This is a genomic window from Arthrobacter sp. zg-Y1219 (assembly GCF_030125545.1).
GTDB lineage: Bacteria > Actinomycetota > Actinomycetes > Actinomycetales > Micrococcaceae > Arthrobacter_B.
The window spans coordinates 1-115343 of the sequence record NZ_JASKLY010000007.1 but is presented as its reverse complement, the minus strand read 5'-3'; the positions used below and the strand labels follow the sequence as shown (position 1 = coordinate 115343).

Genomic DNA, 115343 nt, shown 5'->3' with positions numbered 1-115343 from the left:
TGGAAATCGCCGACGGCGCCGGGTTCCTGGTGGCCCTGCTGATCGTTACCTTCCTGCACGTGACCTTCGGGGAGATGGTTCCGAAGAACATTTCCGTGTCCGTGGCAGACCGGGCGGCGCTCCTGCTGGCGCCCCCGCTGGTGCTCATTTCCCGGGTGGTGCGGCCGATCATCTTCAGCCTGAACTGGCTGGCGAACCACGCACTGCGGGCCATGGGCATCACGCCCAAGGACGAGGTTGCCTCGGCGTTCACGCTGGAGGAGATGCAGTCGATCGTGGAGGAATCCACCAAGCACGGGACAGTTGCCGATGACTCCGGAGTCATCTCCGGTGCCCTGGAGTTTTCCGGGCAGTCGGCGGGCACCGTCATGGTTCCGCTCGACGAGCTCGTCACGCTGCGCACGGACACCACTCCGGCGGAGTTCGAGAAGGCGGTGGGACGCACCGGGTTCTCCCGGTTTGTCCTCATGGACGAGCAGGGAAACCTGACGGGCTACATGCACCTGAAGGACATCATGGCCATTCCGGCCGATGCCTACGACCGGCCGCTGACCGAGAACAAGGTGCGGACCCTGGCGAACCTTCGGCTGGACGACGAAATCGAGCACGCCCTGGCCACCATGCAGCGCACCGGTTCCCACCTGGCGCGTGTTTTGGGCCCGGACAACCAGACGCGCGGAGTGCTCTTCCTGGAGGACATCATTGAGCAGCTGGTGGGCGAGATCCGGGATGCCACCCAGGCGCAGGGCTTCCGCCGGTCCGGAGAAAGCTACTCGGAATAGGTCCCGGGCGGGCCCGCGGCAACAACGCAGGCTTTGATGCGAATGATTCGCGTTTAGGTTATGCTGGTGGGAGTTCTGCAGCGCAGGGCTCCCGCCAGACTCTTTTAATCTTCACCATCCACGCCGGAACAGGGACACCAACACTTATGCAACGCTTCTCCGTCCGTCTTGCCGGGGTCCTCCTGACCGGCGGAGCCCTTGCCCTGACCGGCTGTTCGGCAAGCCCGGACTCCGATTCCGCCGGCACGGGGGAGGACACACTTGACATCGTTGCCTCCACCAACGTGTACGGCAACATCATGGAGACCGTGGGCGGGGACGCCGTCAACGTCACGTCGATCATCGACCGGCCGAGCCAGGATCCGCACTCCTACGAGGCCTCGGCCCGCGACAAGCTGGCCGTCACCGATGCCGACCTGGTGGTGCTTAACGGCGGAGGATTCGACACCTTCATGGAACAGCTGGTTGCCGACGCCGGCATCGACAGCGCCGACGTCCTCAACGCGGTCGAAATCTCCGGACTGGAGGACGCCGAAACCCACGACGACGGCGCCGGCGCGTCCCCGGATGCCTCAGCCGAATCGGAGGGCGATGACCATGACCATGACCATGGCGGGCACGAGCACGGGTCCTTCAACGAACACGTCTGGTACAGCCCCGAAGCGATGGGGCTGCTCGCCGAAGCCGCAGCGGAACGCCTGGCAGTCCTGGACCCGGACAATGCATCCGCCTACCGCGACAACGCCGCTGAATTTGAGGACGGCATAACGGACCTCACTGCTGACCTGGCCGAAGACAAGGCGGCAGCGGGCGGGCGGAATGTGGCCGTCACCGAACCCGTTCCCGAGTATCTCTTCGAAGCCGCCGGCCTGCACAACGTCACTCCGGCCGACTTCACGTCGGCCGTCGAGGCGGGCTCCGACGTCCCCCCGGCCGTGCTGAACGAGCTGCAGGAACTGCTGCGTTCCGGTTCGATTGCCTTCCTGGCCTTCAACACCCAGACTGCAACGTCACAAACCGAAGCTGTCCGCACCACGGCGGAAGAGGCCGGCGTCCCGGTCCTGGACTTCTCCGAAACCCTTCCCGAAGGCTCGGACTACCTGACCTGGATGGGCGAAAACGTGGCTTCCATCGACGACGTGCTGCGGTGACCGGTCCGGTAGTACGCCTGCGGAACGCGGGGCTGTCCTTCGGGCGCCGGACCCTGTGGGACGGACTGGACCTGGACATCAGGGCCGGTGAATTCCTCGCCGTGCTGGGGCCCAACGGGTCCGGCAAGACCAGTTTCCTCAAAGTCCTGCTGGGGCTGCAGGAGCTCACCCAGGGCTCAGTGGAGATCAATGGGCAGCCAGCCAGGCGCGGCAGCCCCGACATCGGCTACATCCCCCAGCAGAAAGCCTTTGGACCGGGAACCCCGCTGCGGGCCCGGGACCTCGTGGGCCTGGGCGTGGACGGCAACAACTGGGGGCTGCGCCTGAAGCGGGCACCCGTTCGGCGCCGCGTTGACCAGCTGCTGGAACAGGTCGGAGCCACCAGATACGCCAATGAGCCGGTGGGCCTGCTCTCGGGCGGCGAGGTTCAACGGCTGCGCGCTGCCCAGGCGCTGGCCACTGACCCCGACCTGCTGCTGTGCGACGAGCCGCTGCTGTCCCTGGATCTGCACCACCAGCAGGCCATCAGTGCGCTGATCGACCGGAGGTGCCACGAGCAGGGTTCCGCCGTGGTGTTTGTGACCCACGAGATCAATCCCGTGATCGACTACGTGGACCGCGTCCTGTACCTGGCCGGCGGCACCTTCCGCACCGGCACGCCGGCGGAAGTGCTCCGTTCGGATGTGCTGTCCGAAATGTACGGCAGCCGGGTGGAAGTGCTCCGCAGCCACGGCCGGATCGTTGTCCTCGGCATCCCCGACGCCACCACCCACGTACACGGAGAAAGCGAGGACGAGCATGGACTTGCGTGAATTCTTCTCCGCCGTCTTCGACTTCAGCGACTACGGGCAGCTGCTGCCGCTGGTCACCAATTCCATCTGGGCTGCCGCGATCCTTGGGCTCGTGGGCGGGCTGATCGGCACCTTTGTCCTGATGCGCGATCTTGCCTTCGCAGTGCACGGGATCGCCGAACTGTCCTTCGCCGGTGCAGCTTTTGCGCTGCTGATCGGCGCCAACGTGGTCCTTGGTTCCCTCATCGGTTCCGTGGCCGCCGCGCTCCTGCTGGCCGTGATGGGGCTGAAAGCGCGGGACCGCAACTCGGTGACGGGCGTCATCATGCCGTTCGGCCTCGGCCTGGGGATCCTGTTCCTTGGCCTCTACGAGGGCCGGTCGGCCAACAAATTCGGGCTGCTGACCGGGCAGATCGTTGCCGTGGACACCGTGCAGCTGAACCTGCTGGCCGGCACCGCCGTCGTCGTCATGGCCGGTCTTGTCCTGATCTGGCGGCCGCTGACCTTCGCCAGCGCCGACCCGGAACTGGCCGAAGCACGAGGCGTCCCGGTGCGCGTGCTGTCCATTGTCTTCATGATCCTGCTGGGGCTGTCGGTTGCCCTGTCGATCCAGGTTGTCGGCGCCCTGCTCGTGCTGTCGCTGCTGATCACGCCCTCGGCGGCCGCGCTGCTGGTGACGTCCTCCCCGCGGCTGGTGGTGCTGCTCAGCGTGCTGTTTGCCGTGGCCTCATCCGTGGGCGGCATCCTGCTGGCGCTGGGCGGACGGATTTCGATCAGCCCGTACATCACGACGATCTCGTTCCTGATCTACCTGGCTTGCCGGCTCATCAAGCGCAGCCGCACCAGGGGGCGGGTCCGGACGGGCGCGGCCGCCGCCTAGCGGCAACGCTGAAGAATCCGCGCCTAGGACCCTGACGCTTCCGAACATTCAGGGCAGAGTCCGAAGATCTCCACTGTGTGGGCAACCTCGGTGAAGCCGTACTGGGCACCCAGGCCCGCGGCCCAGGCCTCCACGGCCGGTGCCTCGACTTCCACCGCTTTGCCGCAGCTGCGGCACACCAGGTGATGATGGTGGTGCTCGACGGCGCAGCGGCGGTAGAGCGCCTCGCCCTCGCCGTTGCGGAGCACGTCCACCTGGTTGTCCTCGGCCATGGACTGGAGAATGCGGTAGGTCGTGGCCAAGGAAATGCTGTCGCCGCGCTCGTGCAGCAGGCGGTAAAGCTCCTGCGTGCTGATGAAGTCATCGAGCTCATCCAGGGTTCGGCCCACCGCCAGGCGCTGGCGTGTGACCCGCTGCTCCGGGCCGCGCTTGGCGGGCTGGGACGTCTCGGATGACATGCTCACTCCTTGGAACGGTGATGCCCGGGCCGGCGGGCCGGATAATCCGGAAGCTGCACCGGCAGCTGAACTGAACTCACCGACCGGGGCCGGCGCAACTTACAGATTATCGCACCGGACAGGGCAGGGCCCCGGGCCGCCCATCCGCTGCCCGGCTTGCCCGCCGCTACGGGTCCGGTCAAGAGAACCGAGGGGTACTCTGACCGTATGAAACTGACCAAGTACACCCACTCCTGCGTGCGCCTGGAGCGCGACGGCAATGTCCTGGTGCTGGACCCCGGCACTTTTTCGGAAGTGGAGGAGGCCCTCACCGGCGCGCATGCCGTCCTGATCACCCATGAACACGCCGATCATTTGGACCGGGACCGGGTCTTGGCGCAGCTCCGCGCGAACACGTCCCTGGTGCTGTACGCGCCGGCGGCGCTGGCCGCCGGACTGCGCGCGGCGGCGGCCGGAGACAGCAGCGGCAGCGGCAGCGACGCCGAGGGCCCGGCAGGCCGAATCCTCGACGTGGAGCCGAACAGCACCTTTTCCGTTGCCGGCTTCGAGGTGCAGTCCTTCGGCGGGCAGCATGCCCTGATCCATTCCCTGGTCCCGGTGGTAGCCAACGTGGGCTACCTGATTGACGGAACGCTCTACCATCCGGGGGACTCCTTCGTGGTGCCCAACGGACTCACCGTCCGGACCCTGCTGGTGCCCATCCACGCGCCGTGGTCCAAGGTCGGGGAAGTCATCGACTTTGTCATTGCCTGCGGCGCGGAACGGGCCTACCCCATCCACGACGCACTGCTCAACGAAAACGGACTGAACGTCGCCGAAGGGCACGTCACCCGGTTCGGGGAACTGTACGGGACCGTCTACCGGCACCTGTCCGCGGGCGAGTCGGTCGAGGTATGAGCGGGCCGCTCATTGATGTTCCGGGCCTGCAGGAACTGTTGGCATCAGGGCAATCAGTGGTCCTGCTGGATGTGCGGTGGGCGCTGGGCAGCACCGACGGAAACAAGCAGTACCAGCGCGGCCACATCCCCGGCGCCGTGTATGTGGACCTGGAAAAGGAACTGGCCGCACCGCCAGGAAAGGGCGCCGCGGGCCGGCATCCGCTGCCCGATCCGCAGGAATTCGCAGAGATTGCCCGGGGCTGGGGAATCTCGCAGGGCGACACCGTGGTGGCTTACGACGCCGTCGGCGGCACCTCGGCCGCCCGGGCCTGGTGGCTGTTGCGGCACGCCGGGCTGGACTCCGTGTACCTGCTCGACGGGGGAGTCGTGGCCTGGCACCGTGCCGGTTTGGCCCTGGAAGGCGGGACAGTGGTGCCGAAGCCCGGTGATGCGGAGCTGACCTGGGGGAAGATGCCGGTCCTGGAAATGTGGGACGTCCCCGCGCTGATAAGCGGCGGAAAGCTGCTCGACGCGCGGGCCCGGGAACGCTACCGCGGCGACCGCGAGCCCGTGGACCCGCTTGCCGGGCACATTCCCGGGGCGGTCAGCGCGCCGTCGGCGGGGAACCTGACTGCCGAGGGAACGTTCCGCTCACCCGAAGAGCTGCGGGCATCCTTTGAGGCTCTGGGGGTGCGCCCGGATGCCCCGGTGGGCGTGTACTGCGGCTCCGGCGTTACGGCCGCCCATGAGGTGGCGGCGCTGGAACTTGCCGGCTACCGGGCAGCGCTCTACCCCGGATCCTGGTCGCAGTGGTCCTCCACGAAGGGATCTCCGGTGGCCGTGGGGCAGAAACCGGGCGAATGGCCCGGAACCGGGCAAAGGCGATAGCGTCTAATCATGATGAGAGGCCGTCCCGTACCCCCGCCGCTGCACCTGGTGGTGCCTGATGCTGTGCCGTCCGGCAGCGCACCAGCCTCCGCCACCCCTTCCGAAGGAGCAACCATGCCCACCCTCTTCACCAAGATCATCAACGGCGAAATTCCCGGCCGGTTCGTCTGGAAGGACGATGACGTGGTGGCGTTCCTGAGCATCGGTCCGCTCAGCGACGGACACACCCTGGTGGTTCCGCGGCAGGAGATCGACAAATGGACCGACGCCCCGCCGGAGCTGCTGCAAAAACTGACGTCAGTGGCGCAGGCCATCGGCCGGGCCCAGATCGCGGCTTTCGGCTCCGAGCGGGCCGGCCTCAGCATCGCCGGGTTTGAGGTCGACCACCTGCACCTGCACGTCTGGCCCACCAACTCCCTGCAGGACTTCGACTTCAGCAAGGCGGAGTCCAACCCGGACCCCGAGCGGATGGCTGCCAGCGCGGACAAGCTCCGGGAAGCGCTGCGGGCGGCCGGACACGGCGACGTCGTACCGGCGCAGTAAGCGGGACCCGCCCCGGCCGGACTAGGCCGGGGCGAGTGCAGCGTTCAGCGCGGTCCGGATGCGCTTTTCCGACACGGACCGCACCGTGCCCAGCTCCTGCGCAAAGAAACTGATCCGCAGCTCCTCGATCATCCAGCGGACCTCGGTGAGCGCGGGCGGGGTGCCGGCTCCGGGCAGCAGCGCCGCCACGGCGTCGTCGTAGTCGTCTTCCAGTGCCTGCACCACCGCCATCTGCTGCGCGTCGCGCTGGACATTGGTGGGCAGCTTCTCCAGACGGCGCTCGATGCCGGCCAGATACCGCGGCAGGTGCGTCAGCTGGGCGTACCCGGTGCGGGCGACAAACCCGGGGTAGACCAGTGAATCCAGCTGGGCGCGGATGTCATTGAGGGCGCTGATCAGGGCCAGGGACTGCGTGCCCTTCAGCGCCTTGGTGATCCGGCGGGTGCTGGAGAGAATCTTCTCCACCGTGGCGGTTACCGTGAAGACCGTGTCGATCAGCTCGGCACGGACCTTCTCATACAGTTCATCGAATTCGGTGCGGGTCCAGGGGAGCGCCTCGGGAGTGAGCTTGTCCACCGCCGCCAGCGTGCAGTCCTCAATCAGGGCCGCCACTGAACCGTGCGGATTCTGGCTGAAAGTCAGCTTCTCGGTGTTGCTCAGGTGCTCCAGCACGTATTTGGCCGGGCTGGGAACGCGCAGCACCAGCAGCCGGATGACGCCGCCGCGCATGGCGACTGCCTGTTCCCCGGCATTTTGGAACATCCGCAGGCCGACGGTTTTCCCCTCATCGACCAGTGCCGGATAGCCGGTGACCATGTGCCCCGCCACGAGGCGCTGCACCTGCCTGTCCACGGTGCCGACGCTCCACTCGGTCAGCCCCGATTTCTCGGCCAGCGACGGCCCGGCTCCGGCGGTTTCCGGCTGCCGCTGCCCGGCGCTGCCGGCGGCTCCGGCCCCCTTGCCCTTTCCGGCCCGCTGGCCGGGTCCCTTGGACGTCACCGTTTTCGGGGTGGCGCCCAGCGACTCGGCAATGGCACGGCGGGTGGCAGGGGCCAGGGATTCCTGCAGGGCAGCGAGGTCCTTGCCTTCGTCGAGGACCTTTCCGGAACCGTCCACCACCGAGAAGCTCATCCGCAGGTGTTCGGGGACGGCTTCCCAGTTCCAGGAACCGGGCGGAATGATGTGCCCCTTGAGCCGGCGCAGGGCCAGTTCCAGGGACGGTTCCAGGGCGTCGGAGGCGGGGTCGAAGTTCTCGGCCAGCGCCGCGGCGGCTGCCCGGGCCACGTCCGGCGCCGGGATGAAGTTCTTGCGGACAGCCTTGGGCAGGGACTTGATCAGCGCGGTGATCAGTTCGGCGCGCAGACCGGGAATCTGCCACTTGAACGGCTCGGGATCCAGCTGGTTCAGGAACAGCACGGGCACCTCGACGCTCACGCCGTCGCCGGCTCCCGCGACGCCCGGGGAGAACTCGTAGGTCATCGGCAGCTGGAAATCGCCGTAGGTGAAGATCTTCGGGAAGTCGTTCTCATCCAGGCCGGCGGCGTCGTCGGTGCGCAGCGCCTCGGGATCGAAGTCCAGCAGCGCCGGGTTCTCGTGCCGCGCGCCCTTCCACCACTTGTCGAAGTGCCGTTCGGAGACCACTTCCTTGCCGACGCGCTCGTCGTAGAACTCGAACAGGGTCTCATCGTCCACCCGCAGGCCGCGGCGGCGGACCCGGTTCTCCAGTTCCTCCACCTCGGCCAGCAGCGCCTGGTTGCGGTGGAAGAACTTGTGGTGCGTGCGCCAGTCGCCCTCCACCAGGGCATGGCGGATGAACATCTCGCGGGACAGCTCCGGATCGACCCGGCCGTAGTTGATGCTGCGCTGCGGAATGACCGGCACGCCGTACAGCGTGACCTTCTCGTAGGCCATCACCGAACCGCGGCTCTTGGACCAGTGCGGTTCGCTGTAGCTGCGCTTGATCAGGTGCGGGGCCACTTCCTCGACCCAGAGCGGATCGAACTTCGCGGCGACGCGGGCCCAGAGCCGGGAGGTCTCCACCAGTTCGGCGGCCATCACCCAGTCCGGGGTCTTTTTGAACAGCGCGGAGCCGGGGAAGACGGCGAACCGGGTGCCGCGGGCGCCGGCGTACTCCCGCTTGCGCTGGTCGTACAGGCCGATATGGCTGAGCAGGCCGGCGAGCAGGCTCATGTGAATTTCCTTGTCGTGCGCCACCGGGTCCACCGGATCCGGGCTGAGCGTGATGCCCAGCGGCTTGGCGATCTGGCGCAGCTGCGCAAACAGGTCCTGCCATTCCCGGATGCGGACGTAGTTCAGGAACTCGTTCTTGCACATCCGCCGGAACGCGGAGGAGGAGAGTTCCTTCTGCTTGTCCTGCAGGTAGCGCCAGAGGTTCAGGTAGCCGGTGAAGTCGGAGTTCTCATCCACGAACCGCTTGTGCAGTTCGGCGGCCTTCTGGGCCCGGGCGGCGTCGTCCTTGTTCGGCCGTTCGCGCGGATCCTGGATGGTCAGGGCGGCGGTGAGCACCATGACTTCCTTGGCGCAGCCGCGGGCGCCGGCCTCCACGATCATCCGGCCCATCCGGGGGTCCACCGGCAGCTGCGAGAGCTTGCGGCCCACCGGAGTGATGGCGCCGGAGGCTTCGAGTGCGCCGAGCTCCTTGAGCAGGGTGGCGCCGTCGTTGATGGCCTTGGAATCCGGCGGCTGCACAAACGGAAAATCAGCGACGTCCTTGGGGCCCTTGGCAACGCCCATGGCTGACATCTGCAGGATGACGGCCGCCAGGTTGGTGCGCAGGATTTCCGGATCGGTGAATTCCGGCCGGGCCTCGAAGTCCTCCTGCGAGTACAGCCGGATGGCGATGCCGTCGGAGACGCGCCCGCAGCGTCCCGAGCGCTGGTTGGCCGAGGCCTGGGAAATGCGCTCGATCGGCAGCCGCTGCACCTTGGTGCGGTGCGAGTAGCGGGAGATGCGGGCCGTGCCGGTGTCGATGACGTACTTGATCCCGGGCACGGTCAGCGACGTCTCGGCGACGTTGGTGGCCAGGATGATGCGCCGGTGCTTGCCGGGGTGGAAGACCTTGTGCTGGTCAGCCATCGACAGCCGGGCGAACAGGGGCAGGATTTCGGTGCCCTGCAGCCGGGGAATCCGCTGCACCGAGGAGCGCAGCGCGTCGGCGGCGTCGCGGATCTCGCGTTCGCCGGAGAAGAAGATCAGGATGTCGCCCGGAGCCTCGCGGGAGAGTTCCTCCACGGCGTCGCACACGGCGTCCACCGGGTCGCGGTCTTCCTCGAGCTCGTCGTCGGAGTCCTCGTCGTCGGAGCCGCCGTCCGCGGGCTGGTTCAGCGGCCGGTACCGGATCTCCACGGGAAAGGTCCGGCCGGACACCTCGATGATGGGCGCGGGCTTGCCGTCAGCGGCGAAGTGCTCGGCGAAGCGCCCGGGATCGATGGTGGCCGAGGTGATGATGATTTTCAGGTCCGGGCGTTCCGGCAGCAGCCGGCGCAGGTAGCCCAGGATGAAGTCGATGTTCAGGCTGCGCTCGTGGGCCTCATCGATGATGATGGTGCTGTACTTCTTCAGCTTGCGGTCGTGCTGGATCTCGGCGAGCAGGATGCCGTCGGTCATCAGCTTGACCTTGGTCTGCCGGCTGGTTTCGCCGGTGAACCGCACCTGGTAGCCCACCTCGGCGCCGAGCTCGACGTCGAGCTCCTCGGCGATGCGCTCGGCCACGGTCCGGGCAGCGAGCCGGCGCGGCTGGGTGTGTCCGATGAGACCCGTCTCTGCCAGCCCGAGTTCCAGGCACATTTTGGGGATCTGCGTGGTCTTGCCGGAACCGGTTTCGCCCGCGATGATCGTCACCTGGTTGGCGGCGATCGCAGCCATGATGTCTTCGCGGCGCTCCGAAACGGGCAGCTGGGCGGGATAGGAAATAGTCAGTGCCATGATTGATCCCAGTCTAGTGGCTGGAACCGGCAGCTTTCCCGGATTCCGCCGACGGCTGGACGGCGGCGGCCCGGAGGAGCAGGGAAGCGGCGGCACTGGCCTGTTCCCGCATTTCGGCAGGCGCCAGGATCTCGAAGTCGACGCCCAATCCGGCCAGATACATCAGGGGCAGGTCCAGCGAGTCCCAGCCGCCCCGCAGGATCGTCGATTCCGGACCGTCGGCTTCCAGCGTGGCGGCTTCGGGCGGGATCCGGTCCCGCAGATCGGCGAGCGGCGCCGCCAGCCGCAGGACGACGTCGTACCGGGACGGAAAGCGGGTAATCGAATCCTGCACGTAGGCGGCCATGTCCCTAGCCGGCAGGGGCCGGGGGAAGAAGCGCTCGCGGACGGCCGGGATGCTCTGGCAGCGGTCCATGCGGAAGGTCCGCCAGTCCTGCCGTTCCAGGTCCCAGGCGGCCAGGTACCACCGCCGGCCGGTGCTGACCAGCTTGTACGGTTCCACCAGGCGCCGTCCCGGGGCGGCGCCGACGGCGGTGTAGCGGAAGGCGACCACCCGCTGTTCGGCGATGGCTCCGGAGAGGGCCGTGAGGGTTTGCGGATCAACACTCGCGGCGTTCCCGGCGAGGACGCTGACTGACTGGCGGAGCGCGGAAAACTTGGGCCGCAGGCGGCCCGGCAGCACCTGTTCCAGCTTGGCCAGGGCACGGACCGAAGCTTCGCCGATGCCGGCGACCGGGCCGGTGGCGACGGCGGCCAGTCCGAGGGCGACGGCGAGCGCTTCGTCGTCGTCGAGCAGCAGCGGCGGCAGCTGGGCTCCGGACCCGAGCTGATAGCCGCCGGCAATGCCCGGGGACGCCGAGATCGGATAGCCCAGGCTGCGCAGCTTGCTGATGTCGCGGCGGACCGTCCGTTCGGTGACCGTCATCCGTTCCGCCAGCGCGGCGCCGGTCCACTCCCGCCTCATTTGCAGCAGCGACAGCAGGTGCAGCAGGCGTGCTGAGGTTTCCAACATGGTCACCAAGTTACTCCCGCCCGAGGACAGAAGCTGTCCTGATCTGCAATTGTTCAGGGCTCGGCGGCCATATGCGTGCAGCGCTGTTCAGCGGATCGGCGGAAGGTACGAATTTCCACCGCGACGTCGGCGCCAGCCCCGCTGCGTACCGCCGGGCGTTCCGGGGTTCCGTGGCCGCAGGCTAGCCGGTCCGGTTGCGGATTTCATTGCGCCCGTACCGCCCGGTCGGTACGCTCGGCGGACGACAGAATCCGCTTCAGCTCGAAGGAGAGCCATGACCGAGTTTCCGGCACCACCTGAACAGCGCACCGCCGTCGTCACGGGAGCGGGCCGAGGCATCGGCGCCGCCATCGCGTCCCGGCTCGCCGCCGACGGCCACCGCGTTGCCGTCCTTGACCTCCGCGAAGAGGACACCGCGGGCACGGTTGAGGCCATTAACAACTCCGGCGGCAAGACGGTGGGGGTGGGAGCCGACGTTTCCGATGCCGCCGCCGTGGACTCCGCGGTGGCGCGCATCGCCGAGGAGCTGGGCGCACCCACCATCCTGGTCAACAACGCGGGGATCCTGCGGGACAACCTGCTGTTCAAAATGACCGACACGGACTGGGATGCGGTCATGAGCGTGCACCTGCGCGGGGCATTCCTGATGAGCCGTGCGGTGCAGGTCCACCAGGTGCGGGAAAAATGGGGCCGCATCGTCAACCTGTCCAGCACCTCGGCGCTGGGCAACCGCGGCCAGGCCAACTACGCCGCCGCCAAGGCGGGGCTGCAGGGGTTCACCAAGACCCTCGCCGTCGAACTGGGCCGCTACAACGTGACGGTCAACGCCATCGCCCCCGGGCTGATCGAAACCGCCATGACCCGGGCTACGGCGGAGCGCGTCGGTGTTCCCTATGAGGAGTTCATCCGGCAGGCAGCCGCCGACATTCCCGTGGGGCGGGCGGGCCGGCCCGCCGACATCGCCGCGGCGGCGTCGTTCTTCATCCGGGAGGAAGCATCTTTTGTCTCCGGACAGGTGTTGTACGTCGCCGGCGGACCGAGGGACTGACCATGGCACACTTTGCTTCTGTAGATGAGCTGGAAGCCGCGGTTGGAACGCGGGAGACCAGCGACTGGATCACCATCGACCAGGACCGCATCGACCGGTTCGCCGACGCAACCGATGACCATCAGTGGATCCACACCGATCCCGAGCGCGCCGCGGCGGGGCCCTTCGGGGCCACCATCGCTCACGGCTTCCTGATCCTCTCGCTGCTGCCGGCGCTCGCCTCCGGCCGGATGAGCGTGGACGGGACGGTCATGGGCATCAACTACGGGCTGGACCGCGTGCGCTTTCCCCATCCGGTGCGCGTGAACAGCCGGGTGCGGACGGTGTCCGAGCTGGCCAAGGTGGACATCACCCCTGCGGGTGTCCGGGTCATCTCCAACGTCACCGTGGAGCTGGAGGGGGCGGACAAACCGGCAGCGGTTGCCGAGTCCATTTCCCTGTACGTCATGGCCTGACGCCGCGGCGAAGCGGCTCGATCAGCCCGAAAGGGCCCTGCACATCAGTTGATGTGCAGGGCCCTTGGCGGTTGCCTAGCCTTGCGGCGGGATCTAACTACTTCGGGATTCGGTTACTGAGGGATCCGGTCACTGCGGGATGCCGTTCGCCGGCATGGCGGGGCGCTCCTCGGTGTAGGGGCTGACCGAATCGCCGTCAACCGCGTACGGGGTGCCGGTGTAGGACTGCACGCCGCCGGAGACGAGCGTGATCATTCCGCCGGTGTAACCGGCGTGGCTGTCCGCGCTGAAGCCCAGCGGCACGTGCCCGTTGCCCTTGACGTTGCCCGATTCGAGCGCCTCCAGCAGCGACTCCCGGGTGGGGTTCTCGCCGGCTTCCTTCAAGGCCTCAACAAAGAGGTAGCCCACTGACATGCCGAAGATGGTGTTGCCGTCGAACTCCGCCCCGGGGTTGTACTCCTCGTTGATTTCGGAGAACTTCGCCGTCCACTCGTCCGTCTCGTCGGAGTAGGCCGGAAGATAGTTGGCGCTGATGAAGCCCTCCGGGAGCTTGTCGGTGTTTTCTCCGAGGTAGCTGGCCAGGGTGTTGTAGTCGCCGCCGGCGGAAGACGCTGCCCACTTCGGAAAGTAGCCCAGCTTGGCGGCGGTCCCGATGGCCTGGGCGCTGAATCCGTTGATCGAGGCCAGGAAGTTCACGTCGCAGCCGGCCGCCTGCAGGGCGCTGATCTGCGCGGCGACGTCGGTGTTTGCCGTGGAGTAGACCTGCGAGCTGGCCAGCCCGTCACTGCCCAGCGCCGACTCGAGCCCGGTCTTGAAGTCGGCGCCGAAATCGTCGTCCTGCCCGAAGAGGCAGTACGTGCCGTCCGGAAACTCCTCCTGCACATAGGTGGCCAGGACCTTGGCTTCGGTGTCGTAGTCCTGCATGAAGCCGTAGGTGTACGGATACTCCTCGGGCTGGTTCCACGTCGGGCTGCCCGAGGCGACAAAGAGGTCCGGAACCTCGTTGTCGTTCAGGAAATCCAGCACCGAGCTGTGCGGCGGTGTGCCCAGGCCGCCGACCAGGGCGAACACTTCGTCCTGGAGCACCAGCTCCCGCACCACGCTCTGCGTGTTCGCGGGGTTGTAGCCGTCGTCCTTGACGCTGTATTCGATGGTGCGGCCGTGCACGCCGCCGTTGGCGTTGACGTAGTCGAAGTAGGCCTTCGTTGCCGGCGAGATGGAGGCATAGCCGGCGGCGGCGGGGCCGGTGAGGGGCTGGTGGGTTCCCACCTTGACGGTGGTGTCGGTGATGCCGGGCACGTCTTCGGCCTCGGCGGATTCACCGCCCCCTGAGGACCCGCAGGAGCCCAGGGCGAGGGCCGCCGTGACGGCGGCGGCAAGGACTGTGTACTTGGTTCTGGTCATTGCTGGCCTTTCGTGGTGGATAGATTCACTGGCAGGGGAGGGGAACCCGATGCCGAACCGGCAGTGCCGGAGACATCGGAAGAGGCTTCACCGGAAGTTTCGGGAGCAGCTTCGCCGTCGGCGGGGTGCGGGAAGCCCGCCGACGCCGACGCCGCGGATGACGACGACGGCCGCCCGGCGGCGGGGGAGCGCCGGCCGCGAATCCTGCGTGCGGCTGCGGAGAGCAGCCCCTGAATGCCGCGCGGGGCGAGCAGGATCACCAGCACCAGGACAGTCCCGAACACCGCGATGGCCAGGTTTCCGTCCAGCCGCTGGGCGACGTCGGCGGAGACCGGAAGGTCTGCGGTGAGGGAATTGATGGAGTAGGGCAGGAACACCAGGATCAGGGCGCCCCAGACGGCGCCGGTGAGCGAGCCGATCCCGCCAATGACGGCCGCCATCAGCAGGTACAGGGACAGGACCAGCGAATACGCTCCCGGGCTGGCACTTTGCGTGATGTAGGCGAGCAGGCCGCCGCCCAGTCCGGCGGCGGCGGCGCTGACGGTGAAGGACGCGATCTTGGTTCGGGCAACGTTGACGCCGGAGAGGGAGGCGGCTGCGTCGCTGTCGCGCACCGCCCGCAGCTGGCGCCCGAAGCGTCCGCGCAGCAGGTTGTTCAGGACAACCATGACGGCGACGGCGCAGATAATCGCCAGCCAGGACTGCCACTGCTCGTTGCTGACGATGCCGCGCAGCGAAGCCGGGCGCTTTTCCACCGTGATCCACAGTCCCTGATCTCCGCCGAGCACGCCGGAAAAGGTGCTGGTGACCGCCGGAATGGCCACGACCAGCGCCATGGTGAAGCCGGCCAGATAGGGACCGTGCAGCCGCCCGGCGGCGCAGCCGATGATCAGGCCCAGCACCGCGGCGCCCAGCACGGCGGCAACGAGCGGGGCCAGCAGCAGGAGCGGGCCTTCGATCCCGGCCTCGGCCAGGGCGTTGGCGGAGAGGGCATAGGCGTACGCGCCGGCGGCCATCAGCGCCGCCTGCCCCAGGGAGAGCTGGCCGCCGGTGCCGGTGAGCACGGTCAGGCCGGCCACCGCGCACAGATAGGCGCACACCGTGGCCAGCTGGTAGGACGTGTACGGTTCCACCACAAAGGTCAGCCCGATCAGCAGGCCGGCGGCTGCCGCGGCAATCAGCAGGGTGCGGAAAGGGTTCATACCGTGCGCTCCTTAGTCATCGAGAACAGTCCGGCAGGGCGCAGGAGCAGCACGGCCAGAAGAAGCACCAGCACGGCGATCGGGGCCAGGGTGGCGCCGAGATAGCCGCTGACCCAGCTGAGCACCACGCCGACGGCGAGGCCTCCGGCGACAGCACCTCCGGCGGAATCCAGCCCGCCCACCACGGCGACGGTGAAGGCATAGACAAAGACGGTGTCGACCGCGTGCGGGTTCAGCCCCAGTTCGGTGGGGATGATCAGCAGGGCCGCCAGTGCTCCGACCGCGGAGGACAACGCCCAGCCCAGGGTCAGCATGCGGGAGGACCGCACCCCGAGCAGCCGGGCCAGTTCCGGGGCGAAGGCGGCCGCGCGCAGCCGCAGTCCCAGGGAAGTCCTCGTGAAGAGCAGGGCCAGGCCCGCCACGATCGCCGCTATGCAGGCGAAGATGAACAGATCGTAGGGGGAGACGGCGCTGACGCCGCCCAGGGAGATCGGTGAGGTGCTGAACGGCGTGGCCATCGATTTGTAGCCGTTTCCGAAGATCATGCCCAGGACGGCCTGGATCACCAGCAGCAGCCCCAGTCCGGCGATCACCGAGTTCAACGGGGAGGTGTTCCCCACGAAGCGCATAACGGTCCGCTCGACCAGGGCGCCCAGGACCAGTCCCGCCACGACGGCGGATGCCAGGCCCAGCCAATAGCTGCCGGTGGCGCTGGTGACGGTGAAGGCGACGTAGGTGGTGGCCACCGCCATGGCACCCTGCGCGAAGTTCACGATGCGGGCGGCGCGCCAGATGATGACGAGGGAGAGCGCGAAGGCAGCCAGCACGGCGCCGCGCGCCAGGCCGTCGACGGTGAGGAAGAGAAATCTGTCCATCAGAACCCCAGATAGGTGTGGCGAAGGTCGGTATCCGCGGCCAGGTCGGCAGCGGGGCGGGAGGCGACAACACTGCCCAGGTTGAGGACGACGCCGTCGTCGGCCACAGCGAGCGCGCTGCGGACGTTCTGCTCGATCAGGAGGACGGTCAGGCCGGTGTCCTCGCGCAAGCTGCGCAGCAGGCCCAGGATCTGGGCCGTGATCCGCGGCGCCAGGCCAAGGGACGGTTCATCGAGCAGCAGCAGGCGGGGTCCGGCCATGAGTGCCCGGCCGAGGGCGAGCATCTGGCGTTCGCCGCCGGACAGCTGGTGCCCGGCAGCCTTGCGTCGGCGGTCCAGCGGCTCGAAGAGTTCATACATCCGGGCAAGCAGGGCGGAGGCGGCGGCCCGGTCGCGGCGCCACAGCCCGCCCAGGCGCAGGTTCTCGTCCACGCTGAGCTCGGTAATGACTCCGCGTCCCTCCGGCACCAGCGCGATGCCGCGCCGAACCATGTCCTCCACTTTGACGGCGGCGAGATCCGCGCCGTCGAAGTGAATGCTGCCACCCGTGGGCCGCAGCTGGCCGACAACGGTGCGCAGCAGGGTGGTCTTGCCCGCACCGTTGGCGCCGACGACGGCGGTGATGCTCCCCGCCGCCACCGTGAGGCTGACGCCGTGCAGCACGGGAATGGGGCCGTAGCCGGCGCTCACCGAGTCCAGGACCAGCAAATCGCTCATGCCGGCTCCACCCCCAGATAAGCGTCGGTGACCGCCGGATTGGCGCCGATCTCCGCCGGTGTTCCCTCGGCGATCAGCTTGCCGAAATCCAGGACCGCAATGCGCTCGCAGACACTCATCACCAGGTCCACATGGTGCTCCACAAGCACCACTGAGCAGCCGGTTTGCGGAATCCTGCGGATGATCTCCGCCAGCTCCTCGATGTCCTCGTGGGCGAGCCCGCCGGCGGGTTCGTCCAGGAGCAGGAGCCGGGGCGCGCCCGCCAGCGCCCGTGCCAGCGCCACCTTCTTGCGGACTCCGTACGGCAGCGTGTCCGGGAGGGCGGTCGCCCGGTTGGCGATGCCCAGGTCATCCAGCGCCCGGAGTCCGCGGTCCCGCAGCTGCGCCTCGCCGTGCCGGGACCGCGGCAGGAGCAGGGCATCCTGCAGGGCGTTGTGCCGCGCGGTGCCTTCCAGGCCGAGCATCACGTTCTCCAGCACGGTGAGGCCGGGAAACAGCCCCAGCCCCTGCAGGGTTCGGGAGACCCCGTGGCGGACAAGACGGTGGCGCTTGGGGCGGAAGGCCTCGCCGTCGAGCTCCAGGGAACCTGCAGCGGGCGTGCTGAAACCGCAGACCACATTGAACAGCGTCGTTTTCCCGGCTCCGTTGGGGCCGATGATGCCGACCACGGTGCCGGCCGGAACCTCGAGGGACACCGCGTCCAGCGCCGTGAGGCCGCCGAAGCGCACGCTGACCTCGTTGAAGCGCAGGCGGGGCGGTAAAACCGACTGGTCGGTATGTAGCTCGTTCATGCGGACTCCATTGTCTCGGTGAAGAGGTGCGGTACTCGGCGACGCTTGGCGTGCGGGGCAGGACCCGGGGTCGGTATACGGTGGGCGGCGGACAGGGGACGGCAGGGGACGGCGGACGGCGGACGGCGGACGGAGCGGCTACCGGGTCAGCACCACCCGCCCGGCGGTGAAGCCGTCGCCGAGGCGCTGCACGGCGTCGGGCGCTGACTCGAACGGAACAATTTCGGTGACCAGCGGACGGATCAGGCCCTTGTCCGCCAGCAGCGTGAGCTGCTCATGCGCTTCGGCGACCAGCTGCGGCGCCTTCTTCGCATAGAGCGCCCAGTGCAGGCCCAACAGGGAGTAGTTTTTGACCAGGGCGTGGTTCATGCGGGCCGACTGCAGGGTGCCTCCGGCAAAACCAACCACGACAATCCGGCCTTCAAAGGCGATGCAGCGGGTGGACCGCTCGAAGGTCTCGCCGCCCACGGGGTCGTAGATTACGTCAGCGCCCCGCCCGCCGGTGGCGCTCTTGACCACCTCCACGAAATCTTCGGTGGTGCGGTTGACCACCAGATCCGCTCCGGCTTCTTGTGCCACCAGGCGCTTGGCCTCGTTGCCGACGACGCCGATCACGGTGGCTCCCGCCGCCTTGCCCAGCTGGACCGCTGCCGTGCCGACTCCGCCTGCTGCAGCATGCACCAGCAGGGCCTCGGCGGGAGCGATCCGTGCCCGGCGGTGGAGGCCGAAGTATCCGGTTTGATAACCAATGCACAGGGCTGCGGCCTCGGCGTCGGAGAGGGAGGCCGGTGCGGGAAACGCCGAGGCTGCCGGGACCTGCACCTCCTCGGCCATGACGCCCAGATGCGAGGCAATGACGCGGTCGCCCAGATGGAAGCCCGTGACGCCGTCGCCGATCCCCGTGACGGTGCCGCACAGCTCAATGCCCGGAACGAAAGGCAGCGGCGGCTTTTCCTGGTATTCCCCGCGGCACAGCAGCACGTCGGGAAAATTCAGTGCCACTGCCAGGGTGGACAGCACCAGGCGGCCCGGTGCCGCGACCGGCGAGGGCTGTTCGGTCAGGCGCAGGGCCTCGCGCGGCTCGGCATTGGTAACTACGTTCCAGGCCTTCATTCGGCGGATCCTTCCGGTGGGGCAGGCCGCAGCCCGGCGAGGTACAGGTCGGTCAGCTGTTTTGCGACCTGGTGTTTGGACAGCGCCCCGGAGGGCTGGTACCAGAACGAGAGGTAGTGCGGGTTGGCGAAGAAGTTGGCAACGAGGACTGCGGTGGGAATGTCGTTCCGGAAGGTGCCCTCCTCCCGGCCGCGGGTGATCAGTGAACCGAAAACCTCGCCGTACTGGCGCCGTCGGATTTTCACCGCCTCCATCCGGTCGGGGCTGAGCATGTGCTGGGAGCGGAAGAAGACGGACCCCTCGCGGATCCATTCAATCGAGGTGACGATGACGTCTTCGCAGACCAGGCGGACCGTCTGCTCCACCGGAAGGCCACGGGCGATAATCTCGTCGAGGTTGCGGTGCTGCAGGGTAAGGATCCGGTCGTAAATGTCGAACAGCAGGTCGTCTTTGGAATTGAAGTAGTGGTAGAGCGCGCCCTTGGTGACGCCGGCGGCGTCGACGATCTGCTGCACGCTGGTCTTGGCGTAGCCTTGGCTGGAAAAGAGCTCGACGGAGACGCGGGCCAGTTCTTCCTTGATGTTCATGGTCTTCATGCGCGGTGTTCCGTGTTTCTCGTGGAGTCTCGTACCGGGCGGTGCGCCGCCTGGGACGACGGCGGGAACCGACCGGTTGGTATGTGGGATCACCATACCGTCAGCGCACCCGTTGTCCGCAAGGGTTTTGCCGAAAGAATTCCCGGGCTTCCGAGGAGATCCCCGCAGAAGTGAGGAGAGCTCCGAAGAAAGAGCCGCCTTCGACCATCGGAATCTTCTGCGCTTTTCCGCCGGCGGGTCCGCTGCCGTGTCCTGTCGCCGCGCTGCCGTGTCATGTAACCGCCGCGGGGAAGCGGGCTGGTAGCGTCCCGTTGCAATCGGTGCTGCTTACTGCCGGGGGAGATTGCTTCGACGGGGGAACCGATGCTTGTGCGCCGCTATGTCTTTCCAGTCCTGTGGCTGGTGGTTTTTGCCGTGATAGCAGCGGCCCTCTTCAAGCTCGCGTTCATCGACGGCCTGAAGGCCGATGCCGCCGGCGGGGGTGAACAGGCGAGCGCCCAACTCAGCACTCCGCTTGTTCCGGCAGCCCTGGGGACGGTGACCAACCTTGTCCAGGTGCAGGGATCAGTGGTGAGCGATCCGGCGGTCACGGTGAAAAGCACCAGCGACGGAACAGTGGACTTCATCTATGTGCAGGCCGGCGATGAAGTCATCGCGGGTGCGCCCCTGTTCCAGGTGAAAACCCTCGTGGAGCCGGAGGTGCCGGCAGCCGGCGAGGATCCCTCCGACGCCGGTTCGTCCGCCGATGAGTCCCCGGGCCGGTCCGCCGACTCTCCGCCGGCGCCCGTGTACTCCTATGCCGATGTGCTCGCCACCGCTGACGGAACCGTTGCGCAGCTGTCGGTGCTGCCCAAGCAGCAGCTCTCGGTTGGTGCTGACGTTGCCACTGTGGATCCGGGCACGTTTTCCGTCTCGGGAACCCTCACCTCCGATCAGCAGTTCCGCATCCTGGGCCGGGCCAACACCGCCATGGTCACCGTCAACGGAGGGCCGGCTCCCTTCCCGTGCAGCGATGTCACCATGGGCAGGACCCCGGCAGCGGAGCCCGGCATCAGCACTCAGGCACAGCAGGCCGGGCCGGGACAGCCGGCGGAGCCGGAAGCTCCGGCAGCCGGCAGCGTGAGCTGCAGCATTCCGGCGGACGTTCCGGTCTTTTCCGGACTCGGCGCGGCCATTGACATCACCGCCGGGCAGGCTGAAGGGGTGATTACGGTGCCGACGACGGCGGTGCAGGGAGCGGTGCAGACCGGCCTTGTCTGGGTCATGCCCGGCGGCGCTCCGGCGCCGGAAGCGGAAGGCGCAGTCGACGGCGGCGCCGTTGCGGACCCGGGGGCCGAAGGTGCGGCGATGGGCGGCGCGGAGGCCGTGGAACGGGAAGTGACGCTGGGGCTGAACGACGGACAGCTGGTGGAAATCACCTCCGGGCTGGTGGAAGGCGAAATGGTCCTCCAATTTGTTCCCGGCGCCCCCGCGGAGGGCGATCCGATGAACGGCATGCCCGGGGTGATGGGCGGATGAGTCTGCAGGCCGGGCAACCCCGGCAGACAGAGCAGACAGAGCAGACAGAGCAGGCACAGCAGGCAGAGCAGGCAGGGCACGCCGGGCAGACAGAGCAGATACAGCAGGAACCTCAGGCACAGCAGGAACCGCTGGTGGTGCTGTCGCAGGTCACCCGTGCAGTCGGCCTGCCCGACCATGAAATCCTGCAGATCCTCTCCGGTGTGGACCTCACCGTGTACCCCGGGGACCACCTCTCCATCGTGGGCCGCTCCGGTTCGGGCAAATCAACTCTTCTGAACATTCTGGGCCTGCTGGACGTGCCCACCTCGGGAACCATGACCTTTGACGGTGTTCCCGTGGAACGGATGAACGAGAAGCGCCGCGCGCTCGCCCGGGGAGCCGCCGTCGGCTTCATCTTTCAGCAGTTCAACCTGCTGGCGGAGCGCACGGCCCTGGAAAACGTCATGACCCCTCTGCTGTATGCGCGCGGTCGGCAGTTCTGGCAGCGCGAGCGCCTCGCTGCCCGGATGCTGGAGAGGGTGGGGCTGGGCAACCGCCTGCAGGACCGGCCCCGGAAGCTCTCCGGCGGGGAGCAGCAGCGCGTGGCAATTGCCCGCGCCCTGGTCCGCTCGCCCCGGCTGATCCTGGCGGATGAGCCGACCGGCGCCCTGGACATCGCCACCGGGCAGTCAGTGATGGCCCTGCTGGCCGAGGTGGCCGCGGAATCCGGCGCTGCACTGGTGACCATCACGCATGATCCACACGTTGCGGCCCTGGCGCAGGAGCACTTCCTGCTGCAGGAGGGCCGGCTGGCGCCGGGGCTGGCGGTGGCGGCGTGAGTCTCTCCGGAATCGTGGGCCCCCTGGTGGAGGCGTGGGCCGAGCTGCGCATCCACAAGACAAGGGTGCTGCTGGCGCTGATCGGCGTGGCTCTGTCTGTGGCCGCGCTGACAACAGTGGTGGGCCTGGGCAACATGGTCCGGGAATCGATTGCCCAGGGCAACGAGGCGCAGTCCGGCAGGCCCGCGACCCTGTCCCTGACGATGTACAGCAACGACGGAACCAGCCCCGATCCCGCAGCGGCTGCGGTTGCTTTCCGGGAGCTGGCGGAACGCTACTCCATTGAGTATTCATCCACGATTTTCACGGGAGCTGTGCCCTTTCAGCTGCCGAACGGCGTGACGCAGGCGACCACGGTGGTGGTCGAACCGGACTACAGGGTGATGCGGCGGGTGCCGATGGTGGAGGGCGCCTGGTTCACCGCGGCCGACGCCGAACGGCTGGCCCCCGCCGTCGTCGTCAACGAGGCCCTCTACGCAGCAATCGGGCGTCCCGACCTCGCCGTGGACCCGGTGATTCCCATTTCTGCGGGGCAACCGGTCGATGCCGTGATCGTGGGCGTGACGCGGGAACAGTACGCAGGGGAGTATCCCCAGGCGATGATGCTCTCCGGAGCGTACGCCAGGCTCGGGCTGCCGATGGGAATCCCCGACTTGGAACTGTGGATTCCCGAGGAACTCAGCGACCCGCTGCGGGCCGCCGTCACCGCCGATCTGCAGGCGCAGTTTCCCGGAATGCAGGTTGACGCGCACCGGTCCGACTATGCCGCCTGGGGAGATCCGTTCGGCGGGCTGCAGTGGGCAGTGGCCGGGATCGCCGCGCTGGTGATGCTGCTCGGCGCCGTGGGGCTGTTGAACATTTCCATGGTCACGGTGAAGTACCGCGTTCGGGAGATCGGTATCCGCCGCAGCTTCGGGGCGACGTCGGGGCGCATCTTCTTCGGCGTGATGCTGGAATCCGTGGTGGCGACCTTCGTGGCCGGAGTACTGGGGGTCATGGCCGCCGTCGCCGTGGTCAAGCTGCCGGTGATCCAGCGCGCCGTGGCCTCCGGGATCAGCGAGCTGCCGCCGTTTCCGCTGGAGGCGGCACTGATTGGTCTGGGGGCCGCCACCGCTGTGGGGGCGCTGGCCGGACTGATTCCGGCGCTGGTGGCGGTGCGGGTGAAGGTCATCGACGCCATCCGCTACTGACCGGTCAGGAGCGGGGCAGGTTCCGCAGATTGCTTCGCGCCATGCTGACGGCCTCCCCGGCACCCCGGTTCAGGACGACCCTGGACAGGGCAGTGGCAAAGCCGAGGACCTGCTCGGTGGTGATTTTGGGTGGAATGGACAGGGCATTCGGATCAGTGATCAGCTCCACCAGCGACGGCCCGGGATTGGCAAATGCGTCGCGGTAGGCCTGCGTGATGTCGCCGGGGTCGGTGACCCGCACCGCGTGAAAGCCCATGGCCGCGGCAATGTCCGCGTAGTGCACGTCCCTGACGTCCACGGCGAAGTCGGGCAGCCCGTCCACAAGCATTTCCAGCTTGACCATGCCAAGGGTTGAATTATTGAACACCACCACGTTCAACGGCAGGTCGTACATGCGCGCCGTCAGCAGTTCGCCCAGCAGCATGCCCAGGCCGCCGTCGCCGCTGACCGAGATGACCTGCCGGCCGGGGTAGGCGAGCTGGGCGCCCACAGCGTGGGGAAGGGCGTTGGCCATGGACCCGTGCAGATAGGAGCCGATGAGCCGCCGGGTGCCCAGCGGGTTGATGTACCGGGCAGTCCAGACGTTGCACATCCCGGTGTCCGCCGTGAAAACCGCATCCTCTGCGGCTGTCTGGTCCAGGAGGGAAGCGGCATATTCGGGATGGATGGGCCGCATCCGCTCGACGTTGTGCGTGTAGGCCCCAACCGCCTTGTTCATCAGCCGGTCGTGCTTGGCCAGCATGTCCCTCAGGAAAGAGTCGTCCTGTTTCTGTTCCACCAGCGGCAGAAGTGCCTGCAGCGTGGCGGACACATCGCCGTGAACCGCGATGTCGACGTCGGTGCGGCGGCCCAGCCGCTCCGCGGCCCGGTCAACCTGGGCGGTCGTGGTGCCGGGCAGGAACTGGTTATAGGGGAAATCCGTGCCCAGGAGAATCAAGAGGTCCGCATCCTTGATCCCCTCCGCCGCGGCGCCGTAACCCAGGAGCCCGGTCATCCCGACGTCGTACGGATTCTCATATTGGATGAAGTCCTTTCCCCGCAGGGAATGCCCCACCGGGGCATGGACCTTCGCGGCGAATCCGGTCACGGCGTCGTGCGCTCCCTGGACTCCAATCCCCACGAACAGGGCCACCTTCCGGGCCTTGTTCACCGCATCCGCCAGTTCCCGCACGCTCTCCGGCGCCGGCACCACCGTGGCAGGGACAAAGTGCGCCGGCGCAGGGGTCGGCGCGGAGGCATCCTGCCCGGCAACATCGCCGGGGAGGGTGATCACTGAAACTCCGCTTTTTGCGAGGGCGTGCTGGATGGCGCTCTGCATCACCCGCGGTGCCTGGTCGGTGGAGCTGATCAACTCGGAATAGACCGAACACTCGTTGAAGATTCGGTCCGGATGTGTTTCCTGGAAGAATCCGCTGCCGATCTGCACCGTCGGTATGTGCGAGGCGATGGCCAGCACGGGAGCCCCGGAGCGGTTCGCGTCATACAGTCCGTTGATGAGGTGCAGGTTGCCGGGACCGCAGGACCCGGCGCAGACTGCCAGCCGGCCGGTCAGCTGGGCCTCGGCGGAGGCGGCGAAGCTCGCCGTTTCCTCGTGCCGGACGTGAATCCAGTCGATGCCGCCCTTTTTGGCTCCTCCCGTCCGGCGCACGGCATCCACGATCGGATTGAGGCTGTCCCCGACAATCCCGTAGATGCGTTCGACGCCCGCGGCGCGCAGCTGGTCGATGAGTTGGGTCGCAAGCGTTTTAGCCATGAGAACTCCCGGTGTGCCGACGGTGGCTCTCATGCTAGGCCCGCGGAGCCGGATGCGGCAGGCCCGGCAGCACCCTGCCCGATTCGGGCAAAAGAAAACACCCCGGTCCGAAGACCGGGGTGCTCCCCATTCAAAGTGCCCTCGATAGGATTCGAACCTACGGCCTGTTGCTCCGGAGGCAACCGCTCTATCCCCTGAGCTACGAGGGCAAGGACGCCGGTAAACCGGCAGGTCCTGTGGGACTCAAGAAGCTTAGCAGGTCCGGCGCGCCGTGTGAAAACGTCCCCGAATCCGGCAGCGGAACCGGCAGTGGAACCGGCCGCCCGGTGCGCGCTTTCCCCGGGCAAAAACGTCAGTAGCCCAGGAAAGCATCCGTCCGCACGGAACGGCCGCCGGCAGCCCGGACCGCGGCACGCGCCGCCGCCACGGCAGCAGGTGACCCGGACACATACGCGGCACGCTGCGCCACATCCGGAACAGCCGAAGCAAGGGCCTGTCCATCCGGCAGGCCGGGGCCAAGATGCGTCCATCCGCTGATCTGCGGATCGGTCGGCGTGCAGACCAGGACGCGGATGCCCAAGCCGTGCAGCTCAGCGGCATACGCCAGCTCGTCCACCGAGGATGCGGCGTACACCAGGACGACGTCGCGGGTTACGGAACCGCCGGCAGCGAGGGAACGCAGCTGGCTCATGAACGGAGTGATGCCGATGCCGGAAGCGATCAGCAGCAGCGGCGCCGCAGGATCGCGGGGGAGCAGGAAGTCTCCGGCCACTGACGTGGCGGACACCACGGCGCCCGGCTTCAGCTTCAGCAGCGCGGTCTTGAAGGAACTGGCAGGTTCGGTGGCACGCAAGCCCACGGCCACGCTGGCGGAGTCTTCCGGCGCCGTGGCGAGGCTGAAGATCCGCCGGGTTCCGCGGGCATCGGCGCTGCCGTGCGGGAGGCTCAGCTCAACATACTGGCCCGGCTGGAACCGCAGCGGACGCACCGGTTCAAACACCAGCTCCCGCGCGGTGGGCGTCAGGGCCCGGTTCTCACGCAGCCGCAGCCGGATCCCGGCACGCGGCGCCAGCGCAAAGGCCAGCAGGTTGCCAACCAGCAGGGCCAGCTCAGGGGACATGAAAACCGGTCCAAGATTGAGCGGGACGGCGAACAGGACGCCGACGACGGCGGCTTCCAGCAGCCGCTGCGGGCGCCGCGGCGGCAGGGTCAGCGGTTCGGACAGCATGAACCCGGCAAAGAACAGCACCGGATAGGAGGCCAGAAGCGTGCCGAAGGCTCCCGTCAGCGGTTCCCCGGCGGCGCTGAGCCGCACAACGATGATGAGCCCCGAGACGAGCAGGAACACGCCGGCCATGGGCAGCAGCCGGTTCCGGTACAGGACCAGGGCCGCCGCGGGGAGCACCGCCACCAGCATCAGCGGCGCCGCCACCCACCAGACGGCGCTGCCCAGCCCGGTCAGCGCCAGGACCGCTGCACCCAGGGCTGCCGGGTTGAAGATATGGCGGCCCCGCCAGGCCAGCAGGTACTTCGAGGCGGTGGCGGTGCCGGCCGCCAGTGCCACGGTCAGCAGCCCGGCTCCGTCCGTCGTGGGCCACAGCAGGAAAAAGAGCAGCAGCCCGGTGATCAGCGAGGAGTCGGTCTGCGGCCGGGTGCGGAACAGCAGGCCCATCACCCGGCTGGCGACCAGCGAGGCAACGACGGCGGTGACGGCGGTGGCCGCCAGCTCCGCCGGCGCAAAGAACAGCTGCCCGGCGAAGGACAGCACAAATGACCAGGCCGTGATCGCCAGCAGCAGGAACACGGTGAGGCGGTACATCGTCCAGCGGCCGGTGAAGGCGTCCAGCCGGCGGGTCGGAGCGGGCAGGGAAAGGCTCATGAAAACAGGACTCCAGCCATGGCATCTGAATAGGTGGCCCGCCCGTCCGAGAACATCCGCACATAGTCAAAGGCGAATTCCTCGGCGAGCAGGTCCGGGTCGGTGAAAAACAGGGCGGTGGCCAGGCCGTCGGCGGTCATGGCGTCCTCGGCCAGCACCCAGGTGGCCGCCACTGCCTCGACGGGCCGGCCGGTTCCGGCGTCCACAATGTGGTGCAGTCCTTCGCCCCAGGCGCGGCGGTTCGCGGCGGACGCGCAGAGGGCGCGGTTCCGCAGCGGCACGACACCGATGGCCCGGGTGGCGTCATAGGGATGTTCCAGGGCCACCCGCAGCCCGCGTTCGCCGGCGTGCCGCAGGTCCGAACCGGCGTCGACAGTGAGATTCCGATGCCCGGCGGCACGCAGCAGGCCAAAGACCAGGTCAACGAGCTGGCCCTTGCCGGCCGCACCGATGTCGAAGGTGACCGGCGCCGTGGTGCTCAGCTGCGTCCCGTCTTCCGCCTGCCGCCAACCGGCGGTCAGGGTCCAGTCGGGTGCAGCGGAGGGGCCGGAGCTGGAGAACGAGTAGGCGGCGTCATACCCGAGCTTTTCCAGCGAGTGCCCCACCAGCGGATTCACCGCGCCGCCGGTGAGCCGGTGCAGGGTGTCGAAAAGCCGCAGCAGCGGGACAGCGGAGGGCGGAAGCTGCACCGTCCCGGCCTCCTGCGCCAGCGGAGCGATCACTGAATCGCGGCGAAACCGGGAATAGGTCCGGTCGTATCCGGCCACCAGGTCCGCAACGTCATCGCGCTGCTGCCCGCTCAGCGGCTCATCAGTGGTGATGGTCCAGGCGGTGCCGATGGCGTCGAAGGTCAGGTCCGGCATGGGGGCAGGGGATCAGTTCGCGGCTTCGGTGCGGATGGACTCCAGGGCCTTGTTGAAGCCGCTGCTGGTCAGCGAGGAGCCGGCAATCTTGTCGACGTCGAGCTCGTCGAGGTTCTTGCCCACCACCTCTTCCTGGACCCCGGAGGTGAACTCCCGCTGGTACTGCTTGGAAGTGGGGTGGTTGCCCGAGGCGGTGACCTCCAGGGCCGTCACCACGCCGCCTTCGAGCGTCAGGGTGACATCCACTTCCTCGGTCGTGTTCGACGGCGGCGTGTAGGTTCCCTGTGCCGAGTACTCGCCGTCGGCGTAGCTGCCGGCCGGTTCCCCCGACTGCGGTGCGGCACTCTGGGGTGCGGCACTCTGCGGTGCCGCCGACTGCGGTGCGGCCGAGGCAGCGGTGGAGGGCTCGGCGGCCGGAGCCTCGTCCGATGCCTGTCCCGAACAGGCGGTGGAGACCAGGGTCAGGGAAGCGGCGGTGAACAGCAGGGTCTTGCGTGTGGGGTTCAATGTGTCTCCTGGAGATGGGGCAGCAGGCGGGCACCGGGCCGGCGCTCGCAAGTTTCGGTCCCGTGTCCGTATCCATTACAACGTATCCGGATGAACCATGCCTATCGGGTGACCCATGCCTGGAAACGTGCTGTTGGGTTGGCCATGGGGGAAGTCATGGGGGAAGCCACAGGGGAAGTCACAGGGGGAAGCCATGGGGGAAGTCGCTGGGAAGTCATGGGGGAGGTCATGGGGGAAGCCACGGGAAAGTCTCCGGCGACGTAACGGTTCGCGGAACAGCACCTGCCCGGCGGCTATGCTTAACCGGTGACTCCTGAAGAACTTTCCTCCGCCGTAACTGCCTGCCTCCAAGACGCCATCGATGCCGGTGACTTCAGCATCGACGTGCCCCGGGAGGTGCGTGTGGAGCGTCCGAAGAACAGGGACCACGGTGACTGGGCCACCAACATCGCCCTGCAGCTGTCCAAGCAGGCCGGGATGAACCCGCGCCAGTTTGCTGAAATCCTCAAGAACCGCCTCGAGAAGATCGACGGCGTCGCCAAAGTGGACATCGCCGGACCGGGCTTCCTGAACATCACCCTCGCCGCCGGTGCCGCCGGCGAACTGGTGAAGACCATTGTGGCCGCCGGCGACTCGTACGGCACCTCGGAGGTCCTGAAGGGCACCCGGATCAACCTGGAGTTCGTCTCCGCCAACCCCACCGGCCCGATCCACCTCGGCGGAACCCGCTGGGCCGCCGTCGGCGACGCCCTGGCCCGGGTCTTCCAGTCGCAGGGCGCCGAGGTCACCCGCGAGTACTACTTCAATGACCACGGCGCGCAGATCGACCGCTTCGCCCGCTCCCTGCTGGCCTCCGCCAAGGGCGAACCGGCCCCGGAGGACGGCTACGCCGGTGCCTACATCGAGGACATCGCCAACCGGGTGCTCGGCGCGGAACCGAACATCATGAGCCTGCCCGAGGCCGAGGCCCAGGAGCGTTTCCGCGCCGTGGGCGTGGACTTCATGTTCACCGACATCAAGGAATCGCTGCACAACTTCGGCGTGGACTTCGACGTCTTCTTCCACGAGGACTCGCTGCACGAAAACGGCCAGGTGGACAAGCTCCTGGAGCAGCTCAAGGGCTCGAAGAACCTGTACGAGAAGGACGGCGCCTGGTGGCTGAACTCCACGGAGTTCGGCGACGACAAGGACCGCGTGGTCATCAAGTCCGACGGCAAGGCGGCGTACATCGCCGGTGACATCGCGTACATCCAGAACAAGCGTGACCGCGGCTTCGACCTCAACTTCTACATGCTCGGCGCCGACCACCACGGCTACGTCGTCCGGCTCAAGGCCGCGGCCGCAGCACTGGGCCACGACCCGGCCTGCGTTGAGGTGCTGATCGGGCAGATGGTGAACCTGGTCAAGGACGGCAAGCCGGTGCGCATGTCCAAGCGAGCCGGCACCGTGGTGACCCTCGAGGACCTGGTCGACGCCGTGGGCGTGGACGCCGCCCGCTACACGCTGGCCCGCTTCTCCGCCGATTCCAACATCGACGTCGACCTGGACCTGCTGACCAAGCGCAGCAACGAGAACCCGGTGTTCTACGTCCAGTACGCCCACGCCCGCACCTACGCCCTGGCCCGCAATGCCGAGGCGGCCGGCGTCGACGATTCTGCGTTCGACGCTTCCCTGCTCACGCACCCGACCGAAGGCGAACTGCTGGCAGCGCTGGGACAGTATCCCGGCGTCGTCGCGCAGGCCAGCGCCTTCCGCGAACCGCACCGCGTGGCCCGCCACCTGGAAGTCATCGCCGGAACCTACCACCGCTGGTACGACGCCTGCCGCATCGCCCCGCAGGGCGACGAGGAGATCACCGACGTCAACCGCACCCGCCTGTGGCTGAACCTCGCCGCCCGCCAGGTCCTGGCCAACGGCCTGGGCCTGCTGGGAGTCTCAGCACCGGAACGGATGTAAACCGTGACTGTTTCCCCGCTCGCCCCCGAGTGGCTCAGCCATCCGGCGGACGCCAATGCCCTGCGCCCCCTGATGTGGGCCCGCGACGTGAGCCGCAACGGCTCCGGCGAACTCGAAGTTGCCGGCGTGGCGGTGTCCGCGCTGGCGAAGGAGTTCGGCACGCCGCTGTTCGTGGTGTCGGAGGCCGACTTCCGGGCCCGCGCCCGGGACTTCAAGGACTCCTTTGACGCCGCGTTCGCCGACCTGTGCGGGGGAGTGGATGTCTACTACGCCGGCAAGGCCTTCCTCTGCACCGAGGTGGCCCGCTGGGTGGCCTCCGAAGGCCTGCGCCTGGACACCTGCTCCGGCGGGGAACTGGCAGTGGCCTGCCGCGCCGGAATCCCCGGCGCCGACCTGGGCCTGCACGGCAACAACAAGTCGGACGCCGAACTCACCCGGGCCCTGGACATGGGCCTGGGCCGGATCGTCGTGGACAGCATGGCGGAACTGGCGCGCCTGGGCGCCCTGGCGTCCTCCCGCGGCGAGCAGGCCAACGTCATGCTGCGCCTGACGCCCGGCGTCCATGCCCACACGCATGAGTTCATCGCCACCGCGCACGAGGACCAGAAGTTCGGACTCTCCATGGCACCGGACCCCGAGGCCGGCGGAATCTCGCCCGCCGCCGCGGCCGTTGCCGCGGCCCTGGACCATGAGGGCATCCGCCTGCTGGGCCTGCACTGCCACATCGGATCCCAGATCTTCGAGCCCGAAGGCTTCGAGCTGGCCGCACGGCGGCTGCTCGGGTTCCTGGCCCAGGTGAAGGCCGAGCACGGCGTCGAGCTGCCCGAGCTGGACCTCGGCGGCGGCTACGGCATCGCCTACACCGAGGCCGACACCCCGCGCCCGCCGGCCGAAATTGCCCGCGCGATGGCCGCCGTCGTCGGCTCCACCTGTGATGAGCTGGGACTGGCCGTTCCCCGGATCTCCATTGAACCCGGCCGCGCCATCGTTGGGCCCACCACCTTTACCCTGTACCGCGCCGGCACCGTCAAGACGGTGCGGGTGGACACCGACGGCGGCACCTCGCCGCGCCGGTATGTGTCGGTGGACGGCGGGATGAGCGACAACGCGCGCCCGGTGCTGTACGACGCCGACTACTCGGCAGTGCTCGCCTCGCGCAGCTCCGAAGATGACGCGGTTATGTCACGCGTGGTTGGCAAACACTGCGAGAGCGGGGACATAGTGGTTCGGGACGTCTACCTGCCGGCCGATACGGCTGACGGTGACCTGTTGGCCGTTCCCGGAACCGGTGCGTACTGTTGGGCGCTGGCCAGCAACTACAACTACATCGCCCGGCCGCCCGTTGTCGCCGTCCGGGACGGCGCCGCCCGGCTGATCATCCGCGGTGAAACGGAAGACGACCTGTTGGCCCGCGACGTCTTCGCGTCCAGCGCGCGACCGACCGAAACGCAAAAGGAGTAGGCCCACATCATGAACACCCTGAAAGTTGCCCTGTTGGGATGCGGAAACGTTGGCTCACAGGTGGCCCGGATCCTCATCAACGACGCCGAAGACCTGGCCTCGCGCACCGGAGCCCGGCTGGAGCTGACCGGCATCGCCGTCCGCAATCCGAACGTGCCCCGCGACGTTGACCTGCCGAAGGACCTCTTCACCACCGATGCCGAGGCCCTGGTGGAAAACGCCGACATCGTCATTGAGCTGATGGGTGGCATGGAGCCGGCCCGCACGCTGATGCTCCACGCCATCGGCCACGGTGCGTCAGTGGTCACCGGCAACAAGGCGCTGCTGGCTGCCGACGGCGCCGCACTGTTCCAGAAAGCCGACGCCGCGGGCGTCCGGCTGGCCTACGAGGCAGCCGTCGCAGGTGCGATCCCCATCCTGCGCCCGATCCGCGACAGCCTTTCCGGCGACCGGATCACCCGCGTGCTGGGAATCGTCAACGGCACCACCAACTACATCCTTGACGCGATGGACTCCACCGGCGCGCAGTTCGCCGACGCCCTCGCCGAAGCCCAGCGCCTGGGCTATGCGGAAGCCGATCCCACCGCGGACGTGGAGGGCCACGACGCCGCCGCCAAGGGCGCGATCCTCGCCTCGCTGGCGTTCCACACCACCTTTGACCTGGCGAACGTGTCCTGCGAGGGCATTTCCTCGGTCACCGCCGAGGACATCGCTGCCGCGCAGGATGCCGGCTTCGTCATCAAGCTGCTCGCCATCGCCGAAAAGCTGGAGAACGACGGCGAACCCGGCGTCAGCGTGCGGGTGCACCCCACGCTGCTGCCGCGCACCCATCCGCTGGCCGCTGTCCACGGCGCGTTCAACGCCGTGTTCGTGGAAGCCGAAAACGCCGGAGAGCTGATGTTCTACGGCCAGGGCGCCGGCGGCGCCCCGACCGCCTCGGCCGTGATGGGCGACGTCGTCAGCACCGCCCGCCGCCTCGTGCTGGGCGGACCGCTGGGCGCTGAAACCCCCACCGGCCATGTTCAGGCCCTGCCGATGCCGATGGTCACCACCAGCTACAGCATCGGCCTGCAGGTCACCGACCAGCCGGGCGTGCTGGCAGCCGTGGCCCGGGTGTTCGCCGATCACGGCGTCTCCATCGAAACGATGCGCCAGACCATCCACGGCGACGGCACCGGAGCAGCGGCAGAACTGCGCTTCGTGACGCACCGTGCCTCCGAAGCTGCCCTGGCAGCCACCGTCGAGGCCATCAAGGGCCTGGACGTCATCATTTCCGTCACATCCGTCCTGCGGGTAGAAGGGGTCTAACACAGTGGCTCAGCAATGGCGCGGCGTTATCCGCGAGTACGCCGATCGTCTTCCCGTAACCGACAGCACCGAGATCATCACGCTGGGCGAGGGCGGCACGCCCCTGGTCCGGGCGAAGGCGCTGTCCGAGCTCACCGGCAATGAGGTCTACCTCAAGGTCGAAGGCATGAACCCCACCGGCTCCTTCAAGGACCGCGGCATGACGATGGCCATCACGGCCGCCGTCGAGTCCGGCGCCAAGGCCGTGGTCTGCGCGTCCACCGGCAACACCTCCGCCTCGGCCGCGGCATATGCCACGCAGGCCGGCATCACCTGCGCCGTCCTGGTGCCGGACGGCAAGATCTCCATGGGCAAGCTCAGCCAGGCCATCGCCCACGGCGCCGAGCTGCTGCAGGTCAACGGCAACTTCGACAACTGCCTGGACGTGGCCCGCAAGCTCGCCGAGGCCTACCCGGTGTTCCTGGTCAACTCGGTCAACCCGGCACGCATCGAAGGCCAGAAGACCGCAGCCTTTGAGGTGGTTGACGCCCTGGGCGACGCCCCGGACCTGCACCTGCTGCCCGTCGGCAACGCCGGCAACATCACCGCGTACTGGAAGGGCTACACCGAGTACGCCGCGCCGTACACCAACCTCGCCGGAACCGAGCTGGCCCCGGTCGCCACCAAAACCCCCGCCATGTGGGGCTTCCAGGCCGAGGGGGCCTCGCCCCTGGTGCAGGGCCACCCCGTCACGGACCCGGACACCATTGCCACTGCCATCCGCATCGGCAACCCGGCCTCCTGGGACCAGGCCATCGCCGCCCGGGACGAGTCCGGTGGGCTGATCGAAGCCGTCACCGACACGGAGATCCTTGAGGCGCACCGCTGGCTGTCCTCCCGCGAGGGCGTCTTCGTGGAGCCGGCCTCCGCCGCCGGAGTTGCGGGGCTGCTCAAGAAGCATGCCGCCGGCGAGGTTCCCACCGGCAAGAAGATTGTCATCACCGTCACCGGCCACGGCCTGAAGGACCCCCAGTGGGCGCTGCGCACTGCCGACGGTTCCGATGTGGAGCCCACCAAGGTGGAGTTCGACGTCGTATCCGTGGCTGCCGCGCTGGGCCTGGAAGCACAGGCCGCGGGCTAGAGCGAGATGCATGTGAGCGATTCCGCGGCACCTTCCCGCACCGCCGTGGCCGAAGGCCAGGACGTCACGGTCCGGGTGCCGGCCACCAGCGCCAACCTGGGACCGGGCTTTGACAGCCTGGGACTGGCCGTTGGCCTGTTCGACACCGTGCGGGTGCGCACCGTCGGCGAGCCCGGCACCACCGTCAGCATCACCGGCGAAGGCGCCGGCACGCTGCCCACCGACGGCACCCACCTGGTGGTCCGGACCATCCGGCTCACGGTGGAAGCCGCCGGATATTCGCTGCCGGGGCTGCGTCTGGACGCGGACAACGTCATTCCGCACGGCCGCGGCCTGGGCTCCTCCGCCTCGGCCATCGTGTCCGGCGTCCTGGCGGGCAATGCCCTGCTGCCGCCGGAGCACCGGCTGGACGCCGCCGGGCTGCTGGATTTGTGCTCCCGGCTGGAGGGTCATCCGGACAACGTGGCTCCGGCGCTGGCCGGCGGACTGGCGATCTCCTGGGAGGAGGCCGGAACGTTCCGGTCGGTGACGGCCCCGGTGCATCCGGACATCATTCCGGTTGCTGCCGTTCCGGCCAACGAACTGTCCACGGAAAGTGCCCGCGGGCTGCTTCCGGCGGCCGTGCCGCATCCCGCGGCAGCGGCCAATTCGGGCCGGGCGGCACTGCTGGTCCATGCCCTGGCCGCCGATCCGGCGCTGCTGCCGGAGGGCACGCGGGATTTCCTGCACCAGGATTATCGGGCCGAGGCCGAGGCCATGGCGCCCAGCGCCGCTTTGATGGCCCATCTGAGGGCCAACGGGCTCGCTGCGGTCATCTCCGGCGCCGGGCCCACCGTCATGGCCCTGGCCAACGGAACGGATCAGGCACGCAGCGCGGAAGAGCTGATTACCGAGTACCTGACGGCCGCCGGAACTACGCAATTTTGGCGTGTTTTGCGGCTCAGTGTGGACCGAGATGGTGCTAGAGTGGAAGAGCACCAGCGGTACTAACCGTCTTGTGTTCCCGCATCCAGCTTGTGCTCCTGCATCCAGGCCGTCCGTTTCTGGACCGCCGGCGAAGAATTGTTGAAAACTCTTTGTTGAGGGCATTGTGTCCAAACACCGTGTCGGAAACTGTTATTCAGTTGCGGAAGTGCAATTCTCGGTGCAGCCTTCCGGGTACTGCCAAGAAACGGTCAGTCCCCATGAATGCCGCATAGTTCGGCAGCGAAGCTGACCAAACTCCTGTGGATTTCTTTCCAAGAGGCACCCAGTAGATTCGCCGATTCCCGGCTCTTACCGGCAACCGGCGAACCCTGACCCCCATGTCTGACCATAGGGGGACCAGGGCCAAATCATCCGCGGCCGGCACTGCGCCGGACCGCCCGACGAGGGGGAAGGATCCTTCGTGACAGACACCACTGACCTGACAACAGGTGTGGACTCAGCTACCGCCGGAATCAACGGCGAAGCGACTTCAAAAAGCTCCGGTCTTGCGGGCCTCAAGCTCGCACAGCTCCAGGCGCTTGCCGGCCAGCTTGGCATTACCGGCGGGTCCCGCATGCGCAAGGGAGATCTCGTAACAGCCATCTCCAACCATCAGCGGGGCGGCGCAGTTGCCGACCGCCCGGTGCGCGGCGCCAAGACTGACGCCGCACAGGCCGACGGCGCCAAGGCTGGTTCCGACCGCTCAGCCCCGGCAGCTGCCGAGGCGCCCGCCGCCGAGCAGTCGGCTCCGGAGCGTCCGGCCCGGACCCGCAACCGCAACCGCCGCGCTGCCAGTGACGGAGTCGTCACTGCGCCCGCAGCGGAAGCACCGGCTCCGGCCGCGGAGGCACCGCCCGCCCAGGCCGAAACCGTCCGCGAGGAGACCCCCCGCGAGGACAACCAGCGGGAGCGCGGCAACCGCCGTTCACGCAGCCGCCGCGCCGACAGCGAGGCATCGGACAACGGCCGGTCCGAGAACACACGGTCTGAGAACGGCCGGGACAACAACAAGGCCGAGCAGCCGAGCACCGAGTCCGCGCCGTCAAACGCGTCGGAGAACGGTAACGGAGCAGCTGCCAACGGTTCAGAGGACCGCAGCCGCGAGAACGGCCGGGACAAGCGCGAGAACTCCCGCGGCGACCGGGACAACACCCGGGCCGAGCGTGAGAACAACCGCGAAAACACCCGCGAGAACCGCGAGAACACCCGCGAAAACCGGGACAACACCCGCGGCGACCGGGACAACAACCGCGAGAACACCCGCGGTGACCGCGAGAACGCCCGCGACAGCCGCGACGACAGCGAAGAAAACGGCCGGGGCCGCAACCGCCGCAACCGCAACCGCAGCGACCGCAATGACCGCGGCGACCGGAACGACCGCAGTGAGCGGAACGACCGGAACGACCGCAACGACCGCAGCGACCGGAACGACCGTTTCCGCGACCGCAACGAGCGCCGCCGCAACCGGAACCAGAACCCGGACGTTGACGACGTTGAGGTCACCGAAGACGACGTCCTGCTGCCCGTGGCCGGCATCCTGGACGTCCTCGAGAACTACGCGTTTGTGCGGACCTCCGGCTACCTGCCGGGCCCGAACGACGTCTACGTTTCCCTGGCCCAGGTCAAGAAGTACAACCTGCGCAAGGGCGACGCCGTTGTCGGTGCCATCCGTGCTCCCCGCGAAGGCGAGAACCAGGGCGGCAACCAGCGCCAGAAGTTCAACGCGCTGGTCCGCCTGACCACTGTCAACGGCAAACCGGCCGAGGACAACAAGGACCGCGTGGAGTTCTCCAAGCTGGTTCCGCTGTACCCCTCCGAGCGCCTGCGCCTGGAGACCTCCGCCAAGGTGATCGGCCCGCGCGTCATCGACCTGGTGGCCCCGATCGGCAAGGGCCAGCGCGGCCTGATCGTCTCGCCGCCCAAGGCCGGCAAGACGCTCATCCTGCAGGCAATCGCCAACGCCATCACGATCAACAATCCTGAGGTCCACCTCATGATGGTCCTCGTGGACGAGCGCCCCGAAGAAGTCACGGACATGCAGCGCACGGTCAAGGGCGAGGTCATTGCCTCCACCTTCGACCGTCCCGCCGATGACCACACCACGGTGGCTGAACTTGCCATCGAGCGTGCCAAGCGCCTCGTGGAAATGGGCAACGACGTCGTCGTTCTCCTGGACTCCATGACCCGCCTGGGCCGTGCCTACAACCTGGCCGCTCCGGCGTCGGGCCGCATCCTGTCCGGTGGTGTGGATTCGTCCGCACTGTACCCGCCCAAGCGTTTCTTCGGTGCTGCCCGCAACATCGAAAACGGCGGATCGCTGACCATCCTGGCCACGGCCCTGGTGGAGACCGGATCCAAGATGGACGAGGTCATCTTCGAGGAATTCAAGGGCACCGGCAACATGGAACTGCGCCTGTCCCGCAACCTTGCGGACAAGCGCATCTTCCCGGCCGTGGACGTCAACGCGTCCGGTACCCGCCGCGAAGAGAACCTGCTGTCCCCTGATGAGGTCAAGATCATGTGGAAGCTGCGCCGTGTGCTGTCGGGCCTGGACACCCAGTCGGCGCTGGAACTGCTGACCGGCAAGATTCGGGAAACGCAGTCCAACGTCGAATTCCTGATGCAGATCCAGAAGACCACCCTGGGCACCAAGGACGACTAGCTGCCTTACCGAGCCGCTCATGCTCCGCTGTCCGCATCCGCGGAGACCGGAGCCTGGGCGGCTTGGCAGTTAACCCGCAGGTGCACTTCCGGTCACGGATAAACTGCTGATGGGCAGTCTAAGAATTCCGCAGTGGTGAAAGATTTCAGGATCCGGCCCGAGTTCGGGCCAGGGTCCACAGTCGAAAGAGGAACGTAAAACATGTTTGAGTCCATACAGGGTCTGTTGGATGAGCACGAAGAGCTGCAGCTGCGGCTTTCCGATCCGGCGGTGCACGCGGACCAGGGCCTCGCCCGGCGGCTCGGACGGCGCTACGCCGAACTCAGCCGCATCGTGGACGCCTACAACAAGTGGCACGCCCTCGAAGACGATCTCGCAGCGGCTTCCGAAATGGCAGCTGACGATCCCGAATTCGCCGCCGAGGTTCCGGTCCTTCAGGAGCAGCTCGACGAGGCCCAGGAGAAGCTGCGCCGACTGCTGATTCCCCGCGACCCCAACGACGGCCGCGACGTCATCATTGAGGTCAAGGGCGGTGAAGGCGGCGACGAAGCTGCCCTGTTCGCCGGTGACCTGCTGCGCATGTACACCCGCTACGCCGAGACCCGGGGCTGGAAGACTGAAATCATCACCTCCACGGAGTCGGACCTGGGCGGTTACAAGGACGTCTCCATGGCCATCAAGGGTTCCTCCAACGACCCGGCCGAAGGCGTCTATGCCCGCCTGAAGTACGAGGGCGGCGTCCACCGGGTGCAGCGTGTTCCGGTCACGGAATCCCAGGGCCGGATCCACACCTCGGCCGCCGGCGTGCTGGTGCTTCCCGAAGTGGACGAGCCTGAAGAAGTCGAGATCAGCCAGAACGACCTGAAGATTGACGTTTACCGGTCCTCGGGCCCGGGCGGCCAGTCGGTCAACACCACCGACTCCGCCGTGCGCATCACCCACCTTCCCACCGGAATTGTGGTGGCCATGCAGAATGAGAAGTCACAGCTGCAGAACCGCGAAGCCGGCATGCGCGTGCTCCGCTCCCGCATCCTGGCCCACCGGCAGGCTGAGATCGACGCCGCGAACTCGGACATCCGCAAGTCCCAGATCCGCACCATGGACCGTTCCGAGCGCATCCGCACCTACAACTACCCGGAAAACCGGATTGTGGACCACCGCACCGGCTACAAGGCCTACAACCTGGACACCGTGATGAACGGCGACCTCGAAGCCGTGGTGCAGGCCGCGATCGAAATGGATGAGCAGGCGCGCCTCGACGCCATCGGTGACGAGAACTAACCTTCGACATGGAATCCACCACGCTGGCGGCGGCCCTGCGCGAAGCCGCCGCCATTCTGGCCGGTGCCGGCGTGCCGAGCCCGGCCGTGGACGCTGAGCTTCTCGCTGCCCACCTGCTGGGGGAGTCCCGCGGCCGGGTCAAGGCGCTGGCCTTCACCGACGCACCCGTGCCGCCCGGCTTCGAGGAGCTCGTCGCCGAACGTGCGTCCCGCGTCCCGCTGCAGCATCTGACCGGCACCGCCTCGTTCCGCTACCTCGAGCTGATGGTCGGGCCGGGTGTTTTCGTGCCGCGGCCCGAGACCGAGACCGTGGCGCAGCTCGCCATCGACGCCGCACGCCGGATTGCTGCCGAAGGCAAGGCGCCGGTCAAGGCAGTGGACCTGGGCACCGGATCCGGTGCCATTGCCGCGTCGCTGGCCACCGAGGTTCCGGAAGCCGAGGTGTACGCCGTTGAACTGAGCCCGCTGGCGTTGGCCTGGGCCCGGCGGAACCTCGAGCCGCTGGGGGTGCACCTTCTCCACGACGACCTGCGCACCGCCCTGGCGGACTCCGACGGAACGTTCGATGTGGTGGTTTCCAACCCGCCGTATGTGCCCGCGGACGCGGTTCCCAATGAGCCCGAGGCCGCCGAGCACGATCCGGCCATGGCGCTGTACGGCGGCGGCCGGGACGGACTGGAACTGCCGCTGGCCGCCGCCGGCACCGCTGCCCGGCTGCTGCGCACCTCCGGATACTTTGTGATGGAACATGCCGAGGTCCAGGCCGAGCGGATTGCTGCCCTGCTGGCAGCGCAGCCGTGCTGGCAGGACGTGGCGACACACACTGACCTCAACGGCCGCCCGCGGGCCACCTCCGCGGTGCGGACGGCACACGACATCTGAGAAGAAGGAACGAACTCTCCCGTGACTACCACCTATAACTGCACTGACCCGGACGGCCTGAGCGAGGGCCTGGCCAAGGCCCAGCAGGCCATAGCCGCCAAGCAGTGCGTGGTCCTGCCCACCGATACCGTCTACGGGATCGGCGCCGACGCCTTTTCGCCGCAGGCTGTTGCCACCCTGCTGGCCGCCAAGGGCCGCGGCCGGTCAATGCCGCCGCCCGTGCTGATTCCCCGGATGCAAACCATGGAGGGGCTGGCCGTGGACATCTCGGACGACGCGCGTGCCCTCGCCGAGGCGTTCTGGCCCGGCGGGCTGACCCTGATCTTCCATTCCCAGCCGTCCCTGACCTGGGACCTGGGAGACACGATGGGCACCGTGGCGCTGCGGATGCCCGATGACCGCATCGCGCTGGAGCTGCTGGCGCTGACCGGCCCGATGGCAGTCTCCTCGGCGAACCGCACCGGAAACCCCGCAGCCCAGAGCGCCGCCGAGGCGCGGACGCAGCTGGCCGAATCCGTGGAGGTCTACCTCGAAGCGGGCCACCGGCCCGAGCAGGGCGCCTCCGGTGTGCCCTCGACCATCGTGGACGCCACCTCGGAAATCCTTCGCGTGGTTCGCCCCGGCGCGATCAGCCTGGAGCAGCTCCAGGCGGTCGTGCCCGGAGTTCAGGGACCGGCAGAGGACGCCGTTTAGCGGGAAACCCGTTCGGGAAGTCTCTCCGAGGCCCGGTAGCCGGCCGGTTCGCTGTTCTGCAGCGAGCTCAGGATCTCCTGCACCCGGGGTTCGGGGACACTGCCGGTGGCCTCGGCCCAGCCCGCAACCTGCCGCTGGCCGAACCACATCATCTCCAGCCGGCGCAGCGGGCCGTGCAGCCGCTCACCGGCGAGGCCGGAGAGCCGGTAGCCGCACCACAGCGCGCTCCGGCACAGCCACGCGGGCAGGCGGACCGGCTTGCGGCCGCCCGCCGCCTCGAGCACTCCGGCCACCGTCGAGCGTTCCCATGGCTGCAGGACGACGGCGGGGACATCCCCGGCGTAGGACCCAACGGTGGTGATGAACTCCACCAGGGCATCCACGGAGCTGACCGGGGACGGGGCGGTCCCGTCGCCTGCGACCGAGGCCAGCGGAGAGGCCGCCAGCCGGGCGAGCTTGGCGGTGGTGGGACGCTGCGGCCCCTGCACCGACGTCGCCCGGATCGTCACGGCACTGCAGCCGCCGCCGGTGCGTTCCGCGAGGGCACGCTCGCCCAGCGCCTTGGACCGGGAGTAGGCCGAAAACGGCTGCACGTAGCCGGTTTCGTCCAGGTACGGGCGGTGGCCCTGGACGGCGGCACTGCTGAGGTGCACAAAGCGCCGGAGCCCGGCGGAATCTGCCGCGTCGGCGATGACAAGCGGCAGCAGCGAGTTGGCTCCGCGCAGGGCGGGGGAGTCCGTTCCGCCGGGCGTGGCCAGCCCGGCCGCGTTGACAACCACCCGGGCGCCCGTGAAGGCGGCGGCAAGCTCCGCCCGCACAGCCTCCAGGGCGGCGGCCTCAGCGAGCAGCCCCGCTGCATCCTGCGCAGATGACTCCAGCCGCGGTGCCTGGACAGTCCGCACCGTGATGCCGGCTTCCCGCAGGCCGGCGCAGACGGCTGCGCCGATAAAACCTGTGGAGCCCAGCACCACCCAAACGGATGCCGGGGGACCGGCCTGCTGCTGAACTGCGGATGCCTGCGGTGAAGAGAGGTGCTGCGTCAAACCTGATGTTTCCGATCGTGGTGGGGAAGGTCCTCAAGCGGCGGCAGGGGCTGCCATGATTCATCGTGCATGATGGCACGGCTTTCGCGCCAACCGCGCCACAGGCTGCCCACGCCGGAAATGCGGTGCTCCACGGCAAGCAGCCGCAGCACCTCCTTGCCGGCGGTCAGCAGGGTGCCCAGGGCGAAGCCTGCGCGGGAATACCTGCCGTGGGCGAGGAGATACTGGGCGGTGTGCCCGCGGTTGCGCATGGAGTAGAACCGGCTGAGGTCGCTGGAGTCGTTCAGGTGGCGGATGCCCAGGTCAATCTGCTTCTGCGGGCGGACCTTCTGCAGCACGAAGTCGTTGACGTACACCACGTCCGTCAGCCGCGAGGCAAGCCAGCCGTAGATTTCGTCGTCGCCGTTGATGAAGTACCGCGCATCCGGCAGCCCGATCCGGCGGACCAGGTCGGCGGAGATCAGCATGCCTTCGAAACAGCCCACGTTGGTGGAGAAAACCGGCGCGTCCCGGAAGACGTTGCCGCGGATGGGAACGTGGATGCCAAGGAACGGCAGGAAGCGGTGCTGCCAAAAAAACGGACTGCCCGCGTCATCGAGGCGCCGGCCGTGGATGCACTGGTACGTGCCGGTCCACTTGGTGAGGGCGGCCACCGCACCGGGAAGGACCACGACGTCATCGTCCATCACCCACAGCCATGACGCACCCTCGGCGAGGGCCCGCTCCACGCCGGCGGAAAACCCGCCGGCGCCTCCGGCGTTGACCGGCAGCCGGAGGTTCACCACCGGCATCGGCAGCCGGGAAGCCGCCGCGCTGATGATGGCCTGGGTGTCATCGGTGCTGGCGTTGTCCACCACGATGATCCGCTCCGGCGCCGGATCCAGCGCGGCCACCGAATCCAGCAGGCCGCGCAGGTAACCGGCCCGGTTAAACGTGGTGATGACCAGTGTCAGGGCGGTTCCGGGCACTGAGAGGTCGGAGCCGCTCATCAGAAACCGAAGTCCGACGGCGGGCCGAAACGGCCGCGCATGCCCGCGGTGTAGGCACGGAACCAGGCGGCAAAGCCACGCGGATCGCGCGTCTTGGCAAAGTGGATGGGATAACCCGCGGCGTCGGCTGCGAAGGAGCGCAGGCGCTTGTATTTCCAGGTCAGGTGGCCGCGGTTGCGGTAGAAGTAGAACTGTTTAAAGGCATTTTCGGGGACCAGCACGTGCAGCCGTTCCCCTGCCACCGGCTTGACCTCGGCCCAGGCGGCGGGATGGGTCAGCGCGACGGAGGTGACTGTGCCGAACCGCACGCCCGCACGGCGCAGGCGAATCATGAAGTCGGTTTCGTCACCCCGGATGAAGAGCCGCAGGTCCGGCAGGCCGACACGGAAGAACACGTCGGTGCGGATCAGCGCACCGTTGAAAAAATGCCCGATGTCGGGGATGAAGCCCAGTTTCTCCACCGCAGCGCGGTCGTGCGTGAGCTTGCCGTCCAGGCGGAAGTGAAAGGACAGGGTGTCGGGGTGTCCCGGAGCGACCACCAGGGGCAGGACAACATCGACGTTGTGTTCCCGGGCGGCCTCGAGCAGGGTCGACAGGCAGTGCGGATCCTCCGGATGGGCGTCGTCGTCCATGATCCAGATCCAGTCCGCGCCGCTGGCCATGGCCGACAGGATGGCCAGCGAAAAACCGCCGGCACCGCCCAGATTTGTGTTGGAGCGGATGTACGTGACGTTCGCCGCCGATGCTTCAGCGATATCCTGAACCGGAGACTTGCCGGAATCCACCAAGGAAACTGACGTAATGTTGCCGCTTTGGGCAGCCAATGAGCCCAGCAGGGTGGACACGTCGTCGGGACGGTCGAACGTTACAGCTGCTACGGCCACGGTGTCCGGCAAAATGATCCTTTCGGGGCAACCCGGATGAGCGGCCCAAGCCGAACGGAGAAGGGTGTGCAGTTAGAATGCTGATGAGATTCCAGTCTATTACACCGGATTCTTCCGAACTGTGTTTCAACCACCGAGAAGAGAACCGGGGAACCACCCGTTGAGGATTATGAGGCAGACAAGCACGGACGAGCGCGGTCCCATCCGCGACGAAAAGCCTGCGCTGTGGCTGTGGTCGCAGTACATCCTGGACTCGCTGGCGTGGATCGTGGCCATCGTCCTGGCGCTGGTGCTCCGGTACGAGCTCACGGTGGACCAGATCAATCCCGGGGGCGTCGCCGTCTTCTGCGGGGCCGCCGTGCTGGTCCAGCTGATCGTCGGCTATTCCTTCGCGCTGTACCGCGGCCGCTACAGTTTCGGCAGCTTCCACGAGATGCGCCTGCTTGCCATCGTCACCCTGGTGGTTGCCGCCATCCTGGTCCTGGTCAGTGCACTCTTCGGCCTGGCCATCGACATCCCGCGAAGCACCGGAATGATTGCCTTCCCGTTCGCCTGCCTGTTCATGGCAGCCATGCGCTACCTCAAGCGGATGTACGTCGAGGGAAAGGCACGCCCCGGCGATGAGGCCTCCCGCACGCTGGTGTACGGTGCCGGATTCCTGGGCAGTTCCCTCGTAACCCGCATGATGAAGGACCCGGAATCTCCTTACTATCCGGTGGGGCTGATCGACGATGATCCGGCCAAGAAGCACCTGCGCCTGTCCACGGTGCCCGTGCTTGGAAAACTCGAAGACCTGCGCGAAATCGTGCAGCGCACCCGTGCCACCGTCCTGATCATCGCGATCGCCGACGTCGAAGCCCGCCAGGTGCGGCTGGTCACCGACCGCGCCGAAGGTCTGGACCTGCGCGTGCTGGTGCTGCCGCCGCTGAAGGACATGCTGAGCAAGGGTGCCGGGGCCGGATTGACCGACTTCCGCGAGGTTGCCGTCGAGGACCTCATCGGGCGCCGCCCCGTGGACATCCATGTGGAGGAAGTCGCCGGCTACCTGACCGGCCGCAAGGTGCTGGTCACCGGTGCCGGCGGTTCCATCGGCTCCGAGCTGTGCCGCCAGATCACGGCCTTCGACCCCGCGGAGCTGATCATGGTGGACCGGGACGAGACGGGCCTTCAGCTCACTCAGCTGTCCATCACCGGCCACGGACTGCTCAACGGCAAGGACACCGTCCTTGCCGACATCCGGGACCCCGACGCCCTGGAACAGATCTTCTCCGACCGCCGGCCCGACGTCGTTTTCCACGCCGCCGCGCTCAAGCACGTCTCGCTCCTGGAGCAGTATCCGCAGGAGGCCTGGAAGACCAACGTGCTGGGAACCGCGAATGTCCTGCGCGCGGCCAAAAAGGCCAAGGTCAAATACTTTGTGAACATCTCCACCGACAAGGCGGCGAATCCCACCACCGTGCTGGGGCACTCCAAGCGCGTGGCCGAGAAGCTCACCGCCTGGATGGCCGACAGCAGCGGCGAGCGCTATGTGTCGGTGCGGTTCGGCAACGTCATCGGCAGCCGTGGCTCCATGCTGCCGCTGTTCACCGAACAGATCCGCCAGGGCGGGCCGCTGACCGTGACGGACCCCGAGGTCACCCGCTTCTTCATGACCATTCCCGAGGCCTGCCAGCTGGTGATCCAGGCGGGTGCGATCGGACGCGGCGGTGAAGTGCTGATCCTTGACATGGGCGAGCCCGTGAAGATCCTGGACGTCGCCCGGCGGATGATCGACATGTCCGGCAAGGACATTGAAATTGTGTTCACCGGGCTTCGGCAGGGTGAAAAGCTGCACGAAATCCTGGTCGGGACGGGCGAAGACGACTCACGTCCGCTGCACCCGAAGATCTCCCACACGGCAGTCGACGAGCTCAACCCTTCGGACCTGCGGTTCGAGGACTGGCTGCACAAGTGCGGCGTGGACTCCCACGGAGAGGTCCTGCCCCCGGTCACGGGCATCGGGGGAGTGCCCGGGGGAGTGCCCGGGGGACTGCCCGGGGGAGTGTCCGCCGAGCGGGCCCGCGTGCATCCGTTCAACGGCGGCACGGCGGAACGGCGGACGGGCTGATGCTGCTGGCCCTGTGTGTCGGTGCAGCCTTCCTGGTGAGCCTGCTGCTTCCCTTCGCCTTCATACCCCTGCTGCGCCGGCTTGGTGTCCTGGACATCCCGAACGAGCGCTCCTCCCACACCAAGGAGATTATCCGCGGCGTCGGCGTGACCATCGCCGCAGGCGTCCTGCTGGGGCTGATGCTGTCCCTGTTGACCGGCCTGGTGGCCGTTGACCGCTCGATTGTGCTCATCCTGATCGTGATCATCGCGTCGGCGTCCCTGCTCGGCTGGATTGAGGACTTCCGCGGCCTGTCCGTCCGGCTGCGCGCCGGACTGCAGCTGGCGCTCGGAGTCCTGGGCACCACGGCACTGGTGTGGACCATGGAGCAGAGCTACTGGTGGGTGCCCGTCGGGGCGCTGGCCATCGCCGCCTACATCAACGTCGCCAACTTCATGGACGGCGTCAACGGCATCTCGGGGCTGCACGGAATCACCGTGGGAGTCCTGTACGCCGTCGGCGGGCTGCTCAGCGACCACGTCTGGATGACAGTTGCCGGAGCAGTCACCGCCGCCGCCTTTGCCGCTTTCCTGCCGTGGAACCTGGGCCGCGGATCGGTGTTCATGGGCGACGTCGGCAGCTACCTCCTGGGCGCCTCGATTGCCGGCACCGCGGTGGCCGCCTTCCTCGCCGGCGTCAACGTGGAGTATCTGCTCTTCCCGATCCTCATCTACTTGGCCGACACCTTTTCCACCCTCCTGATGCGCATCAGCCGGGGAGAGCGCTGGTACGCGGCGCACCGCCAACACGTCTATCAGCGACTGACGGACGCGGGGCTCAGCCATCTGCAGTCGGCGGCCGTGGTCACCGTGTGCACCCTGCTGACGGGGACGGCGGGGCTGGTTGTGGCCGGCGCCGGCGATGTGCTCAAAGTCGCCGTGACCCTGTTCGCACTGGCGGTGGTGGTGTTTTACCTGCTGTCGCCCCGGATCTTCGACCGGCAGCGCACCCGCGTGTGAGCCTGCATGACGCGCACGGCCGGCGGCAACTTCTATGTGTTGTAGAATTTCTTCTGTCGCGGATTCCCGCGCCGCAGCTCCCACCCGCACCGGCCCGAAGGATGTCCCAAGAGTTATGAGCCCCGCAGACGGTGCCCTGACTGGACGTCCCCTTGTCGCCTCCGGACCCACTTCGAATCCCTGGCTCGGTATCTTCCGTGCCTCAATGAAGTGGACAGGAATGCTGGTTGTCGTTCTCGGCGCGGCTTCCTTAATTGCTGCCGGCACCACGGGCCTCGGCAGCGTGCTGTTCGGCTGGGCGCTCGTCGCGGCGTTCAGCGGCGTCAGCCTCCTGATCGTCCATGTAGTGGGCCGCGACAATCCGCACGGCGCCATGGCAATGTTCGCTTTGATCTACATCGTCAAAGTGGTCCTCTTCGCCGCGGTGCTGTTTATGATCGGCAGGCCCGCGTGGCTGGACGCCACGTGGTTCTTCACCGCCGCCATCCTCACCGTGGTGGTGTGGCAGATCGCGGAAATTCGTGCCTTCTCCCGGATTCGTTTCCAGCTTTACGACGACGAGCCGCAGCCGACGCCTGCGCCGGCCCGGGAACCATCTTCAGTAAAAGGGGAAAAGGATGTCTGAAAAACCCGGGTTCGACCCCGAGTCCACGTACGACTCCGGCATGCGCGTCTTCAGCTATATCATTGGCGGGATCGTCGCCTGGGGTTTGGTAGGGTGGTTTTTGGACAATCTGTTCGAGACCCAGTGGTTGGTGCTCGTCGGCATTCTTTTCGGAGCCGCCGCCGGATTTTACCTGACCAAAGTGCACGGCCTGACCGGAAGCAAACCTGCGAAAGCCAGCGTCGGCCCTCCAGCCCATGACCGTGAAGAAGCCGAACAGTAATGCCAAAGATTTTAGACCGGGCAACTACCCTTGCCCCGATTCACACGCCCGATGAAGGACACAGCAGAGAGGAAACGCGTTGATCGCGCTTGCACTCCCGGCCACTAATGAAGGTGGATTCGTTCCGCCGGCCATTTCAGATATGCACCTCCCTGAGATTTTCCCGTGGGGCGCCGAATACGGTACCGGTGTTGGCAAGCAGATGCTGCTGGTCATCATCTCAGTTGTCATCATCGCTGTGTTCTTTATTCTTGCTTCCCGCAAGGGAAAGCTCGTGCCGGGACGCCTGCAGTTCCTGGGTGAATGGGGTTACGGCTTCGTCCGTAACAGCATCGCCAAGGACGTAATCGGCGAGCGGGACTTCCTTAAGTTCGTTCCGTTCCTCTTCGCACTGTTCTTCTTTATTGTTGTCAACAACATTTACGGTGCCATTCCGTTCATCCAGCTGCCCAGCTTCTCCCACCCGGGCGGAGCGTACCTGCTGGCAGCAATCGTCTACGTGACGTGGATCGGTGTTGGCATCAAGAAGCACGGTATGAAGTACTTCGTGAAGGCGACGGTTCCGTCCGGCGTGCCGTGGTACATCCTCCCCGTTCTGGTTCCGATCGAGATCATCTCCAACTTCCTGGTCCGGCCGATCACGCACAGCCTGCGTCTGTTCGCCACCATGATGTCCGGACACTTGATCATCATGCTCGCCGGCGCCGGCATCGAATACCTCCTGGTCCTCCAGGACAACATCCTGCTCCAGGCCTCCTCGGTGCTGGTTCTAGGCGGCGGTATCGCCATGTACATGCTTGAAGCACTGATCATGGTGCTCCAGGCCTACGTTTTCACTCTGCTGACCGCCATTTACATCCAGGGCGCGCTGGCAGACGATCACTAAGCTTTCCCTCCGGGAAACCTAAGCTTCCCCTCGGGGAAACCCCAAGCAACCTGCCCTTCAGGGCATCTTGAAAGGAAAAAACACATGGAAATCGAAGGTAGCCTCAACGCAATCGGCTATGGCCTCTCCGCAATCGGCGGCGCAATCGGCGTGGGCCTCGTCTTCTTCGCTTACATCAGCGGCGTTGCACGCCAGCCGGAGGCACAGCGTGTACTCCAGCCGATCGCATTCCTGGGTCTGGCACTGACCGAAGCCCTCGCTATCCTTGGTCTGGTTCTCGCGTTCATTGTCTAGTCCGAACCGACTGACCCACCAAGCAGATAGGACGGGTGCATTATGGATCAGGTAGTCATGTTGGCAGCCTCTGAAGGCGCCAGCCCCCTGATGCCCAACATCTGGGAAATCCTGGTGACGGGAATCAGTTTCGCCATACTGATGTTCATCGTCGTCAAGTTTGTGGTGCCGGCCTTCGAGAAGACGTTTGCGGAGCGCACGGAAGCCATCGAAGGCAACATTGCCAAGGCCGAAAAGGCCCAGGCAGAAGCCAGCGCAGCGCTGGTCGAATACAAGGCACAGCTTTCCGATGCCCGGGCAGAAGCCAACGCCATCCGCGAAGAAGCACGCGCTGAAGGCGCCCAGATCCTCGCGGAGCTGAAGGCCAAGGCCGCTGCTGAGTCCGCACGGATCACCGAGCAGGCACAGGTGCAGATCGCTGCAGAGCGGCAGGCGGCTGTTACGTCGCTCCGCGCTGAGGTCGGCACTCTGGCAACCGAGCTGGCCGGACGCATCATCGGCGAGACGCTTGAGGATGACGCCCGCGCCGCACGCGTGGTGGACCGTTTCCTTGGGGAACTGGAAAACGAGAACGCAGGTGCAGCTAGGTAATGGCAGGAGTATCGAGCGAATCACTGGCCGTGGCGCAGAAGCAGCTGGAAGCCAAGCTTCCGTTTGCTTCGCTGTCACTGGCAGAGGAACTCTTTGGAATCCTGGGCGTTCTCGACAGCAGCGCCGGTATCCGGCGTGCGCTGACCGATCCCGCCCGTCAAAGCGATGCCAAGGCGGCGCTGGTTGCACAGCTGGTACGCGGCAAGGTTTCGGCAGACGCCGAGGCCATTGTTGCTGATCTGGTCTCCTCGCGTTGGCGGTCTCCGCGTGACTTGGGTGATGCGCTCGAGGAACTGGCTGCCACTGTTGTTTCAGCAACGGCAGAAAACCGCGGATCGGGTCTTGCAGGCCTAGACGCCTTGGAAGACGACCTGATCCGGTTCCGCCGGGCAGTCGCTTCCAGCCACGAACTTCAGCGGGCTTTGTCCGAGCCGCAGGCATCGCCTGAGGCAAAGGTCATTCTGGCGCAGAAGCTGGTGCCCGGGGCAAGCCCCGAAGCACTGGTACTGATCCGCCAGGCAGTCACGCATCCGCGCGGCCTGAAGCCCAGTGCCCTCGTGGCACGCTTCCTGGATCTCGTTGCCGGGCGCCAGAAGCGCTGGATTGCCGAGGTTCGGGCCGCCCGTCCGTTGACCCAAGAGCAGCTTTCGCGTCTGCAGTCCTCTCTTAATGGACTCTACGGCCGTGAGTTGAAGATCAACGCCGACGTTGAACCGTCACTGATCGGCGGCGTGCGGATCGCAGTGGGAGACGAGATACTGGATTCATCAGTAGTTTCCCGTCTGTCCGACCTCCGTCGGAAGCTCGCGGTCTAGCCGTCCCGCGGGACGGTTGAGACCAGTTCAGATCATTTGAGAATTAATCACGGTCATCGGCACCAAGCGATGATCACAACACAGGAGAGCAGGGACTGCAGATGGCCGAATTGACCATCAACGCCGACGACGTCCGTAATGCGTTGAACGAATTTGCGGCGTCCTACGAACCCGGAAACGCAGAGCGCGTTGAAGTTGGCCGCGTAACAACCGCCAGCGACGGCATTGCCCGTGTGGAGGGCCTGCCCTCCGTCATGGCGAACGAGCTGCTTCGGTTCGAGGACGGCACACTGGGCCTCGCCCAGAACCTTGACACCCGTGAAATCGGTGTCGTTGTACTCGGCGACTTCGCCGGGATCGAAGAAGGCCAGGAAGTTCACCGCACCGGTGAAGTCCTGTCCGTACCTGTCGGGGACAACTTCCTCGGCCGCGTTGTCGACCCGCTGGGCGAGCCGATGGATGACCTGGGCCCGATCGAGGCCGAGGGACGCCGCGCACTGGAACTTCAGGCGCCGGGCGTAACCCAGCGCAAGTCTGTACACGAACCGCTTCAGACCGGTCTCAAGGCTATCGACGCCATGATTCCGATTGGCCGCGGACAGCGCCAGCTGATCATCGGTGACCGCAAGACGGGTAAGACCGCCATTGCCGTTGACGCCATCCTTAACCAGAAGGCGAACTGGGACTCCGGAGATGTTCAGAAGCAGGTGCGCTGCATTTATGTAGCCATCGGCCAGAAGGCATCCACCGTTGCTGAAATCAAGCGCACCCTCGAAGACAAGGGCGCAATGGAGTACACCACCATTGTTGCTTCCCCCGCTTCGGACCCCGCCGGTTTCAAGTACCTGGCTCCCTACGCCGGTTCGGCCATTGGCCAGCACTGGATGTACGGCGGCAAGCATGTACTGATCATCTTTGATGACCTGTCCAAGCAGGCCGAAGCCTACCGCGCCGTATCCCTGCTGCTCCGGCGCCCGCCGGGACGCGAAGCTTACCCGGGCGATGTGTTCTACTTGCACTCTCGCCTGCTGGAACGCTGCGCGAAGCTCTCCGATGAGCTCGGTGCCGGTTCGATGACGGGCCTGCCCATCATCGAGACCAAGGCAAATGACGTGTCGGCGTACATCCCGACCAACGTCATCTCCATCACCGATGGTCAGATCTTCCTGCAGTCGGACCTCTTCAACGCCAACCAGCGCCCCGCCGTCGACGTCGGTATTTCCGTCTCGCGCGTCGGTGGAGCTGCTCAGCAGAAGGCCATGAAGAAGGTCTCCGGTACTTTGAAGCTGGAACTGGCCCAGTACCGCGACATGCAGGCATTCTCCATGTTTGCTTCGGACCTCGATGCAGCCACCCGCCAGCAGCTCACCCGCGGTGCGCGTCTGATGGAACTCCTCAAGCAGGGTCAGTACGCTCCGTACCCCGTTGAAGAGCAGGTTGTTTCGATCTGGGCCGGCACCAACGGCTACCTGGACGATGTTCCCGTGGAAGATGTTCTCCGCTTTGAAGGCGAGTTCATCGACCACCTGAAGCACAGCACCTCGGTGCTGACCACCCTGGCGCAGACGGGCAAGCTTGAGGACTCCACTGTGGAGGAACTCAAGAAGCGCGTAGTCGCGTTCAAGGAAGGATTCTTCGGCGAAGGAGACAACCACATGGTTGCCGCCGGCCACGAAGAGTACGCAGCCTTGGGCGAAGACGCTGTTGACCAGGAAAAGATCGTCAAGCAGAAGCGCTAGCGGCTCTTCGTTCCGCGTCCGGATCATCTGATCCGGACGCGGAACCCTTGCCAAAGCCTTAGCCCCTAGTAGAACGCTAGGAACTGAAAGGAAAAGTATGGGAGCCCAAATTCGGGTCTACCGTCAGAAGATCGCTTCGACGACGTCGATGCAGAAGATCTTCAAGGCGATGGAGCTGATTGCTGCCTCTCGCATTGGAAAGGCACGCACCCGTGTGGCTGCGTCATTGCCGTATTCCAATGCGATCACCCGTGCCGTTTCTGCTGTGGCGTCCCAGTCGGAAATCGATCACCCGCTGACTACCGAGCCGGAGCAAATCCGCCGGGCAGCCATGGTGGTTCTGACTTCCGACCGCGGTCTTGCTGGTTCGTACTCCGCCAGTGTGCTGAAGCAAAGCGAATCCTTGGCCGAACTGCTCCGTGAAGAGGGCAAAGAGGTCAAGACCTACCTGGTGGGACGTAAGGCGCAGGCCTACTACGACTTCCGTGAGCGCGAAGCTGCGCGTGTCTGGACCGGAAACACCGATGCACCGGACTTTGAAACAGCCCGCGAAATCGGCCAGGCACTTCTTGATGACTTCAACACTGACTACGAAGACGGCGGCGTGGATGAAATCCACATTGTCTACACGCGCTTCAAGTCGATGGTTGTCCAGGAACCCACGGTGATCCGCCTGCTTCCGCTGGAAGTAGTCGAGGAAGAAGCACAGTCCGAGACTGAGCTGCTGCCTCTCTACGAGTACGAGCCCGAGCCCGAAAAGGTTCTTGACGCACTGCTGCCGCGCTACATCGAGTCGCGCATCTTCGCAGCCATGCTTCAGGCAGCCGCTTCCGAGCTCGCCGCCCGCCAGCGCGCAATGAAGTCCGCAGGGGACAACGCCTCCGACCTTATTAAGAAGTACACGCGACTTCGCAATAACGCCCGCCAGGCCGAGATCACCCAGGAACTGTCCGAGATCGTGGCCGGTGCCGACGCGCTCAGCGCGTCCTAGCTCCAGCCGCCAACCGGCGTAGTTCCACCAGAAGCAAACTTAGTCCACACGCCATCTAACTGAGTGAAGTGAGAGAGATGACTGCCCAAACTGTCGAGCACGGATCTAATTCCGTAGCCTCGGGTGCCACCGGCCGTATCGCCCGTGTCATCGGCCCGGTTGTCGACGTCGAATTCCCGGCTGACGCAATTCCCACCATCTACAACGCGCTGACCACCGAGCTGACGCTCAACGGTGAGACCCGCACCATTACGTTCGAAACGTCCCAGCACCTCGGCGACAACCTCGTGCGCGCCATCTCCATGCAGGCCACCGACGGCCTGGTCCGCGGCGCAGCCGTCAAGGATACCGGCGCACCGATCCATGTCCCCGTGGGCGACGGCGTCAAGGGCCACATCTTCAACGTCCTGGGCAAGCCCCTGGACGTTCGCGAAGACGAGCTCGAAATCACCGAGCACTGGCCGATCCACCGCAAGGCTCCGAACTTTGCGGACCTTGAGGGCTCCACCGAGATGCTGGAAACCGGCATCAAGGTGATCGACCTTCTCACCCCGTACATCAAGGGTGGAAAGATCGGCCTGTTCGGCGGCGCCGGTGTCGGCAAGACCGTGCTGATCCAGGAAATGATCACCCGTGTTGCCCGCAACTTCGGTGGTACGTCGGTATTCGCCGGTGTCGGCGAGCGTACCCGTGAGGGCAACGACCTCTGGGTTGAAATGGAAGAGGCAGGCGTCCTGAAGGACACCGCCCTTGTATTCGGCCAGATGGATGAGCCGCCGGGAACGCGTCTGCGCGTGGCCCTGTCCGGCCTGACCATGGCGGAGTACTTCCGCGATGTGCAGAACCAGGACGTGCTGCTCTTCATCGACAACATCTTCCGCTTCACGCAGGCAGGTTCCGAAGTTTCAACGCTTCTGGGCCGCATGCCGTCCGCCGTGGGCTACCAGCCGAACCTGGCTGACGAGATGGGTCTCCTGCAGGAGCGCATCACGTCCACCAAGGGTCACTCGATCACGTCGATGCAGGCCATTTACGTGCCTGCTGATGACTACACCGACCCGGCCCCGGCCACCACGTTCGCGCACCTGGACGCCACCACGGAACTTTCCCGTGAAATCGCCTCGCGCGGCCTGTACCCGGCCGTGGATCCGCTGACCTCCACGTCGCGCATCCTCGACCCGCAGTACGTGGGCCAGGAGCACTACGACACTGCTGTCCGCGTCAAGCAGATCCTTCAGAAGAACAAGGAACTGCAGGACATCATCGCCATCCTCGGCATCGACGAGCTGGGCGAAGAGGACAAGATTGTTGTGGCACGTGCACGCCGCATCCAGCAGTTCCTGTCGCAGAACACCTACACCGCCAAGCAGTTCACCGGCGTCGAGGGCTCCACGGTCACCATCAAGGAAACCATCGAGGGCTTCAAGGCCATCTGCGACGGCGACGTTGACCACATCGCCGAGCAGGCTTTCTTCAACGTCGGCAGCATGGACGATGTAGAGCGCAACTGGGCGAAGATCCAAGAGCAGACCGGGAAGTAAGCCCTATGGCGAACACTGCTGAACTCGAAGTTGAGATTGTTGCCGCCGACCATTTTGTCTGGTCCGGCGCGGCGAAGATGGTCAAGGCACGCACCAGCGAGGGCGACGTCGGGATCCTTCCCGGCCACACCCCGCTGCTGGCCATCCTGGCCGAAGGCGAAATGGCCATTGAACCGGTGTCCGGCGCGCGCTTCACGGTGAACGTTGACGGTGGTTTCTTCTCCGTCGACCGCGACCGCGTGGTGATTGTCGCTGACAACGCTCAGATGAACGACGCAGCTAACGCTGGGACTCGCTGACCCTTCCCAATGAGCAGCTCTTATGTGTTCATTGCGCTGGCAGGGCTTCTCTGCCTGCTGGTACTGGCAGTAATTCTGTTCGGGGTGCGCCGCAGCCAGCTGCGGCGCGCCCTCGGTACTTTCGATGCCTCCATTTGCCTCCCGCCCGGCGGGTGGCAGATGGGGGTTTGTCGTTATACGGACACCCACCTGGAGTGGCTGCGCCTTATTTCGCTCAGCCCGCGTCCGCCCCACCGCTTCCTGCGCAGCTCCCTGGAGATCGGCAGCTGGCGGCAGCCGACCGAAGCTGAGCGTGCCCGCATCCAACCGGGCGCCATTGTGGTTAACCTTGAATACGAGGGCCGCGAAGTACTGGTCGCCATGAGTTACGAGGTCTACACGGGCCTCTCCTCATGGCTGGAAGCCGGCCCCGTCATCGGCATCGGAACCTGGCGCTGACGCAAGACTGAAACGTCCGCCGCCTTTGACCTTTCCCAGTTGGTTGGGCGTCTTGGTAATTCGAACCCACCTTAGTATTGAGGGATGGAAGACGTCATAGTTGTTACCGGGCCGTCCACGCTCAACGGAGCTGTCAGTGTCCCCGGAGCCAAAAACAGCGTCCTGAAACTCATGGCAGCCACGCTGCTTGCGCAGGGACGCTCCACCATCACCAACGTTCCCAACATCCAGGATGTCTGGATCATGGCCGAGCTGCTGCGCAGGTTGGGCTGCACCGTCGACTACGACGTCGAAGCGGCCGCCGTTTCAGTGGAGGTCCCCGAAGTGCCGGGGCACCAGGCCGACTACGACCTGGTGCGGGCCATGCGTGCCTCCATCTCGGTTCTGGGTCCTCTGGTGGCCCGCTGCCGGCAGGCCGAAGTTGCGCTCCCCGGCGGGGACGCCATCGGCTCCCGCGGTCTGGACATGCACCGCGCCGGACTGGAGCTGATGGGCGCCACCATCACCATTGACCACGGCTACCTTGTCGCCTCCGTGCCCGAAGGCCTGATCGGCGCCCGCCATCTTTTGGACTTTCCCTCCGTCGGTGCCACCGAGAACCTGATGATGGCTGCCACCCTGGCCGCCGGCACCACGGTGATCGACAACGCGGCGCGCGAACCGGAGATCACCGACATCGCCGAGATGCTCAACGAGATGGGCGCGCGGATCTCCGGGATCGGAACCAACACCCTCGTCATCGAAGGCGTGGAGCGGCTGGAACCGGTGGTTCACCGTGTCGTGCCTGACCGCATTGTTGCCGGCACCTGGGCATTCGCGGCGGCTGTCACCGGCGGCTGCATAGAGGTGCGGAACGCCGACGCCTCTGCCCTGGCCGTGGTGCTGGACAAGCTGACGCAGGCCGGCTGTTCGGTCACGGTGGGGGAGGACAGCTTCACCGTGAAGGGTCCGGAGCGCCCGGAGCCGATCAACGTCTCCACCCTTCCCTACCCGGGATTCCCCACCGATCTGCAGCCGTTCGTTGTCACCCTGAACGCTGTGTCCAGCGGCTCCGGCATGGTCACGGAGAACGTCTTTGAGGCGCGCTGGGGGTTCACCTCGGAGCTGGCGAGGCTGGGGGCCGGCATCCGCCTGGACGGGCACCATGCCCTGATCCAGGGCGTCCCGAGACTCTCCGGGGCTCCGGTGGAGGCCAACGACATCCGGGCCGGCGCCGCCCTGGTGATCGCCGGGCTCGCTGCCGAGGGGACCACCGAGGTGCGGGGCGTGGACCACATCGACCGCGGGTACGAGCATTTCATGGAGAATCTCCGCGGCCTGGGCGCGCAGGTCGTCCGCCGGCGGAGCTGACGGCCACAGGTACGTTCTCCCAACAACAAAGTCCCCGGCGAATGCCGGGGACTTTGTTGTTGGTCCGGAGGAACCGGAGCCGAAAAGCGTGGTGACGCTAAGCGCAGTGGCGCTTAGAGCGCGGTGACGCCGGTGGCCTGGGGGCCCTTGGCGCCCTGGCCGATTTCGAACTCAACACGCTGGTTCTCGTCGAGGGTCTTGAATCCACCGGTCTGAATTTCAGAGTAGTGAACAAAGACGTCGCCGTCTGAATCGTCGGGAGTGATGAAGCCGAAGCCCTTTTCAGCGTTAAACCATTTGACGGTACCCTGTGCCATTTTGTTTCTCCTCATAAGTGGAACTTCCGGCCGCCACACCCCGCGGAGGCCTATTGTTACTGAAACGGGAAGGCTCAAGATCCTTGCCATTCAGCAGTTCCTTGAGGAGCTTCACGCTCGCAACGGTCTTGCGAGCATGAATAACACCTACACAAAGACTGGTTATAGGATTACACACCGCCAATGAGTGGTCAACGAATTTGCCGAAAAAACTTCCAAGTATTTTCGGGCCTGCGAACTAAGCGCTCCAGCCCCGTTGGGCGAGGCACCAGTTAGGCATTTCGACGACGAAATTCGGCCTGGCTGGAGGACGGCTAGAAGAGGCGCGAGGCCGAATCGTCGACGCCGCGCATGGCGTCGTAGTCCAAAGTCAGGCAGTCAATTCCGCGGTCAGCGGCCAGCACGCGGGCCTGCGGCTTGATCTGCTGCGCAGCGAAAACGCCGCGGACGGGAGCCAGCAGCGGATCCCGGTTCAGCAGTTCAAGGTACCGGGTCAGCTGCTCCACGCCGTCAATGTCGCCGCGCCGCTTGAGTTCGATGGCCACCGTGGCGCCCTTGGCATCGCGGGCCAGGATGTCCACCGGTCCGATCGCCGTCATGTACTCGCGCCGGATCAGTGTGAAGCCGTCGCCGAGCTTGGTGATCTGTTCCGCCAGCAGGCGCTGCAGGTCGGCCTCCACACCGTCCTTGATCAGGCCGGGGTCCACGCCCAGGTCGTGGGAGGTCTCGGAGAACCGTTCGTAGATGCTGATGACGAGCTTGTCATCCGTCTTGGTGCTCTGGACGTTCCAGGTTTCGATGACGCCCGTTTCGGCGTCGTCGTCCTCGGGCGCGGTGATCCGCAGGGTGGCCGGCGGGCTCATCCAGTTCAGGGGTTTGTAGGAGCCGCCGTCCGAGTGGATCAGGACGGAACCGTCGGCTTTCACCATCAGCAGACGGACGGCGAGCGGAAGATGGGCACGGAGGCGGCCGATGTAGTCAACAGAGCAGCGGGCAATAACTAAACGCACAGTTGCACTTTACCGGCTCCGCTCGGGCAAAATGACTTGTATGCCCCGTTCCAACCGTCCCCGCCGCCCGCCGGGCGCAGCCAACGCCAATCTGGGCCGCAGCGCCCGCAGCAAGTGGGCAACCCCCGCGGCCGAGGTGGATTTGGAGCGGACGCGGGCCGGAATCCCGCACCGCGAGAGCGCGCCCGACGGCGAATGGTCAGTGCGGCAAATCACGGCACGGAACGCGGCCAAGGACTATAAATGCCCCGGATGCGGCATGATCATTCCGCCCGGCGTGCCGCACCTGGTGGTGTGGCAGGAGGATTCGCTGCTGGGCCGGGACACCGCTGTGTCGGACCGCAGGCACTGGCACGATCGCTGCTGGCGCACCCGCAGGTCCGGCGGCGGGCGCCTGGGCCGCCGCTGACGGCCGGCAGGGCTGAGGGCGGCTCCGGGACGCATTCCGGTTAGCGGTGGTCCTGGCGGGAGATGAAGACGTCCTTGAGCAGCAGCAGCACCGCTGCGGCGGTCGGGATCGCGATGAGCGCGCCGAGGACCCCGAGCAGCGTGCCGCCGGCAATAACCGCAATGACGGCCACAGCTCCGGGCACCGCCACGGCGCGCTGCATGATGCGCGGGGAGACGAAGTACGCCTCGAACTGCAGGTAGGCGAGGTAGAAGAGGGCGAAGACCACGGCCGTCTGCCAGCTGACGGTGAGCGCCACCAGGGAAACCAGGATGAGGGCAATCGGGGGACCAACCAGCGGAATAAAAGCCAGCAGCGCCACCACGAAGGCCAGCAGCACGGAGAACGGCACGCCCGCGATGGACATCACGATGAAGGCATAGCTGGCATCCAGCACCGCAACTATTGCCTGTCCGAACACGTAGTTTCCGACGCTGCTGGTGATTTCTTCCGAGAGCGACTCAACGCGCCGGCGGCGGCTGCGCGGGGCCAGCCGGTAGGCCCACATCTTCATGGAGGGCAGCGAGGACAGGAAATAAAGGGTCAGCACCAGAATGATCAGCGCGCCGAAGAGCCCGTTGGCAATTACCGTGCCAACCGACAAAACGCCGCCGAAAACACCGCCGAGGGCGTCGGGGTTCGTGAAGAACTTGTTGACTTCCTCTTCGATGCGCTCCCTCACATGGAATTGTTCATCGATGTTCACGAAGAAATCGGATTCCAGGAAGGTGTTGACATATCCGGGGGCGTTGCTGATGATTTCCGAGGTCTGCCGGACAATCGTGGGAATCAGAGTGGCGAAAAAACTGGCCACGATGCCGGCCAGGATCAGCAGCGTGATCGCGATTCCGGCGGGGCGGGGAATGCGGCGGGCGCCCAGCCAGCGCACAATCGGATCCAGTCCCAGGGCAATAAAGAGCGCGGCACCGATCCACACCAGGAGCTCGCCGACATTGGTCAGAATGAAGAAAACCAGCAGGGCGAATCCCACGCCCACGGAAAACATGAAGCCGAAATGAATGGGGGCGGTCATGCCGCGGGCCGAGTCGTCAGCGTTGCCGGGCGTCCCGCTGGCCGAACTTTCGCCGGAGCTCGCCTCCGCAGGCGCGTTGACCTCCGGAGGAAACTCAAACCTGGGGCGCGGACGAGCGCCGGGTACGCCATGCGGAACAGCCTGCCGCAGCCGGCCGGAAGCCGCTGCCAGGAAGCCCTGCCGCGGCGTGCGGTCAAAAGTACGCGCCGGTTCCCCTGCCTGCTGCGGATCCTTCCGCGGTTCCTCGGCCGGCCGGTCCTGGTTCTCGCCCATTTTTGCATGTCTCCTGTATGTAGCGAACGCCCCGGGTACGAAGCGCCAGATTATCAGCCGCACGGGGCTCGGATAGCGGAGCGGCGACCGCCGCGCACACCGGAATGTGACCGTTCCGGGGATTTCGTTACCATTGGGTTATAAACCCAATTACCGCCCGATAGCCAAGAGACTCCACGTCCCGTTTCAGCCTGCCTACAGGTGAGGCGATTGCACCGAGACTGAAGATAGGTAAGTTGTGCGAAACAAAATTGCAGTTCCGCTGATCGTGATCGGAGTCCTGCTGATGCTTCTCGGCATCGGGCAGCGAACGGTCTGGGCTCCGCCCAGCACTGTCACAGCCGAAGCGCCGTCCGAAAACCAGCAGGCCCCGTTGACTGTTGTCGGCGCTGATGTCCTCACCGCACACCCCGGGGGCGTGGACCTGACGGTAGCGGGCGATGGCCCCTTCCTGATGGCCGTGGGCCGGGCTGACGACGTGGACGCCTGGGTGGGCGACGCCTCCGCCGTGCGCGTCGGTGCCGACGGCGAGAGCCTGACCTCCGAGCTCGCCGAAGGCACGCCGACCGTGCCCAACCCGGCCGGATCCGACCTTTGGGTCTCCGAACAGGAAGTCGACGGCGAAACGACCTTCACCTGGGAAGCTCCGGCATCGGGCGACTGGCAGATCCTGCTGGCCACGGACGGCACCGCTCCGGCGCCCGCCGACGTATCGGTCACCTACGCCAACGATGCCACAACACCCTTTGCCGTGCCGTTGATCGTGGGAGGCGCGCTGCTCGCCGTTCTCGGCCTGGCGCTGGCGTTCGTCGCCGGCCGCGGCAACAGCGGACGCGGTTCCGGCGGCAGCGGACCGTCCACCGCAGGTCCTGCCCGGGACACCGCAGCGGCAGCGCATCCGGCAACAGCCAGCACCACCTCGCTGCCGGCAGCGGATCCAGCGGCCCCTGCCGATAAGCCGCTGCCCGCCAGCCCGTCCGGGCATCCCGCACCGGCCGCAGATTCCGCAAAGAGCCGCACCTCTGACCCGGCCGGTTCGTCGTCGTTCAGCGTTGTGCCCGCCCTGCGCCGCCGTGGACCGGCTGCGGCCTTCGGCACCGCCCTCGCCGCCGTCCTGGCCTTCGGCGCCGTTCCGGCGCCGGCCCTTGCCGCCCTGCCGCTGACCGCGGCTCCCACCTCCGAAGCCTCCGAAGCCGCCGATGAGGCCGATGAAACCGTGCCGCCTGTGGTCCTGGACGCGCAGCTGGAACGAATCCTTGACGACGTGGCCACCACGGTCCAGGAAGCGGATGCCGCCAAGGACCCCGCGCTGCTGGCCACCCGCGCCGGCGGCCCCGCAGCGGCCCTGCGAAAGGCCGGCTATGCCACGGCCGCCAAAGTGCCCACCCACGCGGCGCCGGAGGCGGTTTCCGCCGAGCCGCTGAAGACCGACCTGATCATGGGCGGAACCGAGTTTCCGCGCAGCATCGTGGCGGTGACCCAGGGGCCCGAGAACGAGGTTCCGCAGGCACTTCTGCTGGTGCAGAACTCGGCGCGTGAGAATTACAAGCTCGTTTCGTCCGTTCGGATGCTTCCGGGAACCAGCTTCCCGCCGCGTCCGGCCGGCAACGCCGGTGTGGATCCGGCGCCGGCAGATTCCGCCGAGGGCCTTGCCGCTTCCCCGCAGGCTGCGGTGGACGCGTTGGCTGACGCCCTGACCAACCCGGCCGGCAAGAACAAGGACACCTTCTCGCCGAATACCTTCGCCGAGGCCGTGACCAAGTTCCAGACCGATGTCACGGCCAGCCCGGACAACGAGTTCGCCAAGATCACCTTCAAGCACACGCCGGTGCCCAAAGACACGAGCGCCCTGCGCACCGCTGACGGCGGAGCCATCGTGTTCGGCTACATGGACAGCAGCTACACGAGCGTTCCCCGCGAAGCCGGCGACTCCATCAACCTGGAAGGCACCATCTACCAGACGCTGACCGGCGAGACGAGCACCGACGCCGGCATCGACGTCAAGTACGGCGAAGGAGTCATGCTGTACGTTCCGCCGGCAGGCAGCACGGCACCGCTCCAAGTGATCGGCGCCGTCCAGGAGCTGCTCTCCGCCACCCTGAAATAGCCCCACCCTCCATCAGGGAAACCGGGGTTGCCGGTGACCCGAGACTGCGTAATAAGGTGAAGCCATGAGCACTCCCAACCACCGTCCCGCACCGGCCGCTTCCACGATGAACCTGAGGGGCGCCGTCGACCTCTCCGGGTTGAAGGCCAAAGCCACGGCGCCGCCGGCAGCCGCGGGCTCCGACCGGGCGGGCCGGCCCGGTCCCGGCCAGCCGGCAGCAAGCCCGTACATCGTTGAGGTGTCCGAGCAGACCTTCCCCCAGCTGGTCCAGCTGTCCGAGCAGGTTCCGGTGATCATCGACCTGTACTCGGCGCGCAGCCCCGAATCCGCCCAGGTCAGTGCGGTGCTGCAGAGCGTCGTCACGGAACAGGACGGCAAGCTGCTGCTGGGGCGGGTGGACGTGGAGGCGTATCCGCAGATCGCCCAGGCCTTCCAGGCCGTGGCGGTTCCCACCGTCTCAGCGGTCCTTAAGGGCCAGCCGGTGCCGCTCTTCGACCGGGCGGTGCCGGAGGAACAGATCCGCGCCCTGATCGCCGAGCTGCTGCAGGTGGCAGCGGCCAACGGCGTCACCGGAACCCTGAACGAGGGCGGTGCCGGGGAGCCGGCGGAAGAAGCTCCGCTGCCTCCGCTGCACCAGGAAGCCTACGACGCGATCGTTGCCGGGGACTACGACGGCGCCGCCGCCGCCTACCGCAAGGCGCTGGCGGAGCAGCCCGCCGACGCCGAGGCCAAGGCGGGCCTGGCCCAGGTGGAACTCATGGCACGGGTCAAGGGCGCTGACGCCGAGAAGCTGCGCACCGACGCGGCGGAGAACCCCGACGACGTCGAGGCCCAGCTGGCCGTCGCCGACCTGGACATTACCGGCGGCCACGTGGAGGACGCCTTCAACCGCGTGGTGCGGCTGATCGCCCGCGTCTTCGGCGACGACCGGGAAAAGGCCCGGCTGCGCCTGCTGGACCTGTTCGAAGTGGTGGGCACCACGGACCCCCGGGTGACCAAGGCACGTTCCGCCCTTGCCCGGGCCCTCTTCTAAGCGGCCGCGGCATGAGTGAACACGCAGCGCCCCTGAACCCCGGCCTGTTCGACCCCGTGACGCTGCGGGGCCTGGAGCTGTCCCACCGCGGCTGGGTGGCCGCCATGTGCCAGTACTCGGCCGACCCCGTGACCGCACCCGGAGTGCCGAACGACTGGCATCTGATGCATCTGGGTTCCTTCGCCGCCGGGGGAGCGGCGCTGATCATCACCGAAGCCACGGCGGTCAGCCCCGAGGGGCGGATCAGCCCGCAGGACACCGGCCTCTACACCTCCGAGCAGACGGCGGCCTGGCGGCGCATCACGGACTTCGTCCATCGGTACGGTGCCGCCGGCACGAAGATCGGCGTGCAGCTGGCTCATGCGGGGCGCAAGGCCTCCACGTTTGCTCCGTTCGCCGAGCAGCGCGGCAGTGTTCCGGAGGCCGACGGCGGATGGCGGACCGTGGGCCCCACGGCCGATGCCTTTGGCCGCTACGCCGCCCCGCAGATGCTGGACGACGCAGGCATCCGGCAGGTGATTTCGGACTTCGCGCAGGCCGCCGAGCGGTCGGTGGAGGCCGGGTTCGACACCATCGAGATCCACGCCGCGCACGGGTATCTGCTGCACCAGTTCCTGACCCCGTTGGTCAACACCCGCACCGACGGCTGGGGCGGGTCCGAGGAAGCCCGCAGCCGCCTGACACTGGAAGTCGTCGATGCGGTTCGGGCGGTCATCCCCGAGTCGATGCCGCTGCTCCTGCGGATCTCCGCGACGGACTGGACCGACGGCGGCGTCGACAAACACACCTCGGCGCGCCTGGCCGCCGCCGCCCGCGACCGCGGCGTCGACCTGGTGGATGTCTCCACCGGCGGAGCCGTGCCCGACGCCAGTATTCCGGTGGCACCGGGATATCAGACCGGATTTGCCGAGCACATCCGTGCGGCTGCCGGTGTTCCGACCGCCGCCGTCGGCCTGATCAGCACGGCGTCCGAGGCGGAGGACATCCTCCGCGCCGGCCGCGCCGACGCCGTCCTGATCGCCCGGGCCGCGCTGCGGGACCCGCACTGGTGGATGCGGGCGGCCGGCGAACTGGACGCCAAGCTTCCCTGGGTGCCGCAGTATGAGCGGGCGCGGCCGGCCTAACCGTACCGAAACCCCGGCGTCTGGTCCGCAGGACGTGGTCAGGGCGGCCGGAAACCGGACGGGGGCCCGGATTCTGGTCCTTGCGGCCGATCCGCCTCCGCCGAACGGCAGGTACCTTGGGGATCATGACGAAAGTGGTGCTGACATGACCGAGTCCATGGTTCCGAATACCGCGGCGGTTCCCGCCGCCCCGGCGCTGGCCGTCCGTGCCCTCGGCAAGCGCTTCGGCGAGAAGATCGCCGTCAACGGGATCAGCCTGGATGTCCCTGCCGGGTCCTTCTACGGGCTGGTGGGGCCCAACGGTGCGGGCAAGACCACCCTGCTGTCCATGGCCACCGGCCTGCTGCGCCCCGAGCACGGACAGGTGTGGGTGCACGGGACGGATGTCTGGGCCGAACCGCTCAAGGCCAAGCGGCTGATGGGCGTGCTGCCCGACGGCGTCCGGCTGTTCGACCGGCTCACCGGCGAGCAGCTGGTCACCTATGCCGGCCTGCTGCGCGGCATGGACCGCGACACCGTCACCGGGCGCGTCCGGGATCTCCTCGAGGCCATGGACCTGACCAATGACGCGGGCACCCTCGTGGTGGACTACTCCGCCGGCATGACCAAGAAAATCGCCCTCGCCTCGGCACTGATCCACGCGCCCCGGCTGCTGGTGCTGGATGAGCCGTTCGAAGCGGTGGACCCCGTCTCCGCTGCAAATATCCGGGATATCCTCTCCGGCTACGTGGATTCCGGCGGCACGGTGATTGTCTCCAGCCACGTAATGGACCTGGTCCAGCGCATGTGTGACCACGTTGCGGTGGTTTCCGGCGGCAACCTTCTCGCCGCCGGCACCGTGGACGAGGTCCGGTGCGGCGAGACCCTGGAAGAGCGTTTTGTGCAGCTGGTGGGCGGACGCACCCGCTCGGAGGGCCTGCCATGGTTGCGGACCTCCTAAGGCTCAAGCTTCTCCTGCTGCGCAACTCCCTGCGCCGGAGCCCGTGGCAGATCGTGGGACTTGTCTTCGGGGCGCTGTACGGCCTGGGCATGCTCGGCCTACTGTTTGGCGGCCTGTTCTATTTGAGCTTCAGCGAGCCGGAGCTGGCCCGCACCGTAACCGTCCTCGCCGGCACCGTGGCCGTGCTGGGGTGGGCGCTGATACCCATTCTGGCCACCGGTGTGGACCTGACCCTGGACCCGGCGCGTTTTGTGACCTTCGCCGTCCCCCTGCCCAAGCTCCTGGCCGGCCTGGCGCTGGGCGGGCTCATCGGCATCCCCGGCGCGATGACGCTGCTGGCGGCGCTGGGCTCGGCCGCTGTCTGGTGGCGGAACCCGGCGGCCCTGGCTGCAGGCGTGGTGTCAGCCGTCATCGCGGTGTTCACATGCTTCATCGCAGCCCGGGTAATGGTCGCCGCGAGCACATCGCTGTCCTCTTCGCGCCGGTTCAAGGACATCTCCGGCCTGGTGGCGATCATTCCCCTCATGCTGCTGGGCCCGATCATCGCCGGCATCAGTTCGGGCATCAGCAGTGCGCAGGACTACCTGCCGTCGCTGGCCCGTACCCTGTCCTGGACGCCGCTGGGTGCAGCCTGGGCGGTGCCCGGCGACGTGGCGCTGAACCAGCCGGGAACGGCCGCCGCCAAACTGGCCATCGCCGTCGTATTCCTGGCCGCGCTGGTCTGGGTCTGGAAACTGCTGCTGGTGCGGGCGCTGATCACTCCGCCGCACAACGCCGGTCCCCGGCGCAAGGGCGGAAAGCTTGGGTTCTTTGCCCTTTTCCCGGCCACGCCCACCGGTGCCGTGGCCGCCCGGTCGCTGACCTACTGGATCCGGGACCCGCGTTACGGCGCGTCCCTGCTGATCATCCCGCTGCTGGTGATTCTGCTGGTGTTCCTCGGCACGCAGGAGGGCAACGGCCCGGCGCTGCTGCTGTTCGCGGGACCGCTGCTGGGTTACCTGCTCGCCTTCTGCATCTCCGCCGATGTCTCGTATGACAACACGGCCTTTGCCCTGCACATCAGCACCGGCGTTTCCGGCACAGCGGACCGGGCCGGGCGGGTCATCGCCTGCGGCGTTTTTGCGCTCCCGGTGACGATCCTGGCCGCAGTGGTGCCATGTCTGGTGCTTGGGGAAACGGACCTGATTCCGGTGCTTCTCGGGGTGTCCCTGGCCGTCCTCCTGGGCGGGTTCGGTCTGTCCGCCGTCGTATCGGCGCGGTATACCTACAACGTTCCGCTGCCGGGGGAGAACGCATTCAAGACTCCGCCGGGTTCCGGCGGACGCAGCATGCTCGTGCAGGGTCTGGGCATGCTGGCGCAGATCGTGATTGTGCTTCCCGTGCTGGTCCTGGCGCTCGTGGCGCTGCTGAACGACAATCCGCTCTGGGACTGGCTGACCCTGATTGGCGGTGTGCTGCTCGGGGCAGGGCTGCTGGCGGCCGGAATCCGGATCGGCGGGCGGTGGCTGGACCGGCGCGGGCCGGAGATGCTGGGTGCGGTCTCGGTTCACAAATGAGCCGGCCCGGTCAGTCGGCCCGGCCTCGGAACCTGTTGGGGTACTAAGATGGAAACCATGAGTCTGCCTCCTGATCCTTTCGAAAATGACCCTGCCCGGCGCCTGGACGACGGCGGCGGTTCGACCGCCGTCATCGAGCGCGAAGAGCAGCGTGAGTACACAGAACCCGGCGACAGCGAGCGGTTTTCCCACTACGTCCGCAAGGAAAAGATCATGGAGTCGGCGCTTTCCGGCGAACCCGTGATCGCCCTGTGCGGCAAGGTCTGGACGCCGGGCCGGGATCCGAAGAAGTTCCCCGTCTGCCCCACCTGCAAGGAAATTTACGAAGGGCTGAGCGCGCCCAAGGACGGCGGCAAATAGTCCCGGTCCGTCCATGGGTTCGTCTGCTGCACCGCGCCCCGCCGGCGCCCTTTCCGCCGCATACCGCGCCCTGACCCTGGGCATCCTAGCCATCATCACCTGCTCCGCGTTTGAAGCGATGGCGGTGACGACGGCGATGCCCGTGGTCGCCGAGGAGCTCTCGGCCGGTGCCGGCTACGGCTTGGCGTTCTCGATGTTTCTGACCGCCTCGCTGCTGGGCACCGTCGTGGCCGGCAGCAGATGCGATGTGCAGGGGCCGCTGCCCTCGCTGGCCGCCGGCCTGGCCCTGATGACGGCCGGCCTGGTGCTGTCCGCCCTGGCCGGCGAGTTTTGGATTGTCACCGCCGGCCGGGCGGTGTCCGGGCTCGGCGGCGGAGCCATGATCGTGGCGGTCTACGTGATCATCGGCGAGATCTATCCCGCGGCACTGCAGCCGGTGCTTTTCGGCTGGCTGGCCACGGCCTGGATCCTGCCGTCCATGGCCGGGCCCCTGGCCGCCGGGCTGCTGGCCCAGTACGTGAGCTGGCGCTGGGTCTTTGCCGCCGTCATCCCCATTGTGCTGGTCGCCGGCCTCATGGTTTGGCCGCGGGTCCGTTCCCTGGGACCGCCCGATCATCCCGCCCTGGATCCGGCCCTGGGCCGGCGCCGCGCGCTGTGGGGCACCGTGCTGGCCGCCGCGGTCTTCGCCGCCCAGTGGGCCGGCAACGAAGCAGCCTCATCGTCAGCTTCCTTGGCGTCCTCAGTGCTGCTCTGGTCGGTGGCCGCAGCGGGAGCCGCGGCAGCCGGCGTCGCACTGGGGAGGCTGCTGCCGGCGGGCACGCTGCGGCTTGCGCGCGGCCTGCCCAGCGTGGTGGCCACGCGCGGCCTGCTGAGCGCCGGATTTGTCGCCGCGGAGGCCTTCCTGCCGCTCATGGTGCTCGCGACGCACGGTGTGGACCCGGCCACTGCCGGACTGGCATTGACCGCAGGAGCGGTAGGCTGGGCTGTGGGTTCTTTCCTGCAGGCGCGTGCCGGCGGACGCCGTCACCGACTGTTGGTCATTGGCGCAACCATGCTGGCTGCGGCAGTGGGGGGAATCGGACTGCTTACCTCGCCGTCAGTGCCCTTCTGGGTCATCGTGGTGGTGTGGTCCTTCGCGGGAGCAGCCATGGGCCTGGCCCTCTCCAGCACCTCTGTGATGGTGCTGGCGCTGTCCACTTCCGCGGACCGGGGACGCAATTCCGCGTCCCTCCAAATTTCCGACCAGGTCGGAGCCGTTGCAGGAACCACAGTGGCAGGGATTCTTTTCGCCCTGCTGCAGAACCCTGCCGCTTCCGGCCAGTCCGGCGTGTTCAGCGTCATGTGGCTGGTCCTGGCCATTTTTGCGTGCGTGGGGATTGTCTCCGGTGCGCGCAGTGCAATAGTTACCCCGAACACAGGAAAGGTGCCGTTCACAGCGTGAGCCCCGACACCCTCTTTGGTGGGCCGGCCCTGCCGCCCGCCTATCCGGAACGAGCCGCCTGGGGCACCGCCCCGAAGCTGCGCCAGTGGCAGGCCGAAGCCCTCGAGAAGTTCTTCGCGTCCGACGCCGACGACTTCCTCGCCGTGGCTACCCCCGGCGCCGGCAAGACCACCTTCGCCCTGCGTGTCGCCACGGAGCTGGTGGACCGCGGGATCGTCAAGCGGATCACCGTCGTGGCACCGACCGACCACCTCAAGCGCCAGTGGGCCGACGCCGCCGCGAAGGTGGGACTGGCCCTGGACCCCAATTTCAAGAACGCGGACGGACGGCACGGCGACGGCTTCATTGGTGTTGCCGTGACCTACGCCCAGGTGGCGTCCAAACCCATGCTGCACAGGGCGAAGACCGAAGCCGCCCGCACCCTGGTGATCCTCGACGAAATCCACCACGGCGGCGACGCCCTCTCCTGGGGCGACGGCATCAGGGAGGCCTTCGAACCGGCGGTGAAACGGCTTTCACTGACGGGAACCCCGTTCCGGTCGGATACGGCGGCGATCCCGTTCGTTGAATACGAGAAGGACCGGGACGGCATCCGCCGGTCCAAGGCCGACTACACCTACGGCTACGGCGAAGCCCTGCGCGACCACGTGGTCCGTCCCGTGATGTTCATGGCCTACTCCGGCAACATGCGCTGGCGCACCAGCGCCGGCGACGAAATGGCGGCCTCGCTGGGCGAGGCATCGGTCACCAAGGACATCACCGCCCAGGCCTGGCGCACCGCCCTGAATCCCACGGGCGAGTGGATTCCCGCCGTCCTGGCCGCCGCCGACCGGCGGTTGACCGAAGTCCGGCGGGCGGTGCCCGACGCCGGCGGACTGGTCATTGCCACTGACCACGACGACGCCCGGGCCTATGCCGGCACCCTGAAGAAGATCACGGGGGAGTCTCCGACCGTGATCCTCTCCGACGATGCCAAGGCCTCCGACAAGATTGACGAGTTCTCCGCCGGGCAGCAGCGCTGGATGGTCGCGGTGCGGATGGTCTCCGAAGGCGTGGATGTGCCGCGGCTGGCGGTCGGCGTGTATGCCACCTCCACCGCAACGCCGCTGTTTTTCGCGCAGGCAGTGGGCCGTTTTGTGCGTGCCCGCAAACGCGGGGAAACGGCGTCGGTCTTCCTGCCTTCGGTGCCCAACCTGATGGCCCTGGCCAACCAGCTGGAAATGGAGCGCGACCACGCCCTGGACCGGCCGGAGAGCCACCTCGAGGAGGAGGGCTTCGGGCTGGAGGACAGCCTCATGGAAGCGGCCAACAAGGAGGAAAAGGCCTCGGACTCCCTCACCAAGCAGAAGTTCGAGGCCCTGGAATCCCAGGCCTCCTTTGACCGGGTTCTTTTCGACGGCGGCGAATTCGGCACCGGCGGCGAGCTCGGCAGCGAAGAGGAACAGGACTTCCTGGGCATCCCCGGGCTGCTGGACGCGGACCAGATGGGTGTGCTGCTGCGCCAGCGCCAGCACGAACAGCTGTCCCGCCGCGGCCGCAAAGCTGCCGCAGCCCCCGAACCCGAACCGGCACCGGCGGTCATGGACCACCGGCAGCTGACCGAGCTGCGCGGCCAGCTGGCGAAGAACGTGTCCGCCTGGTCGGCGCGCTCGGGCATGCCGCACGGAATGGTGCACAGCGAGCTGCGCCGCATCTGCGGCGGGCCGCCCGTGGCGCAGGCCAATGAGGAGCAGCTCAACCAGCGGCTGAAGAAGCTGCAGGACTGGTTCATCGGCCGCAAGTAAGGCTGCCGGGAGTCGGCCATTCCGGGCTTCTCCAGGTCAGGCCCGCGAAATGGCAGAAGGTGCAGTTCCCAGCGCTGGGGACTGCACCATCTGCCCAATCGGGGGGGGGCAAGGGGACAGCAGGGGGGGAGCCCCCCCCCCCAATCGGCCCTCGGTGCCCGCCCCCGCGGGGGCCCCCCCCACCTTCTGCCATCTCGGGGAGGGGCAAGGGAAGAGCAGGGGGGAAGGCGGACTAGAGGTCCAGCAGCTCCACTCCGGCGTCTTCGAGCTCGGTCAGGGCGGCCCGGGTTTCGGCGCGGTCGATTCCGCGGCACAGCTCCGGAATGACGAACGTGTCGTAGCCGGCGGCAATGGCGTCCAAGGCCGTGGCCCGGACGCAGTAATCGGCGGCCAGGCCCACGATCACCACTTCCTCGACGTCGTTCTCGCGCAGCCAGTCATCGAGGCTGACGGTTTCGGCCGGGTCCGGGGGAACCGCCGCGGCATCCAGGTCGCCGGTGGGGACTTCGTCTTCGGGGGCGAGCACCCCTTCGAAACCGGAGTAGGCCGCCTCGTACTGTCCCTTGCGGAAAAACGCATCGATGTGTTCGGTGTCCAGGTCCGGATGCAGGCTGGCACCGGTGGAACCGGCGACGCAGTGCACGGGCCAGGAATTCTTGTAGTCGGGGGTGTCGGAGAAATGGGAGCCGGGTTCAATGTGCCAGTCCTGGGTGGCGGCCACCACGTCGTAACGGCCCAGCGTCGTTTCGATGTAGTCGGTGATTTCGGAGGCGGTGTCGGTGCCGCCGGGAACGGCGAGCGATCCTCCCTCGCAGAAGTCGTTCTGGACGTCGACAACAATCAGGGCACGCGTCATTCTCACTCCTCGTATTCGGTGGGGATTACCGGTTCGCCGCGCTGCAGGCGGTTCACCGCGGTTGGAAGTTCAGCCAGGGACGCGGTATGCCGCTTGGCGGCCCGGTCCACGGCTTCAGCCCCGGTCCAGCCGGGAAGGATTTCGCCGTCGGCAACAAACTGCTCCAGCAGCGGGCGGTCGTTGCCGTCATCGACCGGCCGGTGGCCGATGCCGATGACCTCGGCGGTGGCCGTGCCGCGCTCATTGAGCCGGCGCAGCGCATACTTGCGTCCGCCGCGGGACGCCTTGTTCTTGGCGGCCTTGGCCACCGAGACAAACTCGTGGTCGTCCCCTTCGCGGCTGACCAGCTTGTAGACCATTCCGGCCGTGGGCGCACCGGAACCGGTGACCAGGGACGTTCCCACGCCGTACGCGTCCACCGGGGCGGAGGCCAGGGCGGCGATGGCGTATTCGTCCAGGTCCGAGGTCACCATGATCCGGGTGTTCGTGTTGCCCAGGTCATCGAGCAGCTCGCGCACCCACTTGGCCTGGGCCACCAGGTCGCCGGAATCCAGCCGGACCCCGCCAAGTTCCGGACCGGCGGCGGCGACGGCGTTGCGCACGCCCTGTTCGACGTCGTACGTGTCCACCAGCAGTGACGTGCCAACACCCAGCGAGCCGATCTGGGCCGCAAAGGCGTCAGGCTCCGTGTCATGCAGCAGGGTAAAGGAATGGGCGGCGGTGCCCACGGTCTTCAAACCGTAGCGGCGCCCGGCTTCGAGGTTCGACGTGGAATCGAAGCCGGCGATGATCGCAGCCCGGGCGGCGGCCACTGCCGCCTCCTCGTGCGTGCGGCGCGATCCCATTTCAATGCAGGGACGGTCGCCGGCGGCGCTGACCATCCGCGATGCCGCGGACGCGATGGCGCTGTCATGGTTCAGGACCGACAGCAGGAGGGTCTCCAGGATGCAGGCCTCGGCGAAGGTCGATTCAACGGTCAGGATGGGCGAATGCGGGAAGTACGCCTCGCCTTCCGCGTATCCGAAGATGTTGCCGGAGAAGCGGAAATCGGCCAGCCACTTCAGCGTGGGCGCATCCACCACCGAGGTGCGTTCCAGGAAGTCCAGCTGTTCGTCGTCGAACCGGAAGGCGGCCAGTGCCTCGAGGATCCGGCCGGTGCCGGCGACGACGCCGTATCGGCGGCCGTCGGGCAGCCGGCGGCCGAAGACCTCAAACACCGAGCGGCGGGAGGCGGTGCCCGAGTGCAGGGCAGCCTGCAGCATGGTCAACTCGTAATGGTCTGTATACAGGGCGGCATTAGGCTGGCGCCAAGCGTTAGGGCTGTTCACAGTCAAAACTCTATCCCCCGTTCGCTTATTGAGTAGAAGACCTCCGCTGGCGGTTTGGCCACCGGGAGCCAACCTACAATTGGACTCATGACTTTGAGCACTGCGCCCGGCACCGACACACTCGAGCGCGCTGAAACGGAGTCCATGGTCAGCAGCGACGTGCCCTGGGTGGTGATCGTCTGGAATGACCCGGTCAACCTCATGAGTTACGTCAGCTACGTTTTCCGCAGCTACTTCGGGTACTCCGAAGCCAAGGCCAACAAGCTGATGATGGAAGTGCATGAGCACGGAAAATCAGTCGTGGCCACCGGCTCCCGCGAATCGGCGGAGCGGGACACCGTGGCGATGCACTCCTACGGGCTGTGGGCCACGTTCCAAAAGACCGACGAGCCCTGACCCGCGGCACGCAGGCAGGCACCACCAGCAGGACAGACCGGCCCCGGGCCGGCGGATAGGACAGACGTGGCAAGCGGATTCAAAACCACCCGCAAGGGAATCTCGGCATCACTGGATGCGGGGGAGCGGGAGCTGCTGCGCAGCCTGTTCAACGACGTGCTGGGCATGCTCGAGCCGGACACCCCGGCAGACGCCGATCCGCTCGCCGCGATGGTGGGGTTGGACACCAGTGCCCGTGTCCCGTCAGACTCCGCGCTGCGCCGGCTGCTGCCGGACGGGGTGCAGGGGGACGACGGCGAAGCCCTGGAATTCCGCCGCCTCACCGAGCGCTCGCTGCGGGAAGACAAGACCGGAGCACTGCGCGCCGCGGCCCTGCTGCTGGAGTCCAAGCCGCTGCTCCTGAACGGTGAGCAGGCCCAGTACTTTGCCCGTGCCCTCAACGATGTGCGGCTTGTCCTCGCCGACCGGCTGAACCTGGAAACCGACGAAGACGCCGAGCGGCTGCACGACATCACCGAGCCCTCCCAGGCGCAGGACGTGGACGGCTACCTTGCCCTCGTCTACAACTTTGTCACCTGGCTTCAGGAGACCCTGATGCAGGCCATGACCCGCTCGCTGCTGTGATCAAGCGCACGTCCGGTTGAGTACGCCCCGGGGGACGGGGGGACTATTCTCGATACATTATGAGCTCTGACCCGGATAGTTCCTCACTGACGACGGAACCGCTGAAGGACGCACCGCGCACACCGCTGCGCAAGCGCGCCAGCCAGCCGCAGCACGACAGCCTGCCGCGGAAAAACAATGCGGACGCCCCCATCGGCATTTTCGACTCCGGGGTGGGAGGGCTTACCGTCGCCCGGGCGGTCATTGACCAGCTGCCCAATGAGTCGATTCTTTACGTGGGCGACACCGCCCGCGGACCCTACGGCCCGCTTCCGATCGCCGAAGTCCGGGCCAACGCGCTGGGCGTGATGGATGAACTGGTGGATTCCGGCGTCAAGCTGCTGGTCATCGCCTGCAACACCGCCTCGGCCGCAGTGCTCCGGGACGCCCGCGAGCGTTACACCCGCCGCTACGGCATTCCCGTGATCGAAGTGATCCAGCCCGCCGTGCGCCGCGCCGTCGCGGCCACCCGGTCCGGCCGGATCGGCGTGATCGGCACCGAGGCCACCGTCGGATCGCGGGCCTACAACGACACCTTCGCGGCCGCTCCCCATCTGGAGATCGCCTCGGTGGCGTGCCCGGCGTTTGTCCGGTACGTCGAAGCCGGCGTCACGGCGGGCCCGGACCTGCTGGCCAGCGCCGAAGAATACCTGGCACCCCTGAAGGCCCGGGACGTGGACACCCTGGTGCTGGGCTGCACCCACTACCCGCTGCTCACCGGCGTGATTTCCTACGTCATGGGCGACGGCGTGACGCTGGTGTCCAGCGCAGAAGAAACCGCCAAGGACGTCTACCGGGCGCTGATCTCCCACGACCTGCAGCGCACCGCCGCCACAGCGCCCGAACACCACTTCGTGGCCACGGGGGATTCGACGTCGTTTGAGCTGCTCGCCCGCCGCTTCCTCGGCCCCGAGGTCCTCAGCGTTGAACACGTCGAGAACGTCGCGGCGCACTATCCCACCGGCAGCCTGGCCCGGATCACCCCGGAAATGGTGACCGCGGACCGCTCCGGACGCCGTTCTCCCGCAGACCGCTCCATCCACAACGAACACGGAAGGCCGCCCGGCGCCCTTCGGAACGGCACTCCATGAAACTGACCATCGTGGGCTGCAGCGGCTCCTTTCCCGGCCCGGCGTCGCCCGCCTCCTGCTATCTCGTGACCGCCAACGACGGCGTCCGTGACTGGCGCATCCTGCTGGACCTGGGCAACGGCTCAATGGGCGCGCTGCAGCGCTACATGGACCTGCGCGACATTGACGCCGTGCTGCTGACCCACCTTCATCCGGACCACTGCATGGACCTCTGCGGCCTGCACGTGGCAGTGCACTGGGACCCGGCCGGCTGGAACCGGGACCGGATCAAGGTCTGGGGGCCGCAGGACACCGCTGACCGGATGGCCACGGCCTACGGCCTGCCGACCGATCCCGGCATGCACGAGGACTTCGAGTTCCTGCACTGGACCGGCGGGGAAACCGTGACCATCGGCCCGTTCACCGTGACGCCCTATCCGGTCCGGCATCCGGCCGATGAGGCGTATGCGCTGCGGATCGAGGCAACCGGCATCGGCGCCGACGGCAAGCCCGTGCTGCACACGCTGGCGTACTCCGGAGACACCGACTCCTGCGACGGCCTGGAGGAAGCCGCCCGTGACAGCGACGTCTTCCTCTGCGAAGCCGCCTTCCATGAAGGCCGCGACGACGCCATCGAGGGTGTGCACCTGACCGGCAAGCGTGCCGGTGCCGCGGCCTCCGCAGCCCACGCCCGCCGTCTGCTCCTGACCCACCTGCCGGTCTGGAACGACGCAAACACGTCAGTGGCCGAGGCCAGGGAAACCTATGCCGGTGACCTGGCGGTGGCCGTCGCCGGTGTCTCCTACGACGTCGGCAGCCCGTTCGCCGCGCCGCTGGCCGTCAACCCCGGGGTCCAGCCCGCAGGCTGAGCGGCTCCGCGGGCGGTCCCACCCGCACGCCGGGCGGCCCCGCCCGGCGGGTGCCCCGTTCCGGCCGATAGACTGGGCGCATGACTACCGCTGCAAACAGCCCTGTTTCTTCCACGCCCGCCGCCGGTTCCGCCGTCGTGCGCTCCGACGGCCGCACCCCTGACCAGCTGCGCAGCATCACCATCACCCGCGGCTGGTCCAAGCAGGCCGAAGGCTCCGCGCTGATCGAGTTCGGCAACACACGCGTGCTGTGCACCGCCTCCCTGACCCCTGGCGTGCCGCGCTGGCTCAAGGGCGAGGGCAAGGGCTGGGTCACGGCCGAGTACGCCATGCTGCCCCGGGCCACCAACACCCGCAACGCCCGCGAATCGGTCAAAGGCAAGCTCGGCGGGCGCACCCACGAGATTTCCCGGCTGATCGGCCGCTCGCTGCGCTCCATCATCGACACCAAGGCGCTGGGCGAAAACACCATCGTGCTGGACTGCGACGTGCTGCAGGCCGACGGCGGCACCCGCACCGCCGCCATCACCGGCGCCTACGTGGCGCTGGCCGATGCCCTGACCTGGGCCAAGGACAACAAACTCATCGCCCGCAACGCGGAGCCCCTGCTGGACACCGTGGCGGCCATCAGCGTCGGCATCATCGACGGCGTGCCCATGCTGGACCTGCCGTACGTCGAAGATGTCCGCGCCGAAACCGACATGAATGTCGTGGTGACCGGTTCGGGCAAGTTCGTGGAGGTCCAGGGCACCGCCGAAGGCGCACCGTTTGACCGCGATGAACTCAATGCCCTGCTGGACCTGGCACTGCTGGGCACCTCCGAGCTGGCGGAGATCCAGCGCAGCACCCTGGGCGAGTCGGCATGAGCCCGGTTCCCGCAGAGGCCCGGCTGGTCCTCGCCACCCGCAACCAGGGCAAGCTGCGGGAACTGCGTGAGCTGCTGCGCGGACGGATCGAGGGGCTCGACGTCGACACCCAGGTGATCGACGCGGCCGCCGCCGGGGTTCCCGACGTTGCCGAAACCGGCGTCACCTTCGAGGAAAACTCGCTGCTCAAGGCCCGTGCCGTGGCCGCGGCCACCGGGCTGGCCGCGATTGCCGACGATTCCGGGCTGGCCGTGGACGTCCTGGGCGGTGCCCCGGGGATCTTCTCCGCCCGCTGGTCCGGACGGCACGGCGACGACGCCTCGAACCTGGAGCTGCTGCTGGCCCAGCTGGCCGACATTTCCGAGGAGCATCGGGGCGCGGCGTTTGTGTGCGCCGCGGCGCTCGCGCTGCCGGACGGCACCGCAGCCGTGGAGCGCGGAGAGCTGCGCGGGACGCTGCTTCCAGCCCCGCGCGGAACCGGCGGCTTCGGCTACGACCCGGTGCTCCGGCCCGAAGGCTCGGACCGCAGCTGCGCCGAGCTGGCGCCGGCGGAAAAGAACGCCATCAGCCACCGGGGGCAGGCGTTCCGCGCCCTGCTGCCGGCGATCGTGGAGGCCCTGGCCTGAGCAGCCCGGGGAACTGCCCGGCGGCCCGTCGGATGGCCCGGGTTTCCGCCCGGGCCGATTCGTAGGGCAGAATTGAGGGCAATATGACTACACAGATTCTTGCCTCAGTTGCCACCGCCAGTACCGACGGATCGGCGCTGGGAGGGATCGCGCAGTGGGCCGTTGACATGATGGAGACCATCGGGGCTCCCGGTGCGGGCCTGGCCATCGCCATTGAAAACCTCTTTCCGCCGCTGCCCAGCGAAGTGATCCTGCCGCTGGCCGGCTTCACCGCCAGCCAGGGAAACTTCTCAATTGTCGCCGCGCTGTTCTGGACCACCCTCGGGTCCGTCGTTGGCGCCCTGGCCCTGTACGGCCTGGGCGCCTGGCTGGGCCGGGACCGGATGCGCCGCCTCGTCTCCAAGGTGCCCCTCGTTGACCTGGAAGACGTGGACAAGGTCGAGGCCTGGTTCAACCGGCACGGCTACAAGGCAGTGTTCTTTGGCCGGATGATCCCGTTGTTCCGCAGCCTGATTTCCATTCCGGCAGGCATCGAGCGGATGCCGGTCTGGAAGTTCCTGGGACTGACCACTGCCGGAAGCCTCATCTGGAACTCCATCTTCATCATCGCCGGGTTCTACCTTGGCGAGAGCTGGCACCTCGTGGAGGCCTATGCCGACGTCTTCCAGAAGATCGTCATAGTGGCCTGCGTCCTGGTGGCCGTCTGGTTCGTGGCCAGCAAGGTCCGCTCCCACCGGCGGAAGAAGTCCGTCCTGCCGCCCGAGCCCGCCGAGGGCGAGTAACGTCCACCGCATCTGATTGACCCGCATCTTCACCGTTTTGCCCCCATCTTCAGCAAGGAACCGAACACCGCGTGGGAATTGAATTCACGGCCATAGACTTCGAAACGGCCAACGGATTCCGGGGATCGCCCTGTTCGGTGGGGCTGGTCAAGGTGCGCGACGGCGTCGTCGTCGAGGAAGCCTCGTGGCTCATGCGCCCGCCGCAGGGGCACGACTTCTTTGACCGGCGCAACACCCGCATCCACGGCATCGAAGCTGACATGGTGGCCGGAGCTCCGCGCTTCGGCGAGCTGTTTCCGGAAATCGGAGCGTTCATCGGCGGAGACCTGCTGGTGGCCCACAACGCAGCCTTCGACATGGGCGTGATCCGCTCCGCCCTGGAAGTTTCCGGCTTGCCGGGTCCGGCCTATGACTACACCTGCTCGGTGGTGCACTCCCGCCGCACCTACAGCCTGGTGTCCCACTCGCTGCCCTTCGCGGCCGAGGCTGCCGGTGTGCCGCTGCTGAACCACCACGACGCCGTGGAGGACTCCCGCGCCTGCGCCGGGATCATGCTCGACATTGTCCGCCGCAGCGGTGCCGCCGACATGGCCGGTTTTTTTGCGCTCCAGGGGATGGTCCCGTCCCGGCTCGACGCCTATCTTCCGGGCATCGATACCCTCTCGAAGGCAACACGCGCCGCCTTGGAACGCGGCACCGGCTCGGAGGCCAAGGCGGCGGCCACCGGCTGGTCGGGATGGCCCTCCGAAGGGGACAACCCGCCGCCCAATCCGCTGGCCGATGCCGCTCATCCGCTTTTCGGCCACACAGTGGTCTTCAGCGGAAACCTGGGCATGTCGCGCCAGTCAGCCAAGAACGCCGCCGCGGACTTCGGCGCCCGCCCGGCCTCCAACGTCACCCGTGCCACCACGATGCTGGTGATGGGCGACGGCTTCGAGGCCGGAGACCTGCGCAACGGGGTCCTGACCGGCAAGGCACGCCGGGTTCTGGACCTGCACGGCAAGGGACAGCGCATCGAGGTGCTCTCCGAGGCCGAGTTCCTGCAGATGCTCGGCGGCACCGGCGGCACCGGGGCATAGCCGCAGCGGCGGCTCCCGGTAACGCCGGCGCTGCGGCTACGCGCCCGTGGCGGCGACGAACTGCCGGGCCAGCTCTTCGATGAGGTCCCGGCCCTCCAGCACGGCCAGCCAGTCGCCGGGCAGGGCTGCTGCGCCGTAGAGCGTGCCCAGAATGTTTCCGGTGACGGAGCCCGTGGAGCCGGCGGCGCCGTCGTGGTGGACGGCCAAGGCCACCGCGGCACGGAAGTGCTCCTGCGGCGAGCCGGCTCCGGAGGTGGCCAGCGCGGCGTACAGTCCGCGGGCCAGGGCTTCTTCTGCCACCCGGCCCTCGCCCAGGGCCGCAGTTAGTTCCTCCGGGGAAACCGGCCCGGAACGCGCCAGCTCAATGGCAGCGGCCATCCGGGCGGACAGTTCGGGCACGCCGCTTTCGGCTGCGCGGAGCACCGCCGCCTCCGCGGCCTGCTGCAGCGACGCTGCAGGGGACAGCAGATCGTGGATCAGCGCGCTGAACACCGCGGCGCTGTGCCGCGCGGACGGATGTCCGTGTGTCAGCGACGCTGCGTCCTCACTCAGGCGGTACACCATGCCCGGTTCCACATAGGGAAGCAGGCCAAACGGTGCGGACCGGGTGACGGTCCCGCTTTCCTTGGAATCCGGATTGACCGGCCGGAACTTGGTTCCCATGTCCGGCCCGGAAAGCCCGGAGAGGCTTGTGTTTCCGGGAGCGCGGCGCTGGTGCAGAACCGGCTGCGCATCGATCCACCGCAGCGGAGGATTCGGGGCGCCGGGGTCCGGGGAGACCCCCTGGGTCTTCAGCCAGCGCAGGTACGCCAGCCAGAGGCAGGCGGTTTCGTCGGCACCCACCCCCGCGTTGGCCCATTCCAGGGCTTCCAGCAGCCCGTCGAGCGTGTACAGCGTCATCTGTGTGGCAGCGGAGAACGGAACGGGCCCGGCGACGCCGGACAGGGTCCCGGTTCCGTCCGGTCCAAAGGCGTGGCGGACCTCCGCGGAACCGGAAGATCCGGCGGCGTGGCCGAGCGCATCGCCCAGTGCGCCGCCAAGCAGGCAGCCAAACACTTTTCCTCCCTGTCCATCGAGGGGAAGATGGAAGGAGGACGCACCCGGTTCCGTCGGAAAAGGATCAGCGGCGGGCGGTTCTTTGGGGTTTAGGCTCACCGTTCCAGCATATCGAGCGTCCCGGCATGCGCGAGCCTTCAGTATCCTCCCAGCTGGCAATGGCAAGCTGGGTGAGTTTGCCCGACGCGTGTTTACCGCTCCGGGCCTGCGGCGGTTTCCCTGATGGATTCCGCCGTGCCACACCCCCTAGGAAGAGGACACTTTTTGCGAATGAATGCCGAGCCCATCTCCACAGGCGGCGCACGTGCTGCGCACCCTGCCACCGGAACAGCACCCCGCAAGCGCCTGCACACCTACGGGCTGGTTGGGCGCAGCGCAGCAGAGGCCGTGGGCTCGTTCCTTCTGGTCTTTGTCGGCGTTGGCCTTGCCTTCTTTAGCGCCACGGGCAGCGTCTCTTCGCCCCTGGGCGTCGGCCTGGCCGCGGCTGCGGCCATGGTGGCCTTCGGCTACGTCTCCGGCGGACACTTCAATCCGGCCATCAGCGTTGCCAGCGCCGCGGCCGGCCGCACCTCGTTGAAAGCACTGCCGGTCTACGTCATCGCGCAGCTCATCGGCGCAGCATTGGCTGTGCTGATCCTCTGGGTTGTCATCCAGGGCGTTCCCGAACTCAATGAAACACGCACTGTCTTCTCCGCCCTGTCCAACGGGTATGGCGTTGAGTACGGTGCCGGCTTCCCGCTGGCCAGCGCCCTGCTGACCGAGGTCATCGGTGCCGCACTGCTCACCGCTGTGTTCCTGGGAGCCACGGCCGGGCGCAAGCCTGCGGCCACCGCGGCGTTTGCCGTGGGCGTGACCTACGTGGTCCTGCTGACGTTCCTGGCACCGATCACCGGCGGCTCGCTCAACCCGGCACGCTCCACTGCGGTTGCCCTCTTCGCCGACAGTGATGCGCTGGGCCATCTCTGGCTCTTCTGGGTCGCTCCGATCCTTGGCGCGCTGATCGCCGGCCTGATCTACCGCAGCATCGACCTCACGGTCGCCGATGCGGCCGACGACGACTTCGATGCCGATTACGACGCCGACTCGGCGGCTGCTCCGGCCGCCGCTTCACCGGCTGCAGCCCCCGACGCCTCGCGTCAGGGCACCTCCGCCCGGATCAACGGGGATGAGGCCCGCGGCTTCTTCAACGGCGACGACGACGGCGGCAAGCGCGCCAACAAGTCCTCCTAGCTCACACGCCCGACCACGCCCACGCCCTCCGGCGCACCACTTGCCGGAGGGGGTGGGCGTTGTCATGTCCCCGGTGTCCGGGGAGTGTCGGTGCCGGGAGGTAGTTTTAGGAGTATGCGATTACTGCACACCTCCGATTGGCATTTGGGCCGCTCTTTCCACGGCGTGGGAATGCTCGGCGCCCAGCAGCAGTTCATCGACCGGCTCGTGGACACCGTCCGCGAGCAGGCGGTTGACGCGGTGCTGATCGCCGGTGACGTCTATGACCGTGCCCTGCCGGGGGTCGACGTCGTCCGTCTGCTCGATTCGGCACTGGACCGGATCACGGCCGCCGGGGCGAAGGTCATCCTGTCCAGCGGCAACCACGATTCCGCCGCCCGGCTGGGCTTCGGCAGCCGCATCTTTGAGCGCGGCGGCGTGTACCTGCGCACCCGGATCAGCGAGATTCCGGAGCCGGTCCTGCTCGACACCGGCGGCACGCCCGTCGCCGTCTACGGCATCCCCTATCTGGAACCGCGGCTGGCCGCCCCGGAGCTCGGCGTTGACACGCCGCACCACACCACCGTCGTGGCCGAAGCCGTCCGCCGCATCGCTGCGGATGTGCAGCGCCGGGCCGACGCCGGCCAGCCGGTCCTGCCGGTGGCCATGGCCCATGTCTTCGCCAGCGGCGGCATCACGTCGGACAGTGAGCGGGACCTCACCGTCGGGGGAGTCGGAGCTGTTCCGCTGGACCTCTTTGACGGCTTCACCTACACCGCCCTGGGCCACCTGCACGGACGGCAGGAACTGAGTCCCTCCGTTCGGTACAGCGGTTCTCCGCTGCCCTATTCCTTCTCCGAGGCACGCCAGCAGAAGGGCGGGCTCCTGGTGGAATTCGACGCCGCCGGCCTGGTGTCCGTGGAACCGGTCCTGTGGCCGGCGCCGCGCCGGCTCGCCGTCCTTCGGGGCACCCTGGCCGAGCTGCTGGCAGACCCTGAGCTGACGGATGCCGAAACCGCTTACTGCCAGGTGACCCTGACGGATGACGAACGCCCGGCCAAGGCCATGGAATCAGTGCGCAGCAGGTTTCCGGACACCCTGGTCCTGGCCTTCGAACCAGCCTCGGGGCCGCGTGCCGCGGGCCAGACCTACAGCCAGCGGCTGGCCAAGGCCACAGACGACCTGGAGATCTGCTGCGGCTTCCTGGACCATGTCCGCTCCCGGCAGGCCGATGAGCAGGAAAAGCAGCTGTTTGCGGACGTCCTCACCAAGGTCCAGTCTGCGGAGGCGGCGAAATGAGGATTCACCGGCTGGAAATCCAGGCGTTCGGCCCCTTCGCCGACCGCCAGGTCATCGACTTCGACGAACTCGGGGCCCATGGGCTGTTCCTGCTGAACGGCCCCACCGGCGCCGGCAAGACCAGCATCCTCGACGCCATCTGCTATGCCCTCTACGGCGGGGTCCCCGGCGCCCGGCAGACCGCCAAACGGCTGCGCAGCGACCACGCGGCGCCGGACACCGCGCCGGAAGTCGTGTGCGAATTCAGTTCCGGCGACCGCCGCTTTGAGGTGGTCCGGAACCCGGCCTGGGACCGTCCCGCCAAGCGCGGCACCGGAAAAACCGTGACCGAGCAGGCGCACACGACTCTCCGCGAGTTCGTCAACGGGGAATGGGTGACAAAGTCCGCCCGCAACGATGAGGCCGGTGCCGAGATCCAGGCCCTCATGGGCATGGACAAGGAACAGTTCACCCGGGTGGTCATGCTGCCGCAGGGCGACTTCGCGGCGTTCCTGCGCGCTGACGCCAAAACACGGGCGGATCTGCTGCAGAAGCTCTTTGGCACCACCCGGTTCGAAGAGATTGAAGACCAGCTCAAGGAGGACCTCGCGGCGGCCTCCCGCGACCTGCAGGCCGCCCGGGCCGATGCTGAGCATGTCCTGCGCCGTGCCCGTGACGAAATGCAGCGCTGGGCCGCGGACACCGACCCGGAAGCTGAGGGTGACGCCGACGGCGACGGCAATGCCGACGCAGACGCCGGTGCTGACGCCGCGGCAGACGCGGCAGCCGCTGCTGATGAAGCGGGCCCGGGAGCTGGGGGCGGCAGCACCGACACCGCCGCGGTGGAGAAGTTCCGCCGCACGCTGGCGGCCCGGACTGCCGCGGCGCGGGAAACCTCCGCCGCACTCTCCGCTGCCCTGCGGGAAGCTGAAGCCGCCCAGCTGGACATCGAGCACCGCCGCTCCCGCGGCCTCGCCCGCCAGCAGCTGGAGCGCGATGAACAGGCGCACGCCCGGCAGCTGGCCGAGGTGGAACCGCTGCGCGCCGCCCTGGCCCGGCACGGGCAGGCCGAAGCACTGGGCGGTTACGTCCGGGCCGTTGACACCGCCGCAGCCCGGCTCCAGCTCCGGGAGGACGCGGCAGCGCACGCCCTGGCGGAGCTGTCCGCCCATCCGCGCGCCGCGGCGTACGGCCTGGCCGGGGATTCCCCGGAAGATGCAGCGGAGGAGATTCCGGAGGAGGCTGCGGAGCTTGCAGCCGAACTGGCAGCGGCGGATGCCCGGCTGACCACGGAGCTGGGAACGGCGGAAGCCGCACTGGCCGAGGAACAGCGCATCAGCGTGCTCGAAACCGAGCTCGCTGAAGCCGCCGGGCGGGCCGGGACCCGGCGCGCGGCGGCTGCCGCGGCGGGCGCCGCGGCAGCCGCGCTTCGTACTGAAGAGGGTGAACTGACCCGCGAACTCGAATCCTTGCGGGAGCGGGCCTCCGGGCGGGAAGCGGCGGCGGAAGACGTGGACCGGGCACGCGCCCTGACACGGGCCATCGGGGAATATGCCCGGGCCGCCCGGGAGGCAGCAGCCGCCGACGAGGCCGCTGCCGAACTGCGCGGAACGTACCAGGACCGGCGCCAGGAATGGCAGGACAAGCTGCAGCGCCGGCTGGAGCAGGCCGCCGCGGAACTGGCCGGACGGTTGGAATCCGGGCAGGGCTGCCCGGTGTGCGGCAGTGCTGAACACCCAGCCCCGGCGGTCCTGCCGGACGGCGAGAGCGCGGTGACAAAGCTGGACGAGGACAACGCCCGGCTGCTCACCGAAAGCGCCGAGCAGGAGTTCGAAGCCGCCCGTGCGGAGGCGGATGCCGCCAACCGCCGGCTGGCCGAGCTGCGGATCCAGGGCGGGGACGGCGACCCGGAAACCGCCCGTGCGCTGGAAGCCGCAGCACAGGATGCCCTGGCCCAGGCAACCTCCGCCGGCCGGGAACTGGACGCCGCGCTGAAGCGCTGCACAGAACTGTCGGCCAAACTCGAGCAGCTGGCCGAGGAAGAATCGGCCGCCCAGGTCGCGGCGGCGCAGGCGGATGAGCAGCGCATCTCGGCGCAGCGGCAGATCGCTGAACTCAGCGGACGCGTTGAGGCCGCCCGGGACGGCTTTGCCTCGCTCGCGGAACGGGTTGACTGCCTGACCGGACTTCGCGGCCTGGTGGCAGCCGCACGACGGACGCTGGCGGACCGGCAAGCGGCCGGGGAAAATGCCGCTGAAGCGCAGGAAGACCTTTCCGCACGGCTGAAGGCGTCGGAATTCGAAACCGCCCAGGCAGTGCGGGACGCCCTGCTGGCTGACGAAGAGGCCGCCGCGTTCAAGCTCACCGTGACCGGCTACGACCAGGCGGGGCAGCGGCTGGCATTGCGCCGCGAGAGCGAGGAGTCAGCGGCAGCCCTGGACGGACGCGGAGAACCGCTTCCCGTGCCGGATGAGGAAGACCTGGTTCTTGCCGCCGACCTCACGGCAGCGGCCCGGACCCGGCTCACCCAGTGTTCAGTGCGGCTGGGCCTCTTGGAGGCCTCAACCGCCGCTCTGCAGGAGTACGCGCGTGAGCTGGCCGAGGCGGCCGAACGCATCCGCCCCCTGGAACAGCGCCACGACCTGCTCCGCTCGGTGACCGACACCGCGCGTGGCGGCGGCGAGAACGGCTACAAGATGACGCTGAGCACCTACGTCCTGGCCGCGCGCCTGGAACAGGTCGCCGCGGCGGCAACCGAACGCCTGTCGGCCATGACCGGTGGCCGTTATGCCCTGGTGCACAGCGATTCCACCTCCGGCAACAGGAAGGCCGGCCTGGGCCTGCACGTCACCGATGCCTGGACGGGGCAGCACCGGGACACCTCCACGCTCTCCGGCGGGGAGGGCTTCATGGCGTCCCTGGCCCTGGCGTTGGGCCTGGCCGACGTCGTCCAGCAGGAGGCCGGCGGCGTCAGCATCGAGACTTTGTTTGTGGACGAGGGGTTCGGCAGCCTGGATGAAACGTCGCTGGAACAGGTGATGGATGCGCTGGAAGGGCTCCGCGACGGGGGCCGTGTGGTGGGCCTCGTCAGCCACGTGGCTGAAATGAAGCAGCGCATCGGAGCGCAGCTGCAGATCACGAAGGGCCGGAACGGGTCCTCCGTGCGCTTCTCCGCCGGTGACCCGGTGGGTGTCTGACCGGCGGTACATGCCGCCTATACGGGAAGAGAACCCAAAAGGGAAGACTCCGGTAGAGATGATTGACAGATCCAAGTAGTCAGGTTTCACTTCCTTCACAGCAGTCACACCCTTTTTGAGGAGACCGACCATGAGGACATCCAAAACCATCACCGCCCTGTCGCTTGCCGTGCTGTTGGCGGCAGGGACCGCGGCGGCCCCGGCATATGCAGTCGGAGAGGGGCCCAACTACGGCGGGAACGAAACCATTAACACCTCGATTCTGCGCACCTACGACGAGGTCGTGGCTGAGCTCCATAAACAGGATGCACGCCAACCGGCGATGGAGCTGGAAGTGATCGGGCAGTCGGTAAAGGGCCGGGACCTGTATCTCGCGAAGTTCATCACCAACCCGGACAATCCCACGATCCTTTATCTGACGCAGCAGCACGGCAATGAACAGCTGACCACCGAGGGTGCGCTGGAGTTCGTCAAGCACCTCGGCACCGGCAAAACCAAAGGGGTGTTGAACGGGGTGAACATCCTGGTTGTCCCCATGCTCAATCCCGACGGAGCAATGGGTGATGTCGACTTTCCCCTGGACGGTTACATCGCAGACGGCGGTCGGACCCTGACCCGCGCTAATGCCACCGGCACGGACCTGAACCGTGACCATGTGGCAAAGATCCAGCCGGAAACCCAAGCTCTGCACCGGAACGTTCTGCAGGCGTACAACGTCGACTACATGATCGATCTTCACCATCAGGGCACACAGAGCGAACGCGACGGCCGGCTCGTGTCCGGGTCGATTCTCTATCCCACGACGCCGAATGCTGACCCGGCCGTGGTCGAGGGTTCCAAGCAACTGGGCGCGGTGGTGTTCGGCGCCGTGGACCCGACCGGATGGGGACATCTTGGACGGTACGTCGGAGGATCTGTTGAAACAATCAGCCGCAACGGGATTTCGGTTGAGTACGGAATCTCCACGCTGCTCTTTGAGATGCGCGGCATGTCGGACAACACCAATCCCTCGGCTGTCCTCGGCCAGAAGAGCAACGGATATTTGATCAAGCAAACGGTCACCACGCTGGATGCGACCGCCAGAGCGATCGCAAACGGTTCGATCCGTTCCGCGGATACCTCATTCTGGGACACCCTTGCCGAGCAGACCACGCGCGACAGCGAATAACCCCGGACTGTCCGCCGGTGGACAACACCGGCCGGCGGACAGTGCAAGGAACATCACGGCGGCGGGGGCACGGAATCGGATAGAATAGCGGGGTAGCCGGGTTGGGCGCATCGGGAGGGGGGACGATGCGCGTTGAAACGTGTCTGGAACCGCATGAACAATCTTCCGTCTGCCCCCACTGCGCCCCGGAGCAGCACTCCGGGTACCCCTCCTCCGAACGAGCAGGCTTCCCGCGAGCCGGTGCCCGCCGAAGCGTCGCCGGCCGAAGCTGAGCGCACTCCCGCAGAAGCAACCGCCGGCCGGTACGCGCGGATCTTCGCGCTGGCGGGCCGGGGATTCGTGCCGGTCGCCTTCCTGGCCCGGCTGCCGCTGGCCATGCTGACCGTCGGCGCCCTCACCCTGGTCACCAGCGTTACCGGATCCTATGCGACCGGCGGCCTGGCCGCCGGCGCCGTCGGAATCGGCTCGGCACTGGGCGCTCCCGTCCTCGGATATGTGGCGGACCGCGTCGGTCAGCGGCCGGTCCTGCTGACCACCGCCGTCGTCAACCCGCTGGCCATCGCGCTGACGTTGTACATGGCCTTCCAGCTGCCCGATGCAGCGACTCCGTTCGCGGCACTGGCCGCTGCCTTCCTGATGGGCGCCACCTGCCCCCAGGTCGGTCCGCTGGCCCGTGTGCGCTGGATGGCCATGACCGAGCGCAGGCGCGGTGCCGACACCGCGGGCGCACGTGACCTGGACACCGCGATGTCCTTCGAGAGCACCGCGGATGAGCTCAGCTTCGTGCTCGGCCCAGCGCTCGTCGGTCTGCTGGCAGCCGCCGTCGCGCCCTGGCTGCCGCTGGCCATAGCCGCGGTTTTGACGCTGACCATGGTCAGCGCCTTTGCCGTGCACCCGACGGTCCGTTCCGTTGTCCCCGCGCGGGCGGCACGCGCAGCTAAGGCTGCACGTGATGCTGACGCAGAGAAGGCAGGCAATCCGGTCGAAGCCGATGTGGTGCATCCGCGCGCGGACTGGCTGCTCATCGCCCTTCCCGTCCTGGGCATGGTGGCGATGGGAACCTTCTTTGGCGGAACGCAGACGAGCCTCACCGCCTTTGGCGGTCTCTTTGACATTGCCTCCGCCGCAGGCCTGCTGTACGCGGTCATGGGCATCAGTTCGGCCGCGGCGGCACTGTCCGTGGCCTTCTGGCCGGAGCGCTTTACGGCGGCCGCGCGTTGGATGGTCTCCGCGGCGGCCATGGCCGCTTTCTCGGTCCTCCTGCTCTTCCCCGCGGATATCCCCACCATGCTGGTGGCGCTTTTCGTCCTGGGCATCCCCGTGGGTCCCACCATGGTGAGCATCTTCGGTATCGGCGCGGTCGTCGCCCCTCGGCACCTGATGGGCACGGTCATGACGATGCTCGCCAGCGGCGTGGTCACCGGAACCGCCATCGGCGCTTCCCTGGCCGGACGGCTGGCCGACAGCGACGGCCATCAGGCGGCGTTCCTGGTGCCGGTGGGAGCAGCGGTCGTACTGCTTATCCTGAGCCTGTGCGTCCGGTGGGCAATCGCGTCCCGCCGGGGTGCCGCTAACCACGCGGCAGGCTGAGCGTCAAGGTCACGGTCTCCTATCGATGTGACCTATTCCACGAAAATTCTTGACTGAGTAGGGCCCGACTCCTTACGTTTGCGCAGAGAACAAATGTTCATCATGCGAACGGGTATCCGGGGACCATTGTTGTGGCCCCGGATGCCGGTGACAAAGGAGTCGATCCATGAAACGTGCCATCTCCCTTGCCGGAGCAGCCGTCGCTGCGCTGGCCCTCTCTGCCTGCGGATCAGGTTCGCTCTCCGGAGGGGAATCGACCGAATCAGGCGGCGCCGGCGGTGCGGCCGAGGGAGATCTGACGAAGGTCGCCGTCGGCGTGATCCCGATTGTGGACACTGCGCCGATCTGGCTGGGAAAGGAACAGGGCTTCTTCGAGGACGCGGGCCTTGACCTCGATATCCAGACCACCACCGGCGGCGCCGCAGCGGTGCCCGGCGTGGTCAGCGGGGACTTCCAATTCGCCTTCGGCAACACCATGTCCGTCATGGTCGCCAATGACAAGGGCCTGGACGTCCGATATGTAGCGAACGGCAACTCCACCACTGGTGACACCTCCTCCGACTTCGGGGCCGTCGTGGTTCCCGCGGACTCCGAGATCCAGGCCCCCGCCGACCTGGCCGGCCGGACGGTATCGGTCAACAACCTCTCGAACATTGGCGACACCACCATCCGCAAGGTCGTCGAGGACGACGGGGGCGACGAGTCCGCCATCAGGTTTGTGGAGATCCCCTTCCCGGACGCTCCGGCCGCCCTTGAATCGGGCCAGGTGGATGCCGCCTGGATCGTCGAACCCTTCCTAACCCAGGCTGTGGAGTCCGGCGCCCGGGTCATCTCCTACAACTTTGCCGAGACCGACCCGAACCTGGACATCTCGGGGTACTTCACCTCCGCCGAGTACATTGAGGCGAATCCGGAGCTGGTGGAGAACTTCACCGAGGCCATGAACAAGTCTCTGGTGTATGCCCAGGAGAACCCGGAAGCGGTCCGCGACGTGGTGGGCACCTACACCAAGATCGACGAGGCGATGCGCGCCAAAATGATCCTGCCGACCTTCCGCGTAGAGTTTGACCGGGACGCAACCGCCGTGCTTGGTGATGCCGCAACCCGGTACGGCACCCTGACAGAGGCACCGGATCTGGACCTCATGCTGCCCGCGCAGCAGTAGCGCTGACCGGAACGACGCGACTCATGAAAACCCCGCTGCGTCTTCCGGCCGGGCCCCTCCTGGGCATGGCCGGAATCGCGGGTTTCCTCCTGACCTGGGAACTTATTCCCCGGACCGGGCTGGTTAATCCCGCCTACCTGCCGCCGGCAAGCGACGTCCTCGGCATCTTCTTCTCCAACCTGGCGCTGGGCGCTTTTTGGACCGCGGTCGGCCAGACGATGACCGGCTGGGCGCTGGGCCTGCTGATCGCAGCGACCGCCGCAGTGATCCTGGGCCTGATCATCGGCTCCAGCACCTTCCTGCGCCGCGCCACCAACTCGACCATTGAATTCCTGCGGCCTATTCCGTCAGTGGCACTGATTCCCCTGGCCGTGCTGCTGTTCGGCTTCAAGCTGGAATCGACCCTGCTGCTGGTGGTTTACGCCTCGTTCTGGCAGGTCCTGATCCAGGTGCTCTACGGGGTGGCCGACGTTGACCCGGTGGCCAGCAACACCGCCCGCAGCTTTGGGCTGGGCCGGCTGGACCGAATCCGGTACGTCGTGTGGCCCACCACGCTGCCGTATCTGATGACGGGAATCCGGCTGGCTGCAGCTGTTGCGCTGATCCTAGCCATTACCGCCGGGCTGATCATCGGCTCGCCCGGCCTGGGCAACGAGATCGCGCTGGCGCAGTCCGGAGGGGCGGTGGCCCAAATGTATGCGCTGGTGCTGACCACCGGAGTGCTGGGCATCGTGATCAATATGGGCATGCGCTTCGTTGAGCGGCGCACCCTGCGCTGGCACAGTTCGGTACGCGGGGATGTGGTGGTATGAAACTGCTCCGAAAGTTCGGCTACCTCGTGGGCCTGCCGGTGCTGCTGATCCTGCTCTGGTGGGCTTCCACCTTGGGCGGCACGAACTTCTTCGTGCCCAAGCCAGGGATCCTCGCAGACAAACTGGTCACGGTCTGGGTGGGGGAGCGCTTTGTGCAGGATGTGCTGCCCAGTGTCACCCGCCTGATCATCGGCATCCTGCTGGCAATTGTGCTGGGCACGGTGCTGGGCGTGCTCGTCGGCACGATCCGCTGGCTGCGCAGCCTGCTGGAACCGATGCTGGAGTTCTTCCGTGCCATCCCGCCGCCGGTGCTCATTCCGGTGCTGATGCTGCTGATCGGCATCAACGACCAGATGAAGGTTGCGGTGATCGTCTCGGGCTGCATCTGGCCGGTGCTGCTGAACACCATCGAGGGCGTCCGTGCCGTGGACGGCACGCTCAGCGACAGCGCCAAGACCTTCCGCATCACCGGCTTCCACCGGCTGCGCTATCTGGTCCTGCCCAGCGCCAGTCCGCAGATCATGGCGGGCATCCGGCAGTGCCTGTCGATCGGCCTGATCCTCATGGTCATCTCCGAAATGTTCGCGTCCTCGGAGGGCCTGGGCTTCACGATCGTCCAGTTCCAGCGCTCCTTCGCCATCCCCGAGATGTGGAGCGGCATCGTGGTCCTGGGACTGATCGGCGTCGTCATGTCATTTTTGTTCCAGTGGACCGAACGCCGCGTTCTTGGCTGGTACCACGGGTTAAGAGAGGTAGAACATGCAGAATAACTCCCCGGAGGCGGCTGGAAAGCCGCTGCTGGAAGTCCGCGGCATTCAGAAGATCTACAAGGTCGACGCCGGTGAGGTGGAAGCGGTGCGGAACCTTACCTTCGATCTCCGCCCCGGGGAGCTGGTCTGTCTTGTCGGCCCGTCGGGCAGCGGCAAGACCACGCTGCTGAAGATCATCGCCGGCCTCATGGCAGCTACCTCGGGGGAGGTGGTCCTGGAAGGCAGAAAGATCACCGATCCGCCCAAGGACATGGCCGTCGTCTTTCAGGAGTACGGACGCAGCCTCTTTCCCTGGATGACGGTGCGGGCCAACGTAGAGCTGCCGCTCAAGACCGCCGGGATGCCCAAGGCCGAGCGCACACGGCTGGTCGATGACGCCCTGCAGGCGGTCGGGCTGGACCACGTGCCCACCAGCTACCCGTGGCAGCTCTCCGGCGGTATGCAGCAGCGGGTGGCCATTGCCCGGGCGGTCGCGTATCAGCCCAAGGTCCTGCTGATGGATGAGCCCTTTGCCGCCGTCGATGCGCAGACCCGTGCCGATCTGGAGGACCTGGTTCGGAGTATCTGGGCAAAGCTGGGGGTAACCATCCTGTTCGTCACCCACGACATCGACGAGTCCGTGTACTTGGGTGAACGGGTGGTCGTCCTCTCCAGTTCGCCCACCGTGGTGCAGGAGGATATCCTCATCGACCTGCCTGCTGAGCGGGACCAGCTCACCACCCGCTCGCTGCCGCGGTTCGTCGAACTGCGCAACCACGTTTACGAGCAGATCCAGCTAGCCAAGCACAACGCGGGCGGCTCCCGGGCAGGCAAAGCCGACGGCGGGGGCGGCGGCCGACCCGTGCTGCCCGGCTCTGGCACGGGCGGCGAAAGCGCGGTCCGCCAATGAAGACCGTCAGGGAGGAAACCCTTGACGTGATGCGGCTTCGGGGCCTCACCACATTGTTCTCGAATCCGGGTTCCACCGAAGTGCCGTTCCTGGTCGACCTGCCGGATGACTTCGACTTCATTCTTGCCCTGCATGAAGGATCGGTGGTGGGAATGGCAACCGGCTACGCCCTGGCGACGGGACGCTGCGCTTTCGCGCTGCTGCATACTACCGCGGGGCTGGGCAACGCGGTCGGCGCCATCGCCACGGCGCGGGTAAACCGGGCGCCGCTGGTGGTCATGGTGGGCCAACAGGACCGCCGGCATCTGGCCCTGGAGCCGTTCCTTACCGGTCAGCTGGACGGGCTGGCAGGAAACTATCCGCTGGAAATTTTGTCCCCGGTCCGGGCCGCAGATGTCCCGTCGGCGGTATCGCGGGCTGCGCTGCGGGCCGAGCAGGGGTCCGGTCCCGTCCTGGTCATTGTGCCGATGGGGGACTGGGATGAACCGATGGAGCCGCATGCTGCGGCGGCAGCCGGGCGCGTCGTCCTTGCTCCGCCCGGACTGCCTGCGGCCGCCGCGGAGGTCGCCGCCATGCTCGCAGCCGCTCACAATCCGGCGATCCTGGCCGGCGCGGGAAACGACACCGAAGCCGGCTGGGCAGCCCTGACGGAGCTGGCTGAAACTCTTCAGGCCCCGGTCTGGATCGAGCCCTTCGGGGCCCGGGCAGGCTTTCCTCAGACACATCCGCTGTATCAGGGGCAGCTTCCGGCAGACCGTCCCCGGGTGCGTGCCGCGCTGTCGGGCCATGACGTGCTGCTCGTCGCCGGCACCGCAGCCATCCGGCAATACCCCTATGCCGAGGGACCGCTCGTGCCGGAGCAAACCCGCATAGTGGTGCTGACCGCCGACGCCGCAGAGGCCAACCGTTCACCCGCAGACCTCGCGCTTGTCGGCGATCCCGCGGTGCTGGTGGCCGGCATTTCCCGTCTGCTTGCGGAGCAGATGCCCCCGGCGCGGCCCGCAGCCGCGGCAGCCGCGGCAGCCCCGGCTGCGGCGTTTCGTTTGGACCCGCCGGCGGAGGGGGAGGCACTGCGGGCGGCGCACGTTTTCGAGCTGCTGGCACGGTACCTGCCCCGGGACGCCGTCCTCGTCGAGGAGGCGCCGTCGTCCCGCCCGGCGCTGCAGGCGATGGTGCCGGCGCAGGCCCCCTTGGGGTTCGTCTCGGCGGCGATGGGCGGGTTGGGGTTCGCACTGCCGGCCGCCATCGGACTCAAGATGGGCCTGCCAGGGAGGACGGTGGTTGCGGTGGTCGGCGACGGGTCCTCGCTCTACGCCATCCAATCACTTTGGACGGCCGCGGAACGGGGAGTCCCGGTGGTCTTCATCGTCCTGGCCAACGGCAGCTACGCGGTAATGGACAGGCTGGCCGACAAGCGCGGAGGCAAGGCGCCGTGGCCGGCGTTTCCGCAGATCTCCGTTGCCACCCTGGCCGAAGGCCTGGGAGTTCCGGCCCGCCGAGTCACGGAGTTCTCCGCGCTGGAAGCCGAGCTCGCGGTCCTGGCCGGCCCCGCCACCACGAATGGAGCGCCGCTGCTGCTGGAGGTGTCAGTCGCTGCCGAAGTGGTCTTCGCCCCGTGACGTCCACGCTCGGCCGCGGCGTGCCGGGTGCCGGTCCCGCTGTCGGGTGAGCCCTCAGGTGGCTTAGTATCGAAGGAAGCGCCGGATTTTCGGCGGAGACGCAGCGGATGAGGAGACCCACCATGGGCAGCGAAAAGAACGCCAACGAGGATCACTCCAAGGACGGCGAGAAGACAACGGGACCCGAGGGGACCATTCCTGACACCAAGGATGGCGTGGCCGCGGCGTCCACCGATGAAGCGTCGAACTTTGAGCCCGAGGAAGACCAGGAATCCGCCGAGGGCGGATCCAAGTAGCCCGCAGAACGCTACGCAGAAGCCCGGACCGGGAGCACCCGGTCCGGGCTTCGTTTTGTCCGTGTGCTGCCCTGCCGGCCGTTCCCTGCGGGAGCGGGTCTAGCCCAGGCTGGGAGCGTGGGCCGGCGGCAGCGGAATGTAGATGTTGCCGGTGGTGACACCGCCGGTTACGGCGTCGTCGGGCCCGGAATCCGCCGGAGAGTCCGGGCTGTGCGGGGCTTCGGCTTCCATGCCGAAGCCCCGCAGCGCCGCGGCGGCGTCATGGGCGTCCGGCCGGGCGTCGACGGTTCGGGCGGTCATGGCGCGCAGCAGTTCAACCCAGTCGGAGCCGAGCTCCGCGGGCACCTCCGGGTCACGGACCAGGCGTGCGACGGCGGACTCCACGATCGGGCCGGGGAACGCCTTTTCGCCGGTGAGGCATTCGAGCAGCACCAGCCCGAGGGAGTAGATGTCGGTCCGCGGATCCACCGCTCCGGCCAAAGCCTGTTCCGGGCTGAGGTAATTGGCGGTGCCGATGGTGGCGCCGTGCGCCGTGGCCATCGTTGCCTCAGTCATCCGTGCGATGCCGAAGTCGGTGAGCTTGGGATAGAGGCGCGTATCGTTCTCGGCCTGCGGATACAGGAGGATGTTTGCGGGCTTGACGTCCCGGTGAATCACGGCGTTGGAGTGCACATAGTTCAGGGCGTCGGCCAAATCGGCGCCCAGGGAAGCTGTGGCGATGGGGCCCAGCGGTCCGGATTTCAGCGTGCGGCGCAGGTCCGGGCCGTCCACGAGCTCCATGACCAGGAAGGTGGAGAGGCGTCCGTCGTCGTCCTCCAGGGTGCCGGCGTCCAGCAGGGTGACCAGGCCGGGGTGGTTCAGAGTGGCCAGCAGGAGGATTTCGGTCTGCTGGCGGCGGTTCTCGTCGTCGTCGTTAACGCTGGGATGGAATAGCTTGACCGCCACTTCCCGCCCCAGGTGCTCATCGGCCGCCCGGTAAACGGAGGCAGCGCCGCCCGAACCGATGAGCTCGGTGGTCCGGTAGCGCTTCCCAAGGAGTACATCCACGGGTGTCCTCCTAGAGGGTGTGTCGAAGAAAGAAGAAATGGGCAGGAGGGTCCGGGTCTGTTGCTCACCACCGGAGGGGGAATTGATCAGCCGCCTGATTAATTCGGTCCTGCCCCACTCACCATTCCACCCTATCCTGCGCCAGCGGCGGATCCCGGGAGGCGGGCGCGGCTTTATCAAGCCGTAATTATGTGTCTTCTCACTGGAGGAGGCTGGGGCGGTCCCTGGACGCGGCTAGGCCAGGAAGTTGATGGCCGCCTGCTTGAAGGCCCGGGACGTCACGGCGTTGGCGTGGGTCCGTCCCGGCAGCCACAGCAGCTCGGCCTGTCCGGACAGAGCCGCCAGCTCCGGGGCGCCCGCTGCGAGAATGTCCCGGTCCCCGGCCACCAGCAGCAGCGGCATGGCGGGGACGGCCTCCGCGGGGACAAACGGCTCTTCCTTGGCGGCCTCGACCATGTTCAGCAGGGCAGGCACGTCGTTGCCGGGAACGAGGGTGGCCATGCGCAGCAGTTCGGCAGTGGTTTCATCGGCCACCGCTCCGCCTCCCGCCAGGTTCTCCCGGGCTGCGGAGAGGTCGAAGTCCGCCAGCGGATCGCCGCTGCCGGGTCCGCCGAGGACCATGCGGTGCACCAGTTCCGGCTGGGTGGCGCCGAACTCCCAGGCCAGCCGGGACCCCAGCGAATATCCGATGATGTCAACGCCGGTTGTCGGATCGTCGGCGGCCAGCGGACGCACTCCGGCGTCCATCAGCAGCTGCAGCAGGTCCGCGCGGATCCGGCTGGGACGGTAGGCGTCCAGATCCGCGGGCGCGGCGCTTCGGCCGTGCCCCGGCAGGTCCACGGTGAGCACCGTCCGCCCCGCGGCGGTCAGGGCGCCGATCCAGCCGGAATCGTGCCAGTTCAGCTGCGACGAGGAGGCGAAGCCGTGCAGCAGGAGGATCGGCCGGGAGGCGGCGCCGTCGTCGGGCGTTATGATTTCGGCGAAAAGCTGCGGATCGGTGCCCTCGACGGTGTGTGTCCTCAGTTCCATGGCTTAGTCCTCGTCCAGTGCCGCGGTCAGGCGGACGCGGCGGCGCGCCGGTGCCTCCTGCGGTACGGTTCCCACGATGCCCGCGGTGTTGTCCGGCACCTCGAAGATGATCAGCGGTTCACCGACGTTGATCTTCTCGCCCGGCGATCCGTAGGTGCGGGCTACCCGGCCCGCCTGCGGTGACGGCAGCTCGACCGCTGACTTGGAGGTTTCCACCTCCACGAGCGGCTGGTTCCGTTCCACCTGATCGCCCTCGGCCACCAGCCATTCCAGCACGGTGGCCTCAATCAGGCCTTCGCCGAGGTCCGGCAGGGGAAAGGGGATTTCAGCCACGTCGATACTCCAATACTCGCTGGATCCCGAACAGGATGCGGTCAATGTTCGGGATGTACTCATCTTCCAGGTCACCTGAGGGATACGGTACGTCGAATCCGGTGACCCGCTCAACCGGCGCCCGCAGGGTGCCGAAGCAGCGCTCGGTCACCAGCGCGGCGACCTCCGCCCCGAGTCCCGAGGTCAGCGGCGCTTCGTGCACGACGACGGCGCGCCGCGTCCGCGCCACCGACGCCGCCAGCCCGGCGGCGTCGATCGGCTTGAGCCAGCGCAGGTCCAGGACTTCCACCTCGATGCCGTCCTCGGCCGCGAGCTCGGCCACCTGCAGGCAGCGGGCCACCATGGCCCCCCAGGCGATGAGCGTGACGTGCTTGCCGGAACGGACCACCTTGGAGCCTAGGGGAGAGCCGCCGTCGGCCGGGAGAACTTCGCCCTTCTGCCAGTAGCGGGACTTGGGCTCCATGAAAATTACCGGATCGGGGCGAGCGGCGGCGTACTTGAGCAGGTGGTAGGCCTCGTGCGGGTTCGACGGCGAAACCACTTTCAGGCCCGGAACGTGGGCAAACAGCGCCTCGAGGGATTCGCCGTGGTGCTCGGGGGCGCGGATCCCGCCGAAGCTGGGCACCCGGAGCGTGACCGGCATGGGCAGGGTTCCGCGGCTGCGGTAGTTCATTCGCGCCAGCTGGGTCACGATCTGGTTCACCGCGGGGTAGGCAAAGCCGTCGAACTGCACCTCGGGAATGGGATGGAACCCGGCCATCGCCAGTCCCACCGACATGCCGAGGATGCCCGACTCAGCCAGCGGCGTGTCCAGGACCCGGTCGGCGCCGAAGCGCTGCTGCAGGCCGTCGGTGATGCGGAAGACGCCGCCGAGTCGGCCGACGTCCTCGCCCAGGATCAGCGCCCTCGGGTTCTGCTCCATGATCTCGGTCAGGGCGCGGTTCAGGGCAGCCTGCATGGACAGCGTTACTGCCGGGCCGGAGCCGGCGGTTCCGGAATCTGCGGCCAGGTCCGAGCTGCCGGTCATCTGGTCAGTCATGTTCGGATTCCTTCCGCCAGGCACTGGCCTGATCTGTCAGCTGCTGCGTGGATTCGGCGAAGACAAACTCGAACATCTCCGAGCCGGGCCGCGGCCTCAGGGCCTGGACTCCGTCGCGGACGGTGTCGGCGGCGGCCAGCGCGTCGGCCTGCGCGGCGTCCAGGAAGTCGGAGTCGGCGTGGCCGGACGCCAGGAGCTGCTCCGCCAGCAGTGCGACGGGATCGGCGCCGGCGTCGCGCCGTTCCTCGTCCAGCGTGCGGTAGCGGCCGGGATCGTCGCTGGTGGAGTGCGGGCCGCGCCGGTAGGTCATGGCTTCAATCAGCACCGGTCCGTGGCCGGCCCTGGCGTGGGCCAACGCTTCACGGGTGGCGCGGACGACGGCGGTGACGTCGTTGCCGTCCACCGTCAGGGACTTCATGCCGTAGCCCGCGGCGCGGGCCGCCACACGGCCGCCGGCCACCTGAGCCTCGGTGGGCAGCGAGATGGCCCAGCCGTTGTTCTGCACGAAGAAGACCACGGGGGCCTTGAGTACCGCGGCAAAGTTCATGGCTTCGTGGACGTCGCCCTGCGAGCTGGCTCCGTCGCCGAAGTAGGTCAGCGCCGCCGGGAGGCCGGCTGCCGGGGCGGCGTCAGGCTCGCCGTCGGACGGGGTGGCGGCTGCGGGGGCGCCGTCGGGAGGGGCGGTCTCTGCCGTGGCGTCTGCCTGCGTGGCGTCTGCCTGCGTGGCGTCTGCCTGCGCGGCCAGCCGCTGGCCGTGAGCCCAGCCCACGGCGTGCAGCACCGACCCGCCCACCACTGCTTGGATGGGCGCCAGCCGGGTGGTCACCGGATCGTACAGCCCGCCGTGCCAGGACGCCTGGTGCGTGGCCATGTACTGCACCATGTCCACGCCCAGGGTCAGCGCGGTGCCCATTTCCCGGTAGGTGGGGAAGATGAAGTCGCGGCTGGTGTCCATGGCGAAGGCGCTGCCCACCTGGGCTGCCTCCTGCCCGAGCTCCGGCGCGTAACCGGGAATGATGCCTTGGCGCTGCCAGGCGACGGCGGCCAGGTCGAGCTGCCGCACCGCGGTGAGCAGCCGATAGAGCCGGCGCAGTTCGTCACCGGAAAGTTCCGGAACCTGTGTTGTGACTGGGACCATATGTCGAAACCTAACCGGCGCGGTTCTGCAGTGCAATCCGTTCGCCGCGGGATGTACAGCCTGCCTGATCCTGCTCATCGGCAGGACGATGCCCTGTACAAAGTGTGCAGTGTACAAAGTGCGCACCGGTTGTTTCGGAGCGGTGGCTCCGGGGCCGGCTCGCAGTGCGGGGCCGGGCCTGCTTCGGCGGGATCGGTTCACCGAGAGTGCAGCTTTGCCGGGATACCTGCTCCCGTGCCTCATCGAGAGCGCAGGTGTGGCGGGATCGGTTCACCGAGAGTGCAGCTTTGCCGGGATACCTGCTCCCGTGCCTCATCGAGAGCGCAGGTGTGGCGGGCTCGACGCCGCGGAACCCGCCATAGCTGCACCCTCAATGCAGTCAGCCCGATCCAAGCCGCCATAGGTGCACACTCGGCACCGCAGGCGCCCCGATCGTCGGCCGGGCGTCCAGCGTGGTCTTGCACAGTTTTGCGCGAAGACTGGCTTTTATTTATTTACCGCGTATGGTCTGAGCTATCCGTATTTTCTTTATGAGGAGCCTAAATTGTCAGGTAAATCCCCACAGGGTTCAAACGAGAAGAAGCCGGGCAAGTCGATCAAGGACAAGCGGGCCGAAAAACGAGCAAAAAACTCCAGCGATTCAGAGCTGATTCCCAAGAAGCGCAAGGGGCAGTAGCAGGGGCGTTTGCCGGCACTGACCTCGCCCGGGCTGGGCGGTGTGTTCGCCCGCCCAGCATCGCCCAGCACCGGGCAGCACCCTGCGGCCCGCCTCACTTCACCTCGGCGGTTGAGGGCTGCGCGCCACCGGGTGGAGCTGCGCGCCACCGGGTGGAGCTGCGCGCCACCGGGTAGAGCACCGGGTGGGGATCATGCCGGACACGAGCGGCCCAGGCGGCGTCACGCCGCCTGTGGCGGCTTGGGGACTTTTATGTCGGGAATAGTCGCGACATTTCCGAACACGGTCTTTCTTTTTATGCCCGGGGTGGAAATGCGTCGTTATGTACTCAGGTATAAACAACGCGGCGGGGTCGAATTGCCCGGTAATTTCCCCAAGAAACCCCGCCGCATTCCGTGGAGCAGGCCACCACCCGCCGGGCGGCTACCGGAGTTGGCTGCCGGACTGCGTCGTTTTGCGGTCCAGCAGCCAGGCGGCGGTGCCCAGGGCGCAGGTCAGGGCCAGTGTCGCCACGAGCTGGATGCGGACGGCGGAGTCCAGGAAGCCGAGCAGCACGATGCCGGCCAGCAGGGCCAGGGCAAAGTAGGAGAGCCAGGGGAAGGCCCACATCTTGAAGCTGAGCTCCATGCCCGCCGCCTCAGCCCGGCGGCGCAGGATGATCTGCGAAACGATCGATACACCCCAGACGACCAGGCAGGTTGAACCCACGAGGTTCAGCAGGATCATCAGGACCGTCTCCGGGTAGAGGTAGTTCAGCACCACGGCCAGGAAACCGAACGCCACCGAGGCGCCGACGGCTGCCCGCGGAACCCCGTTGGCGCTCTTGCGGCCCAGGGCCTTGGGGGCGCGGCCCCTCTCGGCCAGGGAGAACACCATCCGGGACGCGCCGTAGAGATTCGCGTTCAGCGCGGACAGCAGGGCCACCACAATGACCACAGCCATGACGACGTCGGCGCCCGGCACCCGGGCCGCGGCAAGGGCGGCGACAAAGGGGCCGGTGCTGAGGGAATCGCTGTCCCACGGCAGGATGGTGACAATCACGAGCACCGAACCGATGAACAGGATCAGGATGCGCCACACCACCGAGTTGATGGCCTTTGCAATGTTGGTGGCCGGGTTCTCGGTGTCTGCGGCGGCGACGGCGACAATCTCGGTGCCGCCGAAGGCGAAGACCACCAGCAGCAGCCCGGCACCCACTCCGCTCCAGCCGTGGGGCATGAAGCCGCCGTTGCCGGTGAGGTTGCTCAGGCCCGGGGCGGGAACACCGGGCAGCCAGCCGGCGATGAAGGCGATGCCGACTCCGAGGAAGGCAACGATGGCGAGCACTTTCAGGAGCGCAAACCAGTACTCGAATTCGCCGAAGCTCGCCGCACCCCCCAGATTGATGGCGGTGAAGAGGCTGATGAAGACCAGTGCCAGCACCCACTGCTGGGAGCCGGGCCACATGGAGGCCACGATGGCCGCCGCAGCAGTGGCCTCCGCCGCGATGACGATCACCAGCTGCAGCCACCACAGCCAGCCGATGGTGGTGCCGACAGGCCTGCCCAGTGCCTTTTCCGCATAGACGGAGAAGGCGCCGCTGCTGGGATCCGCGGCGGCCATCTCGCCCATCATCCGCATGACGAGGATGACCATGGTGCCCGCGATGAGGAAGGACAGCAGGACCGCCGGCCCGGCAGCCTGGATGCCGGCTCCGGAGCCGACAAACAGTCCGGTGCCGATGGCGCTTCCCAGGCTCATGAACACCAGATGGCGGGGGCGCATCTTCCGCACGGTGGGCGGCTCCGCCGGAATCGGGGTGCCTGATCCGGAAGGACCGGTTGCGGACGTTCGGGTGGTCATGAAAGGAGGCGCCTTTGAGGTTGGGGGATTGCCATGAAGCGGCCTAACCATCTTATGCCTCGGGCACCGGCTACAAGGAATGCACCGTGTTTGTGCCAGAATGCTTACAGTTTGCACAGCTGATCGCGGTGCAGGAGAGGGAAACATGCCTACCGACGCCCTGGACGCCCGCATCATTGCACTGTTCACCGACGAACCCCGGATGTCCGTGCTGGAGGCGTCGCGCACACTGCAGGTGGCGCGTGCCACGGTTCAGGCGCGGCTGGACCGGATGCAGCGGCTGGGGGTCATTGCCGGGTGGGGTCCGCGGGTGGATCCTGCCGCCCTGGGCTACGGAGTGGTGGCCTACTGTTCCCTGACCATCAGCCAGGACACCGGGCACGCCGCCGTCGTGCACGCGCTGGAGCAGATCCCGGAGATCCAGGAAGTCCACACCGTCTCGGGCGAAAGCGATCTGCTGGCGCGCGTGGCGGCCCGGTCCAATTCGGACCTGCAGCGCGTCATCGATTCGATCGTCGCGACCCGGACCATCGTGCGGTCGTCGTCAGTGATCGTGCTGAACACACATTTTGAAGGCCGCACCCTGCCCCTGCTCCGGGCCGCCTCCGAATAGCGGACCACCTCCGCACAACAGGCGGCGTGGACAGCCGCTCCCCGGGTTGCGGGTGCTGCACCGGCGCGTCCACTGTGGTCCTCGTTACACTCGGGGCATGAAATCGAAGTCCATCGTGCCCCCGCCGGCTGCCGCGGCGCTGGAAGCCGGGTCGGCTGCCGCCGCGAAGCTCTCCCGCCTCATCACCTGCCGAACCGTGTCCACACGGGATCCGCAGGACATCGAGATTGCCGAATTCGACAGCTTCATCGGGGCGCTGCCGGAGTTGTTTCCCCAGGTTCACCGGAACCTGACGCTGGAGCGGGTGAACGGGTACGGGCTGCTCTATCACTGGAAGGGGGCAACTCCGGCGGTCCCAGTCCCCGGCTCCGGGAGCGCGGAAGCCGGCGCGGAGGCGAACGGCAGTCCGCTGGTCCTGATGGCGCACTACGACGTCGTCCCCGTGACGGATCCGGGTTCGTGGGATCATCCGCCCTTCTCCGGGGCCATCTCCGACGGCAGGATCTGGGGACGCGGAACACTGGATGACAAAGGCGCCCTGGCCGCGATCCTGCAGGCCGTGGAACTTCTGCTCGAGGAGGGTTTCGTTCCGGCGCGGGACGTCTACCTGTCCTTTGGGAACAATGAGGAAACGGCGGGGACCACCGCCGGAGTTGCTGCAGCTCTGCTGGCCAGCCGGGGGATCCGGCCCTGGCTGGTGCTGGATGAAGGCGGAGCGGTGGCCACGCAGGCTTTTCCGTTTGTGAACCGGCCGGTGGCCGTGGTGGGTGTTACCGAAAAAGGAATCCTGGACGTGGAACTCTCCACCGAGGATTCAGGGGGTCACGCGTCCACGCCGCACAGCCGGGGCGCCACGGCCCGTCTGGCCCGGGCTGTCGTCCGGCTGGACGAGAACCCGTTGCCTGCCTCCCTGCCCAACCCCACGGTGGAAATGTTCGGGCGGCTGGCTTCCGCCGCCCGCTTTCCGGCGCGGCTGGTTTTTCGGAACATGGGACTCTTCCGGCGGCCGCTCACCATGGTGCTGGCCCGCATGGGCGGAGAACCCGGTGCCCTGACACGCACCACTGTGGCCGTGACCCAGCTGCGGGGCAGCAGCGCCGCCAACGTGCTGGCGTCCCGGGCGACGGCCAACGCCAATATCCGGATCGCCGTCGGGGACACGGTGGAGGGGACGGTCAGGCGGTTGAAGCGGATCATCAGGGACCCATCGGTGTCGCTGCGGGTGGTTGAAGGCAATGAACCGTCTCCGGTGTCGGCCACCGACAATGACCAGTTCGCCCTGCTTGCCAGGACCATCACGGCAGTCTTCCCGGACGCCGCGCCCGCTCCGTACGTCATGCTCGCCGGGACCGACTCCAGGCGCTTCACCGGAATCTGCGACGCGGTGTACCGGTTCGCCCCGTTCCGGATGGACCGCCAGGCCCGGGCCAGCATCCACGGAGACAACGAATCGCTGGGAGTGGAGACCTTCGGCGAGGGGATCCTGTTCTACGTCCGCCTGCTGCGCAGCCTCGAGGCCGCCCGGTGAAGCCGGCCGCCGACGTCGGGCGCCGCAGCCTGCGCTCGCTGGGACCGGTGGTGTTCTTCTTGGCCCTTGTCGAAATCACCAGCGGCATCCTGCAGGGGTACTACACGCCGATCCTCACCGACATTGCCCGCCGCCTGGGCATCAGCGACGGCGACGTCAACTGGTTCGAGGCCGCGCAGCTGATGCTCAGCGCGCTCGCCGTGCCGGTCCTGGCCAAGCTGGGCGATATCCACGGGCATAAGCGGATCCTGCTGGTCTCCACCGTGGTAACTGCCGCCGCGTCCTGGGGCGTGGCCTTTGCGCCGGACTTCTGGACGTTCCTGGCGGCCTGGTCGCTGCAGGGGTTTTACGTGGTCTGGCTGCCTTTGGAGATCGCGCTGATTTTCGGCAGGGCTGCCGGGTCCCTGGGCGGCGCGGCCCTGACCCGCAAGGCAGCCGGGTTGCTGGTCGGCGCCCTCCAATTCGGCGTTATTGTCGGAGCGCTGGCTGCCGGTGCCCTGGTGGAAGTCTTCGCCGGCAGGCTGGAGCTCACCCTGATGATTCCCGCAGCGGCCGTGACGCTGTGCATCGCCGCCATCCACTTCGGTGTTCCGGAAACCACCGACCGCGCCGGCGGGATCCTGGACGGCCGGGGCTTCCTGCTGCTCGCGTTCGGACTGCTGCTGATCACGTCCGGACTGAGCTTCCTGCGGATCAACGGTCCGGGCACCTGGTGGGTCTGGCTGGTCCTGCTGTCCGGGGTGGCAGCGCTCGTGCCGTTCGTCCGCTACGAACTGGGCCTGGCCGATCCGCTGGTGGACTTCCGAATGCTGCGGGAGAAATCCATGTGGCCTGTCCAGCTCACCGCCGGCCTGTTCGGGATTTCGGTCCTCGGCGCGCAGGCGCCCATGTCCACTTTCGCCCGCACTGACCGCGGGGTGCACGGCTACGGCCTGGGGCTGGACGCGGGGGACGTGTCGATCATCATCGGGTCCTATGTGCTGTCAGTGCTCCTCGGAGCCCTGATTTTTCCGGTGGTTGCGCGGCGCACGACGCCGAGGCTGACCCTCTGCGGTGCCGCGGCGCTGGTGGGCATCGGCTACCTGCTGTTCCTGCCCTTCCACGACACCCTGGCCCATACGCTGACCAACATGATCGTTGCCGGGCTGGGCTCGGGTGCGCTGGTCGCCGCGCTGCCCTCCGCCGCGGCCGCTGCCGCCCCGCGAAACCGCACCGGCATGGCCACCGGCCTCACGAACACCACGAAGACCATCGGCGGGTCGTTTGCCTCAGCGGTGTTCGGAATAGCGCTGCTGAGCGCGGCGACTGACGCCGTGGCCGGAGGCACGGGCCTGCAGACCGCGGCGCCCCTGTCGGGCTATCTCACGGTGTGGGCCGTGTGCTCGGGAACGGGCTTCCTTGCCGCCGGCTTGCTGCTGCTGGTGCCGCGGCCGGCGTTTTCGGACGTGCCGCTCACGGCTGCCGACACCGGCACCCCCGGACCGTAGGGGCGGTTACTCCAACCCGGGGAACGTAACGCCGGTGAGCTTGGTGCTGACCTCCCATAGCCGGCGGGCGGCGTCCGGGTCCCGGGCCTGGGGCGCCGGAGTTACCGGGGCGGGCTTGCCGTGCAATGTGCCGCGCAGCTGTCCGGGACCGTCCGGCCCGTAAAAGTCCCCGCCCCGCACCTCGGGAGCCGTAGCGGCATACAGCGTGGGGAGCGCCCCGAGTGCCCCGTTCTGGCCCAGCAGGCGGAAGAAGGCACCCAGGACGTCCAGGCTGGCGGGGTGGTTCATGCCGGAGGTGAGGTTGGTGCTGGCGAAGCCGGGATGGGCCGCTGCGGCGATGAGGTTCTCGCCGCGGGCCTCGAGACGGCGGGAAAGCTCGAAGGTGAACAGCAGGTTGGCCAGTTTGCTCTGGTTGTACCGCGCCCAGGGCCGGTAGCTGCGTGCGGCGTCCAGATCGTCGAAATACATCCTTCCGCCGCGGTGGGCGAGGCTGGAGACGGTGACCACGCGCGGAGCGCGGGCGGCCCGCAGCATCGGCAGCAGCAGCCCGGTCAGTGCGAAGTGGCCCAGATGGTTCACCCCGAACTGGAGCTCGAACCCGTCAGCCGTGGCGCGGTGCGGGGTGGCCATGACCCCTGCGTTGTTGATGAGCAGGTCCACCGGGGCCTCCTGCGCGGCGGCGAAGGCCCGCACGGAGGCCAGGGAGCCCAGATCCAGCGGGCGCACCCGCACCCGGTCGCTTCCGGTCTCGGCGCGGATCCGCTGCAGCGCCGCTTCGCCCCGCGCTGCGTTCCGGCAGGCCAGCTCCACGCGGGCGCCCTTCGCGGCGAGGACGAGGGCGGTCTGCAGTCCCAGGCCGCTGTTGGCGCCCGTAATGACTGCGGTTTTTCCGCTCTGGTCGGGGATGCTGTCGGCGCTGAAGGTTTCCACTGCTGGCTCCCGCCGTGGTTCGGATCAGGCGGTGCTAGTCGTCGCTGGCGGCCAGGCTGGCCAGCACCTTGTCCGTGAGGAGCTTGAGCTGGTTGAGTTCCTCGCTGCTGAGCGCCGGCGAGAGCAGCTCATGGATTCCCTGCACATGGACCCGGCCCAGGCGGCGCTGCATGTCCCGGCCCTCGTCGGTCAGTGCCAGCTCAACGCCGCGCTGGTCGTTCTGCGCCGGACGGCGCTGCACCAGCCCCTTGGCCTCCATCCGTTCCACCATGCGGCTGAGGCTCGGCTGGCTGATCAGCAGGTGCTCATTGAGCTCGTTCAGGCGGATCCAGCCGGTGGGGCAGCGGGTGAGGTTGAACAGGACGTCGTACTCGCGCATCGTCAGGTTCTTGAACGCCGGATCCTTCTGGAGCCGCCTCATCACCCCCACCTGGGTCCGGAAAAGGGACTCCCAGGCCTCTGCTGCCTGTCGAACGGGGACGCTGCTGGTATCCGGGGACATGCCTCTACCCTACTGAAAAGAAGGAGCCGCTGATGCACGTGACGCTGCGGCTACCCGTGCGGCATGCGTAGGACCGTCCGGAACATCGGCCGGGCGGCGGGAGTCGAATTCTCGGCGCAGCTCCGGCAGCACGTATTCGCCGAAGAGGTCCAGCTGCTCCAGCACGGTCTTCAGGGGCAGGCCGGCATGGTCGATCAGGAAGAGCTGGCGCTGGTAGTTTCCGAAGTATTCCTGGAAGGACAGGGTTTTTTCGATCACTTCCTGCGGGCTGCCCACTGTCAGCGGGGTCTGCGCGGTGAAGTCCTCCATGGTGGGGCCGTGGCCGTACACCGGGGCGTTGTCGAAGTACGGACGGAACTCGTTCACGGCGTCCTGGGAGTTCTTCCGCATGAAGAACTGGCCGCCCAGGCCTACGATCGCCTGATCGGCGCGGCCGTGGCCGTAGTGCTCGTAGCGTTCGCGGTACAGACCGATGAGCTGCATGTAGTGCTCCTTCGGCCAGAAGATGTTGTTGGCGAAGAAGCCGTCGCCGAAGTAGGCGGCAATCTCCGCCACCTGCGGCGTGCGGATGGAGCCGTGCCAGACGAAGGGGGCGACGCCGTCGAGCGGACGGGGCGTGGCGGTGAAGTTGTGCAGCGGGGTGCGGAACTTCCCCTCCCAGTTCACGGTGTCCTTGTCCCAGAGCTGGCGGAGCAGGCTGTAGTTCTCCACTGTCAGCTCCACGGAGTCCTGCATGTTCTTGCCGAACCAGGGGTAGACGGGGGCGGTGTTGCCCCGGCCCAGGACCAGGTCCACCCGGCCGTCGGAGAGGTGCTGGAGCATGGCAAAGTCCTCGGCGATCTTCACCGGGTCATTGGTGGTGATCAGCGTGGTGGCGGTGGAGAGGATGATCCGCTCGGTCTGCGCCGCAATGTAGCCCAGCAGCGTGGTGGGGGAACTGGCATAAAACGGCGGGTTGTGGTGCTCGCCGGTGGCATAGACGTCCATCCCGATTTCTTCGACCTTCTTCGCGATGGCCACGGCGGACTTGATCCGTTCGCCTTCCGTGGGGATCCGCCCGGTGACGGGGTCGCGGGTGATGTCGCTGACGCTGAATACGCCGATCTGCATGGTGTCCTCCGATGGTGTTCCGGCGGCTGCCGAACCGAACTGCTCCAAGTATATGCATTTGCATCTACACGGTGCCACAACGACGGTTCGGCACGAATCATTCCGTGGGGCCGGCACCTGCCGGGGTGAATCCGCCGGATGCATCGGCGGATCCGCCCCGCCGCTTTTCCCGCGACCCCTCCACCAGCCGGTACAGCACCGGCACCAGGATCAGGGTCAGCACGGTCGAGGACACCAGTCCGCCGATCACCACGATGGCCAGCGGCCGGGAAATGAAGCCGCCCTCTCCGGTGACGCCCAGCGCCATCGGGGTCAGCGCAAACACCGTCGCCAGCGCGGTCATCAGGATGGGGCGCAGCCGCTGCCGGGCACCCTTCATGATGGCATCCGGGACGTTCATTCCCGGCCGCCCGTCGTGCGGCCGGCGGTACTGGTTGATCAGGTCCACCAGCACGATGGCGTTGGTCACCACAATGCCGACGAGCATCAGCATGCCCACCAGGGAGGGAAGACCCAGCGGCACCCCGGTGACCAGCAGCAGCAGGATCGCCCCGGTGGCGGCAAACGGCACGGAGACGAGCAGGATCAGCGGCTGGACCAGGGATTTGAACGTGGCCACCATGATCACGTACACAATGGCGATGGCCGCCAGCAGCGCCAGTCCGAGCTGGGTGAAGGACTCGTTCTGCTGGGTGGCGGCACCGGAGAGGGTGGCGGTGACGCTGGCCGGCAGCTCCAGCCCGTCGAGCTGGGCCTGCACCTCGGTGATCGCCGCCCCCAGGTTGTCGCCCGCCGGGGCCACGGAGACGACGGCGGTGCGCTCGCCGCCGGAGGAGGAAATCGACGTCGGGACATCCACTTCCTCGACCGTCGCCAGCGAGCTCAGCGGCACCGTGCCGGAGCCGGCGGGCACCGGCACGGCACTGAGCTGCTCAATGCTGGTGACGGTGGTTCCCTCGCCGATCAGGACCGGGAAGTCGTCGGTGCCGATCCGGATGGTTCCACCCGGCAGCGGACTCAGGGTCGAAGCCACCAGGCCGGCGATCTGCTGCTCATTCAGCCCGGCCGCCACCGCCTTGGCGCGGTCGATCGAAATCTGGACCACGGGGGAGGAGGAGGACAGGTTGCTGGTGACTTCGGCGGCTGCGGGCAGCTCGGACATCGCCTCGGTGACCTGCTCGGCGGCCGGCTGCAGCTCGGCGGGATCACCGGCGGAGAGGCTGATGTCCACGGTGTTCGAGGTGCCGAAACCGCCGCCGGTGGTTCCCAGGGTGAGGTTCCCGGCGTCGTCGTCCAGGCCGTCCAGCTCGGCGCTGACGGTCTCCCGCAGCGCCACCTGGTCCACCCCGGGCTCGGTGATGACGGTGTACGAAGCCACCGCGGATCCACCGGCGGTAAAGGCGGCAAACCCCGAACTCGAGGTGCCCATGGTGACCTGGACATCCTTGATGCCCTCGGTGCCGCGCAGCGTCTCCTCCACCTCTTCGGCAGCCGCCGAGGTGGTTTCCAGTGCGGTGCCCGGCGGCATTTCCTGCCGCACGCTGAAGGTGTTCTGCCCGGTGTCTCCGAGCAGGTTGGTCTGCAGCAGCGGGGTCATCGCCGCGGTTCCGACCAGGACGACGAGGCCGGCGGCCAGGGTGTAGACGGGATGCCGCTGCGTGGTGCGCAGGATCGGCAGATAGCCGCGCTGCAAGGGTGTCCGGGACTCCCGGGCTTCGGCGTCGGCCCGGTACGCGGCGGGATCGGCGACCGGGGGAGATGACTTCAGGAACCAGTACGCCAGCACCGGCACAATCGTCAGGGACACCAGCAGCGATGCCAGCAGCGCCAGAGAGGTGGTGATGGCGAACGGCCGGAAAAGTTCACCGGCCAGGTCGCCGACAAACGCAATCGGCGCAAAAACGGCCACTGTGGTCAGGGTCGAGGCGGTGATGGCGCCGGCCACTTCGCGGACGGCGGTCAGGATGGCGGTCCGCTTGTCGGTGCCGTAGCCCAGGTGCCGCTTGATGTTTTCAATGACCACAATGGAGTCGTCCACCACGCGGCCGATCGCAATGGTCAGCGCGCCCAGGGTCAAAATGTTCAGGGAATACCCGAACGCCAGCAGGCCGATGAACGTCACCAGCAGGGACAGCGGAATGGACACGGCGGTGACCAGGGTGGAACGCACCGAGAGCAGGAAGACCAGGATCACCAGGACGGCGAAGCCCAGGCCCAGGATGCCCTCGGTGGTCAGGTTCGAGATGGACTCTTCAATGAAGGGCGCCTGATCGAAGACAACGGTGAATTTCGCGCCGTTGCCGAGCTCGGATTCCAGTGCCGGCAGCAGGTCCAGAACCTCGTGCGAAATGCCCACGGTGTCGCCGGCGGGGGTCTTGGTGATGGACACCGCCAGCGTCGGCTCCTCGTTGGTGCGGGTGATGGAGGTGTTCTCGTCTTCGGCGATGTCCACGGTCGCGACGTCGCCGATGGTCACCGGATCGGCGCCCGCTCCGGAGTCCTGCGTGGATTCGACCGGAAGGGCGGCGATTTTCTCCAGGCTGTCCAGCGGGCTGCCCACCTGGATGGGCAGGGTCCGCGTGTCCTCGGAAACGGTGCCGGCAGGAACCAGGGCGCCGCTGTTTTCCAGTGCCTCCGAGATGGCCGACGGCGCAACCCCCAGGGCGGCAAGGGCCGCGGAGTCGGGAAGAATGGCGATGCTCCGGGTGGAGCCGCCGGTGACTTCGGCGGTCCGCACCCCTTCGATCTTCTGCAGCCGCGGAACCGTCAGCCGCTGCAGTTCGCTGTTGAGCTCGGCCAGAGGCTGATCCGAGGACACGGCCATGTACACGATCGGGAAGTCGCTGATGCTGCCGGCCAGGGACTGTGGATTCACGTCGTCGGGCAGCAGTTGCCGGGCGTTCGAGATTGCCCGGTCCACCTGGCCGCGGGCGCGGTCCAGGTCGGTGCCGTAGGCAAAGGTCAGGTTGATGGTGGAAATTGAGGAACGCGAGGTGGCCGAGGAGGACTCCAGGCCTTCGACAGCGGTGAGCGCGCCTTCGAGGGGTTCACTGATCTGCTTGTCCACCACCTCCGGGGACGCGCCGGGCAGGGCCGTGATCACGCTGATCTGCGGGAACTCCAGTGAGGGGATGAGCTCCTGCTTCAGCGACCCCATGGAGATCACGCCGAAGACCACCGTGAAAACGGTGATCAGGGCAATGAGCGCCCGGTTGGAGAGGGAAAGCTTGGCCAAGCGGTCCATGAGCCTGCCTTAGGAAGGGCGGAACTGACGTAGATCGGCAAAACGTTCCGGACGGGGAAACCGTACCGGTGCAAATAGTTCGAAGGACCGGGCCGACCGGATGGGTCGGCCCGGTCCAACGGGTAAAAATGATGCGGCGGTGCGGTTAGTTCAGGCCGAGGACGCGGTTGGTGTCCTGGGTGATTTCGTCCAGCAGGGACTCATTTTCGTTGAGCTTGACGCCGTAGCCCGGGATCATGTCCTTGATCTTGGCCTCCCAGCCGCCGAATTCGGCGGGGAAGCAGCGCTTGAGCAGGTTCACCATGATCGGCGGAGCGGTGGAGGCGCCCGGGGAGGCGCCCAGCAGGGCACCCACGGAGCCGTCAGCGGCGGTGATGAGTTCGGTGCCGAACTGCAGCACGCCGCCCTTCTTCGGATCCTTCTTGATGACCTGCACGCGCTGGCCGGCGGTGATCAGGTCCCAGCCCTCGGTGACAGCTCCGGGAACGAATTCCTGCAGCGCCTTGGTCTTGCCCTCGCGGGTTTTCAGCACTTCGGTGATCAGGTACTTCACCAGGGACATGTTGTCCTTGCCGACGGCCAGCATCGGCAGCAGGTTGTCCGGGCGGACCGATCCGGGCAGGTCCAGGTAGGAACCGCTCTTGAGGAACTTGGGGGAGAAGCCGCCGTACGGGCCGAACAGCAGCGAACGCTGGCCGTTGACGAAGCGGGTGTCCAGATGCGGCACCGACATGGGCGGGGCGCCCACCGAGGCCTGGCCGTACACCTTGGCGTTGTGCCGGGAGATGATCGAGTCGTCGGTGGAGCGCAGGAACTGGCCGGAGACGGGGAAGCCGCCGAAGCCCTTGCCCTCGGGAATGCCCGAGGCCTGGAGCAGATGCAGGGCACCGCCGCCGCCGCCGATGAAGACAAAGCGGGCCGAAACCGTCCGGGACTGCCCGGTGGCGCGGTTCTTGACCTTGACGTCCCAGCCGCCGTTGGAGGACCGGGAGACGTTGTTGACCTCGTGGCCGTAGTTCATCTCCACGCCGTTGTTGCCCAGGTAGCCGGTGAGCTCTCGGGTCAGGGCGCCGAAATCGACGTCGGTGCCGCCCGCGACGCGGGAACCGGCAACACGCTGGGAGGGGTTCCGGCCCTCCATGATCAGCGGAGCCCATTCGGCCAGCTTGGCCGGATCCTCCGAGAACTCCATGGTCTTGAACAGCGGCTGCGCGCTCAGCGACTCGTAGCGGCGGCGCAGGTATTCGGAGTGCGCGTCACCCCAGACGAAGCTCATGTGCGGCAGCGGGTTGATGAAGCTGTTCGAGATGTGGCCGGAGGAGACCATGTGGGACCAGAACTGGCGCGAAACCTGGAACTGTTCGTTGATGCCCACGGCCTTCGCCGGGTCAACGGAACCGTCGGCCGCTGCGGGGCTGTAGTTCAGCTCGCAGAGCGCGGCATGGCCGGTGCCGGCATTGTTCCAGGGGTCCGAGCTTTCCAGCCCGGCACGGTCGAGGCGCTCAAATAGGGAAATGTCCCAATCAGGCTGGAGCTGCTTCAGGAACGCCCCGAGGGTCGCGCTCATGATGCCGCCGCCGATCAGCAGAACATCGGTTTTGGTTGCGGACTTGTCCGCCGGGCTATTAGCAGTCAACTTCATATCTCCAGTCGCGAGGGCGCTAGCCCTAGAAGCGTATCGCTACCGGTCCCCTTACTAAAATCACCTGAGCTTGCCGGAGCGCGGGGTGCAGGTACTTACGGTTCGCGGAGCTCGATCCGGTTGAAGACTTCGTTGAGCAGGGGAGAGGTCGGATAGACGGCGACTCTGGGGGAGAACGCCAGCGCGGAGATCGGAAAGGCCAGCGGAATGGCCGGCACCCGGGTGGCGATCCGGTCGCTGATGGCCGTGTACGCCTCGGTCTGTTCCGGTCCGGATTCCAGGGTGCGTGCCCGGTCAATCTTGCTCAGCAGCTGCGCGTCGTCGTAGGCGAATTCCTCGGTGTAGCTGCCGAACAGGCTGCCCACGAAGTTGTCCGGATCGTCGTAGGTGCCGCTGATGCCCAGCAGGTGCAGGGCGCGGTCACCGCTGCGCTGCACGCTCTGCAGATAATCGTCGGACCATTCCACCGGAACCGGCTTAATATTCAGGCCAACGGCAGTTAGCTGGCGGCTGAGCTCGGCGTACACCCGCTCCGGTGTCGGCAGATAGGCGCGGGTGACGTGGCGGGGATAGTGGAAGGGCAGTTCGGCGCCCTTGTAGCCGGCCTCCTTGAGCAGCTCGGCGGCCCGTTCGGGGTCGTATCCGTAGCTGGTCACGGATCCGGAGGAGACACCGAGCTTTTCGGGAACGAACTGGTTGGCCTGCTTGGTTCCGTTCAGGAACAGTCCCTCCAGGAGCGCGTCCTTGTCGATGGCGTGGGCAATGGCCTGGCGCATCTTGACGTTGTCCAGGCCCGGGAAGGCCTGGTTGATGCCCAGATACAGGACCGAGTACGGGTCGCGCTGCAGGATCTGCAGGCCGTTGCGGGCCAGGTCGTCCACATCGGCCACGGTGACGAGGTCGTAGCCGTCCACCTGCCCGCTTTTCAGGGCGCGGAGCCGGCTTTCGGGACTGGTCATCGTCTTGAAGACGATGCCCGCGATCTGCCCGCGTTCGCCCCAGTAGTCGGGGTAGGTTGCCAGGCGCACTTCGTCGCCTTCCCAGGATTCCAGGAAGAACGGTCCGGTGCCCACCGGGTGCAGGGCATATTCCGAGAGCCTCTGGCCGTCCTTTTCGGAGCTGAGGGCATCGGCGTTGAACTGCCGGAGGGCCTTGGGCGAGGACATGGCAAACTCGGGCGAGGCCAGTGCCGGAATGAATCCGGTCAGGCGCGTGGCCAGGTCGATCTGAACCGTGTGTTCGTCCACTGCGGTGCAGGATTTGTACACCGCCAGTTCCGGACGGTCCGAATAGGAGTTGAAGACTGACTGGTAGGCAAGATTGCCGACTCCACGGGCGGAGGCGGGCAGGTGGTACCAGCGCTCAAAATTCGCGCAGACGGCGTCGGCGTTGAACGGCTCCCCGTCGTGGAAGGTGACGCCCTTGCGCAGCGCGAAGGTGTAGCTGCGGCCGTCCTCCGACTCGGTCCAGCTCTCGGCCAGCAGCGGGGTGGGCGCGGAGGTCAGGGCATCGACGCCCACGAGGCCCTCGAAGATCTGGCGCGTGACCCGGTGGCTCTCGGTGTCGGTGACCAGGGCCGGATCCAGCCCCGACGGGCGTGCGGCGGTGGCGAAGGTGAAGGTGGCGCTGGGTCCGCCCTGGGAGCCGGAGGCGGAAGCCGAAGCGGTGGCGTTGCTGTCGGGCGGGGTGGCGGTGCATCCGGCGAGGGCGAGTGCCCCGAGGAGGGCACCGGCCCGAAGGAAGGAGCGGCGGCCGATGCCGGGATCTGTCACAGCTGTTGTTCTCCTCCGGGACGCTCCATCCCTGGTGTGGTCTGACGGTTCTCGCACGGTGGTGCCTAACGGTGTTTCCATCGCTGTTTTCGGCACCCGTGCCCGAGTGCATGGCTGGCCATGTCTGGACAATATGCGTGGATTGCCAGTCTAAATGAAAAAAAACCGGCAAGGGCCGGTGAGACACGGCTCACACCACTGCTCCAAGTAAGGCAGGATAGGGAAATGACTGAAATCAGCCCTGACGTTCCCCTGCTTGAGGTGACCGATCTCGCGGTTAACTTCCGGACCACCGACGGCGAGGTGCAGGCGGTGAAGAGCGCCTCCTTCGCCCTTCCCCGGGGAAAGACGCTGGCCATTGTGGGCGAGTCGGGATCCGGAAAGTCCACCACCGCCATGGCCGTGATTGGCCTGCTGCCGGGCAACGGCAAGGTCGCCTCCGGCAGCATCCGCTTTGACGGAACCGAGCTGGTGGGGATGCCCGAGGCCAAGATGCGGGCCATCCGGGGGCGCTCCATCGGGCTGGTGCCGCAGGATCCGATGTCCAACCTGAACCCGGTCACGAAGATCGGCACCCAGGTGGCGGAGACCCTGCTGGTGCACGGGATGGCCACGTCCAAGGACCTGGACCGCAAGGTCATCGAGGTCCTTACCGCAGCGGGCCTGCCCGACGCCGCGGAGCGGGCCAAACAGTATCCCCATGAGTTCTCCGGCGGCATGCGCCAGCGCGCACTGATCGCCATTGGCCTGGCCTGCCGGCCGCGGCTGCTGATCGCTGATGAACCGACGTCGGCCCTGGACGTGACGGTGCAGCGGACGATCCTGGACCAGATCGGCAAGATGACCGAGGAACTGGGCACCTCGGTGCTGCTGATTACGCATGACCTGGGGCTGGCCGCCGAACGCGCTTCCGAGCTGGTGGTGATGCACCGCGGGCTGGTGGTGGAAACCGGCCCCGCCCGCCAGCTGCTGGAGGATCCGCAGCATCCCTACACGCAGGCCCTGGTTTCAGCGGCGCCCAGCGTGGCAGCCGTGCGGCTGAGCCCCGGTGCCTTTACCGTGCCGGCGGCCCAGCGGTTGAAACTCGCCGAGCAGGCCTTCGCGGAGCGCGACGGCGAAGCGGGGCTGGCCGACGACGTCGCCGTCGCCGGGGCGGCGGGGCACGACGCCGGGGACGCCGGTGCCGGCAGCACGGCCGCACCGGACAACATCGTGGAAATCCGCGACCTGACCAAGGTGTTCAAGATCCGCGGGCGGTCCGAGGACTTCTATGCCGCGCACAACGTGACCCTGGACATTCCCCGCGGCCGGACCGTGGCGATCGTGGGGGAGTCCGGCTCCGGCAAGACCACCACCGCCAGGATGCTGCTGAAGCTGATTGAACCCACCAGCGGAACGATTACCTTCGACGGGATCGATGTTGGAGGCTTGGAAAAGGGCAAGCTGCGTGCATTCCGGCAGCGTGTCCAGCCGATTTTCCAGGATCCGTACTCCTCCCTGGATCCCATGTTCACGATCGAGCGGATCCTGGACGAGCCGCTGAAGACGTACAAGCGCGGGTCCAAGATCGAGCGGGCCGCGCGGGTGCGTGAGCTGATGGAGCAGGTGGCGCTGCCGCAGTCGATGCTGCGCCGCTATCCCGCGGAGCTGTCCGGCGGGCAGCGGCAGCGCGTGGCGATTGCCCGGGCGCTGGCGCTGAAGCCCGAGCTGATCGTCTGCGACGAGCCGGTGTCGGCCCTGGACGTGCTGGTTCAGGCGCAGATCCTGAAACTGCTGGGTGACCTGCAGGCCGAACTCGGACTGAGCTACCTCTTCATCTCCCACGACCTGGCCGTGGTCCGGCTGATCTCGGATTACGTCTGCGTCATGAAGGACGGGGAGCTGGTGGAAGCGGCGTCGTCGGAGGAAGTCTTTTCGAACCCCCGGCATCCCTACACGCGGAAACTGCTGGCTTCGATCCCGGGCAACGAACTGGACATCTCCGAGGACGAGCTGGCCTCCTGATCCCGGCCTCCTGATCGGGAAGGTTCCGGGCCGGGGAACCGGCCCGGGACCAAAGGCTTTAACCGGGGCCAAGTCCTCAAAGACAGGCAGAGGTGGCGCCCCCCGGGGGGGCCGCTCTGCCGGGGGTTTGTGTGGTGGTGTTTGGGGGGTTGGGGGGG

Annotated in this window: 103 protein-coding genes and 1 tRNA gene (1 of these 104 running past the window's edge); 68 read left to right on the top strand and 36 right to left on the bottom strand. The window is 67.1% G+C overall.

Features of this window, described 5'->3' with window-relative positions:
- The 4 genes from QNO00_RS04225 to QNO00_RS04210 form a co-directional block, all read left to right on the top strand.
- On the top strand, positions 1-782 hold the 3' portion of the coding sequence (locus QNO00_RS04225) for a hemolysin family protein (RefSeq protein ID WP_229965170.1). The gene continues 289 nt to the left of window position 1, outside the view; 782 of the gene's 1071 nt are visible here — the last part of the coding sequence; its start codon lies beyond the left edge, outside the window; the stop codon is at positions 780-782.
- Between the two features lie 146 nt (positions 783-928).
- Positions 929-1933, top strand: coding sequence for a metal ABC transporter substrate-binding protein (locus QNO00_RS04220; RefSeq protein WP_284023733.1), 1005 nt, complete (start codon positions 929-931; stop codon positions 1931-1933).
- Positions 1930-2745 (top strand): metal ABC transporter ATP-binding protein, encoded by an 816-nt coding sequence (locus QNO00_RS04215; protein ID WP_284023732.1) that lies wholly within the window; start codon positions 1930-1932, stop codon positions 2743-2745. Before QNO00_RS04220 ends, QNO00_RS04215 begins: the two co-directional genes overlap by 4 nt.
- Positions 2732-3604, top strand: coding sequence for a metal ABC transporter permease (locus QNO00_RS04210; RefSeq protein ID WP_229965173.1), 873 nt, complete (start codon positions 2732-2734; stop codon positions 3602-3604). The genes QNO00_RS04215 and QNO00_RS04210 overlap by 14 nt, the downstream gene beginning before the upstream one ends.
- 23 nt (positions 3605-3627) lie before the next feature.
- Here QNO00_RS04210 and QNO00_RS04205 read toward each other — a convergent pair whose 3' ends face one another.
- On the bottom strand, positions 3628-4062 hold the full coding sequence (locus tag QNO00_RS04205) for a Fur family transcriptional regulator (protein WP_229965174.1): 435 nt from the start codon (positions 4060-4062) through the stop codon (positions 3628-3630).
- Positions 4063-4269: 207 nt separating this feature from the next.
- Here QNO00_RS04205 and QNO00_RS04200 point away from each other — a divergent pair, with 207 nt between their 5' ends.
- The 3 genes from QNO00_RS04200 (at position 4270) to QNO00_RS04190 (ending at position 6371) form a co-directional block, all read left to right on the top strand.
- A complete protein-coding gene (locus tag QNO00_RS04200) occupies positions 4270-4959 on the top strand; it encodes an MBL fold metallo-hydrolase (RefSeq protein ID WP_229965175.1) in 690 nt (229 codons plus the stop codon).
- Complete coding sequence (locus QNO00_RS04195; protein ID WP_229965176.1) at positions 4956-5828, top strand: sulfurtransferase; 873 nt, start codon at positions 4956-4958, stop codon at positions 5826-5828. The genes QNO00_RS04200 and QNO00_RS04195 overlap by 4 nt, the downstream gene beginning before the upstream one ends.
- A 114-nt stretch (positions 5829-5942) precedes the next feature.
- Entirely contained in the window at positions 5943-6371 is a 429-nt protein-coding gene (locus QNO00_RS04190) for an HIT family protein (protein WP_229965177.1), read from the top strand.
- Positions 6372-6392: 21 nt separating this feature from the next.
- Here QNO00_RS04190 and hrpA read toward each other — a convergent pair whose 3' ends face one another.
- Positions 6393-10316 (bottom strand): ATP-dependent RNA helicase HrpA, encoded by a 3924-nt coding sequence (gene hrpA / locus QNO00_RS04185; protein WP_284023731.1) that lies wholly within the window; start codon positions 10314-10316, stop codon positions 6393-6395.
- Between the two features lie 13 nt (positions 10317-10329).
- Positions 10330-11328 (bottom strand): helix-turn-helix transcriptional regulator, encoded by a 999-nt coding sequence (locus QNO00_RS04180; RefSeq protein ID WP_229965179.1) that lies wholly within the window; start codon positions 11326-11328, stop codon positions 10330-10332.
- Positions 11329-11602: 274 nt separating this feature from the next.
- Between QNO00_RS04180 and fabG the strand changes: the two genes are divergently transcribed.
- Together fabG and QNO00_RS04170 are read left to right on the top strand one after the other, a co-directional pair.
- On the top strand, positions 11603-12376 hold the full coding sequence (gene fabG, locus QNO00_RS04175) for a 3-oxoacyl-ACP reductase FabG (RefSeq protein ID WP_284023730.1): 774 nt from the start codon (positions 11603-11605) through the stop codon (positions 12374-12376).
- A 2-nt stretch (positions 12377-12378) separates the two neighbouring features.
- Positions 12379-12831, top strand: a complete 453-nt coding sequence (locus tag QNO00_RS04170) for a MaoC family dehydratase (protein ID WP_284023729.1) — start codon at positions 12379-12381, stop codon at positions 12829-12831.
- Positions 12832-12960: 129 nt separating this feature from the next.
- Here QNO00_RS04170 and QNO00_RS04165 read toward each other — a convergent pair whose 3' ends face one another.
- The 7 genes from QNO00_RS04165 to QNO00_RS04135 form a co-directional block, all read right to left on the bottom strand.
- Entirely contained in the window at positions 12961-14235 is a 1275-nt protein-coding gene (locus QNO00_RS04165) for an ABC transporter substrate-binding protein (RefSeq protein WP_284023728.1), read from the bottom strand.
- Positions 14232-15437, bottom strand: a complete 1206-nt coding sequence (locus tag QNO00_RS04160; RefSeq protein WP_284023727.1) for a branched-chain amino acid ABC transporter permease — start codon at positions 15435-15437, stop codon at positions 14232-14234. Before QNO00_RS04160 ends, QNO00_RS04165 begins: the two co-directional genes overlap by 4 nt.
- Entirely contained in the window at positions 15434-16312 is an 879-nt protein-coding gene (locus QNO00_RS04155; protein ID WP_284023726.1) for a branched-chain amino acid ABC transporter permease, read from the bottom strand. Before QNO00_RS04155 ends, QNO00_RS04160 begins: the two co-directional genes overlap by 4 nt.
- The gene (locus QNO00_RS04150) at positions 16312-17028 is read right to left on the bottom strand and encodes an ABC transporter ATP-binding protein (RefSeq protein ID WP_284023725.1); all 717 of its coding nucleotides are present in this window, start codon (positions 17026-17028) and stop codon (positions 16312-16314) included. Before QNO00_RS04150 ends, QNO00_RS04155 begins: the two co-directional genes overlap by 1 nt.
- Positions 17025-17819 (bottom strand): ABC transporter ATP-binding protein, encoded by a 795-nt coding sequence (locus tag QNO00_RS04145; RefSeq protein ID WP_284023724.1) that lies wholly within the window; start codon positions 17817-17819, stop codon positions 17025-17027. Before QNO00_RS04145 ends, QNO00_RS04150 begins: the two co-directional genes overlap by 4 nt.
- Before the next feature lie 138 nt (positions 17820-17957).
- Positions 17958-18932, bottom strand: coding sequence for an NADPH:quinone oxidoreductase family protein (locus QNO00_RS04140; RefSeq protein WP_284023723.1), 975 nt, complete (start codon positions 18930-18932; stop codon positions 17958-17960).
- The gene (locus QNO00_RS04135) at positions 18929-19528 is read right to left on the bottom strand and encodes a TetR/AcrR family transcriptional regulator (protein ID WP_284023722.1); all 600 of its coding nucleotides are present in this window, start codon (positions 19526-19528) and stop codon (positions 18929-18931) included. The genes QNO00_RS04140 and QNO00_RS04135 overlap by 4 nt, the downstream gene beginning before the upstream one ends.
- 363 nt (positions 19529-19891) lie before the next feature.
- On the opposite strand from QNO00_RS04135, the gene QNO00_RS04130 reads away from it, so the two are divergent.
- The 3 genes from QNO00_RS04130 to QNO00_RS04120 are packed head-to-tail and all read left to right on the top strand — an operon-like array spanning position 19892 to position 23057.
- Positions 19892-21046 (top strand): efflux RND transporter periplasmic adaptor subunit, encoded by a 1155-nt coding sequence (locus QNO00_RS04130; RefSeq protein ID WP_284023721.1) that lies wholly within the window; start codon positions 19892-19894, stop codon positions 21044-21046.
- Entirely contained in the window at positions 21043-21867 is an 825-nt protein-coding gene (locus QNO00_RS04125; protein WP_349643464.1) for an ABC transporter ATP-binding protein, read from the top strand. The genes QNO00_RS04130 and QNO00_RS04125 overlap by 4 nt, the downstream gene beginning before the upstream one ends.
- Positions 21864-23057: an ABC transporter permease gene (locus tag QNO00_RS04120; RefSeq protein WP_284023720.1), complete on the top strand. Its 1194-nt coding sequence runs from the start codon at positions 21864-21866 to the stop codon at positions 23055-23057. Before QNO00_RS04125 ends, QNO00_RS04120 begins: the two co-directional genes overlap by 4 nt.
- A 4-nt stretch (positions 23058-23061) precedes the next feature.
- Here QNO00_RS04120 and QNO00_RS04115 read toward each other — a convergent pair whose 3' ends face one another.
- The 5 genes from QNO00_RS04115 to QNO00_RS04095 form a co-directional block, all read right to left on the bottom strand.
- Positions 23062-24810, bottom strand: coding sequence for a pyruvate dehydrogenase (locus QNO00_RS04115; protein WP_284023718.1), 1749 nt, complete (start codon positions 24808-24810; stop codon positions 23062-23064).
- Between the two features lie 136 nt (positions 24811-24946).
- Positions 24947-25019 (bottom strand) — tRNA-Arg (locus QNO00_RS04110).
- Positions 25020-25162: 143 nt separating this feature from the next.
- Positions 25163-26689 carry a ferredoxin--NADP reductase gene (locus tag QNO00_RS04105; protein WP_284023717.1) on the bottom strand — a complete coding sequence of 509 codons (1527 nt, stop codon included), beginning with the start codon at positions 26687-26689 and terminating at the stop codon, positions 25163-25165.
- A complete protein-coding gene (locus QNO00_RS04100; RefSeq protein ID WP_284023716.1) occupies positions 26686-27552 on the bottom strand; it encodes an FAD:protein FMN transferase in 867 nt (288 codons plus the stop codon). Before QNO00_RS04100 ends, QNO00_RS04105 begins: the two co-directional genes overlap by 4 nt.
- A gap of 12 nt (positions 27553-27564) precedes the next feature.
- Positions 27565-28059, bottom strand: coding sequence for an FMN-binding protein (locus QNO00_RS04095; RefSeq protein WP_284023715.1), 495 nt, complete (start codon positions 28057-28059; stop codon positions 27565-27567).
- A 306-nt stretch (positions 28060-28365) separates the two neighbouring features.
- On the opposite strand from QNO00_RS04095, the gene argS reads away from it, so the two are divergent.
- The 9 genes from argS to QNO00_RS04050 all read left to right on the top strand — a co-directional run bounded on the left by argS (position 28366) and on the right by QNO00_RS04050 (position 40387).
- Positions 28366-30015 carry an arginine--tRNA ligase gene (gene argS / locus QNO00_RS04090; protein ID WP_284023714.1) on the top strand — a complete coding sequence of 550 codons (1650 nt, stop codon included), beginning with the start codon at positions 28366-28368 and terminating at the stop codon, positions 30013-30015.
- Between the two features lie 3 nt (positions 30016-30018).
- Positions 30019-31476: a diaminopimelate decarboxylase gene (gene lysA, locus QNO00_RS04085; protein ID WP_284023713.1), complete on the top strand. Its 1458-nt coding sequence runs from the start codon at positions 30019-30021 to the stop codon at positions 31474-31476.
- A gap of 9 nt (positions 31477-31485) precedes the next feature.
- Complete coding sequence (locus tag QNO00_RS04080) at positions 31486-32784, top strand: homoserine dehydrogenase (protein ID WP_284023712.1); 1299 nt, start codon at positions 31486-31488, stop codon at positions 32782-32784.
- 4 nt (positions 32785-32788) lie between these two features.
- Positions 32789-33904, top strand: a complete 1116-nt coding sequence (gene thrC, locus QNO00_RS04075; RefSeq protein ID WP_284023711.1) for a threonine synthase — start codon at positions 32789-32791, stop codon at positions 33902-33904.
- A gap of 6 nt (positions 33905-33910) precedes the next feature.
- Positions 33911-34894, top strand: a complete 984-nt coding sequence (gene thrB, locus QNO00_RS04070) for a homoserine kinase (RefSeq protein WP_502863077.1) — start codon at positions 33911-33913, stop codon at positions 34892-34894.
- A 397-nt stretch (positions 34895-35291) separates the two neighbouring features.
- Positions 35292-37532: a transcription termination factor Rho gene (gene rho / locus QNO00_RS04065; RefSeq protein ID WP_284023709.1), complete on the top strand. Its 2241-nt coding sequence runs from the start codon at positions 35292-35294 to the stop codon at positions 37530-37532.
- 201 nt (positions 37533-37733) lie between these two features.
- Positions 37734-38813, top strand: coding sequence for a peptide chain release factor 1 (gene prfA, locus QNO00_RS04060; protein WP_229965200.1), 1080 nt, complete (start codon positions 37734-37736; stop codon positions 38811-38813).
- 8 nt (positions 38814-38821) lie between these two features.
- Positions 38822-39694 carry a peptide chain release factor N(5)-glutamine methyltransferase gene (gene prmC, locus QNO00_RS04055; protein WP_284023708.1) on the top strand — a complete coding sequence of 291 codons (873 nt, stop codon included), beginning with the start codon at positions 38822-38824 and terminating at the stop codon, positions 39692-39694.
- A 21-nt stretch (positions 39695-39715) separates the two neighbouring features.
- The gene (locus QNO00_RS04050; protein WP_442860475.1) at positions 39716-40387 is read left to right on the top strand and encodes an L-threonylcarbamoyladenylate synthase; all 672 of its coding nucleotides are present in this window, start codon (positions 39716-39718) and stop codon (positions 40385-40387) included.
- Here the strand turns inward: QNO00_RS04050 and QNO00_RS04045 are convergent.
- From QNO00_RS04045 to QNO00_RS04035, 3 genes are read right to left on the bottom strand one after another with little or no spacing between them, the layout of a single operon-like run.
- The gene (locus tag QNO00_RS04045) at positions 40384-41430 is read right to left on the bottom strand and encodes an NAD-dependent epimerase/dehydratase family protein (RefSeq protein WP_284023707.1); all 1047 of its coding nucleotides are present in this window, start codon (positions 41428-41430) and stop codon (positions 40384-40386) included. The genes QNO00_RS04050 and QNO00_RS04045 overlap by 4 nt on opposite strands.
- A complete protein-coding gene (locus QNO00_RS04040; RefSeq protein ID WP_284023706.1) occupies positions 41427-42419 on the bottom strand; it encodes a glycosyltransferase in 993 nt (330 codons plus the stop codon). Before QNO00_RS04040 ends, QNO00_RS04045 begins: the two co-directional genes overlap by 4 nt.
- Positions 42419-43315 carry a glycosyltransferase gene (locus QNO00_RS04035; RefSeq protein WP_229965204.1) on the bottom strand — a complete coding sequence of 299 codons (897 nt, stop codon included), beginning with the start codon at positions 43313-43315 and terminating at the stop codon, positions 42419-42421. The genes QNO00_RS04040 and QNO00_RS04035 overlap by 1 nt, the downstream gene beginning before the upstream one ends.
- 157 nt (positions 43316-43472) lie before the next feature.
- Between QNO00_RS04035 and QNO00_RS04030 the strand changes: the two genes are divergently transcribed.
- From QNO00_RS04030 to murA, 14 genes are all read left to right on the top strand, one after another.
- Positions 43473-45410, top strand: coding sequence for a polysaccharide biosynthesis protein (locus QNO00_RS04030; RefSeq protein ID WP_284023705.1), 1938 nt, complete (start codon positions 43473-43475; stop codon positions 45408-45410).
- The gene (locus tag QNO00_RS04025) at positions 45410-46408 is read left to right on the top strand and encodes an MraY family glycosyltransferase (RefSeq protein ID WP_229965206.1); all 999 of its coding nucleotides are present in this window, start codon (positions 45410-45412) and stop codon (positions 46406-46408) included. Before QNO00_RS04030 ends, QNO00_RS04025 begins: the two co-directional genes overlap by 1 nt.
- A 34-nt stretch (positions 46409-46442) precedes the next feature.
- Positions 46443-47033 (top strand): Cg1360 family ATP-synthase-associated protein, encoded by a 591-nt coding sequence (locus tag QNO00_RS04020; RefSeq protein ID WP_502863073.1) that lies wholly within the window; start codon positions 46443-46445, stop codon positions 47031-47033.
- Positions 47026-47295, top strand: a complete 270-nt coding sequence (locus tag QNO00_RS04015) for an AtpZ/AtpI family protein (RefSeq protein ID WP_229965208.1) — start codon at positions 47026-47028, stop codon at positions 47293-47295. Before QNO00_RS04020 ends, QNO00_RS04015 begins: the two co-directional genes overlap by 8 nt.
- A gap of 79 nt (positions 47296-47374) precedes the next feature.
- The gene (gene atpB / locus QNO00_RS04010) at positions 47375-48181 is read left to right on the top strand and encodes a F0F1 ATP synthase subunit A (RefSeq protein WP_229965209.1); all 807 of its coding nucleotides are present in this window, start codon (positions 47375-47377) and stop codon (positions 48179-48181) included.
- Positions 48182-48265: 84 nt separating this feature from the next.
- Complete coding sequence (locus QNO00_RS04005) at positions 48266-48475, top strand: ATP synthase subunit C-like protein (RefSeq protein ID WP_152219239.1); 210 nt, start codon at positions 48266-48268, stop codon at positions 48473-48475.
- A 42-nt stretch (positions 48476-48517) separates the two neighbouring features.
- Positions 48518-49066: a F0F1 ATP synthase subunit B gene (locus QNO00_RS04000; RefSeq protein ID WP_229965210.1), complete on the top strand. Its 549-nt coding sequence runs from the start codon at positions 48518-48520 to the stop codon at positions 49064-49066.
- A complete protein-coding gene (locus QNO00_RS03995) occupies positions 49066-49881 on the top strand; it encodes a F0F1 ATP synthase subunit delta (protein ID WP_229965211.1) in 816 nt (271 codons plus the stop codon). The genes QNO00_RS04000 and QNO00_RS03995 overlap by 1 nt, the downstream gene beginning before the upstream one ends.
- 101 nt (positions 49882-49982) lie before the next feature.
- The gene (gene atpA, locus QNO00_RS03990; RefSeq protein ID WP_229965212.1) at positions 49983-51620 is read left to right on the top strand and encodes a F0F1 ATP synthase subunit alpha; all 1638 of its coding nucleotides are present in this window, start codon (positions 49983-49985) and stop codon (positions 51618-51620) included.
- A 97-nt stretch (positions 51621-51717) separates the two neighbouring features.
- Positions 51718-52611: a F0F1 ATP synthase subunit gamma gene (locus QNO00_RS03985; protein ID WP_229965213.1), complete on the top strand. Its 894-nt coding sequence runs from the start codon at positions 51718-51720 to the stop codon at positions 52609-52611.
- A gap of 77 nt (positions 52612-52688) precedes the next feature.
- Positions 52689-54152 (top strand): F0F1 ATP synthase subunit beta, encoded by a 1464-nt coding sequence (atpD, locus tag QNO00_RS03980; RefSeq protein WP_229965214.1) that lies wholly within the window; start codon positions 52689-52691, stop codon positions 54150-54152.
- A gap of 5 nt (positions 54153-54157) precedes the next feature.
- Positions 54158-54451: a F0F1 ATP synthase subunit epsilon gene (locus QNO00_RS03975; protein WP_229965215.1), complete on the top strand. Its 294-nt coding sequence runs from the start codon at positions 54158-54160 to the stop codon at positions 54449-54451.
- 9 nt (positions 54452-54460) lie between these two features.
- The gene (locus QNO00_RS03970) at positions 54461-54889 is read left to right on the top strand and encodes a DUF2550 domain-containing protein (RefSeq protein ID WP_284023703.1); all 429 of its coding nucleotides are present in this window, start codon (positions 54461-54463) and stop codon (positions 54887-54889) included.
- Positions 54890-54973: 84 nt separating this feature from the next.
- Entirely contained in the window at positions 54974-56239 is a 1266-nt protein-coding gene (murA, locus tag QNO00_RS03965; protein WP_229965217.1) for a UDP-N-acetylglucosamine 1-carboxyvinyltransferase, read from the top strand.
- 113 nt (positions 56240-56352) lie between these two features.
- Here the strand turns inward: murA and QNO00_RS03960 are convergent, their stop codons facing one another.
- Together QNO00_RS03960 and nucS are read right to left on the bottom strand one after the other, a co-directional pair.
- Complete coding sequence (locus tag QNO00_RS03960; RefSeq protein WP_104101230.1) at positions 56353-56556, bottom strand: cold-shock protein; 204 nt, start codon at positions 56554-56556, stop codon at positions 56353-56355.
- Positions 56557-56870: 314 nt separating this feature from the next.
- Positions 56871-57566: an endonuclease NucS gene (nucS, locus tag QNO00_RS03955; protein WP_284023702.1), complete on the bottom strand. Its 696-nt coding sequence runs from the start codon at positions 57564-57566 to the stop codon at positions 56871-56873.
- Positions 57567-57606: 40 nt separating this feature from the next.
- Here nucS and QNO00_RS03950 point away from each other — a divergent pair, with 40 nt between their 5' ends.
- Positions 57607-57975 carry an Rv1322 family protein gene (locus QNO00_RS03950; protein ID WP_229965219.1) on the top strand — a complete coding sequence of 123 codons (369 nt, stop codon included), beginning with the start codon at positions 57607-57609 and terminating at the stop codon, positions 57973-57975.
- 40 nt (positions 57976-58015) lie between these two features.
- On the opposite strand, the gene QNO00_RS03945 is transcribed toward QNO00_RS03950, so the two are convergent.
- Entirely contained in the window at positions 58016-59320 is a 1305-nt protein-coding gene (locus QNO00_RS03945; RefSeq protein ID WP_229965220.1) for an AI-2E family transporter, read from the bottom strand.
- 238 nt (positions 59321-59558) lie between these two features.
- Here QNO00_RS03945 and QNO00_RS03940 point away from each other — a divergent pair, with 238 nt between their 5' ends.
- The 8 genes from QNO00_RS03940 to QNO00_RS03905 all read left to right on the top strand — a co-directional run bounded on the left by QNO00_RS03940 (position 59559) and on the right by QNO00_RS03905 (position 69665).
- The gene (locus QNO00_RS03940) at positions 59559-61427 is read left to right on the top strand and encodes a DUF8094 domain-containing protein (protein WP_284023701.1); all 1869 of its coding nucleotides are present in this window, start codon (positions 59559-59561) and stop codon (positions 61425-61427) included.
- A gap of 64 nt (positions 61428-61491) precedes the next feature.
- Entirely contained in the window at positions 61492-62460 is a 969-nt protein-coding gene (locus QNO00_RS03935) for a tetratricopeptide repeat protein (protein ID WP_284023700.1), read from the top strand.
- Positions 62461-62471: 11 nt separating this feature from the next.
- Entirely contained in the window at positions 62472-63584 is a 1113-nt protein-coding gene (locus QNO00_RS03930; RefSeq protein WP_284023699.1) for an NADH:flavin oxidoreductase/NADH oxidase, read from the top strand.
- A gap of 145 nt (positions 63585-63729) precedes the next feature.
- Positions 63730-64524 carry an ABC transporter ATP-binding protein gene (locus QNO00_RS03925; RefSeq protein WP_284023698.1) on the top strand — a complete coding sequence of 265 codons (795 nt, stop codon included), beginning with the start codon at positions 63730-63732 and terminating at the stop codon, positions 64522-64524.
- On the top strand, positions 64506-66080 hold the full coding sequence (locus QNO00_RS03920) for a transporter (RefSeq protein ID WP_284023697.1): 1575 nt from the start codon (positions 64506-64508) through the stop codon (positions 66078-66080). Before QNO00_RS03925 ends, QNO00_RS03920 begins: the two co-directional genes overlap by 19 nt.
- A 57-nt stretch (positions 66081-66137) precedes the next feature.
- Positions 66138-66440, top strand: coding sequence for a DUF3039 domain-containing protein (locus QNO00_RS03915; RefSeq protein ID WP_442860477.1), 303 nt, complete (start codon positions 66138-66140; stop codon positions 66438-66440).
- 13 nt (positions 66441-66453) lie between these two features.
- Positions 66454-67881 carry an MFS transporter gene (locus QNO00_RS03910; protein WP_284023695.1) on the top strand — a complete coding sequence of 476 codons (1428 nt, stop codon included), beginning with the start codon at positions 66454-66456 and terminating at the stop codon, positions 67879-67881.
- Positions 67878-69665 carry a DEAD/DEAH box helicase gene (locus tag QNO00_RS03905; protein ID WP_229965228.1) on the top strand — a complete coding sequence of 596 codons (1788 nt, stop codon included), beginning with the start codon at positions 67878-67880 and terminating at the stop codon, positions 69663-69665. Before QNO00_RS03910 ends, QNO00_RS03905 begins: the two co-directional genes overlap by 4 nt.
- A gap of 232 nt (positions 69666-69897) precedes the next feature.
- On the opposite strand, the gene QNO00_RS03900 is transcribed toward QNO00_RS03905, so the two are convergent.
- Positions 69898-70521 carry a nicotinamidase gene (locus QNO00_RS03900; protein ID WP_284023694.1) on the bottom strand — a complete coding sequence of 208 codons (624 nt, stop codon included), beginning with the start codon at positions 70519-70521 and terminating at the stop codon, positions 69898-69900.
- A gap of 2 nt (positions 70522-70523) precedes the next feature.
- Complete coding sequence (locus QNO00_RS03895; protein WP_284023693.1) at positions 70524-71849, bottom strand: nicotinate phosphoribosyltransferase; 1326 nt, start codon at positions 71847-71849, stop codon at positions 70524-70526.
- Positions 71850-71936: 87 nt separating this feature from the next.
- On the opposite strand from QNO00_RS03895, the gene clpS reads away from it, so the two are divergent.
- From clpS to QNO00_RS03855, 8 genes are all read left to right on the top strand, one after another.
- A complete protein-coding gene (clpS, locus tag QNO00_RS03890; protein WP_229965230.1) occupies positions 71937-72245 on the top strand; it encodes an ATP-dependent Clp protease adapter ClpS in 309 nt (102 codons plus the stop codon).
- A gap of 66 nt (positions 72246-72311) precedes the next feature.
- Positions 72312-72869 carry a DUF2017 domain-containing protein gene (locus tag QNO00_RS03885; protein WP_284023692.1) on the top strand — a complete coding sequence of 186 codons (558 nt, stop codon included), beginning with the start codon at positions 72312-72314 and terminating at the stop codon, positions 72867-72869.
- A 59-nt stretch (positions 72870-72928) separates the two neighbouring features.
- Positions 72929-73999: a glutamate racemase gene (murI, locus tag QNO00_RS03880; RefSeq protein ID WP_229965232.1), complete on the top strand. Its 1071-nt coding sequence runs from the start codon at positions 72929-72931 to the stop codon at positions 73997-73999.
- Positions 73996-74847: an MBL fold metallo-hydrolase gene (locus QNO00_RS03875; RefSeq protein WP_229965233.1), complete on the top strand. Its 852-nt coding sequence runs from the start codon at positions 73996-73998 to the stop codon at positions 74845-74847. Before murI ends, QNO00_RS03875 begins: the two co-directional genes overlap by 4 nt.
- A gap of 80 nt (positions 74848-74927) precedes the next feature.
- Positions 74928-75713 (top strand): ribonuclease PH, encoded by a 786-nt coding sequence (gene rph, locus QNO00_RS03870; protein ID WP_231712144.1) that lies wholly within the window; start codon positions 74928-74930, stop codon positions 75711-75713.
- A complete protein-coding gene (gene rdgB, locus QNO00_RS03865) occupies positions 75710-76339 on the top strand; it encodes an RdgB/HAM1 family non-canonical purine NTP pyrophosphatase (protein ID WP_284023691.1) in 630 nt (209 codons plus the stop codon). The genes rph and rdgB overlap by 4 nt, the downstream gene beginning before the upstream one ends.
- Before the next feature lie 83 nt (positions 76340-76422).
- Entirely contained in the window at positions 76423-77121 is a 699-nt protein-coding gene (locus QNO00_RS03860) for a DedA family protein (RefSeq protein ID WP_284023690.1), read from the top strand.
- Between the two features lie 71 nt (positions 77122-77192).
- Positions 77193-78200 (top strand): 3'-5' exonuclease, encoded by a 1008-nt coding sequence (locus tag QNO00_RS03855; protein WP_284023689.1) that lies wholly within the window; start codon positions 77193-77195, stop codon positions 78198-78200.
- Positions 78201-78236: 36 nt separating this feature from the next.
- On the opposite strand, the gene QNO00_RS03850 is transcribed toward QNO00_RS03855, so the two are convergent.
- Entirely contained in the window at positions 78237-79256 is a 1020-nt protein-coding gene (locus tag QNO00_RS03850) for an ADP-ribosylglycohydrolase family protein (RefSeq protein WP_284023688.1), read from the bottom strand.
- 270 nt (positions 79257-79526) lie between these two features.
- Here QNO00_RS03850 and QNO00_RS03845 point away from each other — a divergent pair, with 270 nt between their 5' ends.
- From QNO00_RS03845 to QNO00_RS03795, 11 genes are all read left to right on the top strand, one after another.
- Entirely contained in the window at positions 79527-80486 is a 960-nt protein-coding gene (locus QNO00_RS03845; protein WP_284023687.1) for an aquaporin, read from the top strand.
- A gap of 114 nt (positions 80487-80600) precedes the next feature.
- Positions 80601-81764, top strand: a complete 1164-nt coding sequence (locus tag QNO00_RS03840; protein WP_229965239.1) for an exonuclease SbcCD subunit D — start codon at positions 80601-80603, stop codon at positions 81762-81764.
- A complete protein-coding gene (locus QNO00_RS03835; protein WP_284023686.1) occupies positions 81761-84940 on the top strand; it encodes an AAA family ATPase in 3180 nt (1059 codons plus the stop codon). The genes QNO00_RS03840 and QNO00_RS03835 overlap by 4 nt, the downstream gene beginning before the upstream one ends.
- Positions 84941-85070: 130 nt before the next feature.
- Positions 85071-86108: a M14 family zinc carboxypeptidase gene (locus tag QNO00_RS03830; protein WP_284023685.1), complete on the top strand. Its 1038-nt coding sequence runs from the start codon at positions 85071-85073 to the stop codon at positions 86106-86108.
- Between the two features lie 153 nt (positions 86109-86261).
- Positions 86262-87698 carry an MFS transporter gene (locus QNO00_RS03825; protein WP_284023684.1) on the top strand — a complete coding sequence of 479 codons (1437 nt, stop codon included), beginning with the start codon at positions 86262-86264 and terminating at the stop codon, positions 87696-87698.
- Positions 87699-87864: 166 nt separating this feature from the next.
- Entirely contained in the window at positions 87865-88863 is a 999-nt protein-coding gene (locus tag QNO00_RS03820) for an ABC transporter substrate-binding protein (protein WP_284023683.1), read from the top strand.
- Positions 88864-88886: 23 nt separating this feature from the next.
- Positions 88887-89675 (top strand): ABC transporter permease, encoded by a 789-nt coding sequence (locus tag QNO00_RS03815; protein ID WP_284023682.1) that lies wholly within the window; start codon positions 88887-88889, stop codon positions 89673-89675.
- Positions 89672-90445, top strand: a complete 774-nt coding sequence (locus QNO00_RS03810) for an ABC transporter permease (RefSeq protein WP_229965245.1) — start codon at positions 89672-89674, stop codon at positions 90443-90445. The genes QNO00_RS03815 and QNO00_RS03810 overlap by 4 nt, the downstream gene beginning before the upstream one ends.
- Entirely contained in the window at positions 90435-91334 is a 900-nt protein-coding gene (locus QNO00_RS03805) for an ABC transporter ATP-binding protein (protein ID WP_229965246.1), read from the top strand. The genes QNO00_RS03810 and QNO00_RS03805 overlap by 11 nt, the downstream gene beginning before the upstream one ends.
- A complete protein-coding gene (locus tag QNO00_RS03800) occupies positions 91331-92953 on the top strand; it encodes a thiamine pyrophosphate-dependent enzyme (RefSeq protein WP_284023681.1) in 1623 nt (540 codons plus the stop codon). Before QNO00_RS03805 ends, QNO00_RS03800 begins: the two co-directional genes overlap by 4 nt.
- A 122-nt stretch (positions 92954-93075) precedes the next feature.
- Complete coding sequence (locus QNO00_RS03795; protein WP_229965248.1) at positions 93076-93249, top strand: hypothetical protein; 174 nt, start codon at positions 93076-93078, stop codon at positions 93247-93249.
- A gap of 99 nt (positions 93250-93348) precedes the next feature.
- Here QNO00_RS03795 and QNO00_RS03790 read toward each other — a convergent pair whose 3' ends face one another.
- The 5 genes from QNO00_RS03790 to QNO00_RS03770 form a co-directional block, all read right to left on the bottom strand.
- The gene (locus tag QNO00_RS03790; RefSeq protein WP_229965249.1) at positions 93349-94296 is read right to left on the bottom strand and encodes a serine/threonine-protein kinase; all 948 of its coding nucleotides are present in this window, start codon (positions 94294-94296) and stop codon (positions 93349-93351) included.
- Positions 94297-94530: 234 nt separating this feature from the next.
- Positions 94531-95325: an alpha/beta fold hydrolase gene (locus QNO00_RS03785; RefSeq protein ID WP_284023680.1), complete on the bottom strand. Its 795-nt coding sequence runs from the start codon at positions 95323-95325 to the stop codon at positions 94531-94533.
- 3 nt (positions 95326-95328) lie between these two features.
- Positions 95329-95658, bottom strand: coding sequence for a biotin/lipoyl-containing protein (locus QNO00_RS03780; protein ID WP_284023679.1), 330 nt, complete (start codon positions 95656-95658; stop codon positions 95329-95331).
- Entirely contained in the window at positions 95651-96616 is a 966-nt protein-coding gene (locus tag QNO00_RS03775) for an alpha-ketoacid dehydrogenase subunit beta (protein WP_284023734.1), read from the bottom strand. Before QNO00_RS03775 ends, QNO00_RS03780 begins: the two co-directional genes overlap by 8 nt.
- A 73-nt stretch (positions 96617-96689) precedes the next feature.
- The gene (locus tag QNO00_RS03770) at positions 96690-97835 is read right to left on the bottom strand and encodes a thiamine pyrophosphate-dependent enzyme (RefSeq protein ID WP_284023678.1); all 1146 of its coding nucleotides are present in this window, start codon (positions 97833-97835) and stop codon (positions 96690-96692) included.
- 544 nt (positions 97836-98379) lie between these two features.
- Here QNO00_RS03770 and QNO00_RS03765 point away from each other — a divergent pair.
- A complete protein-coding gene (locus QNO00_RS03765) occupies positions 98380-98511 on the top strand; it encodes a hypothetical protein (protein WP_269439146.1) in 132 nt (43 codons plus the stop codon).
- Positions 98512-98934: 423 nt separating this feature from the next.
- Here the strand turns inward: QNO00_RS03765 and QNO00_RS03760 are convergent, their stop codons facing one another.
- On the bottom strand, positions 98935-100353 hold the full coding sequence (locus QNO00_RS03760) for an amino acid permease (RefSeq protein WP_442860479.1): 1419 nt from the start codon (positions 100351-100353) through the stop codon (positions 98935-98937).
- A gap of 145 nt (positions 100354-100498) precedes the next feature.
- Between QNO00_RS03760 and QNO00_RS03755 the strand changes: the two genes are divergently transcribed.
- From QNO00_RS03755 to QNO00_RS03745, 3 genes are all read left to right on the top strand, one after another.
- Positions 100499-100966: an Lrp/AsnC family transcriptional regulator gene (locus tag QNO00_RS03755; RefSeq protein ID WP_229965253.1), complete on the top strand. Its 468-nt coding sequence runs from the start codon at positions 100499-100501 to the stop codon at positions 100964-100966.
- Positions 100967-101063: 97 nt separating this feature from the next.
- Complete coding sequence (locus QNO00_RS03750) at positions 101064-102494, top strand: M20/M25/M40 family metallo-hydrolase (RefSeq protein ID WP_284023677.1); 1431 nt, start codon at positions 101064-101066, stop codon at positions 102492-102494.
- The gene (locus QNO00_RS03745) at positions 102491-103981 is read left to right on the top strand and encodes an MFS transporter (protein ID WP_284023676.1); all 1491 of its coding nucleotides are present in this window, start codon (positions 102491-102493) and stop codon (positions 103979-103981) included. Before QNO00_RS03750 ends, QNO00_RS03745 begins: the two co-directional genes overlap by 4 nt.
- Before the next feature lie 6 nt (positions 103982-103987).
- On the opposite strand, the gene QNO00_RS03740 is transcribed toward QNO00_RS03745, so the two are convergent.
- The 6 genes from QNO00_RS03740 to QNO00_RS03715 all read right to left on the bottom strand — a co-directional run bounded on the left by QNO00_RS03740 (position 103988) and on the right by QNO00_RS03715 (position 113181).
- Positions 103988-104911, bottom strand: coding sequence for an oxidoreductase (locus QNO00_RS03740; RefSeq protein WP_284023675.1), 924 nt, complete (start codon positions 104909-104911; stop codon positions 103988-103990).
- 34 nt (positions 104912-104945) lie between these two features.
- Positions 104946-105413, bottom strand: a complete 468-nt coding sequence (locus tag QNO00_RS03735; RefSeq protein ID WP_229965257.1) for a MarR family winged helix-turn-helix transcriptional regulator — start codon at positions 105411-105413, stop codon at positions 104946-104948.
- A gap of 9 nt (positions 105414-105422) precedes the next feature.
- The gene (locus QNO00_RS03730; protein WP_229965258.1) at positions 105423-106523 is read right to left on the bottom strand and encodes an LLM class flavin-dependent oxidoreductase; all 1101 of its coding nucleotides are present in this window, start codon (positions 106521-106523) and stop codon (positions 105423-105425) included.
- A 97-nt stretch (positions 106524-106620) separates the two neighbouring features.
- Positions 106621-109767 (bottom strand): efflux RND transporter permease subunit, encoded by a 3147-nt coding sequence (locus QNO00_RS03725; protein WP_284023674.1) that lies wholly within the window; start codon positions 109765-109767, stop codon positions 106621-106623.
- A gap of 145 nt (positions 109768-109912) precedes the next feature.
- The gene (locus QNO00_RS03720; RefSeq protein ID WP_284023673.1) at positions 109913-111409 is read right to left on the bottom strand and encodes a malate:quinone oxidoreductase; all 1497 of its coding nucleotides are present in this window, start codon (positions 111407-111409) and stop codon (positions 109913-109915) included.
- A gap of 95 nt (positions 111410-111504) precedes the next feature.
- Positions 111505-113181: an ABC transporter substrate-binding protein gene (locus QNO00_RS03715; RefSeq protein WP_284023672.1), complete on the bottom strand. Its 1677-nt coding sequence runs from the start codon at positions 113179-113181 to the stop codon at positions 111505-111507.
- Positions 113182-113406: 225 nt separating this feature from the next.
- Here QNO00_RS03715 and QNO00_RS03710 point away from each other — a divergent pair, with 225 nt between their 5' ends.
- A complete protein-coding gene (locus QNO00_RS03710) occupies positions 113407-115185 on the top strand; it encodes a dipeptide ABC transporter ATP-binding protein (RefSeq protein WP_284023671.1) in 1779 nt (592 codons plus the stop codon).
- Positions 115186-115343 lie beyond the last annotated feature (158 nt).

Bases quoted from the DNA above. Each gene is read 5' to 3' on its own strand.
- fabG (WP_284023730.1), top strand. From the start codon at position 11,603: ATGACCGAGTTTCCGGCACCACCTGAACAGCGCACCGCCGTCGTCACG.
- QNO00_RS04130 (WP_284023721.1), top strand. From the start codon at position 19,892: ATGCTTGTGCGCCGCTATGTCTTTCCAGTCCTGTGGCTGGTGGTTTTT.
- QNO00_RS04025 (WP_229965206.1), top strand. From the start codon at position 45,410: ATGCTGCTGGCCCTGTGTGTCGGTGCAGCCTTCCTGGTGAGCCTGCTG.
- QNO00_RS04170 (WP_284023729.1), top strand. From the start codon at position 12,379: ATGGCACACTTTGCTTCTGTAGATGAGCTGGAAGCCGCGGTTGGAACG.
- QNO00_RS03930 (WP_284023699.1), top strand. From the start codon at position 62,472: ATGAGTGAACACGCAGCGCCCCTGAACCCCGGCCTGTTCGACCCCGTG.
- QNO00_RS03820 (WP_284023683.1), top strand. From the start codon at position 87,865: ATGAAACGTGCCATCTCCCTTGCCGGAGCAGCCGTCGCTGCGCTGGCC.
- QNO00_RS04040 (WP_284023706.1), bottom strand. From the start codon at position 42,419: ATGAGCGGCTCCGACCTCTCAGTGCCCGGAACCGCCCTGACACTGGTC.
- QNO00_RS03845 (WP_284023687.1), top strand. From the start codon at position 79,527: ATGAATGCCGAGCCCATCTCCACAGGCGGCGCACGTGCTGCGCACCCT.
- atpD (WP_229965214.1), top strand. From the start codon at position 52,689: ATGACTGCCCAAACTGTCGAGCACGGATCTAATTCCGTAGCCTCGGGT.
- QNO00_RS03910 (WP_284023695.1), top strand. From the start codon at position 66,454: ATGGGTTCGTCTGCTGCACCGCGCCCCGCCGGCGCCCTTTCCGCCGCA.
- QNO00_RS04150 (WP_284023725.1), bottom strand. From the start codon at position 17,028: ATGAGCGATTTGCTGGTCCTGGACTCGGTGAGCGCCGGCTACGGCCCC.
- QNO00_RS03970 (WP_284023703.1), top strand. From the start codon at position 54,461: ATGAGCAGCTCTTATGTGTTCATTGCGCTGGCAGGGCTTCTCTGCCTG.
- QNO00_RS03795 (WP_229965248.1), top strand. From the start codon at position 93,076: ATGGGCAGCGAAAAGAACGCCAACGAGGATCACTCCAAGGACGGCGAG.
- QNO00_RS03950 (WP_229965219.1), top strand. From the start codon at position 57,607: ATGCCCCGTTCCAACCGTCCCCGCCGCCCGCCGGGCGCAGCCAACGCC.
- QNO00_RS03995 (WP_229965211.1), top strand. From the start codon at position 49,066: ATGGCAGGAGTATCGAGCGAATCACTGGCCGTGGCGCAGAAGCAGCTG.
- QNO00_RS04115 (WP_284023718.1), bottom strand. From the start codon at position 24,810: ATGGCTAAAACGCTTGCGACCCAACTCATCGACCAGCTGCGCGCCGCG.
- QNO00_RS03760 (WP_442860479.1), bottom strand. From the start codon at position 100,353: ATGACCACCCGAACGTCCGCAACCGGTCCTTCCGGATCAGGCACCCCG.
- QNO00_RS04105 (WP_284023717.1), bottom strand. From the start codon at position 26,689: ATGAGCCTTTCCCTGCCCGCTCCGACCCGCCGGCTGGACGCCTTCACC.
- QNO00_RS04030 (WP_284023705.1), top strand. From the start codon at position 43,473: ATGAGGCAGACAAGCACGGACGAGCGCGGTCCCATCCGCGACGAAAAG.
- QNO00_RS04155 (WP_284023726.1), bottom strand. From the start codon at position 16,312: ATGGACAGATTTCTCTTCCTCACCGTCGACGGCCTGGCGCGCGGCGCC.
- QNO00_RS03925 (WP_284023698.1), top strand. From the start codon at position 63,730: ATGACCGAGTCCATGGTTCCGAATACCGCGGCGGTTCCCGCCGCCCCG.
- QNO00_RS04000 (WP_229965210.1), top strand. From the start codon at position 48,518: ATGGATCAGGTAGTCATGTTGGCAGCCTCTGAAGGCGCCAGCCCCCTG.
- QNO00_RS03710 (WP_284023671.1), top strand. From the start codon at position 113,407: ATGACTGAAATCAGCCCTGACGTTCCCCTGCTTGAGGTGACCGATCTC.
- clpS (WP_229965230.1), top strand. From the start codon at position 71,937: ATGACTTTGAGCACTGCGCCCGGCACCGACACACTCGAGCGCGCTGAA.
- atpA (WP_229965212.1), top strand. From the start codon at position 49,983: ATGGCCGAATTGACCATCAACGCCGACGACGTCCGTAATGCGTTGAAC.
- QNO00_RS03730 (WP_229965258.1), bottom strand. From the start codon at position 106,523: ATGCAGATCGGCGTATTCAGCGTCAGCGACATCACCCGCGACCCCGTC.
- QNO00_RS04140 (WP_284023723.1), bottom strand. From the start codon at position 18,932: ATGAAGGCCTGGAACGTAGTTACCAATGCCGAGCCGCGCGAGGCCCTG.
- QNO00_RS04145 (WP_284023724.1), bottom strand. From the start codon at position 17,819: ATGAACGAGCTACATACCGACCAGTCGGTTTTACCGCCCCGCCTGCGC.
- QNO00_RS03755 (WP_229965253.1), top strand. From the start codon at position 100,499: ATGCCTACCGACGCCCTGGACGCCCGCATCATTGCACTGTTCACCGAC.
- QNO00_RS03775 (WP_284023734.1), bottom strand. From the start codon at position 96,616: ATGCAGGCTGCCCTGAACCGCGCCCTGACCGAGATCATGGAGCAGAAC.
- QNO00_RS03985 (WP_229965213.1), top strand. From the start codon at position 51,718: ATGGGAGCCCAAATTCGGGTCTACCGTCAGAAGATCGCTTCGACGACG.
- QNO00_RS04020 (WP_502863073.1), top strand. From the start codon at position 46,443: ATGTGTTGTAGAATTTCTTCTGTCGCGGATTCCCGCGCCGCAGCTCCC.
- QNO00_RS03945 (WP_229965220.1), bottom strand. From the start codon at position 59,320: ATGGGCGAGAACCAGGACCGGCCGGCCGAGGAACCGCGGAAGGATCCG.
- thrB (WP_502863077.1), top strand. From the start codon at position 33,911: ATGCATGTGAGCGATTCCGCGGCACCTTCCCGCACCGCCGTGGCCGAA.
- hrpA (WP_284023731.1), bottom strand. From the start codon at position 10,316: ATGGCACTGACTATTTCCTATCCCGCCCAGCTGCCCGTTTCGGAGCGC.
- QNO00_RS03810 (WP_229965245.1), top strand. From the start codon at position 89,672: ATGAAACTGCTCCGAAAGTTCGGCTACCTCGTGGGCCTGCCGGTGCTG.
- QNO00_RS03960 (WP_104101230.1), bottom strand. From the start codon at position 56,556: ATGGCACAGGGTACCGTCAAATGGTTTAACGCTGAAAAGGGCTTCGGC.
- QNO00_RS04005 (WP_152219239.1), top strand. From the start codon at position 48,266: ATGGAAATCGAAGGTAGCCTCAACGCAATCGGCTATGGCCTCTCCGCA.
- QNO00_RS04195 (WP_229965176.1), top strand. From the start codon at position 4,956: ATGAGCGGGCCGCTCATTGATGTTCCGGGCCTGCAGGAACTGTTGGCA.
- QNO00_RS04165 (WP_284023728.1), bottom strand. From the start codon at position 14,235: ATGACCAGAACCAAGTACACAGTCCTTGCCGCCGCCGTCACGGCGGCC.
- murA (WP_229965217.1), top strand. From the start codon at position 54,974: ATGGAAGACGTCATAGTTGTTACCGGGCCGTCCACGCTCAACGGAGCT.
- QNO00_RS04125 (WP_349643464.1), top strand. From the start codon at position 21,043: ATGAGTCTGCAGGCCGGGCAACCCCGGCAGACAGAGCAGACAGAGCAG.
- QNO00_RS03915 (WP_442860477.1), top strand. From the start codon at position 66,138: ATGAGTCTGCCTCCTGATCCTTTCGAAAATGACCCTGCCCGGCGCCTG.
- QNO00_RS04135 (WP_284023722.1), bottom strand. From the start codon at position 19,528: ATGAAGACCATGAACATCAAGGAAGAACTGGCCCGCGTCTCCGTCGAG.
- rdgB (WP_284023691.1), top strand. From the start codon at position 75,710: ATGAGCCCGGTTCCCGCAGAGGCCCGGCTGGTCCTCGCCACCCGCAAC.
- QNO00_RS04205 (WP_229965174.1), bottom strand. From the start codon at position 4,062: ATGTCATCCGAGACGTCCCAGCCCGCCAAGCGCGGCCCGGAGCAGCGG.
- QNO00_RS04015 (WP_229965208.1), top strand. From the start codon at position 47,026: ATGTCTGAAAAACCCGGGTTCGACCCCGAGTCCACGTACGACTCCGGC.
- QNO00_RS03750 (WP_284023677.1), top strand. From the start codon at position 101,064: ATGAAATCGAAGTCCATCGTGCCCCCGCCGGCTGCCGCGGCGCTGGAA.
- QNO00_RS03785 (WP_284023680.1), bottom strand. From the start codon at position 95,325: ATGGAACTGAGGACACACACCGTCGAGGGCACCGATCCGCAGCTTTTC.
- QNO00_RS04190 (WP_229965177.1), top strand. From the start codon at position 5,943: ATGCCCACCCTCTTCACCAAGATCATCAACGGCGAAATTCCCGGCCGG.
- QNO00_RS03825 (WP_284023684.1), top strand. From the start codon at position 86,262: ATGAACAATCTTCCGTCTGCCCCCACTGCGCCCCGGAGCAGCACTCCG.
- QNO00_RS03935 (WP_284023700.1), top strand. From the start codon at position 61,492: ATGAGCACTCCCAACCACCGTCCCGCACCGGCCGCTTCCACGATGAAC.
- QNO00_RS03800 (WP_284023681.1), top strand. From the start codon at position 91,331: ATGAAGACCGTCAGGGAGGAAACCCTTGACGTGATGCGGCTTCGGGGC.
- QNO00_RS03815 (WP_284023682.1), top strand. From the start codon at position 88,887: ATGAAAACCCCGCTGCGTCTTCCGGCCGGGCCCCTCCTGGGCATGGCC.
- QNO00_RS04210 (WP_229965173.1), top strand. From the start codon at position 2,732: ATGGACTTGCGTGAATTCTTCTCCGCCGTCTTCGACTTCAGCGACTAC.
- QNO00_RS03920 (WP_284023697.1), top strand. From the start codon at position 64,506: ATGGTTGCGGACCTCCTAAGGCTCAAGCTTCTCCTGCTGCGCAACTCC.
- QNO00_RS03900 (WP_284023694.1), bottom strand. From the start codon at position 70,521: ATGACGCGTGCCCTGATTGTTGTCGACGTCCAGAACGACTTCTGCGAG.
- QNO00_RS03735 (WP_229965257.1), bottom strand. From the start codon at position 105,413: ATGTCCCCGGATACCAGCAGCGTCCCCGTTCGACAGGCAGCAGAGGCC.
- QNO00_RS04200 (WP_229965175.1), top strand. From the start codon at position 4,270: ATGAAACTGACCAAGTACACCCACTCCTGCGTGCGCCTGGAGCGCGAC.
- QNO00_RS03875 (WP_229965233.1), top strand. From the start codon at position 73,996: ATGAAACTGACCATCGTGGGCTGCAGCGGCTCCTTTCCCGGCCCGGCG.
- prfA (WP_229965200.1), top strand. From the start codon at position 37,734: ATGTTTGAGTCCATACAGGGTCTGTTGGATGAGCACGAAGAGCTGCAG.
- QNO00_RS03770 (WP_284023678.1), bottom strand. From the start codon at position 97,835: ATGGTCCCAGTCACAACACAGGTTCCGGAACTTTCCGGTGACGAACTG.
- QNO00_RS03835 (WP_284023686.1), top strand. From the start codon at position 81,761: ATGAGGATTCACCGGCTGGAAATCCAGGCGTTCGGCCCCTTCGCCGAC.
- QNO00_RS03725 (WP_284023674.1), bottom strand. From the start codon at position 109,767: ATGGACCGCTTGGCCAAGCTTTCCCTCTCCAACCGGGCGCTCATTGCC.
- QNO00_RS04180 (WP_229965179.1), bottom strand. From the start codon at position 11,328: ATGTTGGAAACCTCAGCACGCCTGCTGCACCTGCTGTCGCTGCTGCAA.
- QNO00_RS03720 (WP_284023673.1), bottom strand. From the start codon at position 111,409: ATGAAGTTGACTGCTAATAGCCCGGCGGACAAGTCCGCAACCAAAACC.
- prmC (WP_284023708.1), top strand. From the start codon at position 38,822: ATGGAATCCACCACGCTGGCGGCGGCCCTGCGCGAAGCCGCCGCCATT.
- rph (WP_231712144.1), top strand. From the start codon at position 74,928: ATGACTACCGCTGCAAACAGCCCTGTTTCTTCCACGCCCGCCGCCGGT.
- QNO00_RS03860 (WP_284023690.1), top strand. From the start codon at position 76,423: ATGACTACACAGATTCTTGCCTCAGTTGCCACCGCCAGTACCGACGGA.
- QNO00_RS03805 (WP_229965246.1), top strand. From the start codon at position 90,435: ATGCAGAATAACTCCCCGGAGGCGGCTGGAAAGCCGCTGCTGGAAGTC.
- QNO00_RS03840 (WP_229965239.1), top strand. From the start codon at position 80,601: ATGCGATTACTGCACACCTCCGATTGGCATTTGGGCCGCTCTTTCCAC.
- murI (WP_229965232.1), top strand. From the start codon at position 72,929: ATGAGCTCTGACCCGGATAGTTCCTCACTGACGACGGAACCGCTGAAG.
- QNO00_RS04100 (WP_284023716.1), bottom strand. From the start codon at position 27,552: ATGCCGGACCTGACCTTCGACGCCATCGGCACCGCCTGGACCATCACC.
- QNO00_RS03975 (WP_229965215.1), top strand. From the start codon at position 54,158: ATGGCGAACACTGCTGAACTCGAAGTTGAGATTGTTGCCGCCGACCAT.
- QNO00_RS04160 (WP_284023727.1), bottom strand. From the start codon at position 15,437: ATGAACCCTTTCCGCACCCTGCTGATTGCCGCGGCAGCCGCCGGCCTG.
- QNO00_RS04220 (WP_284023733.1), top strand. From the start codon at position 929: ATGCAACGCTTCTCCGTCCGTCTTGCCGGGGTCCTCCTGACCGGCGGA.
- QNO00_RS03830 (WP_284023685.1), top strand. From the start codon at position 85,071: ATGAGGACATCCAAAACCATCACCGCCCTGTCGCTTGCCGTGCTGTTG.
- QNO00_RS04080 (WP_284023712.1), top strand. From the start codon at position 31,486: ATGAACACCCTGAAAGTTGCCCTGTTGGGATGCGGAAACGTTGGCTCA.